At 59.7% G+C, this 115343-nt stretch carries 96 protein-coding genes and 1 tRNA gene (2 of these 97 cut by a window edge); 75 read left to right on the forward strand and 22 right to left on the reverse strand.

Annotation, left to right across the window (positions count from 1 at the left end; all coding sequences use genetic code 11):
* Positions 1 to 137 carry the 3' portion of a hypothetical protein gene (locus tag RM6536_RS08070; protein ID WP_060824735.1) on the forward strand. Its footprint begins 112 nt before the window's first position, so 137 of the gene's 249 nt are visible here — the last part of the coding sequence; its start codon lies off the left edge, out of view; the stop codon is at positions 135 to 137.
* A 249-nt stretch (positions 138 to 386) separates the two neighbouring features.
* Positions 387 to 1244 carry a CPBP family intramembrane glutamic endopeptidase gene (locus RM6536_RS08075; protein WP_060824736.1) on the forward strand — a complete coding sequence of 286 codons (858 nt, stop codon included), beginning with the start codon at positions 387 to 389 and terminating at the stop codon, positions 1242 to 1244.
* A gap of 277 nt (positions 1245 to 1521) precedes the next feature.
* Here RM6536_RS08075 and RM6536_RS08080 read toward each other — a convergent pair whose 3' ends face one another.
* A complete protein-coding gene (locus RM6536_RS08080) occupies positions 1522 to 2790 on the reverse strand; it encodes a DUF349 domain-containing protein (protein ID WP_060824737.1) in 1269 nt (422 codons plus the stop codon).
* A gap of 301 nt (positions 2791 to 3091) precedes the next feature.
* On the opposite strand from RM6536_RS08080, the gene hisS reads away from it, so the two are divergent.
* The 18 genes from hisS (at position 3092) to nusB (ending at position 24178) form a co-directional block, all read left to right on the forward strand.
* Positions 3092 to 4453 carry a histidine--tRNA ligase gene (gene hisS, locus RM6536_RS08085; RefSeq protein WP_060824738.1) on the forward strand — a complete coding sequence of 454 codons (1362 nt, stop codon included), beginning with the start codon at positions 3092 to 3094 and terminating at the stop codon, positions 4451 to 4453.
* A 1056-nt stretch (positions 4454 to 5509) separates the two neighbouring features.
* Positions 5510 to 5761, forward strand: a complete 252-nt coding sequence (locus RM6536_RS09165; RefSeq protein WP_231918020.1) for an endonuclease domain-containing protein — start codon at positions 5510 to 5512, stop codon at positions 5759 to 5761.
* Positions 5762 to 5999: 238 nt separating this feature from the next.
* Positions 6000 to 7772: an aspartate--tRNA ligase gene (gene aspS / locus RM6536_RS08095; protein ID WP_060824739.1), complete on the forward strand. Its 1773-nt coding sequence runs from the start codon at positions 6000 to 6002 to the stop codon at positions 7770 to 7772.
* A gap of 193 nt (positions 7773 to 7965) precedes the next feature.
* Positions 7966 to 8493 (forward strand): adenylate kinase, encoded by a 528-nt coding sequence (locus RM6536_RS08100; RefSeq protein WP_060824740.1) that lies wholly within the window; start codon positions 7966 to 7968, stop codon positions 8491 to 8493.
* 122 nt (positions 8494 to 8615) lie between these two features.
* Entirely contained in the window at positions 8616 to 9050 is a 435-nt protein-coding gene (gene dtd, locus RM6536_RS08105; protein WP_060824741.1) for a D-aminoacyl-tRNA deacylase, read from the forward strand.
* A 131-nt stretch (positions 9051 to 9181) separates the two neighbouring features.
* On the forward strand, positions 9182 to 10636 hold the full coding sequence (locus tag RM6536_RS08110; RefSeq protein WP_060824742.1) for a replication-associated recombination protein A: 1455 nt from the start codon (positions 9182 to 9184) through the stop codon (positions 10634 to 10636).
* 700 nt (positions 10637 to 11336) lie between these two features.
* A complete protein-coding gene (gene rpsD, locus RM6536_RS08115; protein WP_005505914.1) occupies positions 11337 to 11969 on the forward strand; it encodes a 30S ribosomal protein S4 in 633 nt (210 codons plus the stop codon).
* 306 nt (positions 11970 to 12275) lie between these two features.
* The gene (locus RM6536_RS08120) at positions 12276 to 12722 is read left to right on the forward strand and encodes a DUF948 domain-containing protein (protein ID WP_060824743.1); all 447 of its coding nucleotides are present in this window, start codon (positions 12276 to 12278) and stop codon (positions 12720 to 12722) included.
* Complete coding sequence (locus RM6536_RS08125) at positions 12722 to 13216, forward strand: hypothetical protein (protein WP_005508736.1); 495 nt, start codon at positions 12722 to 12724, stop codon at positions 13214 to 13216. Before RM6536_RS08120 ends, RM6536_RS08125 begins: the two co-directional genes overlap by 1 nt.
* A gap of 132 nt (positions 13217 to 13348) precedes the next feature.
* The gene (alaS, locus tag RM6536_RS08130; RefSeq protein ID WP_060824744.1) at positions 13349 to 16036 is read left to right on the forward strand and encodes an alanine--tRNA ligase; all 2688 of its coding nucleotides are present in this window, start codon (positions 13349 to 13351) and stop codon (positions 16034 to 16036) included.
* 2 nt (positions 16037 to 16038) lie between these two features.
* Positions 16039 to 16602 carry a Holliday junction resolvase RuvX gene (ruvX, locus tag RM6536_RS08135; RefSeq protein WP_060824745.1) on the forward strand — a complete coding sequence of 188 codons (564 nt, stop codon included), beginning with the start codon at positions 16039 to 16041 and terminating at the stop codon, positions 16600 to 16602.
* Positions 16599 to 17792 (forward strand): endolytic transglycosylase MltG, encoded by a 1194-nt coding sequence (gene mltG / locus RM6536_RS08140; RefSeq protein WP_060824746.1) that lies wholly within the window; start codon positions 16599 to 16601, stop codon positions 17790 to 17792. The genes ruvX and mltG overlap by 4 nt, the downstream gene beginning before the upstream one ends.
* 280 nt (positions 17793 to 18072) lie before the next feature.
* Positions 18073 to 19008 (forward strand): shikimate dehydrogenase, encoded by a 936-nt coding sequence (locus tag RM6536_RS08145; RefSeq protein WP_060824747.1) that lies wholly within the window; start codon positions 18073 to 18075, stop codon positions 19006 to 19008.
* 119 nt (positions 19009 to 19127) lie between these two features.
* Positions 19128 to 20345 (forward strand): chorismate synthase, encoded by a 1218-nt coding sequence (aroC, locus tag RM6536_RS08150; RefSeq protein ID WP_060824748.1) that lies wholly within the window; start codon positions 19128 to 19130, stop codon positions 20343 to 20345.
* The gene (locus RM6536_RS08155) at positions 20345 to 21835 is read left to right on the forward strand and encodes a shikimate kinase (protein ID WP_060824749.1); all 1491 of its coding nucleotides are present in this window, start codon (positions 20345 to 20347) and stop codon (positions 21833 to 21835) included. Before aroC ends, RM6536_RS08155 begins: the two co-directional genes overlap by 1 nt.
* A 25-nt stretch (positions 21836 to 21860) precedes the next feature.
* Positions 21861 to 22991, forward strand: a complete 1131-nt coding sequence (gene aroB / locus RM6536_RS08160; protein WP_060824917.1) for a 3-dehydroquinate synthase — start codon at positions 21861 to 21863, stop codon at positions 22989 to 22991.
* 213 nt (positions 22992 to 23204) lie between these two features.
* Positions 23205 to 23768: an elongation factor P gene (efp, locus tag RM6536_RS08165; protein WP_005505932.1), complete on the forward strand. Its 564-nt coding sequence runs from the start codon at positions 23205 to 23207 to the stop codon at positions 23766 to 23768.
* The gene (nusB, locus tag RM6536_RS08170) at positions 23768 to 24178 is read left to right on the forward strand and encodes a transcription antitermination factor NusB (protein ID WP_005505934.1); all 411 of its coding nucleotides are present in this window, start codon (positions 23768 to 23770) and stop codon (positions 24176 to 24178) included. Before efp ends, nusB begins: the two co-directional genes overlap by 1 nt.
* A 341-nt stretch (positions 24179 to 24519) precedes the next feature.
* Here nusB and RM6536_RS08175 read toward each other — a convergent pair whose 3' ends face one another.
* Complete coding sequence (locus RM6536_RS08175) at positions 24520 to 25245, reverse strand: hypothetical protein (RefSeq protein ID WP_060824750.1); 726 nt, start codon at positions 25243 to 25245, stop codon at positions 24520 to 24522.
* 322 nt (positions 25246 to 25567) lie between these two features.
* Here RM6536_RS08175 and pyrR point away from each other — a divergent pair, with 322 nt between their 5' ends.
* From pyrR to hemW, 27 genes are all read left to right on the forward strand, one after another.
* The gene (gene pyrR / locus RM6536_RS08180; RefSeq protein ID WP_060824751.1) at positions 25568 to 26242 is read left to right on the forward strand and encodes a bifunctional pyr operon transcriptional regulator/uracil phosphoribosyltransferase PyrR; all 675 of its coding nucleotides are present in this window, start codon (positions 25568 to 25570) and stop codon (positions 26240 to 26242) included.
* Positions 26239 to 27240: an aspartate carbamoyltransferase catalytic subunit gene (locus RM6536_RS08185; protein ID WP_060824752.1), complete on the forward strand. Its 1002-nt coding sequence runs from the start codon at positions 26239 to 26241 to the stop codon at positions 27238 to 27240. Before pyrR ends, RM6536_RS08185 begins: the two co-directional genes overlap by 4 nt.
* A 30-nt stretch (positions 27241 to 27270) precedes the next feature.
* The gene (locus RM6536_RS08190; protein WP_060824753.1) at positions 27271 to 28572 is read left to right on the forward strand and encodes a dihydroorotase; all 1302 of its coding nucleotides are present in this window, start codon (positions 27271 to 27273) and stop codon (positions 28570 to 28572) included.
* Positions 28573 to 28744: 172 nt separating this feature from the next.
* A complete protein-coding gene (locus RM6536_RS08195; protein WP_060824754.1) occupies positions 28745 to 29284 on the forward strand; it encodes a hypothetical protein in 540 nt (179 codons plus the stop codon).
* A 194-nt stretch (positions 29285 to 29478) separates the two neighbouring features.
* Complete coding sequence (gene carA / locus RM6536_RS08200; protein WP_049341910.1) at positions 29479 to 30666, forward strand: glutamine-hydrolyzing carbamoyl-phosphate synthase small subunit; 1188 nt, start codon at positions 29479 to 29481, stop codon at positions 30664 to 30666.
* On the forward strand, positions 30667 to 33987 hold the full coding sequence (gene carB / locus RM6536_RS08205) for a carbamoyl-phosphate synthase large subunit (RefSeq protein ID WP_060824755.1): 3321 nt from the start codon (positions 30667 to 30669) through the stop codon (positions 33985 to 33987).
* Positions 33987 to 34862: an orotidine-5'-phosphate decarboxylase gene (gene pyrF / locus RM6536_RS08210; RefSeq protein ID WP_060824756.1), complete on the forward strand. Its 876-nt coding sequence runs from the start codon at positions 33987 to 33989 to the stop codon at positions 34860 to 34862. Before carB ends, pyrF begins: the two co-directional genes overlap by 1 nt.
* Positions 34863 to 35318: 456 nt before the next feature.
* Positions 35319 to 35699: an integration host factor, actinobacterial type gene (mihF, locus tag RM6536_RS08215; protein WP_005505949.1), complete on the forward strand. Its 381-nt coding sequence runs from the start codon at positions 35319 to 35321 to the stop codon at positions 35697 to 35699.
* A 41-nt stretch (positions 35700 to 35740) separates the two neighbouring features.
* Positions 35741 to 36298 (forward strand): guanylate kinase, encoded by a 558-nt coding sequence (gmk, locus tag RM6536_RS08220; RefSeq protein WP_060824757.1) that lies wholly within the window; start codon positions 35741 to 35743, stop codon positions 36296 to 36298.
* Positions 36299 to 36585: 287 nt separating this feature from the next.
* A complete protein-coding gene (gene rpoZ / locus RM6536_RS08225) occupies positions 36586 to 37044 on the forward strand; it encodes a DNA-directed RNA polymerase subunit omega (RefSeq protein ID WP_005508713.1) in 459 nt (152 codons plus the stop codon).
* A 31-nt stretch (positions 37045 to 37075) separates the two neighbouring features.
* A complete protein-coding gene (locus RM6536_RS08230; protein WP_060824758.1) occupies positions 37076 to 38515 on the forward strand; it encodes a bifunctional phosphopantothenoylcysteine decarboxylase/phosphopantothenate synthase in 1440 nt (479 codons plus the stop codon).
* Positions 38516 to 38840: 325 nt separating this feature from the next.
* Complete coding sequence (rapZ, locus tag RM6536_RS08235) at positions 38841 to 39755, forward strand: RNase adapter RapZ (protein ID WP_049362661.1); 915 nt, start codon at positions 38841 to 38843, stop codon at positions 39753 to 39755.
* Positions 39756 to 39864: 109 nt separating this feature from the next.
* Positions 39865 to 40917, forward strand: coding sequence for a gluconeogenesis factor YvcK family protein (locus RM6536_RS08240; protein WP_012903503.1), 1053 nt, complete (start codon positions 39865 to 39867; stop codon positions 40915 to 40917).
* Positions 40918 to 41000: 83 nt separating this feature from the next.
* On the forward strand, positions 41001 to 41966 hold the full coding sequence (whiA, locus tag RM6536_RS08245; RefSeq protein WP_060824759.1) for a DNA-binding protein WhiA: 966 nt from the start codon (positions 41001 to 41003) through the stop codon (positions 41964 to 41966).
* Positions 41967 to 42187: 221 nt separating this feature from the next.
* Positions 42188 to 43456, forward strand: coding sequence for a ComEA family DNA-binding protein (locus tag RM6536_RS08250; protein WP_060824760.1), 1269 nt, complete (start codon positions 42188 to 42190; stop codon positions 43454 to 43456).
* An 80-nt stretch (positions 43457 to 43536) separates the two neighbouring features.
* Positions 43537 to 45534, forward strand: coding sequence for a ComEC/Rec2 family competence protein (locus RM6536_RS08255; protein ID WP_231917959.1), 1998 nt, complete (start codon positions 43537 to 43539; stop codon positions 45532 to 45534).
* Positions 45535 to 45689: 155 nt separating this feature from the next.
* Positions 45690 to 46724, forward strand: coding sequence for a DNA polymerase III subunit delta (gene holA, locus RM6536_RS08260; protein WP_060824762.1), 1035 nt, complete (start codon positions 45690 to 45692; stop codon positions 46722 to 46724).
* Positions 46725 to 46739: 15 nt separating this feature from the next.
* On the forward strand, positions 46740 to 47399 hold the full coding sequence (locus RM6536_RS08265) for a type II toxin-antitoxin system PemK/MazF family toxin (protein WP_060824763.1): 660 nt from the start codon (positions 46740 to 46742) through the stop codon (positions 47397 to 47399).
* Positions 47400 to 47660: 261 nt separating this feature from the next.
* Entirely contained in the window at positions 47661 to 47924 is a 264-nt protein-coding gene (gene rpsT / locus RM6536_RS08270) for a 30S ribosomal protein S20 (RefSeq protein WP_005505969.1), read from the forward strand.
* 360 nt (positions 47925 to 48284) lie between these two features.
* Complete coding sequence (locus RM6536_RS08280; RefSeq protein WP_060824765.1) at positions 48285 to 48935, forward strand: hypothetical protein; 651 nt, start codon at positions 48285 to 48287, stop codon at positions 48933 to 48935.
* A complete protein-coding gene (locus RM6536_RS08285) occupies positions 48925 to 49317 on the forward strand; it encodes a hypothetical protein (RefSeq protein WP_060824766.1) in 393 nt (130 codons plus the stop codon). The genes RM6536_RS08280 and RM6536_RS08285 overlap by 11 nt, the downstream gene beginning before the upstream one ends.
* Positions 49318 to 49675: 358 nt before the next feature.
* Positions 49676 to 50011 carry a hypothetical protein gene (locus tag RM6536_RS08290; RefSeq protein WP_060824767.1) on the forward strand — a complete coding sequence of 112 codons (336 nt, stop codon included), beginning with the start codon at positions 49676 to 49678 and terminating at the stop codon, positions 50009 to 50011.
* 1465 nt (positions 50012 to 51476) lie between these two features.
* Entirely contained in the window at positions 51477 to 52499 is a 1023-nt protein-coding gene (locus RM6536_RS08295; RefSeq protein WP_060824768.1) for a PAC2 family protein, read from the forward strand.
* A 96-nt stretch (positions 52500 to 52595) separates the two neighbouring features.
* The gene (gene lepA / locus RM6536_RS08300) at positions 52596 to 54437 is read left to right on the forward strand and encodes a translation elongation factor 4 (RefSeq protein ID WP_371440900.1); all 1842 of its coding nucleotides are present in this window, start codon (positions 52596 to 52598) and stop codon (positions 54435 to 54437) included.
* A gap of 229 nt (positions 54438 to 54666) precedes the next feature.
* Entirely contained in the window at positions 54667 to 55917 is a 1251-nt protein-coding gene (locus RM6536_RS08305; protein WP_060824770.1) for a GmrSD restriction endonuclease domain-containing protein, read from the forward strand.
* Complete coding sequence (locus RM6536_RS08310; protein ID WP_060824771.1) at positions 55917 to 56666, forward strand: hypothetical protein; 750 nt, start codon at positions 55917 to 55919, stop codon at positions 56664 to 56666. Before RM6536_RS08305 ends, RM6536_RS08310 begins: the two co-directional genes overlap by 1 nt.
* A 65-nt stretch (positions 56667 to 56731) precedes the next feature.
* Positions 56732 to 58018: a radical SAM family heme chaperone HemW gene (hemW, locus tag RM6536_RS08315; RefSeq protein ID WP_060824772.1), complete on the forward strand. Its 1287-nt coding sequence runs from the start codon at positions 56732 to 56734 to the stop codon at positions 58016 to 58018.
* A 759-nt stretch (positions 58019 to 58777) separates the two neighbouring features.
* On the opposite strand, the gene RM6536_RS08320 is transcribed toward hemW, so the two are convergent.
* Both RM6536_RS08320 and RM6536_RS08325 read right to left on the reverse strand, forming a co-directional pair.
* On the reverse strand, positions 58778 to 59197 hold the full coding sequence (locus RM6536_RS08320) for a DUF4870 domain-containing protein (RefSeq protein ID WP_005508694.1): 420 nt from the start codon (positions 59195 to 59197) through the stop codon (positions 58778 to 58780).
* A 263-nt stretch (positions 59198 to 59460) separates the two neighbouring features.
* On the reverse strand, positions 59461 to 60330 hold the full coding sequence (locus RM6536_RS08325; RefSeq protein ID WP_060824773.1) for a DUF3097 domain-containing protein: 870 nt from the start codon (positions 60328 to 60330) through the stop codon (positions 59461 to 59463).
* 253 nt (positions 60331 to 60583) lie between these two features.
* On the opposite strand from RM6536_RS08325, the gene dnaJ reads away from it, so the two are divergent.
* The 12 genes from dnaJ to RM6536_RS09180 all read left to right on the forward strand — a co-directional run bounded on the left by dnaJ (position 60584) and on the right by RM6536_RS09180 (position 74777).
* Complete coding sequence (dnaJ, locus tag RM6536_RS08330) at positions 60584 to 61720, forward strand: molecular chaperone DnaJ (protein WP_049337409.1); 1137 nt, start codon at positions 60584 to 60586, stop codon at positions 61718 to 61720.
* 175 nt (positions 61721 to 61895) lie between these two features.
* Positions 61896 to 62675 (forward strand): 16S rRNA (uracil(1498)-N(3))-methyltransferase, encoded by a 780-nt coding sequence (locus RM6536_RS08335; RefSeq protein ID WP_060824774.1) that lies wholly within the window; start codon positions 61896 to 61898, stop codon positions 62673 to 62675.
* Positions 62676 to 62757: 82 nt separating this feature from the next.
* Positions 62758 to 63885, forward strand: coding sequence for a PhoH family protein (locus tag RM6536_RS08340; protein ID WP_060824775.1), 1128 nt, complete (start codon positions 62758 to 62760; stop codon positions 63883 to 63885).
* A 3-nt stretch (positions 63886 to 63888) separates the two neighbouring features.
* A complete protein-coding gene (gene ybeY / locus RM6536_RS08345) occupies positions 63889 to 64410 on the forward strand; it encodes an rRNA maturation RNase YbeY (protein WP_049356917.1) in 522 nt (173 codons plus the stop codon).
* A gap of 9 nt (positions 64411 to 64419) precedes the next feature.
* On the forward strand, positions 64420 to 65886 hold the full coding sequence (locus RM6536_RS08350; protein ID WP_060824776.1) for a hemolysin family protein: 1467 nt from the start codon (positions 64420 to 64422) through the stop codon (positions 65884 to 65886).
* A 125-nt stretch (positions 65887 to 66011) separates the two neighbouring features.
* Positions 66012 to 67169 (forward strand): GTPase Era, encoded by a 1158-nt coding sequence (locus RM6536_RS08355; protein WP_171840184.1) that lies wholly within the window; start codon positions 66012 to 66014, stop codon positions 67167 to 67169.
* A gap of 239 nt (positions 67170 to 67408) precedes the next feature.
* A complete protein-coding gene (locus tag RM6536_RS08360; protein ID WP_060824777.1) occupies positions 67409 to 68848 on the forward strand; it encodes an LCP family protein in 1440 nt (479 codons plus the stop codon).
* 402 nt (positions 68849 to 69250) lie between these two features.
* Positions 69251 to 70999: a 2-isopropylmalate synthase gene (gene leuA, locus RM6536_RS08365; protein ID WP_060824778.1), complete on the forward strand. Its 1749-nt coding sequence runs from the start codon at positions 69251 to 69253 to the stop codon at positions 70997 to 70999.
* A gap of 184 nt (positions 71000 to 71183) precedes the next feature.
* Positions 71184 to 72086, forward strand: coding sequence for a hypothetical protein (locus tag RM6536_RS08370; RefSeq protein WP_060824779.1), 903 nt, complete (start codon positions 71184 to 71186; stop codon positions 72084 to 72086).
* 243 nt (positions 72087 to 72329) lie between these two features.
* Positions 72330 to 73178 (forward strand): undecaprenyl-diphosphate phosphatase, encoded by an 849-nt coding sequence (locus tag RM6536_RS08375; protein ID WP_044145830.1) that lies wholly within the window; start codon positions 72330 to 72332, stop codon positions 73176 to 73178.
* Between the two features lie 158 nt (positions 73179 to 73336).
* On the forward strand, positions 73337 to 74653 hold the full coding sequence (gene mshC / locus RM6536_RS08380; protein ID WP_060824780.1) for a cysteine--1-D-myo-inosityl 2-amino-2-deoxy-alpha-D-glucopyranoside ligase: 1317 nt from the start codon (positions 73337 to 73339) through the stop codon (positions 74651 to 74653).
* Position 74654: 1 nt separating this feature from the next.
* On the forward strand, positions 74655 to 74777 hold the full coding sequence (locus tag RM6536_RS09180; RefSeq protein WP_012903526.1) for a hypothetical protein: 123 nt from the start codon (positions 74655 to 74657) through the stop codon (positions 74775 to 74777).
* Between the two features lie 135 nt (positions 74778 to 74912).
* Here RM6536_RS09180 and RM6536_RS08385 read toward each other — a convergent pair whose 3' ends face one another.
* Positions 74913 to 78044: a type ISP restriction/modification enzyme gene (locus RM6536_RS08385; protein ID WP_171840185.1), complete on the reverse strand. Its 3132-nt coding sequence runs from the start codon at positions 78042 to 78044 to the stop codon at positions 74913 to 74915.
* A gap of 43 nt (positions 78045 to 78087) precedes the next feature.
* Entirely contained in the window at positions 78088 to 78288 is a 201-nt protein-coding gene (locus RM6536_RS08390; protein WP_060824782.1) for a hypothetical protein, read from the reverse strand.
* 276 nt (positions 78289 to 78564) lie between these two features.
* Between RM6536_RS08390 and RM6536_RS08395 the strand changes: the two genes are divergently transcribed.
* The 13 genes from RM6536_RS08395 to RM6536_RS08460 all read left to right on the forward strand — a co-directional run bounded on the left by RM6536_RS08395 (position 78565) and on the right by RM6536_RS08460 (position 97096).
* Positions 78565 to 79608: a tRNA (adenine-N1)-methyltransferase gene (locus RM6536_RS08395; RefSeq protein WP_060824783.1), complete on the forward strand. Its 1044-nt coding sequence runs from the start codon at positions 78565 to 78567 to the stop codon at positions 79606 to 79608.
* Between the two features lie 135 nt (positions 79609 to 79743).
* Positions 79744 to 81570, forward strand: coding sequence for a proteasome ATPase (gene arc, locus RM6536_RS08400; protein ID WP_060824784.1), 1827 nt, complete (start codon positions 79744 to 79746; stop codon positions 81568 to 81570).
* 150 nt (positions 81571 to 81720) lie between these two features.
* The gene (gene dop, locus RM6536_RS08405) at positions 81721 to 83532 is read left to right on the forward strand and encodes a depupylase/deamidase Dop (protein WP_060824785.1); all 1812 of its coding nucleotides are present in this window, start codon (positions 81721 to 81723) and stop codon (positions 83530 to 83532) included.
* A gap of 243 nt (positions 83533 to 83775) precedes the next feature.
* Complete coding sequence (locus tag RM6536_RS08410; RefSeq protein WP_005506016.1) at positions 83776 to 83970, forward strand: ubiquitin-like protein Pup; 195 nt, start codon at positions 83776 to 83778, stop codon at positions 83968 to 83970.
* 28 nt (positions 83971 to 83998) lie between these two features.
* Entirely contained in the window at positions 83999 to 85471 is a 1473-nt protein-coding gene (gene pafA, locus RM6536_RS08415) for a Pup--protein ligase (protein WP_060824786.1), read from the forward strand.
* 220 nt (positions 85472 to 85691) lie between these two features.
* On the forward strand, positions 85692 to 86735 hold the full coding sequence (locus tag RM6536_RS08420) for an FKBP-type peptidyl-prolyl cis-trans isomerase (RefSeq protein WP_060824787.1): 1044 nt from the start codon (positions 85692 to 85694) through the stop codon (positions 86733 to 86735).
* Positions 86736 to 86836: 101 nt separating this feature from the next.
* Entirely contained in the window at positions 86837 to 87232 is a 396-nt protein-coding gene (locus tag RM6536_RS08425; RefSeq protein WP_005508667.1) for an FKBP-type peptidyl-prolyl cis-trans isomerase, read from the forward strand.
* Between the two features lie 196 nt (positions 87233 to 87428).
* A complete protein-coding gene (locus RM6536_RS08430) occupies positions 87429 to 89741 on the forward strand; it encodes a WYL domain-containing protein (RefSeq protein ID WP_060824788.1) in 2313 nt (770 codons plus the stop codon).
* Between the two features lie 435 nt (positions 89742 to 90176).
* The gene (gene tatA, locus RM6536_RS08440; RefSeq protein WP_005506024.1) at positions 90177 to 90422 is read left to right on the forward strand and encodes a Sec-independent protein translocase subunit TatA; all 246 of its coding nucleotides are present in this window, start codon (positions 90177 to 90179) and stop codon (positions 90420 to 90422) included.
* A 133-nt stretch (positions 90423 to 90555) separates the two neighbouring features.
* Entirely contained in the window at positions 90556 to 91437 is an 882-nt protein-coding gene (gene tatC, locus RM6536_RS08445) for a twin-arginine translocase subunit TatC (RefSeq protein WP_060824789.1), read from the forward strand.
* A 245-nt stretch (positions 91438 to 91682) separates the two neighbouring features.
* Complete coding sequence (locus tag RM6536_RS08450; RefSeq protein ID WP_171840186.1) at positions 91683 to 94763, forward strand: DEAD/DEAH box helicase; 3081 nt, start codon at positions 91683 to 91685, stop codon at positions 94761 to 94763.
* Between the two features lie 285 nt (positions 94764 to 95048).
* The gene (locus RM6536_RS08455; RefSeq protein WP_060824790.1) at positions 95049 to 96227 is read left to right on the forward strand and encodes a hypothetical protein; all 1179 of its coding nucleotides are present in this window, start codon (positions 95049 to 95051) and stop codon (positions 96225 to 96227) included.
* Between the two features lie 134 nt (positions 96228 to 96361).
* Positions 96362 to 97096, forward strand: coding sequence for a polyprenol monophosphomannose synthase (locus RM6536_RS08460; protein ID WP_060824791.1), 735 nt, complete (start codon positions 96362 to 96364; stop codon positions 97094 to 97096).
* Positions 97097 to 97327: 231 nt separating this feature from the next.
* Here RM6536_RS08460 and RM6536_RS08465 read toward each other — a convergent pair whose 3' ends face one another.
* The 6 genes from RM6536_RS08465 to RM6536_RS08490 all read right to left on the reverse strand — a co-directional run bounded on the left by RM6536_RS08465 (position 97328) and on the right by RM6536_RS08490 (position 103130).
* Positions 97328 to 97666 carry an RNA polymerase-binding protein RbpA gene (locus tag RM6536_RS08465; protein ID WP_005506034.1) on the reverse strand — a complete coding sequence of 113 codons (339 nt, stop codon included), beginning with the start codon at positions 97664 to 97666 and terminating at the stop codon, positions 97328 to 97330.
* Positions 97667 to 97854: 188 nt separating this feature from the next.
* Positions 97855 to 98850, reverse strand: a complete 996-nt coding sequence (locus RM6536_RS08470) for an SPFH domain-containing protein (protein WP_060824792.1) — start codon at positions 98848 to 98850, stop codon at positions 97855 to 97857.
* Positions 98851 to 98945: 95 nt separating this feature from the next.
* Positions 98946 to 99395 (reverse strand): NfeD family protein, encoded by a 450-nt coding sequence (locus RM6536_RS08475; RefSeq protein WP_060824793.1) that lies wholly within the window; start codon positions 99393 to 99395, stop codon positions 98946 to 98948.
* A gap of 512 nt (positions 99396 to 99907) precedes the next feature.
* On the reverse strand, positions 99908 to 100978 hold the full coding sequence (gene trpD / locus RM6536_RS08480) for an anthranilate phosphoribosyltransferase (RefSeq protein WP_060824794.1): 1071 nt from the start codon (positions 100976 to 100978) through the stop codon (positions 99908 to 99910).
* 103 nt (positions 100979 to 101081) lie between these two features.
* On the reverse strand, positions 101082 to 101435 hold the full coding sequence (locus RM6536_RS08485) for a HesB/IscA family protein (RefSeq protein WP_060824795.1): 354 nt from the start codon (positions 101433 to 101435) through the stop codon (positions 101082 to 101084).
* A gap of 300 nt (positions 101436 to 101735) precedes the next feature.
* A complete protein-coding gene (locus RM6536_RS08490) occupies positions 101736 to 103130 on the reverse strand; it encodes a M20/M25/M40 family metallo-hydrolase (protein WP_060824796.1) in 1395 nt (464 codons plus the stop codon).
* A 126-nt stretch (positions 103131 to 103256) separates the two neighbouring features.
* Between RM6536_RS08490 and RM6536_RS08495 the strand changes: the two genes are divergently transcribed.
* Entirely contained in the window at positions 103257 to 103886 is a 630-nt protein-coding gene (locus RM6536_RS08495; RefSeq protein WP_060824797.1) for a DUF3043 domain-containing protein, read from the forward strand.
* Positions 103887 to 104059: 173 nt separating this feature from the next.
* On the opposite strand, the gene RM6536_RS08500 is transcribed toward RM6536_RS08495, so the two are convergent.
* The 9 genes from RM6536_RS08500 to RM6536_RS08535 form a co-directional block, all read right to left on the reverse strand.
* Positions 104060 to 104722: a DUF6318 family protein gene (locus tag RM6536_RS08500; protein ID WP_060824798.1), complete on the reverse strand. Its 663-nt coding sequence runs from the start codon at positions 104720 to 104722 to the stop codon at positions 104060 to 104062.
* Between the two features lie 152 nt (positions 104723 to 104874).
* Complete coding sequence (locus RM6536_RS09185) at positions 104875 to 105006, reverse strand: hypothetical protein (protein WP_269453485.1); 132 nt, start codon at positions 105004 to 105006, stop codon at positions 104875 to 104877.
* A 2-nt stretch (positions 105007 to 105008) separates the two neighbouring features.
* Entirely contained in the window at positions 105009 to 105752 is a 744-nt protein-coding gene (locus RM6536_RS08505) for a DUF6318 family protein (protein WP_060824799.1), read from the reverse strand.
* A 433-nt stretch (positions 105753 to 106185) separates the two neighbouring features.
* On the reverse strand, positions 106186 to 107274 hold the full coding sequence (locus RM6536_RS08510; RefSeq protein WP_049341239.1) for a quinone-dependent dihydroorotate dehydrogenase: 1089 nt from the start codon (positions 107272 to 107274) through the stop codon (positions 106186 to 106188).
* A gap of 77 nt (positions 107275 to 107351) precedes the next feature.
* A complete protein-coding gene (locus RM6536_RS08515) occupies positions 107352 to 108143 on the reverse strand; it encodes an isoprenyl transferase (RefSeq protein WP_049349629.1) in 792 nt (263 codons plus the stop codon).
* A 206-nt stretch (positions 108144 to 108349) separates the two neighbouring features.
* Positions 108350 to 109201 (reverse strand): DNA repair protein RecO, encoded by an 852-nt coding sequence (recO, locus tag RM6536_RS08520; protein WP_060824800.1) that lies wholly within the window; start codon positions 109199 to 109201, stop codon positions 108350 to 108352.
* 224 nt (positions 109202 to 109425) lie between these two features.
* A complete protein-coding gene (locus tag RM6536_RS09105) occupies positions 109426 to 109704 on the reverse strand; it encodes a hypothetical protein (RefSeq protein WP_060824801.1) in 279 nt (92 codons plus the stop codon).
* 274 nt (positions 109705 to 109978) lie between these two features.
* Positions 109979 to 110938, reverse strand: coding sequence for an L-lactate dehydrogenase (locus RM6536_RS08530; protein WP_060824802.1), 960 nt, complete (start codon positions 110936 to 110938; stop codon positions 109979 to 109981).
* 288 nt (positions 110939 to 111226) lie between these two features.
* Positions 111227 to 112801 carry an amidohydrolase gene (locus RM6536_RS08535; RefSeq protein ID WP_060824803.1) on the reverse strand — a complete coding sequence of 525 codons (1575 nt, stop codon included), beginning with the start codon at positions 112799 to 112801 and terminating at the stop codon, positions 111227 to 111229.
* Between the two features lie 339 nt (positions 112802 to 113140).
* On the opposite strand from RM6536_RS08535, the gene RM6536_RS08540 reads away from it, so the two are divergent.
* The gene (locus tag RM6536_RS08540) at positions 113141 to 114226 is read left to right on the forward strand and encodes a 2,3-butanediol dehydrogenase (RefSeq protein WP_060824804.1); all 1086 of its coding nucleotides are present in this window, start codon (positions 113141 to 113143) and stop codon (positions 114224 to 114226) included.
* A 187-nt stretch (positions 114227 to 114413) separates the two neighbouring features.
* Here the strand turns inward: RM6536_RS08540 and RM6536_RS08545 are convergent.
* Positions 114414 to 114499 (reverse strand) — tRNA-Leu (locus tag RM6536_RS08545).
* Between the two features lie 222 nt (positions 114500 to 114721).
* Here RM6536_RS08545 and pepN point away from each other — a divergent pair.
* Positions 114722 to 115343: the 5' portion of an aminopeptidase N gene (gene pepN, locus RM6536_RS08550; RefSeq protein ID WP_060824805.1), read on the forward strand. 2051 nt of this gene lie beyond the right edge of the window; only the first 622 of its 2673 coding nucleotides appear in the window; the start codon lies at positions 114722 to 114724; its stop codon lies beyond the right edge, outside the window.

Here is a 115343-nt window from a genome sequence, read left to right on the forward strand (position 1 = left end):
ATCTGCCGGAGGTGACCGACCGCGAGTTCCTCGCCAGCCTCCGCTACGGTAACAGCTGCGATGCTCTCTGCCAGAGCGGATACGCCCTCGACGAGGCGGAAGAGGCCCTCCGCGACATGTATGCGCTCGCCGTGTAGCCCGCCCACGCCAGGCACCCCAAACCGTAGAGGTCCTGGTGTCTTTTGTTCAGGGGTTGAGAAGTCTATAAATCTGTGGTGCAGTAAATAGTACCGTGATTATTATGGAAATGCTATTAGAAAATTAACGGACAATTAAAGGTATTTTAAAATTTGATGCAAAAGTGAAATGTGTCGAAGCTGATTTGATTCAGATGAATTTTAGGCAAGATGTTGCTATGTCGAGCTAGCGTAGGGAAGGGAGTTTTTATGTTGAGTAAGGAAATCAAGAAGAATACTGTTGTGTTATGTTGGGTAATCTTTTTGCTCCTGATATTTGTTCATGGTTTTGAGGCAATCTTTCTCAAGACGGATGAAACTTTTTTTGGGGAGAACTTTATTAATAAACTATTTGGTATCGCTGTAGTTTTTATATTGCTACGGTACCTTAATTGGCGCTGGTCTGATATAGGGTTTAAGAGGATAGGGTTCGTTAAGAATGTGGGTCTAGGAATCCTGCTAGCCCTCTGTTCATTTATTATTTCGTATGGTGTGGAAATTGCTCTCCTCAAGACTCAGGGATATGATGCTGGGTTCGGAATCTTCACAACAAGCTTTTCCTTGACAGGGGAGACAGTAGTCCATTCAGGACTCGGATTTATATTGATGTGTATTTTCTTCAATATAATAAATGTAGTTATGGAGGAAGGAGCATTTCGAGGGATTATTTATCAAATTGTTGCCATTGATCACTCCCTGAAATATGCCTTGTTTTTTCAGGCATTTTTATTTGGCGTATGGCATATTGTAACACCTATTCATAATTTAATTGATGGTGACATTAATTTAGAATCTTTCATAACACTTAGTATAAGTTACATCATTTTGGCAGGAATGATGGGTATTAAATGGGGGCTGCTCTATCGTATGACTGGCAGCCTATATGCCGGAATGGCTGACCACTTCTTCAATAACTGTATTGCAACAAATCTTCTTCATGTGATTACTGTGAATGGAGTGGATGAGATGATGATAGTCCGAGTAGTAATTGCACAACTAATTTCTTTTGTAGTTGTTTTTCTGGTGTGGAAGAAACGCGAAAAGTCAGGTGTGAGTTTTGAAAAATAACAAGGGAAAGAAGCACAACGGCCAGAAATGGGAAATTATGAATTATGAACCTGTCGATGACTAGCCCCTTCACGCGAGCCTAAAAGTCCGCATCCCGCAGACATCCCACAGACTGCAGACACGCAGAAGCCACATGTGTTTCGAGAAGCCACCAAAGAAGTGGCTTTTCGAAACACATGTGGCTTCTCGGCGTTAATCTAGGCAAGTAACCCGGGGCGCCAGCCTCTATCAGTCGGCACCCCGGACACTACCTATCGGCTAGAACTCCGGTTAGATCTTAGTTGCCGAAGCCCTGCAGGGTTGCTGCCCAGGCGCGGCGCGCCTCCAGAGCTTCCTTAGCCTTGGCGATCTTCTTGGAGTCGCCGCCCTTCTCAGCTGCGGCGAGCTCTGCTTCCAGTTCGGCGAGGGAGTCCTCGATCTGTGCGAGCAGGGAGTTCGCGCGGGCTGCCTTGGCGGGGTCGTTGCGCTTCCACTTTGCCTCTTCGGCGCCGTTGATTTCGTCCTGAATGCGGCGCAGCTCGCCGTCGATACGACGCAGGTCGTTGCGGGGCACGCGGCCTGCCGCATCCCAGCGGTCCAGGATCTTCTCGAAGGCTGCCTTCGCTGCCTCAATGTCCTCGACGGGCAGGAGTGCGCGTGCTTCTTCGAGCAGTGCTTCCTTGACCTTGAGGTTTTCGGCGTAGACTGCGTCCTGCGCTGCTTCGGCTTCGTTGCGGGCGTTGAAGAACACGTCCTGTGCCGCGCGGAAGCGTGCCCACAGCTTGTCATCTTCGCGGCGGTGGCCGCGGGGTACTTGCTTCCAGGCGCGCATCAGGTTGCTGTATGCGCGGGAAGTTTCAGACCAGTCAGTGGAGGTGGACAGCTCTTCCGCACGTGCAATCAACTCTTCCTTGGCGCGCTTGATGCGTGCGTTGCGGTCGTCCAGCTGCGAGAAGTGTGCGCGGCGGTTGCGGTCGAAGGTGGTGCGGGCTGCACGGAAACGCTTCCACAGCTCGTCCTCTACGCTCTTCGCCAGGTGAATTTCGCGCTGTGCCTTCTTCCACGCTTCGAACAGTTCGTTCATGCGGGAGTGGGAGTTCTTCCAGTGAATCTGGTCGGGGTCCTGGCCGGCAATCTGCTCGGCTTCCGCGACGATTTCTTCGCGGACGGCGAGGGCGCGTTCACGATTTTCGGTGCGTGCCTGCTGCTGCTTTTCGCCGAGTTCAGCGATCTGCTCTGCGAGGGTGATGAGGCGCTTCTGCAGGCCGGAGTAGTCGCCGACCATGTTGCGCACACCAATCTGTGCACCGATGGAGGTGATGCCCTTCTGCAGGTCTGCGGCGGGGGCGTTGTTGGCGAGGCGGGATTCGAGCAGGGCAACCTGCGCCTCGACGTTTTCAAACTTGCGGGCGAAGTAGCTGAGCGCTTCTTCTTCGGAGGCGCCGGGCAGCTGGCCTACTGCGTATTCTTCGCCGTCGACAATGACGAAGACGTGGCCGTCCTCGGAGACGCGGCCGTACTGGCGTGCCTTTTCGAGGTTTACAGTGTCGTCGGGTTTGGTAGTCACCGCTATAACTCTTTCACTCGGGGGTGCTGGGGGTGGGGCGCCTTTGCGCTGTTCCCCGTGGTGGGCACCCGTTTGGGTGTGCGTGTGCACCTCCTAAGCATAGCCTCTGTGGGGTGTGTGTGAGTAGTGTCTGGTCGTGTTGTGTTGTGGGCGAACCTGCCGGCCGCGGGTTTGTGCGGGTTTGGCGGGTGGAACTGGGGGAGTGGATGCTGTGCTGGGGTGGGTGTTGGTATGATGGGTAGATATGCCCGGAGGTGTTCCGGGGTTTTGTTGTCGAGTTCTTTGTCAAGGAGTATCGCGTATGGCTCGCAAGGCTTCGCTGTCTGGTTTTCCCGAGTATCTTCCGGCTGAGCGGTTGGTTGAGAATCATGTTCTGGACACTCTGCGTGAGACTTTTGAGTTGCACGGTTTCTCCCCGATTGAGACTCGTTCGGTAGAGACTATTGAGCAGCTGCTGCGCAAGGGTGAGATCGACAAGGAAGTTTACGCAATTTCTCGCCTGCAGGAGGACGAGGCTGCTAAGGCTAAGGAAAAGCTGGCTCTGCACTTTGACCTGACCGTGCCGTTTGCCCGTTACGTGGTGGAGAACGCCGGTTACCTGAATTTCCCGTTCTCGCGTTACCAGATTCAGAAGGTGTGGCGTGGTGAGCGTCCGCAGGAGGGTCGTGCCCGCGAGTTCACTCAGGCTGATATTGACGTGGTTGGTGACGGCGAGCTGCCGTTCCGTTACGACGTGACCCTGGCGCTGGTTGTTGTTGATGCGCTGTCGAAGCTGCCGATTCCCGAGTTCAAGCTGCGTGTGAATAACCGCAAGCTGGCTGAGGGTTTCTACCTGGGCCTGGGTTTGACTGATACTGCGGCTGTTCTGCGTTCTATTGACAAGCTGGAGAAGATCGGTGCTGAGCGTGTGGCTGAGGAGCTGCAGGCTGAGGCTGGTGCGAGCGCGGATGCTGCCGCTGCCGCCTTGGAGTTGGCGCAGATCCGCACTGAGGATGCTTCTTTTGTGGAGCAGGTGCGTGCGCTGGCCGCTAAGTATTCGGTGGAGCATGAGCTGCTGGATCAGGGTCTTGCTGAGCTGGCTGAGGTCATTGAGGAGGCGTCCCGCCGTGCGCCGGGTAAGGTACTGGCTGACCTGTCGATTGCTCGCGGCCTGGACTACTACACCGGCACCGTGTATGAGACTGTTCTGGTGGGTCACGAGTCGCTGGGTTCGATTTGTTCGGGTGGCCGTTATGAGTCGCTGGCGTCGAATGGTAAGAAGATGTACCCGGGTGTTGGCCTGTCGATTGGTGTGACCCGTGTGGTGGCTCGTATTCTGTCGCAGGGTTTTGCGCAGGCGAGCCGTAAGGTGCCTTCGGCTGTGTTTGTTGCTTTGACGAATGATGAGGGCTGGTCTGCTGCGAATGATGTTGCGGATGCGCTGCGTGCCCGCGGTATCGCGTGTGAGGTGTCTGCGAATGCGGCGAAGTTCGGTAAGCAGATTAAGTACGCTGAGAAGCGCGGTATTCCGTTCGTGTGGTTCATTTCTTCGGATGAGTCGGGTGCCCCGGTTCACGAGGTGAAGGACATCCGTTCGGGTGAGCAGGTTGCTGCTGATCCGACTTCGTGGATGCCGCCGGCTGAGGACCTGCACGTTCAGATTGTGCGTGCTGAGGGCCTGTAGTAGCAGGTAAATGGTAGGGGCCTGTAGCACCTGTGGTGTTTGGCTCCTGTAATACCTGGCTGCTCTAAGCCCGCATATGGATGTGTACCCGCCTGGTGGGGAGGATGTTGACCTTCCCACCGGGCGGGTTTTTCGTTGCACTGTGTGGCCGCGCGGATTTGTGCTGTGTTGATTTATGCCATGGGTTAGTGTCTTCTGCCATGGTTTTTAACTACGACAGAAGACACTAACCTATGGCACAAAAATTCTGAGATACAACCTAAACCTGTGGATAACGGATAATTCCCTAAAAACAGCAAAGTTATCCACAGATTTCACGAACAGGCCCCACAACTTCGCAGAGACTGTCAGGATAAAGCCATGAATACCGCAAATATCCTGAACCCCCGAACCCCAGCCGTGCAAGCCCCACTCACACATGCAGCCGAGCTGTACCCTCTCGTGCTCACCCCTCGCATCCTCAACTCACGAGGTATTGGAGCCCGGCATATCCGTGCGATGGTAGCGGCAGGAACGTTGCAACGTATCCAGCGAGGAGCCTATATTTACACCCGCGATGCCCAAGCGCTCACCCCCGAAGAGCGGCTCACGGTACGGTGCATCGCTGCTCAGATGATGGGTCTTCAGGGGGTTTTCTCCCACACATCAGCAGCTGCACTCTGGGGGCTAGATGTACTTAACGCACCCTCAATCGTGCATGTGTACAGTACCGCCACTAGCCCATCCGATAGGGGGCGTATCTGCAGGCACAGGCGAGGTTTTGACCCTAATGCAGTGACCGCAATACCCGGTACACACGTCATGGCGACAACTGTGGCTCGCACACTGCAGGATTGCGCTCGTAGCATGCCCTTTCGGGAGGCGGTAGTCCTCGCCGACTCCATCATGCGGCGAGGGCTCTTGGAACACCGCGAAGTAACCGAGATTCTACTGAACCTCACGGGGTACGGCAGTTCCGCAGGGCCCCTCCTGGCGCAGGCGGTGGACGCATCCAGCGAGTCGGCGGGCGAGAGCCTCACCCGGTGCCTACTCATGGAACATGAGTTACCTACCCCCATGACGCAGTATCCGATTTCGTGCGAGGGGCGTAACTATCGGGTGGACTTCGCCTGGCCCGAGGCGCGGCTCATTCTCGAGTTCGACGGCGAACAGAAATACGTGGATCACCCCGGCAGGGACCGCTACGAAGCCGCCCGCGACCGTGCCCTAACCCGTGCCGGCTGGACGGTCGTGCACCTTACGTGGGCTGATATTTTTCAGAGAGAGCGGGAAGTTATTGCCTATCTTCGGGGACTACTCATACGGTAAGGCTAAGACTATAAATTTCGACCATAGGTTAGTGTCTTCTGCCAGGGTTTTTAACTACGACAGAAGACACTAACCTATGGCACAAACCTGCACCCCCGCCTCCGCACCCTTTTTTCTGCCCCTGACTTGCCCGGAGGGGATACAATATATGAGGCGCACGCAGTGTGCGCATATCATCAACCGCGTGTACCCGGCTACTGTCTATAGTCGTGAGGTGCCCGCTATGAAAGGAATGTCTGTGCTTCGCACTCACACCAACGGCGAGCTGACCGCCGCAAATATTGGAGAGACTGTTACCCTGACCGGTTGGGTAGCTCGCCGCCGCGACCACGGTGGCGTCGCCTTCGTTGACCTGCGTGACCGTGAGGGTGTCACCCAGTGTGTTTTCCACAATGAGGCTGATTTTGAGCACCTGCGCAATGAGTACGTTCTGCGCGTGACCGGCCAGGTTTCTAAGCGCCCGGAGGGTAATGAGAACCCGAACCTGGCGACCGGCGAGATTGAGGTTGAGGTGTCCACCGTTGAGGTGCTGAACACTGCCGCTCCGCTGCCTTTCCAGATTGACGAGCACGTTGAGGTGGGTGAGGAGGCGCGCCTGCGCTACCGCTACCTGGATCTTCGCCGCCCGGAGCCGGCTCGCATTATGCGCCTGCGTTCGGACGCGAACCGTGCGGCACGTAACCTGCTGGCCGAGGACGGCTACATTGAGGTTGAGACCCCGACCCTGACCCGTTCCACCCCTGAGGGTGCGCGTGACTTCCTGGTGCCGGCTCGTCTGGCTCCGGGTTCTTGGTACGCTCTGCCGCAGTCCCCGCAGCTGTTCAAGCAGCTGTTGCAGGTGGGCGGTATTGAGAAGTACTACCAGATTGCTCGCTGCTACCGTGACGAGGATTTCCGTGCGGACCGTCAGCCCGAGTTCACTCAGCTGGACATTGAGGCTTCGTTCGTTGATCAGGAAGACATCATTGACCTGGGCGAGCGCATCGTTGAGGCTGTGTGGAACCTGATTGACGTGAAGGTTCCCCGCCCGATTCAGCGCATGACCTACAAGGATGCGATGGAGAAGTACGGTACGGACAAGCCTGACCTGCGTTTTGGTCTGGAGCTGACTGAGCTGACCGAGTACTTCAAGGACACCACTTTCCGCGTGTTCAAGGCTCCTTACGTGGGTGCTGTTGTGATGCCCGGCGGTGCTTCTCAGGCTCGCCGTACCCTGGACGCTTGGCAGGAGTGGGCGAAGCAGCGCGGCGCTAAGGGCCTGGCTTATGTCCTCATTCAGGAGGATGGCGAGCTGACCGGCCCCGTGGCTAAGAACATTACCGACGCTGAGCGTGCTGGCCTGGCTGAGGCTACCGGCGCGAAGCCCGGCGACTGCATCTTCTTCGCTGCTGGTGAGGCTAAGGCTTCCCGTGCGCTGCTGGGTGCTGCTCGTGTTGAGATTGGTCACCGTACCGGCCTGATTAAGGACGGCGAGTGGTCCTTCGTGTGGGTTGTTGACGCTCCCATGTTTGAGTCTTCTGCTGAGGCTACTGAGTCCGGTGACGTGGCTCTGGGTCACTCCGCGTGGACTGCTGTGCACCACGCGTTCACCTCCCCGAAGCCCGAGTTCATGGATACTTTCGACACTGACCCGGGTTCGGCTCTGGCGTACGCTTACGACATTGTTTGCAACGGTAACGAGATTGGTGGCGGTTCGATCCGTATTCACCGCCGTGACGTGCAGGAACGCGTGTTCGCTGTGATGGGCATTGGTGAGGAAGAGGCTCAGGAGAAGTTCGGCTTCCTGCTGGATGCGTTCAAGTACGGCGCACCGCCCATGGGTGGTATTGCGTTCGGTTGGGACCGTATTGTGTCTCTGCTGGCTGGCGTTGATTCGATCCGCGAGGTTATTGCGTTCCCGAAGACCGGTAACGGTTTCGACCCGCTGACTGCGGCTCCTGCACCGATTACTCCGGAGCAGCGTAAGGAAGCTGGCGTTGATTTCAAGCCGAAGAAGAAGGACGAGGAGTAATCTTCTTTAGTCTTTGGTCGTGCGCCCCGTGCGGGGTGTGAGGCTGTGCGGCGTGAACCCGGCGGGCGTTGAGTTGTGCCGGGGTCGCCGTTGAGGGTGGGCTGTGTATTCTGCTGGTGCAGGGTCGCAGCCCACCTTTTGTATCAACTGGCGTGCGTGCCGATCTGTGTACTAACCAAAGGGGGAGGGGAGCATGCGTATTCTGATTGCCGGCCCGAGCGGTAGCGGTAAGACGACGTTCGCGGCGCGGTTGGGGCGCCTCCTGGACATTCCGCATACGGAGATGGACTCGTTGCATTGGGGTCCGAACTGGACTCCGCGCCCTAGTTTTGAGGCGGATGTTCAGGCACTCATTGAGCGGCCTGCGTGGATTACGGAGTGGCAGTATCCGCAGGTGCGCGGCCGCCTGCTGGAGCGTGCGGATGTGGTGATTTACCTGCGTTATAGCCGTGCGGTGGTCATGTGGCGTGTGGTTCGCCGGACGGTGCGCCGTGCGGTGACGGGTCAGAGGCTGTGGGCTGATAATGTGGAGCCGCCGCTGAAGAATATTCTGCGCGACCCGGACAACATGATTCGGTACACGTGGAGGAGCTACCCGCACGTCGGGGAGTTGCTGGCGGAGGCTCGCGGGCAGCATCTGCAGAAGCGTTTTATTGAGTTTCGTACCCCGCGGGCGGCGAACCAGTTTTTGCGTGCCGTGCAGCTGCGCGGCGTGCTCTGATGGCGGCTGCCTCTAAAACGGCTGCGTCTATAACAGCCGCTGAGAGTGGTGTCGAAAGAGATGTATGAGCCCGGTGAAGGCCGGCTCCAAGTTGAAAGGTGAACCCAGTTGAAAGGTGAACGATGCGAGTAGTTATTCAGCGCGTGACCCGCGCGGCGGTGCGCGTGAACGGTGAAACGGTCGGCGCGATTGATCAGCCCGGCTACCTGGTGCTGGTCGGTATCACTCACGGTGATGGTGCGGCGCAGATTGCGAAGCTTGCCGATAAGACCGCGAACCTGCGCCTGCTGGAGGGGGAGAAGTCCCTCCTTGATGAGGGCGCACCCGTGCTGGCGGTCAGCCAGTTCACCCTGTACGGGGATGCGAAGAAGGGCCGTCGCCCCTCCTGGTCTGCCGCTGCGCCCGGGGCGGTGAGTGAGCCGCTGTTCAATGATTACGTTCAGGCGTTGCGTGAGCGTGGCCTGCACGTGGAGACCGGCGTGTTCGGTGCGGACATGCATGTGGAGCTCGTCAATGACGGCCCGGTGACCCTGATTCTCGATAGTGAGACTCTCTAAGAGCGGCTCACAATTTAGACGCTAGGTTCTGAATTCTGGTCATGAGTTAGTGACTTTGGCGGGAGTCTTTAACCCGTACCAGAGTCACGAAGTCATGACCGAAATTTCCTGTGAAACGATAGAGTAAGACTATGGCTGATTCCCTCTTTGATCTTGAGCTGCCCGATGACGGGGACCGCGTGAGCTTGATTGGTGCCTCCGCTGAGGAGCCCTCCTCGCGTGCCTCGTCGCGTGCGCACTCTTCCCGTTCGGCGTCTCGTGCGCCGTTGGCGGTGCGTATGCGTCCGCGCACTATTGATGAGGTTCTCGGCCAGGATCACCTGCTGACTCCGGGTGCGCCTTTGCGTGTGTTGGCGGGGGAGAACGCCGGACCGGCTGGCCCGTCTTCGGTGATTTTGTACGGTCCTCCGGGTACGGGTAAGACCACTCTGGCGCACGTGATTGCGCGCGCGCCGGGTCGTAAGTTCGTGGAACTTTCGGCGATTACCGCGGGCGTGAAGGATGTTCGCGCGGTCATGGATCAGGCGCTGCTCGACCGCGACATGTACGGCACGACCACCGTGCTCTTCCTCGATGAGATTCACCGTTTCACGAAGGCTCAGCAGGATGCGCTCCTGCCGGGCGTTGAGAACCGCTGGGTGATTCTGGTGGCGGCTACGACGGAGAACCCGTCGTTCAGCATTATTTCGCCACTGCTCTCGCGCTCGCTCCTGCTGCGGGTTCATTCGCTGGAGCAGTCCGATATTGAGCATCTGATTGACCGTGCGCTGGCTGACCCGCGTGGTTTTGGTGGTGCCGCGGTCATTGATGAGGATGCGCGCGCCCACCTCGCGGCGGTTTCTGGAGGCGATGCTCGCCGCTCCCTGACGTCCCTGGAGGCGGCGGCTGCAATTGCGTTTAGCGAGGCCGAACAGGCGGGGGAGAAGGACCCCGTACCTGCCGAGCCCGTACGCATCACCCTGGCGCACGCTACGGAGGCGGTGGACCGCGCCGCGATCCGCTACGACCGTTCGGGCGATCAGCATTATGACGTGGTCAGCGCCTTCATTAAGTCCATGCGTGGCTCTGATGCGGACGCCGCGGTGCACTACTTGGCGCGCATGTTGGAGGGCGGCGAGGATCCTCGTTTTGTGGCTCGTCGCATCATGATTTTGGCGAGTGAGGATATTGGTCTGGCTGATCCGCAGGCGTTGCAGGTGGCGACGGCCGCGGCGCAGTCGGTGGCGCTGGTGGGCATGCCGGAGGCGCGCATTATCCTCTCGCAGGCGGTGATTTATTGTGCGCTCGCGCCGAAGTCGAACGCCGCGTATAACGCGATTAACCGTGCGATTGCGGATGTGCGTGCGGGCGCTGCCGGTCAGGTTCCGGTGCATCTGCGTGATGGTCATTATGCGGGGGCTAAGCAGTTCGGTCACGGTGAGGGGTACATTTACGCCCATGACGCGCCGGGTCACGTGGCGGCGCAGCAGTACCTGCCGGATACCCTGCGCGGCACGGTCTACTACGAGCCCACGCAGCATGGTTTTGAGCGTACGTTGACGGAGCGGCGTGAGCGTATCCGCAGGATTCTTGACGGCGGCAACTAGCCGCGCACATCAATCACGCGAAACCACCCGCGCCGGTCGGTTATTCGCGCGAACAACCAGCGCGAGCCGGCTGCGAGAGCCAGCCACATGAACCGGCCGCGCCAGATAGTGAGCAAACAGAAAGCGGTGCGTAGTACCTCGGTAGTACTGCGCACCGCGTCAGAGTTTTGAGTTTGTGATAGACGTCTTGACTGTCTGCCTTCCCGGAAGGGCGGACGCCAAGCTTGTTATGGTTTCTAGTCTAGGCGATATGGGGGCGTGGTTCAAGCTATTTCCCATAAAGACACAGGTTAAAAATAACGAAATGATTACAATCCAACATCTTGGCACCGCAATTTTCCGGGGAAGTCGCGCCTAAAGAGTCCTGACGGGCATAAATAATTCCTGTGGGGGTCGTGTGGGTATGCATCAAAAACCCACATGCATAGTGATTTGAACCAAAGATTTCCCAAAAGGCTGGTAAAGCCCGGGTGCATCCGGTAAGCTTGACGGGTCTGGCAATTACTATGCCCGCATCCGTGCGGGTGTCAGTAATGTAGCTGCGGGGTACTCTGCCCCGAGCTCTCCGCCCCACCGCCGTACAGCAACGACCGAATCGGTCGCGTACGGATCCCGGCGGGGTCAACCGAGGAGGCCAGTATTCAACAGACCGAGGCCCCACCCGTGAGGGTGCAGGAGCCTCACATATGAAAGGTAGATTGTGGCTAAGCACAACCGCACCCGCCGTACCGTGCGTCAGTCCCGTGCCCTGGGCATTGCACTGACCCCGAAGGCAGAAAAGTACCTCGAGCGTCGTCCTTACGGCCCCGGCCAGCACGGCCGTGCCCGCAAGAAGGCTGACTCCAACTACGCTACCCAGCTGAAGGAAAAGCAGCGTCTGCGCGCTCAGTACAACATCCGCGAGGCACAGATGCGCCGCGCATACCTCGAGGCAAAGCGTACCGAGGGCCAGACCGGTAAGAACATGGTCGAGCTGCTCGAGACCCGCCTCGACGCTCTGGTTCTGCGTGCAGGCTTCGCCCGCACCATTGCACAGGCACGTCAGATGGTTGTTCACCGTCACATCATGGTTGACGGCGTTCGCGTGGACCGCCCCTCGTTCCACGTCAAGCCCGGCCAGCTGATCCACGTTCACCCCAAGGCTGAGAAGACCACCCCCTTCCAGGCTGCGGCTGCAGGCGAGCACCAGGCAGTTCTGCCCGAGGTTCCCGCATACCTGAACGTTGAGATCGAGAAGCTGCACGCAAAGCTTGAGCGCAAGCCCAAGCGCGAAGAGATCCCCGTGATCTGCGACGAGCAGCTGGTCGTTGAGTACTACTCGCGTCTGGCATAATCTCGATTTTTCGAGAAGCAACCCGTCCTGCACCGTTCGGTGGGGGCGGGTTGTTCCCGTTTAACGCGCGGGTTTTTTGGGGTATATACACTACAGGGCAGTGGTGCCGCTGAACCTGTGAATCTTCCGTCGCTGGGAGTTTCATGAGAGTTTAGGGGGCGCTTGAAGGATTTTTCGACTAAAATAGGGGATTGAGCTGTGTATACAGTCCTGAACTGTATGCACGATCCGGCTGTACGCCACGGTGGCGTCCAGCCTTGTACGACTATTGATAAGCATCATGCATTGAGCGGAATGGGGTTATAGATGACCGGCGGAGATATTGCGGGCCTGATTGCAGCAGGAGTTTTTGCGATTCTGGTGGCTCTTCTTGCGTTACCCATTATTCGCCTGACTAAGGTGTTTGATGAGCTTATCGTGACGATTCGTTCGCTGAACCAGAGCACCGGCCCCCTCATCGAAGAGGTGACTCGCACTGTGGTGACCACCAATGAGCAGCTGGAGAAGGTTGACGACATCACTTCGAACGTTTCGGATGCGTCCGCGAACGTTTCTGCGCTGTCCTCGCTGGTGACTTCGACTGTGGGTCAGCCGCTGATTAAGGTTGCGTCCTTCTCGTACGGTGTGCGTCAGGCGTTCCGCGGCGGCAAGACCGGCGATGCACACGGCACCGCTGGCAACACCGGCAACACCCACGCTGGCGGCCAGTACGGTTCGGCACAGTCCTCTTACTCTGCAGGCGGTGAAAACTAATGGGTCTGCTTCGTTCAGCTCTTCTGCTCGGCGCCGGCGCGGCGGTTGGTTACTTCGCTTCCAGGCGTGCCGCCTCCGAACCTGCTCAGCGTACCCCCGGCAGCGCCCTGCTCATGCGTGAGCACGGTGAGCTTGCCCTCAACCCGGAGTCTCAGATGGGAAAATTCTTCGATTCGCCGATTGGCAAGCCCCTGCAGCCGTATGCGTTGCGTGCTGTTGAGTTCGCCGCCCGTGTGCGTGAGGGCATGCAGGAGAAGGAGATGGAGCTCAACGCTAAGGTGGAGCGCCAGAAGCAGGATCTGCGTCCTGGCTCCCTGGATACGTGGGACCGCCAGATGAGCTCGGCTGAGATTGAATCCACGAACCGCCGCCTGGCTGAGCGTGAACTCATTGAGGTGGAGGCTGAGATTGCCTCCTTGGAAGAGGCTCAGAAGCGAGCGCGTGAGCAGCGTATTGCGCGTGACCGTCAGCTCGGTGACGGCTTCTTCAACTAGGTTTTAAAAGGTGGTGCTTTTGTCCGTTAACCACGGTACGAGACTGGCTCGATTAGCCATTTTGCTCTCGGGCAGGCACCATAGGTCAGTAGACTAATTTAGAATTTCGCACAGATTACTCTAAGGAACGAGATGCTCTCACAGGAGATTTCTAAGCGCTGGATCGATTTCTTCGCTTCCCGCGGCCATACTGTGGTGCCTTCGGCATCGCTGATTTCGAACGAGCCCGGCGCTATGTTCACCATCGCCGGTATGGTGCCGTTCATTCCCTACTTCCTGGGCCGTGAGACCCCTCCGTTCTCCCGCGCGACCAGCGTGCAGAAGTGCATCCGCACCCTGGATATTGAAGAGGTCGGTAAGACTGCGCGTCACGGTACCTTCTTCCAGATGGCTGGTAACTTCTCCTTCGGTGATTACTTCAAGGAGCAGGCGATTCCGTTTGCTTACGAGCTGCTGACCACCCCTCAGGATAAGGGCGGTTTCGGCCTGGATCCGGAGCGCCTGTGGGTCACCATTTATGAGGGTGACGATGAGGCTTTCGACATTTGGCACAACAAGGTGGGCTTCCCGGCTGAGCGTATTCAGCGTATGGGCATGAAGGAAAACTACTGGTCCACTGGTCAGCCCGGCCCCGCAGGCCCCGACTCGGAGATTTTCTACGACCGTGGCCCCGCGTACGGTAAGGAAGGCGGCCCGGCGGCTGACGACGACCGTTACATTGAGATTTGGAACCTTGTGTTCATGCAGTACCAGCGTGGCGAGGGCATCGGTAAGGATGACTTCGAGATTCTGGGTGATTTGCCGAAGAAGAACATCGATACCGGTCTGGGCGTTGAGCGTCTTGCCATGCTGCTGCAGGGTGTTGAGAACTTCTACGAGACCGACCAGGTTCGCCCCGTTCTGGACGCTGCTTCTAAGCTGTCCGGTAAGAAGTACCACGGCTCTGAGTCCGCTGAGGACGAGGGCTACGAGGACGACGTGCGTATGCGCGTGGTGGCTGACCACATCCGCTCTTCGCTGATGCTGATTGCTGACGGCGTGACCCCCTCGAACGAGGGTCGCGGCTACATTCTGCGCCGTCTGATGCGCCGTGCGATTCGCGCGATGCGTCTGCTGGGTGTGACTGAGCCCTGCCTGCCCGTGCTGTTCCCGGCTTCGCGTGATGCGATGAAGGGTGCGTTCCCGTACGTTGCTGACGACTTCGAGCGTATTTCCCGCATTGCGTACGCTGAGGAGAAGGCGTTCCTGCACACCATTGAGACCGGTACTGAGCGTCTGGAAGAGGCTGTTGCTGCCGCTAAGAAGGACGGCTCTAACGCTGTTTCTGGTGCTGAGGCGTTTGCTCTGCACGACACCTACGGCTTCCCGATTGACCTGACCCTGGAGATGGCTGCTGAGGCTGGCGTGAAGGTTGATGAGAAGTCCTTCCGCGAGCTGATGGCTGAGCAGCGTCACCGTGCGCAGGCTGACGCTAAGGCGAAGAAGGGCGCGTTTGCTGACCTGTCCGAGCTGCGTAAGCTCGTGGATGAACGTGGCTCCATCTTCACCGGTTACACCGAGCTGCGTACTGAGACTAAGCTGCGCGCAATCCTGGTGGACGGCGTGTCGGTTCCCGCCGCTAAGGCTGGCGACAAGATTGAGGTTGTCCTGGATGAGACTCCGTTCTACGCGGAGGCTGGTGGCCAGGCAGCTGATACCGGTGTCATTACCGGCAACGGCTTCGTCATTGACGTTCAGGACGTTCAGCAGCCCGTGAAGGGCCTGAGTGTCCACCGCGCCGTTGTGCGTGAGGGCGAGGTTCACACCGGTGCCGATGTTGTGGCACAGGTTGACGTTCAGCGCCGCCGCGACGGTGAGAAGGCACACTCCGGTACCCACATTATTCACGCTGCCCTGCACCAGGTGCTCGGCAACGAGGCTACTCAGCGTGGCTCTTTCAACAAGGAAGGCTACCTGCGCTTCGACTTCGCGTGGGGCGAGGGCCTGTCCGAGTCCGCTAAGCGTGAGGTTGAAGAGGTTGCTAACCTCGCGATCCGCGATAACCACGAGGTGATTACCCGTGAGATGCCGCTGGCTGAGGCTAAGGCTCTGGGCGCGATGAGCCTCTTCGGCGAGAAGTACGGCGACGTGGTGCGTGTTGTTGAGATCGGCGGCGAGTTCTCCCGCGAACTGTGCGGTGGTACCCACGTTGGTTCGTCCGCTGAGATTGGTTCGCTGACCCTGCTGACCGAGGGCTCTGTTGGCTCCGGTAACCGCCGTGTTGAGGCTCTGGTGGGTCTGGACTCCTTCAACCACCTGGCTGCTGAGCGTACCCTGGTGAACCAGCTGACTGGCCTGATGAAGGTTCAGTCTTCCGCTGATCTGCCGGAGAAGATTAACCAGACTCTGTCTAAGCTGAAGGCTGCTGAGAAGGAGCTGGCTCAGTTGCGCCGCGAGAAGCTGCAGGCTGAGGCTGGCAAGCTGCTGGAGAACGCACAGACCATCGGTTCTGTTCGCGTTCTGGCGCATGACGCTGGCGAACTGGACGCTAACGGCGTTCGTGACCTGGCTCTGGATCTGCGTTCGCGCTTCGGTTCCGAGGCTGCTGTTGTCGCCGTGGTGGGTGTGGCTAATGGCCGCCCCGTCGTCCTGGTGGCAACCAACGAGGGTGCTCGTGAGGCTGGCGTGAAGGCTGGCGCTCTGGTCCGCGTCGCTGCCGGTGTTCTCGGCGGCGGTGGCGGCGGTAAGGACGACGTCGCTCAGGGTGGTGGCCAGGACGCATCCAAGATTGGTGCTGCACTGGACGCTGTCCGCGACGCTATCGCACAGGCTCAGGCCTAAACATGGCAGAATTTCAGCGCGGAGTGCGGATGGGTGTCGATGTGGGTAATGCCCGCGTCGGCACCGCCCTCAGCGACCCCGACGGCATTCTCGCCACCCCGCTCAAGACGCTGCGCCGCGACGCGAAGAAGAACTCTGACCGCCGTGTTTTGCGTAAGCTGATTGAGGTGAACGAGGTGGTGGAGGTTTTCGTCGGGCTTCCGAGGACCATGCGTGGTGGGGATTCTCCCTCCACGGAAATGGCTCGGGAGTACGCTCAGGCTCTGCGCTCCGAGTTGGATGCCGAAGAGAAGACACACATTAACATTTGGCTGGTGGATGAGCGACTCACCACCGTGAGCGCTCACCGTGCACTGCACGAGGCTGGGGTTTCCAGCCGAGATTTCAAGACTATGGTTGACCAGGTGGCGGCTGTGAATATTTTGCAGTACAGCCTGGATGCCCTCAAGGCGGGGCAGTCCGTAGCCGGGTACAAGGTGAGCGATCCGGCCCACGAAGAAAACCGACCGTCCGAGTCAGAAGGGACTACGGTCGGTGCCGTCAACGAAACGGAGAACCTTCAGTGACCGAACAGAATAAACATCCCGAAGAGAGCGGGCTCGACCTCTTTAGGCCGACAGCCGAGGATGAACGTAAGGGCATCACCGGCATCACGATGGAACAGGAAATCGTGTCGGTGGCTACGTTGCGTGCGCGTAAGCGCCGCCGCCGCGCCATCATGCTGAGCGCTATTTCCTTGTTTGTCGTGGCTCTGGTCATCATTTCGGGTGCCCTGATTACTCGCTATGACCCGTTCAAGACTCGTGACTACTCGGGTGGCGGCAATGGTACGACCGTGACTTTCACGATTCGTTCTGGCCAGTCCACCGCGCAGGTGGCGCAGGAGCTTGAGGCGGCGGGCGTCATTGCTGATGCTGATAAGTTCCTTGAGGTGTACACCAAGGAGAGCAAGGGTAAGTACTTGCAGCCTGGCACCTATGAACTGCAGCAGCACATGAGCAGCTCGAGCGCGATTACGACCATTATTGATGCGAACAGCAACGTACTGTACCTGGCGATTCCGCAGGGTAAGCGCGTGAGCGAGACCATCGATCTGATTGTTTCTGGCTCCGATGGTGCGTTCACCCGTAAGCAGGTTGAGGACGCGGTCAGCAACTACACCCAGTACGGTGTGCCGAGCAACTTCCCCTCGATTGAGGGTTGGCTGCACCCGGGTGAGTACCGCTTCCCGAAGGGCACCGACATCAAGAAGGTCATCCAGACCATGGTTGATAAGACCAAGGCTGACCTGAAGGAAGCCGGCGTGAGCGGCGACCAGAAGATCTTTGAGGTTCTGACCATCGCCTCCATCGTGGAGCTTGAGGCTCAGCCGAAGGACTACGTGGCGGTTGCAGGCATCATTGAGAACCGCCTGAACAACCCCGACGGTGAGACCTCCGGCCTGATTCAGTCGGATGCGACCGTGACCTACGGTCTGGGTGTCCGCTCGTACCACCTGACTGAAGAGCAGAAGGCCGATAAGAGCAATAAGTACAACACTTATGCGAATAAGGGTCTTCCGAAGGGTCCGATTGGTTCCCCGCAGCTGGCTTCGATTAAGGCTGCCGCGGCTCCTGAGAAAAACCCGTACTACTACTGGGTGACTGTGGACCTGGACTCCGGTGAGACTAAGTACTCCCGTACTTACGCTGAGCACCAGCGTTATGTTGAAGAGTACAACCAGTGGTGTTCTAAGCACCCGAACCGTTGTAGCTAAGTTGTAGCTCATTGGTTTAGCTGGTAGCTACGATTTGGTAGCTTCGGCGTGAAGGTTCTTTGCTGAGGCGGGTACCGCCTCCACGAGAGTGGGGGAGGTGCCCGCCTTTGCTGTACCCGGATGTTGGGGGGGTGCTTGGTTGTTGGGCTATACCTGAATATTGGTTTGTCCCTTAAAATGGGTAGAGTGCGCCTATGACCGCGGGTTCGTGGCGTGCGTATCCGCAAGCACCAAGCGTTGAGAGCGTTCCCCAGCGTTGAGAGCGAAAGAGTATCTATCGATGAAGACTGAACCGTACCGTGAGGCCCCGTATCTTCGCCGCGCCTACGTGCTGGGGCACCCTATTGCCCATTCGCTGTCGCCTGCGCTGCATCGTGCCGCGTATGACTTTTTGGGTGAGCAGAATTTGGGTTATGAGCGCCGCGATACTCTGCCCGATGATTTGCCGGAGATGATGCACGGTGTGCGCCACCCGGACGGCACGGAGGACGCCCCGTATATTGCGGGTCTGTCGGTGACGATGCCGTTGAAGACCGCGGTCATTCAGTATTGCGATGAGATCAGTGAGATGGCGCAGGTGACCGGTGCGGTGAACACGGTGTATCCGCGCGGTGAGAAGGTGCTGGGGCATAATACGGACGTCATCGGCATTGTGAACGCGCTGCGCCACGCCGGTTTGGAGCCGCACCCACTCAAGGATTCCGCCGCGATTGTGGGTGGGGGAGCGACCGCTATTTCTGCTTTGGCGGCGTTGCACGCGTTGGGGTACCGCCGCGTGAGCGTGTACGCCCGTTCGCTACATAAGCTTGGTAGCGTGCAGGAGGCGGCGAACCGCCTGGGTGTTCAGCTGGAGCAGATTGCGCTGGCTGATTTGCCGCAGAATCTTGCTGAGCGCGGTCATCACCCGGTGGTGTCTACTCTTCCTGCCCGTGCGGCGGATGAGTGGGCGAGCCAGCTGACCGGGCTGAAGGGCGCCTCCGCGACGCACCGGCCGGTACTGCTCGATGTTGCGTATAACCCGTGGCCTTCGGTGCTGGCGAGCGCTTGGGAGGCTAACGGAGGCACGGTGGTTTCCGGTTTGGAGATGCTGCTCTATCAGGCGGTGGAGCAGGTTCTGCTTTTTACTGACCGCACCCTGCCCGAGGGTGAACTGCTGGGTTTGGTGAATGCGATGTGCGCGGCGGTTGGTCTTCCGCCTCGTGCTTCCGTTTCGTGAAAAAAGCGTGCTTTCACTCGCTCAGTAAACAGGCATTTTATACACTATTTATACACGTGAAGAATTATTATTCCTTCCTCCTGCGCTGCGGTGCGGGTGCGATGAAAAGAGGTTAACCTATGGCCCTGCGTTGGCTCACTGCCGGAGAATCCCACGGCGAGGCGCTCGTCGGCATTATTGAGGGCGTACCCGCCGGTGTGGAACTCACCAGCGACATGGTGCGTGACGCCCTGGCTCGCCGCCGCCTCGGCTACGGCCGCGGTGCTCGCATGAAGTTCGAGGAGGACCGCGTGCGCATCCTGGGCGGTGTGCGTCACGGCCTGACTCAGGGCGGCCCGGTCGCGATTGAGATTGCGAACACCGAGTGGCCCAAGTGGACTGACGTGATGAGCTCCGATCCGGTGGATCCGAAGCTGATTGAGGGTCGTGCGCGTAATGCTGCGCTGACTCGTCCGCGCCCCGGTCACGCCGATTTTACCGGCATGCAGAAGTACAACTTCTCTGAGGCTCGCCCGGTGCTGGAGCGCGCCTCCGCGCGTGAGACTGCGACCCGCGTGGCGCTCGGTGTGGTTGCCGCCCAGATTTTGAAGGCTTTGGGTGTTGAGCTGGTTTCTCACACCGTAGCTGTGGGTGGCGTGCACGCTCCCGAGGGTGCCCCGGTGCCTTCGCCGCGCAACGTTGACCAGCTGGACGCTGACCCGCTGCGCTGCTTCGATAAGGCAACCTCCGACGCGATGGTTCAGCGCGTGGACGAGGCACACAAGGACGGCGAGACTCTCGGCGGTGTGGTTGAGGTGCTCGCGTACGGTATGCCTCCCGGACTGGGTTCGTACGTGCACTGGGACCGCCGCCTGGACGCGCGCCTTGCCGCAGCGCTGATGGGTATTCAGGCTATTAAGGGCGTTGAGGTTGGTGACGGTTTCGCGACCGCTGACCGCCCGGGCACTGCCGCTCACGACGAGATTTCCATTGGCGAAAACGGCGTAACCCGCGATACCAACCGTGCAGGTGGTATTGAGGGCGGCATGAGCATTGGCGACCTGCTGCGTGTGCGCGCGGCAATGAAGCCCATTGCGACCGTGCCGAAGGCTCTGAAGACCATTGACACGTCCACCGGTGAAGAGGCTCGCGCCCACCACCAGCGTTCGGATGTGTGTGCTGTTCCCGCCGCCGGCGTGGTGGCGGAGGCGATGGTCGCCCTGGTGCTGGCTGAGGCTGCACTGGAGAAGTTTGGTGGCGACTCGATTGGTGAGACTCGCCGCAACATGGATTCCTACCTGGACGCTATTCCGGCGTCTCTGGCGTGGGAGTCTAATGTGGCTGGTTGGGACGCGTAGTGCCCCTTCCGGCGGAGTCTGAGGACCGCGGCGCGGAAGGTCGTGGTTCCGGGGAGGTTTCTGTGGAGCAGGGTGTTCGCCCGGTCGCTTCGAGCCCCCTTGCGCGTATTGCTGCGGCAACGCAGCGTGCGCGAGGGGGCGCTTCGCCGCGCCCGGAAACCGGTGCTTCTGCCGCGGCTGAGCAGAGTGTTGAGGCTGCGGACGCCGGGGTTCGTGAGACTGTTGCGCGTGAGGCTGCCGCCTCGGTTTCTTCTGTGCGCCCGGCTTCTCGCGTGCCCACCCCCGCTGACCTGATGCGTTCTGGCGCCCGCCCCCTGCCCGCCGCCGCTACGGCGAGCACGCAGGGTGTGCGCCTGTACGCCTCCTCGGTATCTGAGGACGCCGACCCGGCGCTCGGTCTGGACGAGGACCTGCGCCTGAAGCTGCTCAGCGCCCTGCAGGGCATGGGCACCGCTGAAGAGGAACCCCGCAAGGAACCCGCGAAGGCGGAAGCACCCAAGCCCGCAGCTCCAAAACCTGCCGCGCCGTCAGTAGTCGCTGCGCCCAAGCCGACTGTGCCTAAGCCTGCCGCGCCCAAGCCGGCACCTCCGAAGCAGGCTCAGCCTGCAGAGGCGGCGGGGGAGAGCGCTTCTGCTCCCGTAGCCGCACCTGCACATCCTGTAGCTGCGCCCGCGGCTGAACCCGCCAAGCCGGTCCGTCCGACCCCGGCGCTGTTCGGCAAGGTTCAGGTTGCTGCGCCCGTAGCACCCGTTGCACCCGCCGCAGAAGAAGAGAACCAGGCAGGGGAGAAGCCCCTCGACGCTTCCGAACTGCCCGCAACCCCGGCTGAATCTGTGGCACCCGCAGAGTTCACCGTCCCCGCAGAGGTGCTCGCAGAAGACGAGTCCGCCGGCGCTCGCATCCACCCGCAGCAGGTGCGTGAAATGCACGAGAACTTCGCGGAACGCTCCCGCCCCATCGTGCTCATCGGCCCCATGGCGGCAGGTAAGACCTACATTGGTACGCACCTGGCGCGTTTCTACGGCTACGAGTTCCTCGACGCTGACCAGCTCATCGTGGAACGCTACGGCGAAGTCTCCGAAATTTTCGAGATTTTTGGTGAGGCGTATTTCCGCGAGCTCGAACGCAAAACCATCGAAGAGGTCCTCACCTCGCCCGTGTACCGCAACACGGTGTTCTCCCTGGGCGGTGGCGCGCCCATGACCGACTCGGTCGCGGAGCTGCTCAAGGACGAATGCGTGGTGTACATCCTCGTTGATGCTGACACCGTCACCCCGCGCATTACCGGCAACAAGACCCGCCCGCTGCTGCAGCCGAACCCGGTCGAGCGGTGGACCGAAATTTTTGAGCGCCGCCGCAGCCGATACGAAGAGCTGGCGCACTTCACCCTGGACGCACGAGGCGGCCGCCCCATCACCGAGATGACCGCAGAAATCCAGGCGTACGTGACCGCAACCCGCGCCTCCCGCGCGCAGCGCCCCCAAGCATAACCCCTCACCTGTGAAAGGACACATGATGAGCACTCAGCCCACCCCCACTTTCGGTGCCTCCGGCGCGGAAGATATTACCCGCATCCCGGTGACCGGCAGCTCCCCGCGTGAGAACTATGAGGTTCTCATCGGCCACAACCTGCTCGGTAAAATCCCCGAAATTCTGGGCAACCGCACCAAGAAGGTGCTCGTGATTCACCCGCGTGCCCTGCGTTCCACCGGTGAGCTGGTCATGGAAGACCTGCGCACCATGGGCTACGAATCGTTCAGCGCCGAAATCCCGGACGCTGAGGAGGCAAAGCACTACCAGGTGGCGGCGTTCTGCTGGCAGGTGCTCGGTCAGAACGACTTCACCCGCACCGACGCAATCATCTCCGTGGGTGGCGGCGCTATTACCGACGTTGCCGGATTCGTCGCGGCAACCTGGCTGCGCGGCGTGCGCGTTATTCACATTCCGACCACCCTGCTCGGCATGGTGGACGCTGCCGTGGGTGGTAAGACCGGCATCAACACCGCCGAGGGTAAGAACCTGGTCGGCGCGTTCTGGCCGCCCGCCGCCGTGCTCTGCGAAATCGGCACCCTGCGCACCCTGCCCGAGCACGAGTTGCTGACCGGCATGGGTGAGGTCGTCAAGTGCGGATTCATCGCAGACCCCGAGATTCTTGACCTGATTGAGGCAAACCCGCAGGCCGTGCGCGATTCGCAGTCCGCCGTGATGCGCGAGCTCATTGAACGCAGCGTGCGCGTGAAGGCGGAGGTGGTCTCCGAGGATCTGCGCGAGTCCGGCCGTCGCGAGATTCTGAACTACGGCCACACCCTCGCCCACGCCATCGAGCGTAACGAACGCTACCAGTGGCGTCACGGCGCGGCCGTTGCGGTGGGCATGGTGTACGCCGCCGAACTGGCGCTGGCAACCGGCCACGCCGACGAAGAACTCGTGGCACGCACCCGCCGCATCCTCGAATCCCTGGGCCTGCCCACCTCCTACAAGGCAGACGCATGGCCCCAGCTGCTCGAAGCGATGCGCCGCGACAAGAAGGCACGCGGCAACCTGCTGCGCTTCATCATTCTTGACGGTCTGGCTCGCCCGCGCGTCTACGAGGTGCCGGACGATTCGATTCTGTACATGACCTACCAGGAGATTATCTCCGAGTAGGCGTGAGTCCCGTATATTCACCGGATACACCCGGCACGTGTTTGCTAATACGCGCCAGCCGGGCGGGGTGCCACAGAAAAACTGTGGCGCCCCTGCTAGGAAAATTCGTGCGCATCCTGTAGAATGTACGGGACATATTTTTGCTCATTGAAAACTTAGCGCCTCGCCGGGTACCACTACGGCGTGAGCGTCGATGACACGAAGGAGAGCCCCATGGCATCCACTACCGATATTAAGAACGGCGCCGTCCTGAAGATTGACGGCAACCTCTGGTCCGTCGTAGAGTTCCAGCACGTTAAGCCCGGTAAGGGTGGCGCGTTCGTCCGCACCAAGCTGCGCAACGTTACCTCCGGCAAGGTCGTCGACCGTACCTTCAACGCTGGCGCTAAGATCGAAACCGCAACCGTTGACCGCTCCGACTACCAGTACCTGTACCAGGACGGCGACGACTACGTCTTCATGGACATGAAGACCTACGACCAGATCAACGTTCCCGCAACTGTTGTCGGCGACGCAGCAAACTACATGCTCGAATCCCAGACCGCAACCATCGCAATGCACGAGGGTAGCCCCCTGTACATCGAGCTGCCCGCATCCGTGGTCCTCGAAATCACCTACACCGAGCCCGGCCTGCAGGGTGACCGCTCCACCGGCGGCACCAAGCCCGCAACCGTTGAGACCGGCTACGAGATCCAGGTTCCCCTGTTCCTGGAGACCGGCACCAAGGTCAAGGTTGACACCCGCACCGGTGAGTACCTCGGTCGCGTGAACGACTAATGAATTCGCGTACGAAAGCCCGATTGCGCGCCCTCGAAGTGCTCTTCGAGGCGGATCAGCGCAACGAAGATTATATTGAGGTACTCCGCCGCCGCCGACTGTACACGGTAGCGCAGATCTCTGCTTACTCTGAGGAAATCATTCGTGGCGTCCGCGACCACGACGAAGAGATCCGCGAGTTTGTGGAGACTTACGCCCGTGACTGGTCCTTCGAGCGTATGCCCGCCGTGGACCGTGCCGTGCTGCGTATTGGCACTTGGGAGCTTCTGTACAATGACGAAGTTCCGGATGCTGTCGCAATTTCTGAGGCTGTCGGTCTGGCGCGTGTGCTGTCCACGAATGAATCTCCGAAGTTCGTGAACGGTCTGCTGGATAAGCTCCGTCAGGTGAAGCCGACCCTGCTCGCGTAAGACATCCCGCCACGGCATGCCCGCCAGCCCATAGCTGGTTGGTTTGCCGCCGTTGAGGATGCACCCGCAGGGGAGCGTACGTGAAACCCCCGCCGTACTGTAGTTCGCTACAGGACGGCGGGGGTTTTCTGTGTCTACGCTTCTTCGGTTGGTGCGGATGCGCTCGCAGGGTTTGTTAGCAACAGTTGAGGCTTCACCGGACAACGCGGGCGGGGTTTGGCGGCAACAGTTGAGGCTTCACCGGACAACGCAGGCGGGGGAGTGCCCCCTCTGCGGCGCTGAGCGCCTTGAGGACGGAGCCCCCGCCCCGCGTGCCCGGTATGCGCCTCGTACAGTATCAGCTACTCACCTTGAGCGGATGCGGTCGCCTCGCTCGTAGCGTCTGCTTCGTCTCCGCAACCGTTATGAAGGGTCTCAGACTTGATAACAACAAACGCATTATCTTCAGAACGGCGAACAACAAAGACCCGTCGCGTTAGCTGCGGGTCCTTAAATTTCTTACCCTCAGCAGAGCGAACGTTGCTCCAGTCTTCACAGAACGTGATGGTTGCGCCGCCGGTGTTGTATGAGACAGAACCATCGTCGTTCATGGTTCCATAGGTGACTGGATCGATGTTATTGAAGGCAATTTCGCCCTTGATAGGACCGTGGTTTTCTTCTGTGAACTTTTGAATATTCTCCACTTCCTCCTTTGTGTCTTCCAGGAAGTTTTTATGCACGTATCGGAGCAGCTCTTCATCGCTCGTGTGCTCCAGGTTCCCATGCATCCATGCATTCCAAATGAGTCGGTACTGTTCCAACGCATCGTATGCAGCCTTGAGGGTCGCATCTGCTGCTTCCTTCGACGGGTTATCCAAGTCAACGTTCGCACGAATCAGCACGGGCTCATAACCCGTCGGAGTGGGTGAAGGAGTAGCAGTGGGAGTTGTGGAAGCTTCAGCGGTCGCGGAAGTGGAAGCACTCGATTCTGCGCTGACCTGCGCGCCGCCGGAACAAGCGGACAGGGTGAGTATCATTGCCACCGAGAGCGCGGCAATAGAAGTACGCGTGGTACGACTAAACATCATTGTTGGTTCTTTTCTGGTGTGTGGTTGTGTAAACCGCAGAATTATCCCTACAGCAACGTGTGGAATTCAGCGGAATGTTATCGGTTGATGCCATTACCCTAACATACATCTGCAGAGCACACACCCTGGCGTATTGTTTGTCCATTTTGTCGAGAGCCTGCTTGTTGTGGTGCAGGCTAGGGGCTCGGTACGCGCCTCATTTGGCAGCCGTCTCGCCGTGAGCGGTCTCTCGCCGAACCTGAACGTAGCCTGTGAACTGTGGTACCCTACTAGAAGCACAAAACCTTTAAATCCGTCCCGTGAGGCGGGGAAGGAGACGGCTATGCCTGGGTCAACTGTACCCACATCCGGCGCGAATCAGGGGCGAAATCTAACCGCAGCCCCCCATTCGGCAACCCCTCAAAGCACCTCCGAGGACGCGACCACCGTCGGCCGCACCATCCTCAGCGAGGACGAAATCCGCCGCGCCCTCACCCGCATCGCCTACGAAATTATTGAAACCAATAAAGGCGTAGAAAACCTCGTACTCATCGGCATCCGCTCCCGCGGCGTGCCCCTCGCCGTACGACTCGCAGCCCGTATCCAAGCCATCGAGCCGAACTTCAACGCAGAAACACGACTCGGCGCCCTGGATATCACCGCCTACCGCGACGACCAGCCCGTCTCGCCCAACGGCACCACCTCCCCAGATACCGCAGGGGAGAGCATCATGCCCAGCATCGGCATTGAAGGTAAAACCGTAGTCCTCGTTGACGACGTCCTCTACTCCGGCCGCACCGTACGCGCCGCCCTCGACGCACTCAACGCCCACGGACGACCCGCCCTCGTACGCCTGGCAGTCCTCGTAGACCGCGGACACCGGCAACTACCCATCCGCGCCGACCACGTGGGCAAAAACCTGCCCACCAGCGCCAGCGAAACCGTACGCGTCGTACTGACCGAAACCGACAACGCAACAGACCGAGTTGACATTATCCAGCTGGGAGGGCTCTCATGAAGCATCTGCTCGACACCCGCGAACTAACCCGCGAAGAAGCCATCGAAATCCTTGACGTCGCCGACTACATGGCGCAGGTCAAAGCCGAAAACCGCACCCTCAACGTGCTCAACGGCAAGACCGTCGTCAACCTCTTCTTCGAGGACTCCACCCGCACCCGCCTCTCCTTCGAAGCCGCGGAGAAGCGCCTGGGCGCCGCCGTTACCAACTTCTCCGCATCTGGCTCCTCCGTGTCTAAGGGTGAGTCGCTCAAGGACACCGCGCAGACCCTCAAGGCGATTGCCGCGGATGCGTTCGTGATTCGCCACTCGGCATCCGGCGCACCGCAGCGCCTCGCCGAAGCAGGCTGGACCGACATCCCCGTACTCAACGCGGGCGACGGCACCCACGCGCACCCCACCCAGGCACTGCTCGACGCCGTGTCCCTGCGCCAGTACAAGGCAGAACGCGACGGCCTCGACAGCCCCCGCGGCACCGACCTGTCCGGCATGCGCGTGCTCATCGTCGGCGACATCCTGCACTCGCGCGTGGCACGCTCCAATCTCTGGCTGCTGAGCACCCTCGGCGCGCAGGTTGTCTTCGTTGCACCGCCGACCCTGCTGCCGCTGAACACCACCTCCTGGGTTGAAGAAGCCGGCCTGGAAATCTTCCACGACTTCGACGAAGCCATCGCCACCAACCCGGACGCCGTCATGCTGCTGCGCATCCAGAAGGAACGCATGAACGCCGCGTACTTCCCCTCCGCCGAGGAGTACACCGACCTGTGGGGCCTGACCGCCGAACGCTTCGCAACCCTGCAGGCGCAGCCGCAGCCCGTCGCAATCCTGCACCCGGGCCCCATGAACCGCGGCCTGGAAATCTGCACCGAAGCCGCCGACGCCACCAACTCCTGGGTCCTGCGCCAGGTCAGCAACGGCGTGGCGCTGCGCATGGCGGTGCTCTACCTGCTTCTGACCGACGGCTCCAGCGCCAAGCTCTACGCCGGCGACGAATCCTAAACGACCTTCCTAACGAGAGGAACCAACACCATGAGCAAGTACCTGATCAAGGGCGCAAGCCTCTACGGCGAAAAGGTCGCCGACATCCTCATCGAGGACGGCGTGATTAGCCGCATCGCAGAGAACATCGACGCCGCAGACGCACAGGTCGTCGAGGCGGCAGGCCAGGTGGCGTTGCCCGGCCTGGTCGACATCCACACCCACCTGCGTCAGCCCGGTTACGAAGCATCCGAAACCGTCGAGACCGGCACCCGCGCAGCAGCCCTGGGCGGCTACACCGCAGTGTTCGCCATGGCAAACTCCATGCCCGTGGCAGACACCGCCGCAGTCGTTGAGCAGGTTGACCGCCTCGGCAAGGAATCCGCATGGTGCCGCGTGCAGCCCATCGGCGCAGTGACCGTGGGTCTGAAGGGCGAGCGCCTCTCCGACATTGGCGGCATGGCGAACTCCACCGCGAACGTGCGCGTGTTCTCTGACGACGGCATGTGCGTGTACGACCCCGCCGTGATGCGCCGCGCCCTCGAATACGTCAAGACTTTCGACGGTGTTATTGCGCAGCACGCGCAGGAGCCGAGCCTGACCGAAGGCGCCCAGATGAACGAGGGTAAGGTGTCCGCTGACCTGGGTCTGACCGGTTGGCCCGCCGTCGCTGAAGAGGCAATCATTGCCCGCGACGTGCTGCTGGCTGAGCATCTGGACTCCAAGCTGCACATCTGCCACCTGTCCACCAAGGGCTCCATTGAGGTTGTGCGCTGGGCTAAGTCCCGCGGCGTGAAGGTGACCGCGGAGGCAACCCCGCACCACCTGCTGCTCACCGACGAGACCGCACGCACCTACGACCCGGTCTTCAAGGTGAACCCGCCGCTGCGCACCGAAGAGGACGTCATGGCGCTGCGTCAGGCAGTTGCTGACGGCATCATCGACGTGATTGGTACCGACCACGCACCGCACCCGGCAGAGACCAAGGAATGCGAGTGGGCGTGCGCCGCGAACGGCATGACCGGCCTGGAGCAGGCACTGTCCATCATCCAGATGACCCTGGTTGACACCGGCATGATTACCTGGCGCGATGTGGCACGCATCCTCTCTGAGGAGCCCGCGAAGATTGGTCGCCTGGACCACGAGCAGGGCCGCCCGCTTGCCGAAGGCGAACCGGCAAACATTGTGCTGGTCGACCCGAAGGCAACCCGCGTCATCAAGCCGGAGGAGCAGGCAACCAAGGGTAAAAACAACCCCTACCGTGACATGGAGGTGCCCGGCTCGATCCGTGCAACCTTCTACGCTGGCCACCCGACCGTGCTGAACGGTGAGCTGGCAACCCCGCGTCGCTAACCTGCGAGGCGAACCGCGTAGCGACCGTGCTTGGCGGTGGTAGATTTCGCGCCTGCCACCGCCTTGCGGGGAGCACCGCCTCCAACCCCACCAACCTAGACCCATTAGCCCAGACCCGTCAGCCCAAATCCGAGGCCCCGACCTGAGGCCCCAACCGAAAGAGAGAACCTTCGTGGGAAAGTTCCTGACCGCTATCATCTGCATCGCCCTGGTTGCCCTGTGCATCTACGGCATGTGGCACGGATGGCGCTCGCGCCTGGCACGCCAGGCGAACATGTTCGGCTCCCTCAAGGAAGTTCCCGAACGCTACGAGGGCATGACCGCTGACGCCGCTTTCGAGGGCGAATACGTCAGCACCACGATCTTCGGTAACTGGCTGGACCGCGTGGGTTTCGACTCGCTCGGTTTCAAGAGCAAGTCCACCCTGCTGATTTACCCGGACAGCATCATCTTCACCCGTGACGGCGCGAAGGACCTGTGGATTCCGGCGAAGAAGCTTGCCGTCATCACCACCGACCGCGGTATGGCGGGCAAGGTTGTGGAGAAGAACGGCCTGGTTGTGATTGGTTGGACCCTGGACGGTCACCGCGTGCAGACCGGCTTCCGCACCCGCTACGCCGAGGACAAGCAGGCGGTACTGCAGGAGCTACGCCGCATCGCCCCGAGCGCGGTGGATGCGCCCGAGAAGTGGGCGGCAGAACCGGAAGCCTAACCGGCAGCGGGGACCTTACGGAGCACTCCCGTAAAGCACCCCCCGGACCGGCACCCCGGCGCACCCACACACCCATAGATTTTGCCCCACGGCAGGTGAACACCCCGCCGAAGGCACCATAGACTACCCCGGAACCTGCACGGTAGAGGCCGTACAGGAAGCGGGGGAGAACACCAGAGAAAAGGAAGAAGAGCATGACTGACATGACACGATCCGGCGCCCTGCGTACGGACCGCGCGCTGCTCGTCCTGGAGGACGGCACCGTCTACCGCGGCTATGGCTACGGCGCAACCGGCGCGTCCCTGGGCGAGGCGGTTTTCTCGACCGGTATGACCGGCTACCAGGAAACCCTGACCGACCCCTCCTACGCGGGTCAGATTGTGGTTCAGACCGCTCCGCATATTGGCAACACCGGTGTGAACACCACCGACGCTGAGTCCCGCAAGATTTGGGTTGCCGGCTACGTGGTTCGCGACGCCGCACGTGTGGCATCCAACTGGCGTTCTGAGCGCACCCTCGACGAAGAGCTCATCGAGCAGGGCATCGTCGGTATTCAGGGCATTGACACTCGCTCCCTGACCCGCCGCCTGCGTTCGAGCGGTTCGATGCGTGCGGGCGTGTTCTCCGGTGAGCACGCAGAACGCCCCGAAGCTGAACTGCTGGAGGAGGTGCGCGCCTCCGAGCCGATGGCTGGCCGTAAGCTCGCTGACTCCGTTTCGGTTGACACCGCGTACACCGTTGAGCCGCACCAGTTCAACTGGTTCGCACCCCCGGTCGCAACCGTTGTCGCCCTGGACCTGGGCATTAAGTCGATGACCCCGCAGCGTTTCGCTGAGCGCGGCGTGCGCGTGCACGTGCTGCCCGCAAGCGCAACCCTCGAGGACATCTACTCCCACAACCCTGACGGCGTGTTCTTCTCCAACGGCCCCGGTGACCCGGCAACCGCTGACGAGCAGGTTGAGCTGCTGCAGGGCGTGCTGCGTAAGGGCACCCCGTTCTTCGGTATCTGCTTCGGTAACCAGCTGCTCGGCCGCGCCCTGGGCTTCGGCACCTACAAGCTGCCCTTCGGCCACCGCGGCATCAACCAGCCGGTCATGGACAAGACCACCGGCAAGGTTGAAATCACCGCGCAGAACCACGGCTTCGCTGTGGACGCGCCGATTGGCGACTACGTGACCGCACCGAACGCCGAGTTCGGTCAGGTCATGGTCTCCCACGTGGGTCTGAACGACAACGTTGTTGAGGGCCTGACCTGTAAGGACATCCCCGCGTTCTCCGTGCAGTACCACCCCGAGGCTGCTGCGGGCCCGCACGATTCCGCCTACCTCTTTGACCGTTTCATCGACCTGATGGTCGCAACCAAGACTGCAAAGGAAGCATAAATGCCTCGTCGTACTGACCTTAATAGCGTCCTCGTCATCGGTTCCGGCCCCATCGTCATCGGTCAGGCAGCGGAATTTGACTACTCCGGCACTCAGGCGCTGCGCGTGCTGAAGGAGGAGGGCGTGCGCGTCATCCTCGTGAACTCGAACCCGGCAACCATCATGACCGACCCCGAGTTCGCGGACGCCACCTACATTGAACCCATCACCCCCGAGGTGATTGAGAAGATCATCGAGAAGGAAAAGCCGGACGCAATCCTGCCGACCCTGGGTGGTCAGACCGCGCTGAACGCGGCAATCTCCCTGGATGAGCGCGGCGTGCTCGCCAAGTACAATGTTGAGCTCATCGGCGCGAACATTGAGGCGATTAACCTCGGTGAGGACCGTGAAGCATTCAAGGGCGTGGTGGAGCGCGCCGGCGGCGAGTCTGCACGCTCGGTGATTGTTCACTCCATGCCGGAGGCGCTGGAAGCCGCTAAGGAGCTGGGCTACCCGATGGTGGTCCGCCCCTCCTTCACCATGGGTGGTCTCGGCTCTGGTATGGCGTACAACGAGGAAGACCTCTACCGTATTGCCGGTGCCGGTATTCAGTACTCGCCGACCAGCGAGGTCCTGCTGGAGGAGTCCATCCTCGGCTGGAAGGAATACGAGCTGGAGATGATGCGTGACACCAACGACAACGTCGTGGTCGTCTGCTCCATCGAAAACTTCGACCCCGTGGGCGTGCACACCGGTGACTCCATCACCGTGGCACCCGCACTGACCCTGACCGACCGTGAGTTCCAGAAGCTGCGCGACATCGCAATCAACGTGATTCGTGAGGTTGGCGTGGACACCGGTGGTTGTAACATCCAGTTCGCGATTGACCCGAAGACCGGCCGCATCATCGTCATTGAGATGAACCCGCGCGTGTCTCGTTCTTCGGCGCTCGCGTCGAAGGCTACCGGCTTCCCGATTGCGAAGATTGCGACCAAGCTGTCCCTGGGTTACACCCTGGATGAGATTCCGAACGATATTACTCAGAAGACCCCGGCGTCCTTCGAGCCGACCCTCGACTACGTGGTTGTGAAGGTTCCGCGCTTCGCGTTTGAGAAGTTCCCGGCTGCTGACCCGACCCTGACCACCACCATGAAGAGTGTTGGCGAGGCTATGGCTCTGGGCCGTAACTTCACTGAGGCTCTGCAGAAGGCGATGCGTTCGCTGGAGCAGAAGGGCGCGTCCTTCTCGTTCAAGCCGCTGTCCCTGTCTGAGGCTGAGCTGGCTGAGCTGATTGAGAAGACTAAGGTTCCGACTACCCAGCGTATTTACCAGGTTCAGCAGGCTCTGCTGGCTGGCGCTACCGTGGAGCAGCTGCACGAGGCGACCAAGATTGACCCGTGGTTCCTGGATCAGCTGGTGCTGCTGAATGAGGTTGCCGGCGTGGTTCACGCTAAGCGCGACCACCTGGACCCGGAGACCTTGAAGCTGGCTAAGCGTCACGGTTTCTCGGACGCTCAGATTGCTGAGATTATCGGCTCTTCTGAGGATGTTGTGCGCGGTGTTCGCCACGCTCTGGGTATCCGCCCGGTCTTCAAGACTGTTGACACCTGTGCAGCCGAGTTTGAGGCGTTCACTCCGTACCACTACTCCTCCTACGACCTGGAGGATGAGGTTGCGCACCACGAGAAGCCCTCGATTATGATTCTGGGTTCGGGCCCGAACCGTATCGGTCAGGGTATCGAGTTCGACTACTCCTGCGTGCACGCTTCGCTGGTGCTGCGTTCGCTCGGTTACGAGACTGTCATGGTCAACTGCAACCCTGAGACTGTTTCGACTGACTACGATATTTCGACTCGCCTGTACTTCGAGCCGCTCACCCTTGAGGATGTGCTTGAGATTGTTGAGTCGGAGCGTCGTACCGGCGGTCTGATGGGCGTGTTCGTTCAGCTGGGCGGTCAGACTCCGCTGAAGCTGGCTCGTGCCCTGAAGGATGCGGGCGTGCCGATTCTGGGCACCACCCCCGAGGCTATTGACCTGGCTGAGGACCGCGGCGAGTTCTCTCGCGTGCTGGAGGAGGGCGGCCTGATTTCGCCCAAGAACGGTACCGCGTTCACTTTCGAGGGTGCTAAGCGCATCGCTGATGAGATTGGTTACCCGGTTCTGGTTCGTCCTTCGTACGTGCTGGGCGGCCGTGGCATGGAGATCGTCTACGATGAGGCGAACCTGGCACGCTACCTGGAGAACGCTACCGAGGTTTCGCCTTCGCAGCCTGCTCTGATTGATAAGTTCCTTGAGGACGCTATCGAGATTGACGTTGACGCCCTGTTCGACGGCGAGGAGCTGTACTTGGGCGGCGTCATGGAGCACATTGAGGAAGCCGGTATTCACTCGGGTGACTCTTCTTGTACTCTGCCTCCGATTACTCTCGGCCCGGACATCATCGCGAAGGTGAAGGACGCTACCGAGAAGATTGCTCGCGGTACCGGTGTGCGCGGCCTGATTAACATTCAGTTCGCGTACGTGTCTGAGAACCTGTACGTGATTGAAGCGAACCCGCGTGCGTCTCGTACTGTTCCCTTCGTGTCGAAGGCTACCGGCGTGCAGATGGCTAAGGCTGCTGTGCTGATTGGTCTGGGTAAGAGCATTGCTGAGCTGAAGGCTGAGGGCTACCTGCCGTCGAACATGGATGGCGCATCCCTGCCTGAGGAAACCGCGATTGCTGTGAAGGCTGCGGTTCTGCCGTTCGCTCGTTTCCGCACCCCGGAGGGTGTTGTGGTGGATTCGCTGCTGAGCCCGGAGATGCGTTCGACCGGTGAGGTCATGGGTCTGGATAAGCACTATGACACCGCGTTCGCTAAGGCTCAAGCTGGTGCTGGTTCGCCGCTGCCGACCTCCGGTAAGGTGTTCATTTCGGTGGCTAACCACGATAAGCGTAACGTCATTATTTACGCGAAGATGCTGGAGTCGCTGGGCTTTGAGATCGTTTCGACCGGTGGTACCGCTGAGATTCTGCGCCGTAACGGCCTGAACTCGGTGATTGTGGCTTCGAAGTTCGCTGAGGCGAACGGCGACCACTCGATTGTGGACATGGTCCGCAACGGTGACATTGACCTGATTCTGAACACCCCTGCCGGTGGTGCTGCTCGTAGCGATGGTTACGAGATTCGTGCCGCTGCGGTTTCGGTGGGCTGCCCGGTCATGACCACTATTTCTGAGTTCGCTGCGGCTGTTCAGGCGATTAATGCTCTGCGTGAGCACAGCTGGGACATCATGAGCCTGCAGGAGCACGGCGTTCAGCTGGCTGCCGCTGTGGATGCTCGTTCTGAGGGTGGTGAGGCGTAATGTCCGCCGCTTTTGGTGATCGCCTGGCGAAGGCGATGGCGGAGCGCGGCCCGCTGTGTGTGGGTATTGACCCGCATCCGAACCTGCTGGAGCAGTGGGGTCTTGAGGATTCCGCTGCCGGCCTGGCTGCTTTTACTGAGGCGGTCTATGAGGGTTGCGCCCCGTTTGCGGCGGCATTGAAGCCTCAGGTGGCGCTGTTTGAGCGTCACGGTTCGGCTGGTCTTGCTGTGCTGGAGGCGCTGTTCGCCCGCGCTGCCGCTGATGGTGTGCTGATTGTTGCTGACGCTAAGCGCGGCGATATCGGTTCGACCATGAAGGCGTACGCGGATGCGTGGCTCGGCTCGTCTTCGCCGCTGGGTACCGATTCGGTGACTTTGAGCCCGTATCTGGGCTTTGAGTCGCTGCGTCCGGCGCTGGATTTGGCTGATGAGAATGACCGCGGCACGTTCGTGCTGGCGTTGACCTCGAACCCTGAGGGTAAGAGCGTTCAGCATGTGGGCGCGTCGGAGTCTGGTCATTCCGGCGAGTCTGGGGGCGCTGTGGCTAAGCGTATTATCGCTGCGGCTACCGCTGAGAATGCTTCCCGCCAGTGGGAGCAGATGGGCCCGTGCGGCCTGGTGGTTGGCGCGACTGTTGGTCAGGCGCTGGTTGATTTGGGTATTGACCTGAGCGTGTTCAACGGCCCGATTCTGTCGCCGGGTTATGGTGCGCAGGGCGCTTCGGCGGCTGATTTGTACCGCGTGTTTGCGGGCGTTGAGTCGCAGGTGCTGGTGAATTCCAGCCGTGGCGTGCTGGCTGCCGGTCCGTCTGTTGAGGGCCTGGCGAAGGCTGCGCAGGCGGCTCGTGATGACCTGTTGGCGGCTCGCGGCGCATAGTTCGCGTGCTGCGTGAGGGGCGTGTGCTCCGGTGGATTCTTTTGAGAGTCTGTTCGGGGTGCGCGCCCCTTTTGCGTGTCCAGTTTCCGGTACCCAGTTTTCGGCACCCAATTTCCGCCTCGGGGAGCGCCGCTGTTTTGGCCGTTTTTGCCCCCATTTTCGGGTACATTCTGATGCATATTTTGCCCCCCGCATACTCGCGCCGATGCGAGTTTGCTCACCTTGGCAGCGGGGGAGTGCGCCCGCTCTATGAGGCGCGTGTGTGGTTCCGCTTTTGATAGGGCGAATACTCCGCTATGCTATAGGGGTACTCCCTGATATTTACGTGCTGACGTGCGTAGACGCATTGTTGGTGCGAGGGTGAGTGCCGCGGGTGGAACGAGGTTTCTCGTGCTATCCGTGATACATTAGTTGATAAGTAAAATTCTATAACTCGCAGAAATGGGGGACCCAACCATGCCGCTGACTCCGCTAACTGAGGATGCGCGCGCCTCCGCCCGCGAGAAGGCAGTACTTGCCCGAGCACACCGCCAGGAAATTAAGCGTGCACTGAGTGACCGTGAACTTTCCGTGCGTCAGGTGCTCGATATGGTCGATTCCGACCCTGCACTGGCTAAAATGCCGGTGGGGCAGATGCTGCGCGCACTTCCGGGCATTGGTGCCGTTCGAGCTGAACGCATCATTGAAGAACTTCATATTGCACCGACTCGCCGCCTTGGCGGCCTGGGTGTACACCAGCGTCGCAAGATGGTGGAGTACTTCAACCGTAATTCGCGGTATTTGAACCGTGCACGTCGCAGGACTAATACTCTGCCTCCTGAATCTTCTCAGTCCTAACACATCGTGCCTTCAGCCGATGAAGGCGCAGTAAGGAAGCTATGTCTCAGCCGACTCTCACCGTACTGGCTGGCCCCACTGCTGTTGGCAAGGGTACGGTGTGCCAGTACATTCGTGAGAACTACCCGAACGTGTGGTTCTCTGTTTCCGCTACCACTCGTGATCCTCGCCCCGGTGAGGTTGACGGTACTCACTACTATTTCGTTTCGATGGAAGAGTTTGACCAGATGATCGCTGACGGTCAGATGCTTGAGTACGCTGTGGTGCACGGTAAGAACAAGTACGGTACTCCGCGCGCTAAGGTCCAGGAGGCTCTGGACGCTGGCCGCCCGGTGATTCTTGAGATTGACCTGCAGGGTGCTCGCCAGATTCGCGAGACCATGCCTGATGCTCGCCTGGTTTTCTTGGCTCCTCCGAGCTGGGATGAGCTGGTGTCGCGTCTGGTGGGTCGAGGTACCGAGAGTGAGCAGGAGCAAGCTCGTCGCCTTGAAACCGCGAAGGTTGAGTTGGCTGCTGAGAAGGAATTTGACGTCACGGTCGTCAACGACTCTGTTGAGCGTGCGGCGAAGGAGATTGCTGAGCTGATTGGCGCCGCCTAATCTGCATGCTTTGCGTTTGCGGTGGGGCTAGAGTTTCTTCCGACCTGTAGTTCTGCCGTGAGGCGTTGTGAAGGGTGGGGGTTTCGAAGAGTTTTCTTCGGGCCCCTACCTTTTTTGGCTGGGCTGACACCTTTTGTCTGGGCTGGTACGTGCGTTTTAGCCGTTGAGAGGGTAGAATAGTTCTTTAGTTTTGACCGTGCCCTCAGTGCGCCCGGTTTGCGCCATTGCGCGAACGGTGTACGGGGGTGTTCGGTACGTACATTCCATCAAGCTATTTGGAGTTTTTAGTGGCAAACGAAATCAAGGAACACGAGGACTACAACTTCGTTGACGGTGTCGCTCCCGAGGGCATCGTGAGCCCCAGCGCTGACGCGCTGATTGAGAAGGCGGAGTCCAAGTACGGCCTGGTGATTTTCGGTGCCCGCCGTGCACGCCAGATTAACGCGTACTACGCTAACCTGCAGGACAATACTGCTGCGCACGTTGGCCCGCTGGTTGACGCTGAGTCGAACGAGAAGTCCCTGTCGGTGGCAATGCGTGAAATCATTGCTGACCGTGTTGTGGCGGAGCACCGCCCGGACGCTAAGTTCGATGAGGACGGCTACCCGGTTCCCGAGGATCTGTCCGCTGTGATTGATTTCAGCGCGGCTGAGTTCTCTGGCGCTATCGAGGAGGAGTACATCCCCGCAGGTAGCGAAGAGGTTATTGCTATCGAAGAGGTTATCCTCGACGAGTCCGCTGAGTAATCTGCTTTTTACAAGGATTCTTTGACGTACCATGCGCATTATCGTTGGTATTGGAGGGGGCATTGCTGCGTATAAGGCGGCGATGCTCCTTCGTCTTTTTGCGAAGAATGGCGACGAGGTGATCGCCATGCCCACCCCGAACGCGACGAAGTTCGTGGGTGTTCCCACTCTGGAGGCGCTGAGCGGCAACCCCGTCTCAACGGACGTGTTTGACCGTGTGCCGGAGGTGAACCACGTGCGTCAGGCTGAACAGGCTGACGCCGTGGTGATTGCCCCGGCGACCGCTGATTTGCTAGCTCGTTTGGCGGCTGGTCGTGCGGATGATTTGCTGTCCTCGACCGTGTTGACCACGCACGCCCCGGTGATTTTGGCGCCTGCGATGCATACCCAGATGTGGGAGCATCCGGCGACTCAGGCGAATGTGCAAACTCTGCGTTCGTGGGGTTATCACGTGATTGAGCCCGCGATTGGGCGTTTGACGGGCCCGGATTCTGGTCCGGGTCGCATGCCCGAGCCGGAGGATATTTTCGCGGTCGCGCTGGATGTGATTGCTCGCTTCCCGAAGGGTCAGCTGCACCCGGTGTACACGCCCGGTTACGCACCGACTGAGCCCCTGTACACGGGTACGGAGCAGGAGCGTATGGCGGCGGCGCGTGCGGCAACGCTGACTTCGGCGCTGCTGGGTCAGGGGGATTCGGGCAAGGTTGAGCCTGGTCAGATTGAACACAGCCAGGCAACTGGCGCATCCGAATCGCTGCGTGGCCCCCTGGCAGGTCGCCTCGTGGTCATTACCGCCGGCGGCACCCGTGAGGCGCTGGACCCGGTCCGATTCCTCGGCAACCGTTCGACCGGCAAGCAGGGTGTGGCGCTCGCGGAGGCGGCACGCGACCTGGGCGCGACCGTGCACCTGATTGGCGCGAACCTTGAGGTTCCGGCACCGGAGGGTGTGCAGGTGACCCGCGTGGTGAGCGCCCTGGAGCTGCGTGAGGCAACCCTTGAGGCGAGCGCGGCGGCGGATGTGCTAATCATGTCTGCGGCGGTGGCTGATTTTAGGCCCGCCGAGTTTGCCGAGTTCAAGATTAAGAAGAGCGCCGATTCTGAGGATGCGCCGGTGATTCAGCTGGTGCGTAACCCGGATATTCTGCGTGAGGTCGTGGTGCGCCGCCAGCAGGCTCGTGAGGCGGGGGAGAGCATCCTCGGCCCGAAGCTCATTGTTGGTTTTGCGGCGGAGACCGGTTCGGCGGAGAAGACTCCGTTGGAGCTGGGTCGTGAGAAGCTGCAGCGTAAGGGCACGGACTTCTTGGCGGTCAATACGGTGGGCGTGAATCGTGGTTTCGGCACGGACGATAACACGATTACGCTGCTGTCGACTCTGAATGATGAGGCGCCGGTGTTCTCCGGTTCGAAGAAGGAGCTGTCGGTGCGTCTGTTGGAGCATGTGGCGGCTTTCCTGCCTGAGCTTTCTGGCTAAGAATCCTCATGCGTCCGCGTAGCTACTCAGCTGGTGCGCGCTTGCTTACATATCTTCAAAGCCCGTGCGGTACTTCCTGGGGGAGGTATCGTGCGGGCTTTGCTGTACCCGCTGGGAGGTTGCCAGCGCCTCCATCTACTAATCCTTGGGGGAGCATTATGCGCAAGCACTTGTGATGCGGGTTTCTTTCTTCTGGGGTTCCGCCGGGGGAGCGTCTCATATTTCTGTCATACTGGTGAAATTTCTGACCGTACCCCCGAACCGTCAGATAAAGGTCTAGTATCATGGCATAGAGAGTATTTCGCGTCGAAGGGGAAGAAGCACCATGCCCGAGAATCAGAGCAAGCCCGCCACGGTACAGCCCGCCCAGAGTGAGGAGCGTCCTCAGATTCTGGTCATTACCGGTATTTCTGGTGCAGGTCGCAGCACCGTCGCAAATGTGCTGGAGGATGAGGGCTGGTACGTTATCGACAACATCCCGCCGCAGATGCTCGGTTCCCTGGCTGAATTGGTGACCCGCGACGGTGCGCGAGTTCCGAAGGTGGCGCTCGGCATTGACGTTCGCGCCCGCGCACTGTTCTCCGATCTTCCCGCTGCGATTGAGACTCTGCGCAAGTCGGATATTGACTTCTCCATGCTCTTCCTTGACGCCAAGGACGAGACCATTATTGCTCGCTACGAGGCTCAGCGCCGCCCGCACCCGCTGCAGGGTGAGGGCCGCGTCCTCGACGGTATCCGCGCTGAGCGCACTCTCTTTGAGGGCCTGCGCCTCGCTTCTGACCGCACCATTGACACCACCGGCATGAACGTTCACGAGCTGGCTCGTACCGTGCGTGAAATGTTCGCTGAGGGTGCGGATAAGAAGCTGAACCTGACCGTGATGAGCTTCGGCTTCAAGTACGGCGCACCTTCGGACGCTAACTACATGGCTGATATGCGTTTCATCCCGAACCCGCACTGGGTTCCGGAGTTGCGTCCCCTGACCGGTCAGGACGCCCCGGTGCGCGACTACGTGCTGGAGCACGCAGGCACCGAGGAGTTCATCAGCAACTACCTTGCGGCTCTTCGCCCCGTGCTTGAGGGCTACCGCCGTGAGGGCAAGTACTACGCCACCATCGCAATTGGCTGCACCGGTGGTAAGCACCGTTCCGTGGCTGTGACGGAGGAACTGGCTCGTCGTCTCTCTGCTTTCGGTGAGCTGAACGTGAATGTTCAGCACCGTGACAAGGGCCGCGAGTAAGTTTTTCCCGGCGCGTCCCAACCACCGCGCCGTGTTTCATTAGCCGCCGTCCGGCCCCGCACACCGTGGGGCTGGCATACCATTCCTTCCGGGTATGTGAGGTATTACTATGTCCACCCATTCGACCAGTTATGACACTCAGGGTATTCCGCGCCTGCCGGCTCTGCCGACTCAGGCGTTGCGCCTGTTGAAGACCACGCACCGTTCGCCGAAGGTCACGGCGATGGGCGGCGGCCACGGGCTGTACGGTTCCCTGTCTGCGTTGCGCCATGTCACACCTGATTTGACGGCTGTTGTGACGGTTGCTGACGATGGCGGTTCGTCGGGTCGTTTGCGTGAGGAGATGGGTATTCTCCCTCCGGGAGATTTGCGTATGGCGCTCTCTGCGCTGTGTGATGACACCGATTGGGGTCGCACGTGGCGTGATGTGATGCAACATCGTTTTAGCGCGCCTGAGGGTTATGAGGGTGAGTTCCCGCTGGATTACCATGCTCTCGGTAACCTGCTGATTGCGACTCTCTGGCAGCTGCTGGATGACCCGGTTGCCGGTCTGGACTGGGCGGGTGCCCTGCTGAATGCGCGCGGCCGCGTGCTGCCGATGGCGCTGGATCCGATGGTCATTTACGGCACCGTGCTGCGTGAGCATAACGGCGGCGGTATTGAGCGTGTGAAGGTGGTCGGCCAGGTGAATCTCTCGAAGGAGGAGCGCGTTCACGATATTGGTCTGACCCCTGAGAATGCTCGGCCCTGCCCGGAGGCGCTCTCCGCTATTGAGGAATCCGATTGGATTGTTTTGGGTCCGGGTTCGTGGCGTACGTCGGTTCTGCCGCATCTGCTGTTGGACGCTCAGCGTGAGGCGATTATCCGCACGGAGGCGCGCCGCTGCGTGGTCATGAACCTCTCCGACGATAAGGAGACGGTCGGCTTCACCCCGGCAACGCACTTGGATTTGTTGCGCCAGTACGCCCCGAAGCTTCACCTTGACGCGGTGATTGCTGACGCTGACATGCAGGCTGATCACCGTTCCGAGCTGGAGCGTGAGGCTTCTGCGATGGGTGCGAAGGTTGTGTGGGCGCATCTGCGTTCGAGCTCCCAGCCGAATGTGCACGACCCGCTGAAGCTTGCGGCTGCGTACAACGAAGCGTTTGAGCTGAGCTCCTAGAATCACCGTTGCGGCTGCTATTTTGGTGTGCCCATTTCCCGAAGTTATAGACTCTTAGACACTACGCCCAGAAGGACCTGTTCATGGCATTAACCACGCTCGTCAAGGACGAACTCGCCAACTACGAGGCAACGAAAGTCTCTGCTCGTAAGGCAGAAATCTCTACGATTCTGCGTTTTACCGGAGGCCTGCACATTGTCTCGGGGCGAATCGTGGTGGAGTCTGAGGTCGACCACGAGGCAACCGCCCACCGCATGCGCCGCACCATCGCGGAGATTTACGGCCACGACTCTGAGCTGACCAGCGTCAGCGGTGGTGGCCTGCGTCGAGGCGGCCGCTACATTGTGCGTGTGGATCACGGCGGTGAGGCGCTGGCTCGCCAGACCGGTCTGCTGGATTTGCGTGGCCGCCCGGTGCGTGGTCTGCCGCCGGCTGTGGTGAACGGCTCCCTGCAGGACGCCGAGGCGGTCATGCGCGGTGCGTTCTTGGCGCACGGTTCGCTGACTGAGCCGGGTCGTTCCTCCTCCCTGGAGATTACCTGCCCCGGTCCGGAGGCGGCGCTTGCGCTGGTGGGTGCGGCTCGCCGCCTGGACATTATTGCGAAGGCACGCGAGGTGCGCGGCACCGACCGTGTGGTGGTGCGTGACGGCGAGACGATTTCGCAGTTGCTGGAGCGTATGGGCGCGACCGGTACCCTGACCACGTGGCGTGAGGCGCGCACCCGCAAGGAGGTTCGCGCGACCGCGAACCGTCTGGCGAATTTTGATGATGCGAACCTGCGCCGTAGCGCTCAGGCGGCTGTTGCGGCGAGTGCCCGCGTGGAGCGTGCCCTGCTGATTCTGGGTCATGAGGCGCCGGATCATCTGCGCTATGCCGGTGAGCTGCGTGTGTTGCATAAGCATGCGTCGTTGGATGAGCTGGGTCGTCTGGCTGATCCGCCGATGACGAAGGACGCGATTGCGGGCCGTATTCGTCGCCTGCTAGTGATGGCTGATAAGCGTGCTTCGGAGCTGGGTGTTCCGGGTACTGAGCTTCCGCGCGAGGACTAAGCGGAGGCTAGATTCTGCTCTTAAACGGTGCGGGAAGCTCGTGTGACTGAGATGTTTGTGACGGTTTTGTGACAAACCAAGCCCCTCCGTTTTTGAACAAAAACTGCATATTTTTCAAAAATGAGCCTGTGGATGGCCCCTTTCGCGTTGTGCGAGGGGAGTTATCCACAGGTTCTTTGCGTGCGCTCGTGCGTTCGCGCGCGTGAGCCTAGGGTAGGGGTATGACGAGCATGACCCCCAACCCCGACCAGAACGCTGTACAGAGCCCTGCGCAGGACAGCGCAGCCCAGCCTGGCAACACAACCCAGCAGGGCGGCGCGCAGCGTAGCGCCCGCTCCCTGATGAACAGCCTCTACCGCAGCCCCCGCGCCCGCAAGAACGGTGCGCCGGATGCCGAGGACACCGTGCCGCTGGCTATTGCCGCTGAGGTAACGCCCGCGGAGGTAGCTGCCGAAGAAGCTGAGGCACCGCAGCCTGAATTTTCGCTGCCTAATTCTTCTCAGCCCGGCACCGCACAGCCCAGGGCGAGCCAGCCCGTACCTACCGGCGACCCTGTACCTACCAGCAAGCCCACGGCATCCCAGCCGGAGTCGAATGGTTGGGCTGACTGGGATCAGCAGCCCGATTGGAACGAGGTGGACGACTGGGCGGAGTGGGAGCAGGCCGATCAGCCCGGCACCACCCGCAGTGCCCGTTGGGGCTTGTCGCCGCGCGTGCTGCTTCTGGTGGCGGTGTTGGCGTTGGTTGCCGTGGTGTGGGGTGTGACCCAGTTTTCGGCGGCGCCGCGTGCCGAGCAGGTCGCCTCCCCGGGCGCTTCTGCCGAGTCGGTGCAGGCGGTGGGTGCCCAGCAGAGCCCCGGAACTCAACCCGGCACCCAGTCCGCTACTCAATCTACTGCCCAGCCGGGCGCTAACCCGAGTGAATCTGCGCAGGGTGGCGCCTCCGGTGAGGCTACCGTGCGGGTGCACGTGGCGGGTGCCGTGAACAATCCCGGCGTGTACACGCTACCCGCGCAGGGTCGTGCCGTGGATGCGATTGCCGCCGCCTCCGGTGCCGCCGCGGATGCTGACCTGGACCGCGTGAACCTTGCCGGTGCGCTCAGTGACGGGGTGCAGATTTATGTGCCGCATCGTGGTGAGACGGCTGCTCCGGCGCAGATTCAGCCCAATGGTGGAACGGCAAATGCGGGTCAGGGTAACGCGGCGAATGGTGCAGCGCAGAACGGCGCTTCTCAGGGCGGTGCTCAGCCTCATCCTGCACGCACGCTAACTCCTGCAGGCAGCGCGCAGAAGGGCTCAACCCCGGTGAACATTAACACTGCCACCGCTGAGGAGCTGCAGAGCTTGCCGCGTATTGGTCCGGCGATGGCTCAGCGCATTATCGCCTGGCGTGAGGCGCACGGCGGTTTCCGTAGCGTGGATGAGCTGGATGCGGTGCCCGGCATTGGCCCGTCGATGCTGGAGAATCTGCGCCCGCTGGTGACGGTCTAATGCACCGCCAGCAGAACCACCGACAAAACCGCCGCCAGAACCGCCAACAGGCGGGGGCTCGGGCACTCTTTCCCGGGTCCTTGCGCCTCACCGGGGCCGCGGCTGCGGCGTATCGCCGCGCCCGCTACCGCTGGAGTATCGGCGCTGAACGGTGGCGTACCCGCCGCGATGAGCAGGAGCTGCGCGCCCAGGGAAGCCTCATTCACCTGGACTTTCGCCTGAGTTTCACGGTGCTGGCGCTGTGGGCTTTTACCGCGGCGGCGCTGACCGTGGGCACGTGGCGGGTGGTGCATCCGCTGGCGTGCGTACTCATTGCCCTGCTGGGGTGCCTGTCGATTCTGCTGTTCTTTCCGCCGCGTGCGGCAATGCCCTACAGTTTGCTGTTTCGTACGACGGGTCAGCTGGTTTTTCTGGCGTGTATTGTGACGGTTCAGGCGGTGCTTTTGTGCGCTACGGGGGTGGATGCATCCCGAGCCACGCTGCAGCAGGCGCAGGGTGCCTCGCTTCGTCTGAATGGCACGGTTGAGCAGGTCCGTCGCGTGGATCCGCGCACTACCCTGGTGGTTATTAAGCTGGAGGAAATTCAGGGGCGGAGCGTGCGTGCGCTGGTGAATGAGCGGGTGCGCGTGTACCGGCGTGATGGTTCGGCTAAGAGCGCCGCGCAGCGTCCGGAGGTAAGTTCGGAGGTAAGCAGCTCGGAGGGGAACTCAGCGGCTAAGCACCGGGGGAGCGGCACTGTGCGCTCGCAGGTGATTTATCCGGGCATGAAGGTGACCGCCCTCGGCACCGTGGAGTTTAACGGTTCCACGGCGAAGCTGAGCGGCGCAACTATTTTCCCCGCGCCTGCCTACGGTGCCGGGTCGAACGCTACCACCCGGCCTGCGGAGGAGCCGTATCTGTCCACGCTCAAGGAGCAGCTGCGCACCCGCGCCCTGGACACCCTCGACACGGAGTCGGCGGCGCTGGTTTTGGGCACCGCCTACGGGGACGATTCGCTGATGAGTTCCACCGCGCGGGAGGAGTATAAGCTCAGCGGGCTCAGCCATATTACGGCGGTGTCCGGGGCGAATATTGCCATTGTATTTTTGGGCGCGTACCGGCTGGTGTTGGCGATTCGCCCGTACCGCTTCGCCAGTATGTACCTGCTGATTCGTTCCTGGACGCGGCGGTTGCGGGGGAGAGGCGCCGCGGGTCATCCTCACCGCCCCGCGTACCCCCGGCACCCTGCTTACCTTCAACATCCCGCCCAGCCTCAACAACCTACCCCGCCAAACGCGCACGCCCTGCCGCCGCTCGTGCATCGGCTGAGTACCCTCGCCATTCCGCACCGCGTCATGGTGCTGTGCGGGGTTGCGGCGGTGCTCGCCTACGCCACGCTGCTGGAGACTGAGGGTTCCGTGATTCGTTCCCTCGCCATGGGTCTACTCGGTGCTTACGCGATGTTGCGCGGTTCGGGTCGCCAGTCCTTGGCGGCGCTTCAAACCACGGTGCTGATGTGTCTGCTTGCCGCCCCGCACCTTGCCGTGGATATGGGGTTCGCCCTGTCGGTGACGGCAACTTCCGCGCTGATTCTGCTGGGCCCGCCGCTGATTCGTCTGCTTATGCGTGTCATGCCGGTGTTCTGCGCGGAAATGCTCGCCGCGCCTATCGTGGCGTCCCTGTGGTGTACTCCGCTGATTTTGGCGATGAGCGGTAAGGTGCCGCTCTACTCTGTTCCGGCGAATCTGATTGCCGCTCCTTTGGCGCCGCTGAGTATGCTCGCCGGGCTGGTGGCGCTCGGATTCATGCTGCTGGGTCTGCCCACTGCGGCGGATCTGTGCCTTCGTGCCGGTGGCCTTGCTGCGCAGGGTATCGAGTGGGCGGCGCACACTGCCGCGCACGCGCCGGGTAACCCGTGGGAGCCCGGTTCGAGCGTGCCGGCGGTGGTGTGTAGCGTCCTTAGCGTGCTGGCGTTGAGCATTGCCCTCTGGTGGGTGGATGCGCGCCGCTACCGTGCGGTCACGCACCGGCAGTATGTGCGGGTGGTACCGCACACCGCGCCCGCCTATCAGCACCCCCATCAGCCCGCCCGTTCTTAACCATCTCGCCCTGCCCAATTCACCCTGACCAATGCTAGGAGGCACCCGAGAAGAAAACGCTATGATGGATACTCGAGACTCTACCCGCGCCGCACCCCCGTGCGCAGTGGGGCCGAGTTCAGCCCGTACCCTGCAGATAAAGGCGAGTGATAAGCGTGTCCGAGCGTAAGCGTTCAACCCAACGTGGTGGTTCCCGAGGCTACGCCCGCCGAGGCGGCCCCGCCCTCGACACCGCGTGGCGTACCGTCACCCCGGCGCCCGCCGTCATGCTCTACGGCCCGGAGGAGTACTTCGCCTCCCGTGCCGCGGCGCGCCTACGTGAGCTGTTCCGCAGCATCCACCCGGAGGTGGATCGCGTTCAGATTAATGCCGCCACCTACACGGCGGGGGAGCTGATTCTGCACGCTTCGCCCTCCCTGTTCGGTTCGGCGAAGATTATTGAGGTTGAGAACGTCGCCTCCATGAGCGATGAGTTTTTGACCGATACGCTCGCCTACCTGAACGCCCCCGAGCCGGACATCATGCTCATTCTGAATCACTCGGGTGGTAACCGCGGTAAGAAGCTCATCGACCTGGTGCGCTCCCAGTTCGTGCTCATTAACTGCAAGGCGCTCAAGACCGACCGCGAGAAGAGCGAGTTCTTGGCGGGGGAGTTCGCCGCCGCCCAGCGCCCGATTACCGGCGGCGCCCTGGCGTTGCTGACTGCCGCCGCCTCTGACACTGCTGAGCTTGCCGCCGCCTGCCAGCAACTGCTCTCAGATGTACCCGGCGAAATCACCGAGGAGGCGGTGAACCGCTACTACGGCGGCCGCACCGAAGTCACCGCGTTCCGCGTGAGTGACGCCGCGGTTTCCGGTAACGCCCCGGAGGCACTGCGTCTACTCCGCCACTCCCTTGCCACCGGCACGGAGCCGATTCCGATGCTGGGTGCGCTCGCCATGCGTATCCGCAATATTGCGCGCGTGCACCACGTGCGTTTGAGCGCTAACGAACTGGCGCGTGAGGTGGGCATGGCGCCGTGGCAGGTTGAGCAGGCTCAGCGCGATGGCCGCCGTTTTACCGGCGCGCAGTTGGCGCATATTGTGCAGCTTCTGGCTGATGCGGACGCCCAGCTGAAGGGCGAGTCGCAGGACGCGGTGTATGCGGTGGAGCAGGCGGTTTTGGCGATTGCTCTACCTCCGCGCCTGTAGTGCATAATAGAGCCCATGCTCGAAATTCTGAAGAAAATTTTCTTTGCCCTGCTGCCCTTCCTGCAGAAGGCGGCAGAGGATGCCCTCAACGACGCTACTGCGTCTAAGGGCGGCTCCGAGTCCTCCCAGAAGAGTGAGTCTCACAAGGGCGAATCTCGTCAGGGTGAGGCTCGTACCTCCGGCTCTTCGGCGCCTAAGCCGAGCGCTCCGAAGCCTTCCTCGGCAAAGTCCTCGGCACCTAAGCCTTCCGCACCGGCTTCGACCGGCGCATCCGACGGTTCGGATTACCCGGGCGATTACCGCGACATGATTAACTTTGAGTACTCGCCCTCCCTGGACGGCGACGCTGACCCGGGTGAAATCGTGTGGACGTGGGTTCCTTTCGAGGAGGACCACTCGCAGGGTAAGGACCGCCCGGTGCTTCTGGTGGGTCGTGACGGTGAGTACCTGCTGGCGCTGATGATGACCAGCAAGGATCATAATAACCGTGAGCACGCTGATCCGAATTACCTTGATATTGGTTCGGGTCCGTGGGATCCGCAGGGCCGCGCTTCTGAGGTGAAGCTGAACCGTGTGATTCGTGTTCGCCCGGATGCGATGCGCCGCGAGGGTGCGATTATGCCGGAGGATACGTTCCGCCTGATTGAGCGTGCGTGGACTCGCCATAACGGCTAACACCCTGTGCCGGTAGTTTCACCGGCGACCGGTGCGGATTATCTGTGCCGGATGTGAAGGCTGCGTGTAGCGGTTTTCACAGTATTTTTCTCTCCGCGGGGGTCTGTCGTGGAGGCTGTTCATCTGGTATTATGTGTGGTTGAGTGTCCGATGGTCATCGGGCACTGCTGGCCGGTTGCCATAGGCATCCCCACGCCGCTCAGTCGATGATCGGCCAGCGTCGCCCTCACCGACCAATAAGACAAAACAGAAAGTTTAATTGTGGCTAACATTAAGTCTCAGAAGAAGCGTATCCTCACCAACGAGAAGGCTCGCCTGCGCAACAACATTGTAAAGTCCGAGCTGAAGACCGCGACCCGCAAGGTCAAGGCTGCTGTTGAGGCACAGAACCAGGAAGCTGCTGTTGAGGCTCTGCGTTTTGTGAACCGTAAGCTGGACAAGGCTGTTTCCAAGGGTGTTCTGCACAAGAAGACCGCTGCAAACAAGAAGTCCGGTCTTGCTGCGCTGGTAAACAAGGCTTTCTAATGTGAGAGCGCACACGTAACAGGTGTGCAAACTATATGAACCCCCGTATTTCCTCTAGCTGACTAGGGGAGATGCGGGGGTTCTTCTTTTTTATGCCAGGTTAAATACTGGTTCATTTTCGGCATTTACTGGTTTCAAAGTGGCGAGTAAATGGCGACCAAATTACGCCCCCGCCAGCCCCTCCAACGCTTCTGCAAACGCCGCCTGCCGGTCACGCGCCACATACGCCGATAGTGTTTGCGTCTCCGAGGCGTGACCGAGCGTGCCGCCGCCGGCTCGCCCGTGCTGATCTAGAATAAGCGGGACGAAGCCGCCGCCTTCACCGTGACAGATGGTGCGGATGAACAGCATCTGGAAGCTGTGACTGATGAGCTGGAGTCATCCCAGCGGCGTGGCTTCGAGGCGCAGGCGTTCAAGGAACATAACGGGTTTATGGCAGAAAGGGGGTTCGCTTCTGTGGATGGTCAGTATCCGAAGAAGATGGGCTCTTCGCGGCGTTCCCGGCGTAAGGGGCTGCCCGAGGTGCAGGAGTGGCAATGGCCGCCACCCGGTGTTGAGACTGTTCCGCGTGCTTCTGTGAAGGTGCCCGAGTATCGGCTGACTGATGAGGATATGCGGCATATCTGGGAAGGCGAGCCGAACGCGCTAGATGGTGGGCATCGTCCTGAGAGTACTCATCGGAATAATGTGAAGTTCCCTCCGGGGTGGACGAAGCAGCGGGCACGAGAAGCTGTGCAAAAGCTGCTAGATTCTCCTGACATGGTCTCTGTTAAGTCCTACGGGAGTGGGACGGCTGGGGTTAAGCTGTTAGGGGTTATAGACGATCTTCTTTTACATGCCCGTCTTGAGATTATCGGTAGTCGCACTATACTTCATGCTGCTTTTCCGATGAAGGGGGTTGATTGTCGAGCTAATTTGGGTGATGCTGGGGTAGAAGTACTTGCGCCTTTAAATATCTCCTCGGATATTAGAAGGCTCCTACAGGAAAATGAGTGGAAGCATGTGGGTTAAAGATATCGACGTTAGTCCCCGGCAGGCGTATTATGCTGAAGACTCTGCTACTACTTTTAACTGGGCTTTGACCGATACGGAAGAAGGCGGGCATTACGGTGTCGGCTTCTCCGGTTATGAGCGGATGCAAGCGGAAGAGAACCTTATGGTGTCTTCGGATAATGGTTACCCTATGGATCCTGAGCTGTACGTAGATTTCTTGCTAAGCTACCCGTACATTAATTGGTTGAGTAATGACGGTCATGAGAAGCGGCTGGTAGCGGCGGTGCGGAAGCTGAATAAGCGTCCTGAAATCGCTGCCGAGTACGCCCGCCGCGGCATCAATCCCGTAGAAGGCCCTATTCCCTTCCCGCCCGAACTCACCCCCAGCAACGACAACTAGCCAACCCTCACAGGGGGGCACCCCCCTTTTGCTATGCCACAAAAAACATACGCTACTGAAGAGTTCGACTATGAGGCTCATCTAGACCTCCTAGAGCGTTAGATTTATATAATTAGAAGCCCTGTGCACGGGGCGCGTGCACGGGGCTTTTGTGTACCCATTTTTGAGTTTTCCACTGTACGCAGCGGCACCACCCGCCCGGTGACGAAACCGCTTGCGGGTCGCGTGGAAGCCCGTATAGTGGGAACTATCGGCGGTACCGCACACCGCCCGCGCCTATCATGAGCGCCCTAAGTGGCGTTGCACATAGCGCCGGTGTGGGCACATATTTTTTTTGCATATTATCAGGAGGTTTCCCATGAGTAGCGAGATCGCAGAAGAAGCTTACGATTATCGTGAAGACCCTGAGTATTGGCGAGCTCCGTTCGATTTTACGAAGCCCATATCTGATGCAAATACTCCGGAGGGGTGGATGCGTGCTGAGTTGAAAGGGCGTTATTTTAATGCTCCGGTGGCGCGCCCCGGTGCCGAATATGAGTGGGGTTTAGCAGAGATTAAGCGTAGGTATGAAGCTCAGGAATTCCCCTTTGACGATAGCGAAGTAACCCTTTTGTATCGTGAGAAGGTAGCTAATGGTGAGCTGCCGGATGTTTATTCTGGCACTCCATACGATTTGGCGCTTCTGCCTTTCTAAAACTTGCGGGGTACGTGAGTACCTCTCTGGTTGAGAGACCCCCTGTATTCCTCCTCTTCTAAGGGGAACGCGGGGGTTTCTTTATTCGTGTATACTTGGGCTCAAGGAGTTAGACAATTCCTCTGCAACCCTGAGCCTCACCTATATTGGTGTGGCAATAATGCTTGGGCGGCCGCGGCTTTATGCTTCGGTCTAAAGGACCGTTCGGGGGCGTCACTGGCTAACTCCTCATAACTTTTGTGAAAGGCATCCTGCTAAGTGGCGGGGTGCCTTTTGCTATGCCCAGAAGGAACCCTAAAGATGCGGTGCATGTGTACCATGCCAACAGAACTCAGTAAGAAGCTAGACTAGAATACTCACATGGAACCTGAAAAAATCCCTCCGACGCTGAGCGACCCTATCACCTTCTGCGTAACTAAGATTACGCCGCCGGCACCAGCTAATAAGGCTGAAGCCATGAAACGCCAATGGGTTCTTGAGGAGCGCTTTAAGCGGGGTCCACATGTTCCAATGCGCACTATCGCACGCGAGTATGACGAGCGTACCGCAGCCGGTGAGGTTCTTATCCCAGAGAGAATTCCACTGTTTCCCCCAATAAACGGAGCTTGATCAGGATAACCACATATTCTGATGTCTTATGAAACTGCCAGCATCATGTGTCCGTATCTGGAAGATGTGAAATTACTTGGGGCAAACCTCTTTGCAGGCTACGTTAGGCACCAGCGTAATCGGTTCAGAAGCTAATTGCCTCAGTAGCATTGTTACCCTTGCAGATTGTATGCACATCTTTCAAATCGCAAAAATTAAACTATCGAGGAATCAAGGCAGAGAGGACATCATCCCACCCACTAATTCGGACCTCTAGACTTGTAGCCGTCTGATGCGTAGCTTCGGCCTTATCCTTGGCTTTCTGCGACCCATTGGAGTAGTAGCAAGCTAGTAATACGAAGACAAATGATGAAATAGGAAGATAGATTTTCGTGTATAGTTGGGGTTAAGGAGTTAAACGACCCCTCTGAAACCCTGAGCTTCACCTATTGGTGTGGCAATAACGCTTGGGCGGCCGCGGCTTTAGGCTTCGGTCTAGAAGACACCGGAGGCACCACCGGTTAACTCCTCATAACTTTTGTGAAAGGCATCCTGCTAAGTGGCGGGGTGCCTTTTGCTATACCCGCTTGTCGTGGTTTTATGACGCACAGATTCCTCGCCCAATTCTTGGCACAGATTCGGGGGAGGCGCCTGCCCGGTGACGAAACCGCTTGCGGGCCGCGTGGGAGCCCGTATAGTGGGAACTATCGGCGGTACCGCACACCGCCCGCACCCTACCAATAGCGCCGTACACAGCACAGCGACTAGCACCGGGGGAGCGAGCACCGCCGATACACACCACACAACCACCGACAGTTCACCGGCAACTTTCCATACCCCATGTACCCGGTGAACCGATCACGAGCTAAGGACAACGATGAGCCAGCCGAACTTCCCGCCCGCCCGACTCTTTGACGCTTTCGCCAAGCCCGCCTCCACAGAACAGCCCGCGAAGAAGGGACTGCTCGGCAAGCTGGGCCTGGGCGAATCCTCCGAGGAGGACAACTACACGACCGTCATGCTGGTCGGTTTCAACTCCGCGAAGGAACCCCCGGGCAACGGCGAGGACGCCCTCGACGTGATTCACCGCGCCTTCGACCCGTGCGATGAGAGCCCCGGCTTCGACATGGACGACTTCTACGACTATGCTTCCGTTGCCCCGCAGCTGCAGAACAGCGACGACTCCGAATCCACGGTTCTGGTGTGGCCCAAGATGTTCTACAACATGGTCACCATCCCGGAGCGCCGCCTGCGCCTGCTCGTGGTGACCGGCCCCGCCCCCAGCCTGTGCCTGCAGCGGTTCATGACCCGCTTCTTCAAGTACGTGAAGAAGCTCCACGTGGACCACGCGATCTTCGTTGAGACCTTTGAGGATCAGGTGGCGCACACCCGCCCGTACCCGTACACGCTGACCACTTACGACGAGAAGCTGGCGGCAATCCCCGGTATTCTGCACGAGTATTTCACCGGTTCTACCTCGGTGACGATGGCAATGTCTGCGCTCGCCGCCGAGCACGGCCTGCGTTCCTCGGTCATGCTGCGTATGAGCATCCCGGGGTATCTGAGCTTTGACCAGCAGAACCCGCGCGCGGTCGTGAGCCTGATCGAGGCGCTGGAAGTCATCCTCGGCATTAAGGTTGAGTCTGAGGAGTACGACCGCCTGCGCGCCCACGCTGATGAGTGGGAGGCGGAGCTCGCCGAAGAAATGGCGAAGGACTACGAGAAGGTTGAGCTGGTGCGTGAGATTGAGCAGAAGATGGATTCGACTCTGCGCACTGTCTCCGGTGAGGTGATTGCCGAGGATATTGAGGGCTACCTGGATTCCCTCAGCGGCGCCTCCGAGGGCGTAAATCCTGCCGATGATGGTGCAGGATCCGCGGAGGATTCTTCGGAACGTTAGGTCCGTTCGCACATATGGCGCGGGTATGGGAAAATGATAGGTAACTATGCCCATACCCGCAGCCAGCATCTCGAAAGGATGATGTGATTGGCACCCATGTCGAAGAACCCGCCCGTTCCGGCGGCGACCGACCCCGCGATTATTCGCAACTTCTGCATTATCGCCCACATTGACCACGGTAAGTCCACCCTCGCAGACCGTATGCTGCAGGCCACCGGCGTGGTTGCCCCGCGCGATATGAAGGCGCAGTACCTGGACCGCATGGACATTGAACGTGAACGCGGTATCACCATTAAGTCCCAGGCTGTGCGCATGCCCTGGGACGTTGACGGCACCTCCTACGCGCTGAACATGATTGACACCCCCGGCCACGTGGACTTCACCTATGAGGTGTCCCGCTCCCTGGCTGCGTGTGAGGGTGCGCTTCTGCTCGTGGACGCCGCCCAGGGTATTGAGGCTCAGACCCTGGCGAACCTGTACCTGGCGATGGAGAACGACCTGACCATCATCCCGGTGCTGAACAAGATTGACCTTCCCGCGGCTCAGCCCGATAAGTATGCTGAGGAGCTGGCGAACCTGATTGGTTGCGAGCCGGACGAGGTTCTGCGCGTATCGGGTAAGACCGGTGAGGGTGTTGAGGCTCTGCTGGACCGTATTGTGGAGGCGATTCCCGCCCCGCAGGGTGACGCATCCGCCCCGGCGCGTGCCATGATTTTTGACTCGGTGTACGACTCGTACCGCGGCGTGGTCACCTATGTGCGTGTTGTGGACGGTAGCTTGCAGCCGCGTCAGAAGATTAAGATGATGTCCACCGGCGCTGAGCACGACCTGCTCGAAATCGGCGTGATTTCGCCGGAGCCCGTGCCCTCGAAGGGCCTGGGTGTGGGCGAGGTGGGTTACCTCATCACCGGCGTGAAGGACGTCCGTCAGTCCCGTGTGGGTGATACCGTCACCTCCGCCGCTAAGCCCGCCGAGGAGTCCCTGGGCGGTTACGAGGACCCCAAGCCGATGGTGTTCTCGGGCCTGTTCCCGATTGATGGCTCGGACTACCCGGCGTTGCGTGACGCGCTGGATAAGCTGAAGCTCAACGACGCCGCACTGATTTACGAGCCGGAAACCTCTGCCGCTCTGGGCTTCGGTTTCCGCTGTGGCTTCCTGGGTCTGCTGCACCTGGAGATTGTGCGTGAGCGCCTGGAACGCGAGTTCAACCTGGACCTGATTTCGACCGCGCCGAACGTTATTTACGACGTGGTGGACGAGGCTGGCAACGCTAAGCGCGTGACCAACCCGAGCGAATTCCCCGAGGGTAAGGTCGCGACCATCCGCGAGCCCATGGTGGCGTGTACGATTATTGCCCCGAGCGAGTACATTGGCGCGATTATGGAGCTGTGCCAGGCTCGCCGCGGCCAGATCGGCGGCATGGATTACCTGTCTGAGGATCGTGTGGAGATGCGTTACCGCCTGCCCCTGGCAGAGATCGTGTTCGACTTCTTCGATCAGTTGAAGTCCCGTACCCGCGGTTATGCGTCGCTGGACTGGAAGTTCGACGGTGAGGAAGAGGCTGACCTGGTGAAGGTCGACATCCTGCTGCAGGGTGAGAAGGTGGATGCGTTCAGCGCCATTACTCACCGCGATAAGGCGTACTCGTACGGCCTGATGATGACTTCTAAGCTGCGTGAACTGATTCCTCGCCAGCAGTTTGAGGTGCCGATTCAGGCGGCTATCGGTTCGCGTATTATTGCCCGCGAGAATATTCGCGCGATGCGTAAGGACGTTCTTTCGAAGTGTTACGGTGGCGATATTTCGCGTAAGCGTAAGCTGCTGGAGAAGCAGAAGGAAGGCAAGAAGCGCATGAAGATGGTCGGTCGTGTGGAGGTTCCGCAGGAAGCCTTCATCGCGGCACTGTCTTCGAGCGAGGAGAAGGAAAAGAAGAAGTAGCCTTCTCAAGCTCTTCCGATGTAGGCGGCGTGCTCTACCCCTAAGTGGGGGAGGGGCACGCCGCCTTTGCTGTGCCCAGACTGCTCGGCGATAGGTAATTAGCATCATTTTGATATTCATTAGGGTGTAATGCGTGTTACCCCTTGTCAGGGTATTGAGTGTAGGAGTAAGGTAAGACTGGGTGTAGCACGGATGATTACACCCACGGTTTCCATTCAAAGGAGAAATTATGAGTAATAATGAAATAATTTTGGACGATTCGCAAATGGATTATACAGATATAAAAGTTCTAACAAATGAAGAAGTGGCAGAATCAAATGAGGAGGATGTAAATGGCTCTGCAGATATAATATACTACACTACAGAATTTGACCTTATGTCACTTATACAACGTATCAATGATGAAGAAATTATTGTGCCTTCATTTATTAAAAATAAAAAAATATCAAATGAACAATCAGACAAGGAAGGGTTAAAAAATTTTCAGCGAGGCTTCGTCTGGACCCTGAAGCAGAAACAAAATCTAATCGATTCTATTCTCAAGGGATACCCAACGCCCGGAATTTTTTTGGTTTTCCAGAAAGATGAAACTTTCCTTGTGCTTGATGGTCAACAAAGACTTACAACTATTATGCAGTTTCGAGAAGGTGAATTCTCTGTCGATACTTCATCGATTCAAGACGTAGGATTCACAGTGGAAGATAAGTATGCGGCATATAAGTACAGTGATTTAGATAAGGTGCTTCGACGTAAATTTAATAACTACAGAGTCGGGGCAACAGTCATCAGCGATATCCTACCTAAATCTTCCGGCGAGAATTTAGACACCTCTCCTAATGTCGAAGATTTTATCTATTCAATTTTTGGACGTCTCAATAGTGGAGGAACACAGCTAACACCCCACGAGATTAGAATAGCTGTTTATAGTGGTAAGCTGGCAGATGAGATTAATAATTTGAATGTTAATGAGAAATGGAGGGCCCTCTATAAAGGGGAACTGCAGAAGCGTTCCAGGGACCACGAGCTTATCTCTAGGATTATTGCAATGTACCTAAGGCGCGATGACTATCGAGGTGGGCAGAAAGAATATCTGAACAAATTTTATAGGATTTATCGAAATCTTGATTCTGCTGAAGTTCAGAGGGCAATAAAAAAATTTGAGCAGGCTATAGATATTATCCACCCCCTTGGTCCCTCTCTGTTTAGGACCCCTGGAACTTCAAACGTTAATGCTGCATGGACTGAGGCCCTCGTGGCATCCATTATGGTCGTTCTTGATTCCCTCGAAACCTACAATTCCGAAAAAATACAAATTGCAGTAAGAGAGACTCAAGAAGATTTAATGAGCAAAAATAAATATGAAATTAATGGGGAACTCAAGACCATCTATGATTTTATTACTTCCAACACTGCATCAAAAACATCATATTTAGGGCGATTTGAACTCTGTTACTCCAGACTGCAAGAAAATCTTAAATAATGGAACTAAAAAATATAGACCACAAGAAATACATTGCAACAGTTCCCCCCTTGAAAGAACTGGAGAAAACATATGACTTAATACATAAGCATAAAATTTTTAAAGAAACCAGAAAAGAGTCCATGTACTTAGATCCAGGTGCAGATACTGTGAAAAAAATTGAAAAAATTGCAGATTCAGCGGTCGCGGAACTGTATAAAACAGCACTGGTTCAGTGTGGTATATGCATGGAATTTTTATTGGATAAAATTCTGAATGATATTCTTGACGGCCTGGAAAAACATTGGATAGAAAGCTTAAAGAGTAATTATAGGACGACGATTACCGGAGCGGGGAAGCCAGAAAACTTTAACAATTTGATGGATTTGATCCTTAAATGTTTTCTCAACGGTGATTCCTGTAATTTTACGAAGATGCCAGAAGTCCCCCGGAAGGGGGTATCAAAAAGCTATTATGCTCAATTTAGAGAGTCTGCAAGTCTTTCTATGTATAAAAATATTGACCTCAGGAATTTTGCAACCCTCACGAATTTGAGTGATAGTAGTAAATATGCCAAACTTAGTGCAGAAAAAAAATTGATGATTTTGAAGAATACTCATTCTAATATAATTAAAATGAGAGATGATATTAGTCACGGGAAATCGCATGGAGTAAATCGGGAATATGCAATTAAATCAATTGAATTTACGGTTAGATTTTCAGTGGGTTTTCTGGAAACGATGGAAAACCATAGCATATTAATTAAATAATAAGTTGAGGGTGCGGACATCTCCTATAATGGGGTGTCCGCACCATTGCTTTTCCAGGAGGCAGAATGCCCGCCCAGCCCACCGGCGACCCCGCACCCCGCGACGGGCGCATCCCCGCCACCAGCGCCGCAGGATGCGAAAACCGCGACTTCAGCCTCTACGTACACATCCCCTTCTGCTCCGTACGCTGCGGCTACTGCGACTTCAACACCTACGCCACCGAAGACTTCGGCGACGGCATCGGCCTGGGTACCTACGCCGACGACGCCATCGCAGAAATCCTCTTCGCCGCCCGCACCCTCGAAGCCTCCGGCGTCGCAAAACGCCCCATGCACACCGTCTTCTTCGGAGGCGGCACCCCCACCAAACTGCCCGCCCGCGACCTCGTGCGCATCCTGCAGGCAGCCATCGACGTATTCGGCCTTGTCGAGGGCGCGGAAGTCACCACCGAAGCGAACCCCGATTCCGTCACCTTTGAGGACCTGCAGACCCTCAAGGACGGCGGCTTTACCCGCGTCTCCTTCGGCATGCAGTCCGTCGTGCCCGAGGTGCTAAAGGTGCTCGACCGCACCCACACGCCTTCCAACGTGCCGAAGGTCGTCGCCTGGGCCAAGGAGGTCGGCCTGCAGGTATCCGTGGACCTCATCTACGGTTCGCCGGGGGAGACCCTGCAGCAGTGGGAGCGCAGCGTGCGTGCCGCCATTTCCTACGAGCCCGACCACATTTCGGCGTACTCGCTCATCGTCGAAGACGGCACCAAGCTTGCCGCGCAGATCCGCCGCGGCGAATACACCATGCCCGACGAGGACCTCATGGCGGACATGTACCTGCTCGCCGAAGAGCTCCTCACCGAGGCCGGCTACCAGTGGTACGAGGTCTCCAACTACTCGCGCAGCGAGGACACCCGCAGCGACCACAACCTCGCCTACTGGCGCAACCAGGACTGGTGGGGCATCGGTCCCGGCGCACACTCGCACGTGAACGGTACCCGCTGGTGGAACGTGAAGCACCCGGTGCCCTACGCGCAGAAGGTGCGTGCGGGGGAGTCCCCGGCGGCGGCACGTGAGGTGCTGGACACCGCCACCCGTGCTTTTGAGACGATTATGCTCATGATCCGTGTGCGTGAGGGTTTGGCGATGCGCGAGCTGCTCGCGGTGCACGATGAGGCGCAGCTGGGCGCCTCGTTGCGCTGGCTAGTTTCTCAAGCTCTGATTGAGCCTGATGCTTTGAATTCTCAAGCTGAACCTGACCCTAAAGCTCACGTGCGACTGACCCTCAAGGGGCGACTTCTGGGCGACGCTGTGACCCGTGAGCTGCTCCCGGAGGTCTCTGACGAGCACGAGGAACACTAAGAAGCATTGGTCTGACAAGGGGCTTTTCAATCGGGGCGGCGTTCCGGTTCTGGTCTGTCGCAGCTCCACTTGATGCTTTTCTCTGACGCTGCCTGCGAATGGCGTGCACCCCGGTATTGCCGTAATATTTCGGTGATTTCGGGGTGTTTTTGCGGGTCTTAAAAAACTTTTAAAAAATTTTTCGGGGCTGTTTGGGGGTACTTTAGGGGAGCGCCAAACCTTACATTGGCGTGCTAATTGTTTGCATTTGTGCTGGACTAGCCGAAAGAATTTTCCACTCCTTCATGCCGCTTTTAGGGTGCGTATTTTTCGATTACTTTCCCGAGAAAAAATTTTCCAAAACACCCAATTTCAAGTTGTGGTTGAAGGTTACGCTGTGCCATAATAGGTCATGGCAGGACGGTATATGTCTAACAGCGTGTTCTCGTCTTTGCTGAAGTTGAGTGAATACGGTTGTGGGCTCCTGGTAACAGGGGCCCACGATCGTTTAACAATGATTATCTATAGCACCATTCGGTAGAGTTTGCAGTAATTCACGCGCACTAGGCAAAGAAGCCCCGGAAGAAAATCCCCAGCAGGGCAGCTGCAGCCCCAACCGGCAACATAAACCTACGAATACAGCAGCAGGCACAACCCAACGTGCCAGCGCCTCCGCCAGTAGGCTTTAGAACAGCAGTACTTAAACGTAGAACGCCCCACACACAACGTGCGGGGCGTTCAAATGTAAAAGCTATCAGCGCGGTTTAGGACCGGCAGTTCTTAGGATTCTGCGGATTCTGCGTTCTCGGTGGAGTAGAAGCGGTCCAGCAGGCGCGGGTTCATACGGTAGCTGTACGGCTCACCGCGATTCACCTCAATACCGGCACGCAGCGACGCAATAGCCATGAACAGCCACACGAGCGCACCTAGAACCATGGCAATGTTGCCCATGCCGGGCAGGAACGACACGACCCACAGCGCCACCAGAGCAATGGAGGGCAGGAGGGTGAAGTTCATTGCCTCGCGAGCCTCCTGCTCAGCGAAGGGCGCGTTATTGCGGCTGACGTAGAAAACCGCAGCGGAAGGGATGATGCCGAGAATGCCGCCGAAATGCGCGAAAGTCGCACGGTTGCGGTCCTGAATCACGCTAATCTTACGGGTTTTCTGAGGCCCGGTTGCCGGGCGAACATCGTTAGTCACGAAAATCCTGGTTCGATAGAAGTTTCTTGTGGTGATCACCTAAGCCGGTGGATCTGCCCTCCGAAGAGGCAAATCGTTTGAGCGGTGGTGACCCAGAGTGTAGTGAGGGTGCAACATAAACCCACAGGGGCAATGCCACACGCTCAACTATTGTACCGCTTTAGGGAACAAAACCCACAGGATAATGCCCTCGAGGGAAAGGTTCTGAGCAAATTCACACCTGCGCCCGCAGACGGGGGTGGAATAGCGGGTTTCGCGTGCGGTTAGGCACCCGGCTCGGTGAGAAAATCGATGAGCGATTCGACCGGGGCGAGCAGCGTCGGGTCCAGGTCAGCGTAGGAGTCAACGCGGGAGAGGATGTGCTTCCACGCCTGCGCCACATCCGCCTGCGTTTCGTGCGGCTGACCCAGACGACGCAGCGTGCCCTTCTTGAAGTCCTCACCGCGCGGCACCTGCGGCCACGCCTTCAAACCCAGCACCGAGGGCTTGACCGCCTGCCAAATATCGATGAACGGATGACCCACGATTTTCACGTGCCCGGCGGCACCCGGCACAGCCAGCGCCTCGGCAACAATGCGCTGCTCCTTCGTGCCCTCAATCAGGTGGTCGACCAGAATACCCAGGCGGCGGCCCGGGCCCGGCGCGAACTCACGAATAGCACCGGCGAGATCATCCACGCCGTGCAACGGCTCCACGACAATGCCCTCAACGCGCAGATCGTGGCCCCAGACCTTCTCCACCAGCTCAGCGTCGTGCAAACCCTCAACCCAGATGCGGGAGGCGCGCGCCACCCGAGCCGGGGCGTTCTTCACCGCAATAGAACCGGAACGAGAAATCGTGCGCTTCGGCTCCTTTGCCGCCACCGGAGCGACAATCTCAACGGGCTCACCCTCAATCAGGTAGCCCGGACCCAACGGGAAATTCTTCACGCGACCCTTCGCATCCTCGAGTCCGAAGAACAGGGCACCGCCGATGCGTTCAGCCTTCACGACCTCACCCACCCAGCCGTTAATATCCTCAATCAGCAGGCCGCGGCGCAGCGGCACCTTACGCGGGGCCGGCGCCTGGCGGCTCATGCGGGCGGCGTTTAGATCCTGGGCACCCCAGCCGTAGGGGGAGTGGTGGGTACTCAACGTATTCTCCTTTGGGGCGGTAGGGGCAGCAGAGCCAGTCAGGGCGGTGACAGCGCCAGAACCATAAGACAGAACCGGCGGGGGAACTAAAACGGAGTTCGGCGCGCACCGCAGATTAAGCGGATAGCGGGAGCGACCCCCATTCAGCCTAGCCATTGTATCGGGTCGGGGGTAGTATCCCCTAGAATTGATACGACCATTATTGGCGGTGCACTCATCGAGCACCGCCATCGTCTCGAGAGGAAGGAAACGCATGAGCCACTACGATACTCTCGGCGTATCGAACGACGCCAGCCCCGAAGAGATCAAGAAGGCGTACCGAAAGAAGGCACGCCAGCTGCACCCCGACGTGAACCCCTCCGAGGACGCAGCCGAAGAGTTCAAGCGCGTCACCCTCGCCTACGAGGTGCTCTCCGACCCCGAAAAGCGCCGCAACTACGACACTACCGGTGACGAACAGGGCCGCGCAGGCTACCCCGGAGGCGGCGGCTACCCGGGCGGCGGGTTCAGCGGCTTCGGCGGTTTCGAGGACCTGCTGAACATGTTCACCGGCGGCGCGGCAGGTGCCCGCGGCCCCGCATCCCGCATGCGTCAGGGCCAGGACGACCTGATTACCGTCTCCATCAGCCTGCAGGACGCCGTGTTCGGTGTTGAGAAGACCATTGAGCGTCGCTCCGCCGTGACCTGCAAGTCCTGTAACGGCGAAGGCACCGCAGAGGGCACCCAGCCCGAAACCTGCACTACCTGCTCCGGTCACGGTTTCATGCAGCGCCGCGTGCAGTCCATCCTCGGTACCGTCATGCAGCAGGTTGAATGCCCCGACTGCCACGGCTACGGCACCGTCATCAAGACCCCCTGCCCTGAATGTCACGGTCAGGGCCGCGTACGTGAAGACGTTCCGCTGACCTTCAACGTTCCCGCCGGTGTGCACGACCAGGCGCGTATCCGCCTGCGCGGCAAGGGCGAGGCAGGCCTGTACGGTGGCCCCAACGGCGACCTGTACATTGATCTGAACGTCAAGCGCGACAAGTACTTCAGTCGCGAGGGCGACAATCTGGTTACCACCGTGAACATCCCCATGGTCGCGGCGGCGCTGGGCACCACCATCCCGCTGAAGACCTTCGACGGCGACCAGGAAGTTGCTATCCCCGCAGGCACTCAGAGCGGTGACGTGATCACCCTCAACGGCCTGGGCGCAACCGTGCTCGGCACCGAGCGTCGCGGCGACCTGCTGGTGCGTATCCAGGTGGTCACCCCCACCGACATGACCGAAGAACAGCGTGAACTGCTGCGCCAGTTCGCAGCCCTGCGCGGTGAATCCCTCACCGAAGGTTCGCAGGTCAAGCACCGCGGCGGTCTCTTCTCCCGCCTGAAGGACCAGTTCAAGTAGGATTCCTACACCAAGCTGAGGATGCGGCGGGTGCGGTACTCAACCCGCACCCGCCGCTTTCCTGTTAGCGCTACTGTCAGCACTGCACTGCATGCACCCGCGCTAAGCAGCACACCTATTTCACACGCCACCCGCACACTACCCACGCTTTCAAACCGCACCCTCAAGGAGAACCATGAGCGCCCCCATCTTCTACATCAGCACGGAAGAATACGACGCACTCACCCCCGGCGCCACCTGCGCACTCGGAGGCTCCGAAGGCAAGCACGCCCTCGTCAAGCGCCTTGAGCTCGGCGAACGCATCGACCTGGGTGACGGCACCGGCCGCCGCGCACTCGGTACGGTCGCCTCCATTAACGCGGACGGCGTGAGCGTGCAGGTGCAGGAGCTGAGCGAAGAACGCAGCGTGCCTTCCATCTACCTGGTGCAGGCGCTCGCGAAGGACGGTCGCGACCTGCTCGCCATTGAGACGGCGACCGAGCTGGGCGTGTACGGCGTGCTGCCGTGGAGCGCGGATCGCTCCATCGTGCGGTGGAAGGGGGAGCGCGCCTCCAAGGCACACACCAAGTGGCAGAACACCGTCACCGCCGCGGCGAAGCAGTCGCGCCGCGCGCTCATTCCCGAGGTGTACGACCTGTACAGCACCGCCGACCTGGTGGAGCTCATCGAAGAAGTTGCCGGTGAAGGCTCCGAGCAGTCCGCCGCCGTGTTCATCCTGCACGAGCAGGCGACTGAACGCCTCAGCGCTCTGGCTCGCAAGCTTGTAGAGGCGAAGAACCTGCCCGAAGAAATCTACCTGCTCGTCGGCCCGGAGGGCGGCATCAGTGACCGCGAGGTGCAGCTCTTCACCGACGCCGGCGCTCAGCTGGCGCTACTCGGTGATGAGGTGTTGCGCTCGTCCACTGCCGGGTCCGCCGCCATGTGCACCCTGAACGTGGTGCTCGGTCGCTGGTAGAGCACCTCCGGTAAACCCAGCCGGGGCGTGGCGCATCACACCCATCTATACTTGTAAATACATCACTAGCCAAGGAGCCCATATGACTACCTCCCGACCTCTGTCGACCGCGCGCACCGTATCTTTCAAGAGCGCCGCAGAGATGATTGCCGTGCTCGGCCCGCAGGATGCGCACCTGACCATCATCGAGGACTACTTCGAGCAGATTAGCCTGCGCCCCAAGGACCTGGACGTGCTCATCACCGGCCCCTCCGAGGCCGTCAACACCGCCGCTAAGCTGCTGAACGAGCTGCGCGTGCTCTCCAGCCACGACACGCAGATTACCGTGCAGGTCATTCACCGCCTCATGGGCATGCTCGGCGACGAACTGAGCAACCCGGCGCACTCGCTGTCCACGAGCATTCTGTCTACCCGCGGCACCACGATTCGCCCCAAGACCATTAACCAGAAGAAATACGTGGACGCCATTGACGCGAACACCGTGATCTTCGGCATCGGCCCGGCGGGTACCGGTAAGACCTACCTCGCCATGGCGAAGGCTGTGCAGGCGCTGCAGAGCCACGAAGTGAACCGCATTATCCTCACCCGCCCCGCCGTGGAGGCTGGCGAGCGTCTGGGCTTCCTGCCCGGCACCCTCAACGAGAAGATTGACCCGTACCTGCGCCCGCTCTACGACGCACTGCACGACATGCTCGAGCCCGAAACTATCCCCAAGCTCATGGAGGCGGGCACCATTGAGGTCGCACCGCTGGCGTACATGCGCGGCCGCACCCTCAACGACGCATTCATCATCCTCGACGAGGCGCAGAACACCACCGCCGAGCAGATGAAGATGTTCCTGACCCGCCTGGGCTTCGGCTCGAAGATGGTCATTACCGGTGACATCACCCAGATTGACCTGCCCGGTGGCGCCGCCTCCGGTCTGAAGCAGGTGCGCAACATTCTGCAGGGCGTGGAGGATATTCACTTCAGCATCCTGGAATCCTCTGACGTGGTGCGACACACCCTGGTGTCGAACATTGTGTCCGCCTACGATCAGTGGGGCGAAGATCAGAAGGCAATGGAACGCAAGCGCAACCGCAAGGTCAAGCGCGCCACCATCGAGGCCGCAGCCGAGAAGCTGCTGGACCGCGCCGGCATTAACGGCGGCTCCGAAAAGAACGCCGCGCAGAACCCCAACAACGCACAGACCACCCCGGAAGGACGCTAAACGGTGGCAGAGATCGAATTCGACTGTGAAGAACCCGCAACCGGTGCCGACCCGGCAACCGACGCCTTCGTCCGCGAATCTTTCGAAGCGGTAGACACCGAGGTGCTCACCCGCCTCGTCGAGCACGCTTTCAAGCGCATGCACCTTGCCGATGACACCTACCTGTCCATCGCCATCGTGAACGAAGACGAGATGGAGCGCGTGCACATCGAGTGGATGGACCTGCCCGGCCCCACCGACGTGATGAGCTTCCCCATGGACGAGCTGGAACCGGGAACCCCCGAAAACCCCTCCAGCGGCATGCTCGGCGACATCATCCTCTGCCCGCCCGTTGCCGCACGTCAGGGCGCGGATGCGGGCCACAGCACCCTGGATGAGCTGTGCCTGCTCACCACCCACGGTATTCTGCACTGCCTGGGCTACGACCACGGCACCGCCGAAGAGGAAGCTGAAATGTTCGGCATTCAGCGCTCCATCCTCGAAGAGTTCCTGGGCCGCCCGGCACCGGTCGAAACCCGACACTAGGGGAGCGGCGTGGACATTCTACTCACAGCCCTCCTCGCCGTTCTCGCGCTCTGCCTGACCGTGGTCGCGGCAATCGCCGAAACCGCATTCACCTACCTGCCGCACAACGAGGCTGAGGAAGCGGTGGAGGCACACCCGGACACCCTCGGTGCGCGCGTCCTGCAGCGCACCCTCGACGGTGACTCCGAGGCGTACACGCACCCGCTGCGCCTGACCCGCCTCATTGCGGCAGCCACCGCGGTGCTCGCCACCATGACCTGCCTGCTGAACCTGGTTGAGGTGCACGCGCTCGCCGTCGTGTTGACCCTCGTGATCGTTGCGCTGGTGGGCTACCCGATTCTGCATGTGCTAGCGCGTGCTCTGGGACGTAACCGCCCGGTCGCGTCGATTCGTGTGCTGGCTCGCCCGGTGCACTACCTGTCGGTTCTGCTGAGCCCGGCGACTGGTCTGCTCGATAAGCTCAGCGTGCGCCTGGCGCCGGAACGTTCGGCTGAGGCCCCGGTGGGTGTGTTCGATGAAGAGGAGCTGCGCGAGTTCCTGGACCGCGCCTCCGACGCTGAAACCATTGAAGATGACGAGGCGCAGATGGTGCAGTCCGTCTTTGAGATGGACGATACCCGCATCCGTTCGCTCATGGTTCCGCGTACCGACATGCTCACCGCTAGCCGCGACACTCCTCTGCGTGAGGCGCTGAGTCTGTTCCTGCGTTCGGGTTATTCGCGTATGCCGGTGATTGGTGATTCGAGCGATGAGATTCTGGGCGTGCTTTACCTGAAGGACGCGATGCGCGCCTTCATCCTGCACGGTGAGGCTCCCGAGGGTACCGCCCTGCCGACCGTGGTTGAGTTGATGCGTCCGGCACGTTTTGAGCCCGAGTCGAAGCGCGCCATGGATTTGCTGCGTGAGATGCAGCGTGAGTCCACGCACGTGGCGATCATTGTTGACGAGTACGGCGGCACCGCCGGCCTGATTACCCTTGAGGACCTGATTGAGGAACTGGTCGGTGACATTTCTGACGAGTACGACCGTGAGAGCCCCGATTACACACTGAATGATGACGGTACGTTCCGTCTCTCTGCCCGTCTGGGTATTGATGAGCTGGGCGAAATTTTCGGTCGTGAACTCGACGATGAAGATGTTGATACGGTGGGCGGTCTGCTCGCTAAGCATCTGGGTATGGTGCCGATTGTCGGTTCTGAGATTGAGATTGACGGCATTCATATTCGTGCGATTGGTTCGTCGGGCCGCCGCCACCAGGTCGATATGTTGCAGGCGTGGTATGAGCCGCCTCGTGATGAGCAGCAGAACGCTGAAGGTTCCACGGCGTCTTCCCCGAGGTCTCATTCCGCGGAGGTTGCTGACATCCTGACCGTAGATACGGAGCCGCCCGCTGTAGCTGAGCCGCATGCGCATCCGGATCTTCCGGGAGATGCTGCAGAGGCTGAACCTGCCACCGACAAGCACGGCAACCGCTAGATATCGAACATAGACGCCGCATTTTCCCTAACACACTTTGAGTCGGCCGCCCCACCCCGGAAGGCGCAGGCAGATGAGGCTGGCACCCCATACACCCCGCACGGGGTTTGATAAGGAGAAACACAATGGACCAGGAGTACACCCCGCTCGATTTGAGCACTCTGGACTTGAGCACCCCGCTACCGACCTACCCGGAGAATTTCCGTTCGGGCTTCGCGTCGCTGGTGGGCCGCCCGAATGCGGGTAAGTCTACTCTGACGAACGCTATGGTCGGTCAGAAGGTGGCTATCACCTCGAACCGTCCGCAGACGACCCGCCACACGATCCGCGGTATTGTGCACAAGGACGAGTACCAGCTGATTCTGGTGGACACCCCGGGTATTCACCGCCCCCGCACTCTGCTGGGTGAGCGTCTGAACGACCTGGTGGCGAGCACTCTTTCGCAGGTGGATGTGCTGGGCTTCTGCATTCCGGCGAATGAGAAGATCGGTCCGGGTGACCGTTACATTGCGTCGCAGCTGGTGGCGTCGAGCAATAAGCCGGTGGTTGCTATTGTGACCAAGGCCGATACCGTGAACTCCGACGAGCTGCGTGAGCAGCTGCTGGCTGTTGAGGCGCTCGGCGAGGAAGTCATGAGCGCTGAGCGTGCGGCTCGTGCTAAGCGCGCCGCGCATCGTGCGAAGCAGAAAGGTAAGGGCCCCAAGGGTAAGGGCGGCAAGAATGATGCTGTGCCTTTCGCGAAGGGTTCGGGCCCTGCGGCTAAGCGCCGTGCCGGTGAGGTCGCTGAGCCGATGCCGGTTGACGGTAAGGGCGGCTGGGCTGCGATTATCCCGGTGTCTGCTGTGAAGCATTTCCAGGTGGATGCGGTTGCTGACCTGCTGGCGCAGTACACTCCGCTGTCGCCGCCGCTGTACCCGGATGGTGAGCTGACCGATGAGCCGGAGGCAACCCTCATCGCGGAGCTGGTGCGTGAGGCGGCCCTGGAGGGTGCGCGTGAGGAGCTGCCCCACTCGATTGCTGTGACGGTTGAGGAGATGGAGTTCCGTGAGGGCCGCCCGGAGGATAACCCGCTGCTGGATGTGCACGTGAACCTGTATGTGGAGCGCGAGTCGCAGAAGTACATCATTATCGGTAAGGGCGGCTCGAACCTGCGCAAGATTGGTACGAAGGCTCGTGAGCAGATTGAGGCGCTGCTCGGTACCCGCGTTTATTTGAATATTCATGTGAAGGTTGCGAAGGAATGGCAGTCTGACGCGCGTGCGTTGAACCGTTTGGGATTCTAGTAGCTTTCCTGAGCGCATCGCCCAGAGAATTTGCGCTGAGAGGTCACCCCTGCGAGGTCACCCCGAAAGGTGGCCCTGAGAGGTTGTCTTCGGGGCGGTCGCGCATCCTTAGTTTTCACCCGGTGGCTTGCAGAAATATGTGCATGCCTCCGGGTGAAACTTTTCACTCTCATTCGGCGCTCATAGGGAAGAGTGTTACTCTGAGAAAGCACTTGCTCACCGGCAGAAAGAGAAAAGGTATGCCCCAGGCACCTCGTTTACGAAGCACCGGTCGTCATATGCGCACGACGGTGATGACTTCAAACCGCAATAAGTGGATTGCTCTGCTTACTGCTTGCATGCTCGTCATTGTTGTTGGCTTTGGTGGCGTGTTGGCTCTGCGTATGCGCAATAATCTGCATACTCAGGAGCTGAACATCAGCAATTACAAGAACGGCCTGGAGAACGGCGCCTTGGACATTCTCGTGATTGGCTCCGACACCCGTAAGGGCAATAACGGCGCGTACGGCGATGAGGATGACCGCAATTCTGAGGCTCGCGCGGACGTGATGATGCTGCTGCAGATCAGCAAGGACCGTAAGAACGTGAGCGTGCTGTCGTTCCCGCGTGACCTGATGGTTGATGTGCCGCAGTGTACTGATCCTGAGAGCGGCACCGTGTACCCGGCTGAGGAGAACGTTCAGATTAACGAGTCTCTGTCTCGCGGTGGCCCCGGTTGTACTGTGGCAACCATTAGCAAGCTGACCGGCGTGAATATTGACCACTTTATGCTGGTGGACTTTAACGCTGTGAAGGAGCTGTCGAAGGTTGTTGGTGGCGTTCAGGTCTGTGTGGACGCTCCGATTGATGACGAGTACAGCGGTCTGAAGCTTCCTGCGGGTACTTCCACTGTTGAGGGTGAGCAGGCTCTTGCGTTTTTGCGTAGCCGCCACGGCTTCTCGGATGGTTCCGATATTGGTCGTATTCAGGCTCAGCAGGGCTTCTTGTCTTCGCTGCTACGTAAGGTGAAGAGCGAGGGTACTCTGTCGAATCCAGGCCGTCTGATTAATATTGCTGAGGCGATTACTCAGAACGTGACGGTGGATAAGAACCTGGGCAATATCAGCACTCTGGTGGGTGTTGGTGCGGCTCTCGGCGGCGTGGACCTGTCGAATGTTGTGTTTGCGACGGTGCCGACTGAGCCGTGGAGCCAGGATGAGAACCGCCTGCAGGTTTCTGCGGATGCTGCGAACGTGTTCCAGCGTCTGCGTGATGATAAGTCGCTGAAGGAAGAGAAGGCTCCGGAGGCACCGGCTACTTCTGCCGCTCCGGTTCAGCTGGATCGTACGGTTCCGGTGAACGTGTACAATGCGACCGGTCTGGATGGCCGCTCGGCTACGATCGCTTCGGTGATTGAGGGCCTGGGCTACTCGAATGTTACTCCGGGTACCTCCGCTAGCCCGACGAACTTCACCACGGTCTTCTACTCGACCGGTTACGAGGCGGAGGCGAAGGAAATCGCCGCGAAGCTGAACGTGACCCGCGTGGTGGCGACTGAAGAGGTTCTGGGTGTGTCGGTGACTATTGGTACTGACTTCCCGTCCGGTGAGGCGATGGAGAAGCAGGAGGCTGCGATTGCGGGTAACGCGACCGGTCAGACTGCTGATCAGCACAAGTGCCAGACTGCTTTCGCCTACTAGGTTGTAGCTAGGGCATAGCGCAGATGCGTGAATAGCGAACAGAAGGGGCGTAGCGCCAGAAATGGTGGCTACGCCCCTTTGCCGTTAACGCTTTCCAGATGATGGACGGCTTCCCGGGTGCCCTGCCACCGCCTCCGACCCCTGTGATAGCGTGGAGGCATGACTATTGACGGTGAGAGCATGCGCGGGGTTACCCGCCAGGCAGTGAACCTGCTGCTTATTCGCCGGAACGGGGCACACTAGAATCTGCCGCGACCGTTCCGGCTTTTTGACGCGGCATCTCACCTTTGCATCCTTTCTGATGCACCGCCTTGACCACGGCTGCCGGGGACCGATACCCGGCACGGTACGAGCCCCACAATTGGGGTAGAGCGAGACGGACCAACCAACAGGAAATTCATCATGAAAAACCACCAGAAGCCCAGCCCCATGCCGGTACACAAGTACCGCCCTTTCCACGAGCAGATTGTTGTTGACCTGCCGGACCGCACCTGGCCGGATAAGGTCATTGAGAAGGCTCCGCGCTGGTGCGCAGTGGATCTGCGTGACGGTAACCAGGCGCTGATTGACCCCATGGACACCGACCGTAAGCTTGCGATGTTCAAGCTGCTGGTGAAGATGGGTTACAAGGAAATTGAGGTTGGTTTCCCTTCGGCGTCGCAGACTGACTTTGATTTTGTGCGCACTCTCGTTGAGGACGGCCACATTCCTTCGGATGTGACCATTCAGGTTCTGGTGCAGGCGCGTGAGCACCTGATTGCCCGCACTTTTGAGGCGATTGAGGGCGCACCGCAGGCGATTGTGCACTTCTACAACTCGACCTCCGTGCTACAGCGTCGCGTGGTGTTCAACCAGGATCAGGAGGGCGTGCTGGATATCGCCCTGCAGGGTGCGCGCCTGTGCCGCAAGTACGAAGAGCAGATGATCTCTGACACTAAGGTCATCTACGAGTACTCGCCCGAGTCTTTCACCGGCACCGAGCTTGAGTACGCGGCTCGCGTGGTGAACGCTGTGGCTGAGGAACTGGAGGTCGGTCAGAACGGCCGCGAGCTGATTGTGAACCTGCCCGCTACCGTTGAGATGGCTACCCCGAACGTGTACGCCGACTCGGTCGAGTGGATGCACCGCAACCTGAACCACCGCGAGCACATTGTGCTGTCGCTGCACCCGCATAATGACCGCGGTACCGGCGTGGCTGCTGCTGAGCTGGGTTACTTGGCGGGTGCTGACCGTATTGAGGGTTGCCTCTTCGGTAATGGCGAGCGCACCGGTAACGTTGACCTGGTGACGTTGGGCCTGAACATGTACACCCAGGGTGTGGATCCGCAGATTGATTTCTCTGATATTGACGGTATCCGTAAGACTGTTGAATACTGCAACCAGCTGAAGGTGCACGAGCGTTCGCCGTATGGTGGCGATCTGGTGTTCACCGCGTTCTCTGGTTCTCACCAGGACGCTATTAAGAAGGGCTTTGAGGCTCTGGAGCGTACCGCTGCTGAGGCGGGTAAGACCGTGGATGAGGTTTATTGGGAGGTTCCGTACCTGCCGATTGATCCTCGCGATCTGGGTCGTACCTACGAGGCGATTATTCGTGTGAACTCGCAGTCCGGTAAGGGCGGTATGGCGTACCTGCTGAAGCAGGATCACGGTCTGGATTTGCCGCGTCGTGCTCAGGTTGAGTTCTCGAAGATTGTTCAGGCTCGTACTGACGCTGAGGGCGGCGAGATGACCAGCCAGAAACTGTGGAACATCTTCGCGGATGAGTACTTGCCCGCAACCGACACGGAGAAGCGTTGGGGTAAGTACCGTATTGAGTCGATTAACATTGATTCGGCTGATACCGGTGCGACCACTCTGCGTGTTGGTCTGAACATTGATGGTCACACTTACACCCGTTCGGCTTCGGGTACCGGTCCGGTGGATGCTCTGCAGAACATCCTGTCGGGCGAGGGCGTGGATATTCGCGTGATGGATTACTCGGAGCACACCATGTCGTCTTCGTCGACTGCTAACGCTGCGTGCTACGTTGAGGCTGCTGTTGGTTCTCGCGTGCTGTGGGGTATCGGTGTGGATAACTCGACGACTCGTGCGGCTTTGAAGGCGATGATTTCAGCTGTGAACCGTGCGCTGCGTGATGAGCGTCAGGCGTAGGCGATAGCCGTACATGCTTTGTGCAAGGTTTTCGGGTGACCGCTGGTGGGTGACCGTTAGCCGTGCATGATGTGGGGGCGGGATGCATACTGGGAGTATGTATCCCGCCCTTACGCGTTAATGTGCGCAGGTGTTGTGTGCATCGGCGTGCTGTGGGGCGAATAATCTGCTGGGAGGAACTCTCATGAAAAGCTACGCGATGGTGTTTAGCCCCGTTGATGCGGCGGGCACCGATTCTTCTGTTCGTGCCTGGAATTATGAGCTGCACGGTGGTGATGATACTGCTCTGCCTGCAGGTTGCCCTGAGGTGTGGGAGGCTGGCTGGGTGGGTTCGACCGGTCCCGGTATTGAGCAGGATCAGTGGCCGCGCAGTACTTTTACTGGTTTGCCGATGCAGCATATTTTTACGGTGAGGTTGCCGGGGGAGTACCTGCCGGATGCGCAGAAGTATCCGGGCGTTGTGGCATTCTCTTTCTTTGCCGGTGATGGCCAGTTCGCTGAGGATGAGGCGACTGAGGGTGTTGCTAATGCTGCTAGTGATGACCCGTTTGAGGTGCAGTATGCGCAGGCGCGGGTGCATCCGTATCAGTTGTTGTTGCGCGATATTTTGGATGCCGAGTTTGCGGTGCTGTACCTGAGTGAGGAGGAGTTCTCGTCCCGCACGCCGCCGCCGCAGGATGTGCGCCGGCCCGGTGAGCATCGTGGTGAGGAGGAGAGCTTCAGCGCCTGGGCTTTGGCGGATCAGCAGCAGCCGCTGGCTCGTAAGCCTGCTCTGGTGGGGTGGGTTCCGACGGATGACCCGAATGCAGGTAAGGTCCCCAGTGATGTGTTTGAGAATGTGGACTCGCAGACTGGTTATTTGAGTCCTTTCGATTGGGATGCTGAGGATTCGGCGTGGTTTGAGTGGGCGAAGCCGCTAATTGCGGTGGGTACTCACCTGGGTGGCACTCATTTTTATGCGCAGGCTCTGCCGGAGGGTCTGACGGCTCGTTATATTGAGTTCGATGAGTTTGATGTGCTGAATTTTGGGTGCGGTAGCGCTGTTTTTGATTTTGAGACGGGTGTTTTCGACTGGTCGTGCGGCTAGTATGCTTGCACCGGTGACGCACCTTTGATGCGCCGGAGAGCGCGCATTTGAGGTGTTTGCGCGGCCTCCTTGAGCCATGGGTGAACCGTGGATGAGCTATGGATAAGCCCCGGTTGCACCGCGGTGTACCTCCTGAAACGGCACCCTGAGCGTTTCAGAGTGTGGACGGGGCGGTTTGCGGAAGTTTCACATCACCTTCGGCGAACCACCCCGGGCGGGTGCGCCTCCTGTATCCTTGAATGCGTGGAATGGATTCAAGCAATTATTTTGGGCTTTGTTCAGGGCCTGACCGAATTTCTGCCGATTTCGTCATCGGCGCATCTGAACATTGTTGGCCAGATCCTGCCGGAGAAGGCTGACCCGGGCGCCGCGTTTACCGCAATCACCCAGCTGGGTACTGAGACCGCGGTCTTGATTTTTTTCTGGCGCGATATTGTGCGCATTGTGAAGGCGTGGTTTGGCGCTCTTACCGGTCGTGTACCGCGCAATGACCCGGATGCCCGCATGGGTTGGCTGATTATTATTGGCTCCCTGCCCATCGGCGTTCTGGGCCTGCTGCTGGAAGACTACATTGACACCCAGTTCCGTAGCCTGTGGATTGTGGCGACTATGCTGATTGTCTTCGCTGTGTTCCTGGGTCTTGCGGACCGTTTTGGCCGCGAGCAGCGTGAGCTGAAGGACCTGACGTTCCGTCACGGCCTGCTGTACGGTTGCGCACAGGCGCTGGCACTGATCCCGGGTGTTTCCCGTTCGGGCGGTACGATTACTGCGGGTCTGTTCATGGGGTACACCCGTGAGGCTGCGGCACGTTACTCGTTCCTGCTGGCCATGCCTGCCGTGTTCATGTCTGGCCTGTACAAGACCTTCAAGGTGGTCACCGGCGAGGAAGCTACCGGCTACTACGGTATCCCCTCGACTATCGTGGCTACTCTGGTTGCGTTTGTGGTGGGTTACCTGATGATTGGCTGGTTCCTGAAGTACGTGTCGTCGAAGTCCTACGGCATTTTCATCTGGTACCGTATTGCGCTCGGTATCCTGATTTTCGTTGGTCTGGGCACTGGCGTTCTGAACGCTACTTCTTCGGCGTTCTAAGGCTTTAGCCCTCAGCGTGATATGACATACCCGTCCGTGAGTTTCTCACGGGCGGGTATTCTTATTGGAGTAGATTTTTTGGCACCCGCATGCCTTGAGGTTGGGCGGCGGGTGTGGCGCGTCCACCGGTTGTGGGCGTTTTTACGGAAAGGAAACCCATGCGAGCTTGGGATGCCCCCGCCTCTGTGACTCTGCCCGGTCAGGCTGCGTTGCCGCGTATTTTTGATACCGCGGCTGGTGAGATTGTTCAGGTTCAGGAGGATAAGGCGGCGAGCCTGTACGTTTGCGGTATCACCCCGTACGACGCGACGCATATGGGTCACGCCTCCACCTATGTTGCTTTTGACTTGCTGCACCGCGCCTGGCTGGATGCGGGCGTGCCGGTCACCTACGTGCAGAACGTGACCGATGTGGACGACCCGCTGCTGGAGCGTGCGACCGCGACGAATGTTGATTGGCGTGAGCTGGCTGAGGATCAGACGGAGCTGTTCCGCACCGATATGAAGGCGCTGAACGTGATTCCGCCGGCGCACTATGTGGGTGTGGTGGAGTCCATTGAGTGGCTGTTCCCGCTGATTGAGGACCTGTTCCGCCGCGGCCTGGCGTACCGCGTGCCCGGCTACACCGACGAGCAGGGTGTGGTGCATCCTGACGGTGACGTGTACCTGGATCTGAAGGCTGTGCGTGAGCTGCCCGCAAACGCTGAGGGCTACTCGTGGGCACCGGGCGAGGTCTGCCACTTGACCCGTGATGAGATGCTGGAGATTTTCGCTGAGCGCGGCGGCGACCCGAACCGTGCCGGTAAGCGTGATGCACTGGATCCGCTGCTGTGGCGTGTTGAGCGTGAGGGCGAGCCGAGCTGGGATGCCGGCGAGCTGGGCGCGGGCCGCCCCGGCTGGCACATCGAGTGCACGATGATTGCCCGCCGTTTTGTGGATGGTTCGCTGACCGTTCAGGCTGGCGGTAACGACTTAACGTTCCCGCACCATGATTTGGGTGCGGGCCATTCGTGGGCTGTGTCTGCACGCCCGCACGCTAAGCATTACGCGCACACCGGCATGGTCGGTTTGGACGGCCACAAGATGAGCAAGTCCCGCGGCAACCTGGTGCTGGTTTCGCGTCTGCGTGCGGCTGGTGAGGATGCGAACGCGGTGCGTCTGGCGATTATGGGTCAGCATTACCGTTCGGATTGGTTCTGGACTGATGAGCTGCTGGAGCACGCGAAGGCTCGCCTGGATACGTACCGTCATGCGGTGTCGGTGGCTGAGGGCCGTGAGGGTTCCGAAGGTGTCACCGATGAGGCGGCTGTTGAGCTGCTGGCCGCTGTGCGTGAGGCGCTCGGTGAGGACCTGAACGCTCCGGCGGCGTTGGCGGCTGTGGATGCGTGGGCTGTGAAGGCTCTGGCGGACACTACCGTCGGCGGTGGCGCGCTGGTGCGTGACATCCTGGCGGCACGCCTGGGCGTGGTCCTCTAAGATGGCTGCGTCTGTCATTGAGGAGCTGTATGCTCTTCGCCCGTACGACCGTGAGGCGGTCGATGCGCTCGCCGCAGAGATGTTAGCTGAGGTTCGCACGTACGAGGCGCAGAAGGAAGCGTAGGGCTTCTGAGAGCAATATAAGCCCAACAAGGGGGTGGGTGATCCTGGAATACTCCAGGGTCACCCACCCCCTTGCGTTTAACCGGTTGTAGAACCCAATAACTGGTGTTACTCTTCAGCAACTAGTCCTGAGCGGCTAGTCTTCGGTGTCTACAAATTCCTCACGGAAAATCTGTTCACCGGCAAGAACCTCATCAAGGAGCTTCTCCTGAGCAGGTTCCAGATGCACCAGGTGCGTAAGAGTGTAGAGCAGACGCTCATACTCTTCGCTCCAGGCAAGCGGCCATTCTCGCTGAACAATGTCGTTGAGCGAGGAACTCCACTTTGTTTCCGGATCCTTGAGGCGGTACTTAGCCCACATACCTAGTACCCGATTACCACCGACGGTGTAATCAAAGACGCGCTTTTCCACGTTCTCGCAGCGAGCCTCACCGAAGGAGACGGTGCCCATTACGGGGTTGTTCTCTTCCTCAGAGAGGCTATTGACCGGGTCGGGGGAGAAGCTGGGCTTCTTCTCCGGCATCGTCCTACCCATGTCTACCGTCGGGGTAGGCAGGGTGTAGTCTGCACCTTCGGGAAGCTGGTGCAGGTATTTCATACCCGGTAGCGGCTCACCGCGCTCACCGTAGGTGTGTAGCCACACAACCTGCTTACCGAGCTGAACGGCACGTTCCCAGAGCTCCGGGTCCGCAGTGAGGGGCACGCGAATACCCGCATGCTGGAGCGGCTTGTCAAAGGTGCGCACGTAGCCGGGGTGTCCGGTGAGTGCCGCTAGGTAGTAGACGAGGTCGCCGGGGGCATTAGCTCCGAAGCGTTCGCTCAGAATCTGAGCAGCAGCTTCAGTAAGGTTTGGCGCGCCAGCCTCGGTCAACGTGGGGTGGACACGGCCTCCTTGGCTGCCCTTGAACCCATGCATATCTGGGATTAAGTAGTGAAAGTACAGTCCCGGCCCCATACCCACGTATTCATTGTGAAGCTCAGCGATAAATATCTGCTTAGCAGTACGATAACCCCACAACGCTGGTCTAGGAGTATCAGCAAGCCGAGAATCAGCAAAGACATACTGCCGGTCAAAAGCTCGGTATCCCACCGGTACAATATTCGGTGCGTCCGGAATGACTTCGCGAGCAATCTGATCGTTCAGGCTTTCACGGCTCCCCTGGAACGTATCGGTACCCGGAAGTGGCTTCTTAGCCTTTGTAGTCTTTGCATCACGTGTTTCTTTGAACCGCTCAGCACGTACTTCCAGATCGTTACCTTCGATGAGTTCCGCCCAACGTTCCTGTAGCACACTTTCAGAGGGTGCGTAAACCCAAGTTCTATTGGGCTTTACACCAGGAGAACAACTAGCGTAGAAATCCGGTAGCTCAGGGTAACTATCCCAATCATCATCCGCCTCAGGAGCGAACTTATCGCCCCAGCCGGAGCGTACCGGTTCAAACTCTGAGCTCCCCAAATCGAGAGTGGCAAGAGCCTGCATTTTCTCCGCAAAGGTACCGTGCAGGGCAACGTAGCGAATATCCGCGGGGGTTTCCTCATCGGTATCTTCTTCACGCAGGAACATCGCGATAGATACAGGGGTCTCGATAGCGAAAATAGCATTCTTCGCTGGAGGTTGCATACCTTCAGGGGTCACATTAATAATCCATCCACGGCTGGACGAACGACGAATATACTCACGCATCCCCGCGAATCCCGGACCCTTCAGATATCCAGATGCGGTAATAAAACAGACAACACCTGCACGTTTGGAGCTATCTGACTGGCTCTCAAAAGCACGGAAAGAATCTTCGAAGACCTTCCAGAAAGCCCAACGCCAAAAGTAGACGTACAGGTTCTTCAGCACATACTCATATCCACCCATACCAGGAGCATGGAAGTCTTCCATAATGGAGGAGGAGTCGTCTTTGGAACGAGGTCCTGAATTGACCCAACCGCCCATTTTCTCCGCTTTAACTTTATACGGCGGATTACCAATGCATACCTGAATAGGCACCTCACGCTTTACCCTAGTTGCCTTATTCGACAACTGAGAAAGCAGACGCAGAGTATTACCGTTCACCGGCTTCTGCTTAGCGTAGGGGTCGCTCAGAGTATCCGCCACATAGAGATTCAGACCGTCCTCCGGAACGTCAGCACCCAGCTCCTTAAGGGTCTGGTTCAGGCGAAGCTCAGCCACGGAGAAAGGACCCGACTGCAGCTCAAAGCCGTACAGGTTCTTCGCCAGACGATTCAGAGCACGAGTGCGCGCAGCAGGAGAGAGGCTTTCCGCACTTGCCACTTTATGCATAACCGACAGCGGATAGGTGCCGGTACCCATCGCCGGGTCAATCACGGACACACCCTCACTCGCCAGACCGTGCTCCTTGCCCAGGTAGGTGCGCAGAGCGTCATCCACCAGGCGCACCATCTGATTCACCACTTCAACCGGGGTGTAGTAACTACCAGTCTTCTTACGCTGCGCCGGGTTATAGACCTTCAGGAAGTGCTCGTAGAGGTGCAGATACACATCCGACTTGCCGCCAGAAATATCAGCCCAGGAAGCGGCACCCATGACACGCACAATCACGGCGAGAGCGTTATACAGGGAGCTCTTCTCATCCAGGTGCTCGGTCAGCAGACCCAGCGCATTACCCAGCAGACCGTGTTGGGAACGCAAACGACTCGCCATAGTCGAGAACGTCTCAAGGCTCAGGTCAAGGTTCTCAGAGAGAGCAACCACCAGCGAAAACACCACGGTCTGCGCAAAGCTATCGGCAAACTCTTCATTACTGGTACTCGGGGCGAGAGTATCACGCCAATCCTTACGCAGACCCACCAGCGGGGGAGGAAACACGGAGTCTTCCTCGCCCTTCTTCTTAGCTTTCGCCTGCTCCGCTTTATAGGTCTTTTCCTGTACGGCAAGTCCCAAAAGCATCTCTTCACGCAACAAAGCCGCAAGGGGGGCGAGAGTTTCTACCAACTGGTCGGCACTCGTAATCGGGGCGGGAACCCACCGCAAAAAGTTCAGGAAAAACGTCGCGAGAGCATCCGGTGCGCTCAGCGTGCCATGGCCGCTGAAAGAACCATGCATATGCACCGCATCATACCCGGTGCTCGTCAGTACCGGTTCGCCATAACGGTACAGGCGCCACTCGGTGCCGTTGGTGTACAAAAGGTTCGGAAGGTTCCGCAGACGCTGCCACTGCTTATACTCGTGGCTCTTCTTAGTGAAAGAAGCGGGGTCAATGTTCTTACCCGGAGCCTTGAGCTCCACATAGCCAGTCAAAACACCATCGACCATGATGGCGTAATCAGGACGAACTAGACCCTCAGAAACTAGACCCCCCCCCCGCTGTTTTCAGCGAGGTTTCACGGACGGTCACAACCTTCATCGAATGCAAGGCGCCAAAGTCCTGCAACAGGGTAGCGACCGGGTTCGTCAGCTGAGCCTCCGGTTCACCGTCCCCAACGCGCAGATTCTCCCGCACCTGCCTGCCGAACTCGGCAATTAGTGAGTTGAAATCAGTCACAATACTCTTTCCTTTGCCCCATAATTCGTGGGCACTAAGGTGTTTCTGCCCGCCAAGGATTCTGGCGAACTCTCATCAAGTCTAACCAAAAATGAGTACCGCTCATTGCTCAGTGGTCATCGCTCCATCCATGCTGCCCGGTTATCACGCCCGCGGGGTAATGCGCCACAGCCGATTTGCAGACTCCGCTAAAATAGAAAAGGACTTTTTCCGTCCCGCGGTTCGCAGCACAGCGCGAACAGCACAGACTGACCCAAACCCGAGGAGAAACACCCCGTGAGCAGCGGCACCCCCACCCCCACCGGCGCAATCAACCGCCGCGGCCCCTTCCGCCCCGGCGAGCGCGTCCAAATCACTGACGAACGCGGCCGCATCACCACCATCACCCTCGCCGAAGGCGGCGAATACCACTCCCACAAGGGCTTCCTCAAGCACGACGACCTCATCGGCGCACCCGAAGGCACCGTCATCGCCAACACTCACGGCATCCTCTACCAGGCGCTGCGCCCCCTCTACAAGGACTTCGTACTCTCCATGCCGCGCGGCGCAGCCGTCGTCTACCCCAAGGACGCCGCGCAGATTATCGTCAAGGCAGACATCTTCCCCGGCGCACGCGTCGTCGAGGCTGGCGTCGGTTCCGGCGCACTGTCCATCGCGCTGCTGCGTGCAGTCGGCGACTACGGTTGCGTGCACTCCTTCGAACGTCGTGAAGAATTCGCAGACGTCGCGCGCGGCAACATCGAGACCATGTTCGGCGGCCCCCACCCGGCGTGGAAGCTGAGCATCGGCGACCTGCAGGACACCCTGCCGCAGGTTGAAGAGCCCGGCAGCGTCGACCGCGTCGTGCTCGACATGCTCGCACCCTGGGAGTGCCTGGACGCCGTAGCGGAGGCGCTCGCACCCGGCGGCGTGCTCATCTGCTACGTTGCGACCGTGACCCAGATGTCCCGCCTGGTTGAGGGCATGCGCCTGGACGGCCGCTTCACCGAACCCGAATGTGACGAAACCATTGTTCGCGGCTGGCACGTGGAGGGCCTGGCGGTCCGCCCCGACCACCGCATGGTGGCACACACCGCGTTCCTGGTCGTGGCTCGTCGCCTCGCTGACGGTGCGGTGCGCCTGGCACCGAAGCGTCGCGCATCCAAGACTGACTTCTCTGAAGAGGATATGAACGCGTGGATTCCCATGAACGTGGGTGAGCGTGAGGTGACCGATAAGAAGATTCGCCGCGCAGCACGCGATGCGAAGAACCTTGCCGCTCACGCCGCACGCGCGAACGAGATTGCGCTCGAACAGAACGGCATCGAGTCTGCTGAATAATTGATGAACCACCTTTGACCTGCGGGGGCACGGGCGTTGCCTGGAGCCCCCGCAGTGCACCCACCAGGCTACTCGCCCTGCGCAGTACTCGCATCGAGTAGCCGCCGACAAGGACGAACAGCTAAAGGAGCTACCGTGTCCACCCACGAATCTGCAGATCAGGCAGGAACCCCCCAGTACGGCACCGCCCACAGTGCAGCCAGCGCGGCACCGCACTACTCGGCTGCTTTCGGGTCGACCTCCCTGCCCGGCAGTCAGCCCGTCAGCGCGCAGGAGTATGACGCCGTGCTGCGTCGACTCTCTGCGGCGGAGGCAACCCGCGACAATATGAGCCGACAGATTCGTGGTGCGGGGGAGAAGAACCGCAAGCTCGTTGAGGCAATTACCAGCATGCGCTACCAGGTGGAGCGTCTGCGCGCCTCCCTGTCGCAGAACGTCATGCCGCCGCTGAATTCGGCGATTGTGCTGGCGGTGCATGAGGGTCAGACCATGACCTACGAGCAGGTCGCGGACGATAAAACCCCCGCCGAGATTGACACCTACCTGGACGTTCAGGTGGGCGGCCGTATGATGCGTATTCCCGTATCCCCGCTCATTGACCTGTCCACGCTGACCCCCGGCATGACCGTGCTGCTCAACGACAAGACGGAGGCGGTCGTTGCCCTGGACACCGAGCCCTTTGGCGACGTGGTGACCGTGCGCGAGGTGCTGGATGAGCAGCGCGTGCTGGTTGATACGTCCTCGGGTGCTCAGCAGGTGGCGCGTGTGGCTGGTTCCCTCGACATTGAGCAGCTGCGCACAGGGGATGCGGTCACCCTCGACACGCGCACCCGTATGCTGACCTCGCAGGTTCCCGCCTCCCGCTCGCAGGAGCTGGTTCTGGAAGAGATTCCGGACGTCACCTACGAGCAGATTGGTGGCCTGGGCGCTCAGATTGAGCAGATTCGCGACGCGGTGGAGCTGCCGTACCTGCACCCGGAGATTTTTGAGCGCTATCACCTGGCACCGCCCAAGGGTATTTTGCTGTACGGTCCTCCCGGTAACGGTAAGACCATGATTGCTAAGGCTGTGGCGAACTCCCTAGCGGCTCGTGCGGCCGCGCTGAACCCGGGTTCGGCTACTCGCGGCTACTTCCTGAACATTAAGGGCCCCGAGCTGCTCGATAAGTTCGTCGGTGAGACCGAGCGTCAGATCCGCGATATTTTCGTTGCCGCCCGCGAGAAGGCGGAGGCGGGTCACCCGGTCGTCGTGTTCTTTGACGAGATGGAGTCCCTATTCCGTATGCGCGGTTCGGGTCGTTCCTCCGATATTGAGACGACCATCGTGCCGCAGCTGCTTGCCGAAATTGACGGTGTGGAGTCGCTGCAGAACGTCATCGTTATTGGTGCAACCAACCGTGAAGACCTGATTGATGCCGCGGTGATGCGCCCGGGCCGACTCGACCTGAAGATCCGCATTAACCGCCCGGACGCCGCCGGTGCGGCAGAGATTTTCGGTCTGTACCTGACCGAGGACCTACCCCTGGACGCTGCGGAGGTGGCAGCCGCCGGTTCGACCCGCGCCGCCCTGACCGCGATGATTGCGGCGGCGGCAGGTCAGCTGTACGCGCGCACCCCCTCCACGGCGTACGCTGTGGCGACCGTGGATTCTTCCATGGTCGTTGGTTCTGGTGCGAGCGCGAACCTGTCCACGCACACGCTGTACCGCGGCGATTTCGCGTCGGGTGCGGTGATTCGCAATATTGTGGACCGCGCGAAGAAGGCGGCGATTAAGGAGCAGTTGCAGGCGCTGACCGCCGGTGCTAACGCATCGAGTGTGGGTATTGGTACCCGCCACCTGCTGGAGGCGGTACGCGCCGAGTTTGAGGATCAGGTGGACTTGCCGCCGCTGCCCGATATTGAGGATGCGCTCACCGTCGCCGGTGTGCGTGGCCGCCTGGTGTCGGTGGAGCCGCCGCGCTAAACCGCGCACGCCCACACCATAAACCGCGACCATAAACTGCGCTACAAGCATGAGCCGGGCGGCGCTCACCGAACGCTTATCCCGCATTAACCTCAGTATTACCGCAGGTCCAGAGCCTTTAGATGGTATAGAACTTTTCAGGAGAACCCCATGACCTCCACCCCCAGCTACGGCGTGCACCGCATTATGGGTGCCGAAACCGAGTACGGCGTCATCGCCCCCTCCGCGCCGGGCACCAACCCGACCGTGCTGTCCGCACTGGTGGTCAACACCTACGCCAAGTTGGCGTTCCGCCGCGGCGCCGCCTTCCGCGAACAGCTGCAGCGCCGCGCCCTGGCGGATGAGCTGACCGCCGAGCAGGCACGCCAGGCAGAGAACTACTCGACCGAAACCCCTGAGGGCCAGTGGCTGGGGGAGTCCGAGTCGCCCCTGCGTGACGCCTTCGGGCAGGTTCAGGACGCCTCCACCGCCCACTCGAGCCAGATGACGCACACCCGTACCGAGCTGACCAGCGAAGATATTGCTCTGGAGATTATGCGTGAGGCGGGCGTTCAGGCACCGGGTGAGCCCGCCGAGCCGCGTAGCGCCCTGGATGCGCTCGCCGGTGTGCACGGCCGCGGTGGTTTCCCGGAGCGTCTGGATTGGGACCGCGTGACCATGAACGCGATTCTGCCCAATGGTGCGCGCCTGTATGTGGATCACGCGCATCCGGAGTATTCCTCGCCGGAGGTTCTGACCCCCGCCGACGCGGTGCTCTATGACGCTGCCGGTGACGCGCTGGCCTATGAGTCGCTGGTGGAGCTGGGCAACCACGCGCAGGATTTGCCGCAGGTGAAGCTGTACAAGAACAACACCGACTCGAAGGGCCAGTCGTACGGCGCCCACGAAAACTACCTGATTAGCCGTGATGTTCCGTTTGAGCAGGTTGCGGATGCGCTCCTGCCGTTTTTTGCGACCCGCGCGATTTTTACGGGTGCGGGCCGTGTGGGTATTGGTACGCACGGTGAGGTTCCGGGTTTTCAGATTAGTTCGCGCGCTGATTTCTTTGAGCGCACGATTGGTCTGGAGACCACGATTCGCCGCCCGATTGTGAATACGCGCGATGAGCCGCACGCGGATGAGTCGAAGTACCGCCGCCTGCACGTGATTCCGGCGGATGCAAACATGTCGCACTATTCGAACCTGTTGAAGTTTGGTACGGCGGCTCTGGTGATGAACCTGATTGAGTCGCACAGTGAGCAGGCTCCGGTGCTGCCGGGCGTGCGCCTGTCTGATCCGGTGGCGGCGATGCACGCGGTCAGCCACGACCTGTCGCTGTCGGTTCAGCTGCCGCTGGCGCCGTCTTCGGCGACCCTGCCGAACCCGGTGTCCACGAGCGGTTCTGCGAGTGCGCTGCAGATTCAGCGCGCCTACTATGAGGCCTCCCGCGCGCACGAGGAGTCAAACCCGGCGGGTGTGGATGCTGCGACCGCGCAGATTCTTGATCTGTGGGGTGAGGTTCTGGACGCCCTGGAAACCAACCCGCTCTCGCTGGCGGATCGTCTGGATTGGGTGGCGAAGTATGCGCTGGTGCGCGGCTATGTCGCTCAGGGCGTAGATTATTCGAATCCGAAGTTGAAGGCGTTGGATTTGCAGTACGCTGATATTGACCCCTCGAAGAGCCTGTATCACCGTCTGGTGGCGCGTGGCCGTATGCGCACGCTGTTCTCTGCGGAGCAGGTCGAGCGTGCGACGACTGAGCCGCCGCGTGAGACGCGCGCGTTTTTGCGTGGCACGTTGATGGCACGTTGGCCGGAGGAGATTCTCGGTATTAACTGGGATACGGTGTCGTGCCGCGGCAGGTATTCGAAGGATCTGACTCGTTTTACGATGATGGAGCCGACCCGGTACGGTGCCGCCGAGGTGGAGCCGCTGCTGGATGAGGTGAACCATTCGGATGAGCTGCTGACCCGCCTGCGCTAGTAGCACCACCCCTAAACCCACATAAACTCATATTCTTCCCCGGGGCGAATACCCCCATTCGGAAGAGTAAAAACCACATAACCCACAGATAGGGTGCAGTGCACAGCTCACGGCAGTCGGTGCGTACCACCCCCGGTATTGCCTCAGCACCGCCTCCAGCAGTACCTCTAAGCACCCCATCTGACCCCATAACTTGACGTTAAGACCGGCACCGGTCTGAACAACCCCTTTGAGGAGAGAACCATGAGCCGCGAACGCATCAGCGCACAGCAGACCGAAACCACCGCAGCCGAGCAGGAGCAGGAACTGACTCTCGCCGCCTCGCACGTGGTGTCTGACGTGAGCGAGGTCGACGACCTGCTTGACGAAATTGACGGCCTGCTCGCTGAGAACGCTGAAGACTTCGTCACCGGCTTCGTCCAGAAGGGCGGCGAGTAACCGGCACGCCCCGCGCCGGGTCAGCATCATGGAACACCGTATTTTCGGCATTGAAAGCGAATTCGGGCTCAGCTACGTCCCACACGGGCTCGGTCGGCTGAGCATCGAAGAGTCCGCCGCCGCCCTTTTCAAGCCCGTCCTGGATCAGTGGCGCTCAACGAACGTCTTCCTACCTAACGGCGGTAGGCTCTACCTTGATGTGGGTTCGCACCCCGAGTACGCCTCCGCCGAATGCGGCAGCATTGACGAACTGCTCGCGCAGGAACGCGCCGGTGAGCTGCTTTTCGCTGATCTGGCGCGTACCGCCCGTAAGCGCCTGCTCGCAGGCTCGGAGGGCCGCCCTCTCGACGGTGAACTGTACCTGTTCAAGAACAATGTGGATTCGGCAGGCAACTCCTACGGCAGCCACGAGAACTACCTGATCAGCCGCAAACTGCAGTTCAACGACCTGATTGCCCAGCTCGTGCCGTTCCTGGTGACCCGCCAGATTCTGGTCGGTGCCGGTAAGACCCACCCGAACGGCGGCCCGGTGCCCGGCTCGACCGACCCGGCGTCCAGCACGGGTGTGCCCTCGTATTCGTTCTCGCAGCGTGCCGACCACATTTGGGAGGCGGCGTCCACCTCGACCTCGCGCGCTCGCCCGCTCATTAACACCCGCGATGAGCCGCACGCGGACGCGTCGAAGTTCCGCCGCATGCACGTCATTAATGGTGATTCGAACATGGCGGAACCGACGACCCTGCTGAAGATTGCCAGCACCGACCTGGTGTTGCGCATGCTGGAGGACCGCTTCCCGGTCACGAGCCTGGATATTGTGTCTGTTCCGGCGGCTCTGCGCGCTATCAGCCACGATCTGACCGGCACCGCGACCTTCGAAACCACGGACGGTAAGCATTACACGGCGTTGAGCGTTCAGCGTCACTACCTGGATGCGGCACGCCAGTACGTGCAGCAGTACGGCGCGCACCACCGTCACGTGGAATATGCCCTGGACCTGTGGCAGCGCACCCTGGATGCTATTGAGTCTGGTGATTACAGTAGCATTGATACTGAGATTGACTGGGCGATTAAGAAGAAGCTTCTGGACGCGTATATTGCCCGCGCCCGCGCGGCTGGTCAGCCTGCCGATTATGCGAGCGCCCGCATCCGTCAGCTGGATTTGGCGTACCACGACATCGACCCGGAGCGTAGTGTCTTCCATGCGCTGGTTCGTCGCGGTGCGGTCAAGCGCATCCTGCCTGAGGGTACTGCGGAGGCGGCGAAGACTCAGCCGCCGAATACTCGCGCCCTGCAGCGTTCGCGTTTCATTAACGCGGCGGTTGCGGCGGGGGAGCAGTTCACCGTGGATTGGGTGCATTTGAAGCTCAACGCCTACCCGCAGCACACGCTGGTGTGCAAGGACCCGTTTGCTACCGGCAGCGAGGAGCTGGAGGAGGTGCTGAGCCTGCTGGCGTCTAAGGCGCGTCAGCATCAGGAGGCGGCATTCCCGCCGCCCTGCTAATCAACAGCTCTGCTAGGCAGCTCCGCTAGAAATGCTCTGACGAGGGGAAACCCGCCGGCGGTCGGGGTTGTAGACCTTCGGGAACACCCCGGCCGCAACACAGCTTGAACACAGCTACGTGCCGTAGCATAAAACAGCTAAACCTATACCTGTAAACTGTTCTGTGGCACACGGGCACTCACACGCCCCACTCTCACAGAAAACCCCAGAGGATAACACTATGATGAAACGCTCTAAGCTCACTATTTTCGGTGCCAGCGCGGCAGTTCTCGCGCTCGCACTGTCTGCATGCGGCGAACAGGCAACCAACAACGGCGACCTGTCCAAGGTGCAGTACACCCTGAAGAACGCGACCGCTGAGCCCGAAGCAACTTTCGCAACCCCCTTCGCCGCGTCTAGCCCTTCTGCGTACGTGATTGAGGAAGGTAACGGCGACTCCATCAACGATGGTGACTACGTGCTCGTTGAGGCTGCCGTATTCAAAGGCACCGACGGCAAGATCAACGGTTCCACGTACTCCAGCGAGCCGATTCTGTTGCCGGTCAATGAGCAGCTAAAAAAGGCAGCACCGCAGGTGTATGACACGCTGAAGAACATTAAGGTTGGCGGTTCTTTCTCGTACACCACCAACGTTCTGCAGCAGCGCAGCACCGCGGGCGTGACCACTACGACCGCGTCGCCCGGTGCTGCAACCAACGTTGAGGTATACACCGTGAAGACGAAGCTACCCAAGTACGCAACAGGTAAGGCCGTTGAGGCTGACCCGTCGCTGCCGTCCTTCACCCTGGATGAGTCCACCGGCAAGGCAGAGCTGAAGATGCCCGATAACAAGCAGGAACACACCGAGCTGGTCTCCAAGACCCTCATTGAGGGCGAGGGCCCCGAGGTGAAGGAAACCGACACCGTGTACGTGCGCTACATTGGCGCACAGTACTCCGATGGTAAGGTCTTCGACGGCAACTATGACAAGACTCCCACCGGATTGTCCCTGCAGGGCGTTATCAAGGGCTGGACTCAGGGTCTGAAGGGTAAGAAGGTCGGCTCCCGCGTTGAGCTGGTCATCCCGGCGGACCTGGCGTACGGTAACGACACCGGCGGTTCTAAGCCTTCGGGCACCCTGGTGTTCGTGGTTGATATTCTGGGTGCGGAGGAGAACCCGCAGACCCTGCAGCGTGCTCAGGCAGCTTCTAGCGCGGCCGCTGCGGAGGCGAGCGCATCGGCAACCGCAACCCCGGCAGCTACCGCTTCGGCTACCGCGCAGTAGCCCACATTTTTATACCGCGCTCGCCGCTTATATGACTATGACGTAGGCGGCGGGCGCACCCACTATTTCGATTCATTTCGAACCAATCAAAGGAGACACCCATGTCTTTCGGTCAGCGTAACCTCGACCGCGAAAAGCCCGAAATCGATTTCCCCGAGGGCGACGCCCCCACCGAGCTGGTCATCACCGACCTGATCGAGGGTGCAGGCGCTGAGGTTGTTCCCGGCTCCCGCGTGCTCACCCACTACGTTGGTGTGGCATTCTCCACCGGTGAAGAGTTCGACGCATCCTGGAACCGTGGCGAGCCGCTGCCGTTCCAGGTGGGCGTTGGCCAGGTTATCCGCGGTTGGGATGAGGGTCTGCTCGGCATGAAGGTCGGCGGCCGTCGTCGCCTGGAGATCCCCGCCGACATGGCGTACGGTGACCGCGGCGCAGGCTCGGTCATTAAGCCCGGCGAGTCCCTGATTTTCGTGGTGGACCTGCTGGACGTCCGCTAAGGACTAGCAAGGTTCTCACGCTTCTTGCGTAAGAGACGCGTAGCCCGGTGCTTTCTCCCGATTGCGGGAGGGGGTGCCGGGCTTTTGTGTGCCGGACTATAGGTGCGCCCGCGTATTCCTCCCACAGCCGCCCCATGCACTGAGCCACCCCACACGCTAAGTAAGTGCCGCGGAACACACACGGTATGATGGAATCATGTCCACCGCAGCTCAGCTTTACATGACTCTTCACCGCCTCGCCACCGCCGCCGAGGCACCCGATACCGCAACCCGAACCCAGGGCATCAGCCGCAACGAGCTACTGACCCTGCTCGGTATTAGCACGCGCGCTAACGGCTCCCTCAGCGAGGCCCAGGAACGCGCCTTTGAACGAGCCAAGCAGACCCTGCGTGATGCCGGCGCGCGCATCACCCACGTGACCACGGATCTGGGGGAGCGCTACCGCCTCGAAACCAGCGACGCCGCTAAGCTACCCGCCTGGAACCCCACCGCCGAGGAGTTCCGCCTCATCAACACGATCCTGCGCGGCTGGGAAGGCACCGAACTGCAGGATGACGCCTACCGCATCCTGCGTAAGATTGCGCTCACGAGCGAGAACCTCACCGATGAGGCGCTCGCCGCCGCGAAGATTCAGGACCCGAAGACCGGCAAGCGTCAGCGCGCGAGGAACCTGCACACCTACCGTGAGCCCCTTCAGCGCATTTACTTTAGCGATAACCCGCACCTGAATGAGCTGTTTACCGCCTATGCGGAGCGTAAGACGGTCACGTTCACCTATCAGACGGCTGCCGGTGCGACCCGCCTGCAGGAGAAGGTCAGTGTTGCCGGTATTGGTTACCGTTACGGCACCTGGTACTTCGTCGGGTACTACACCGAGAGCGCGGCGCGTAAGGAGTACACGTTCCGCGCTAGCCGTATTCAGAAGCTCACGATGCTCTCACGTATTGATTCGACCCCCATCAATGCGACCTTCAACGCTAAGAACTGGCTTGAGGGCATTGAGGGCTACGAAGAGAGCCTGATTGTTGCCGAGGTCAGCGCCGATTCTACGCTTTCGGAGCCTTTCACTGTGCCCTCGTACGGCACGATTGATAGCGCTGTGGCGGCGACCAGCTACAGCTGCGTGATCGAGCCGCCCGCTGAATCCAACTCTGCCGATTCGGGTTCCGAGGCTGCTTCTTCTACCCGCCAGCGTGACAGCTATGCCGCCCAGCAGCAGCTCTTGCGCACCCTCACCGACCTGCACAGCGGAGCGGTTGAAGACCCCGGCACCTGGAGCAAAATCGGCCAGCGTAACCGTAATAACGTCCTTGATGCCCTCGTCGACCTGATCCTGGGTCTGCACCGTGCCGACCGCTGGGCGAGCGCCCACGATGAGGCGCCCATGCCGTTGAACCAGCTCAACGCCCTCTACAGCGTGGACACCGAGAAGAACCGCGAACTCGGCAAGACCATCATCCCCGAGATTTTCGCGCTGGTAGACAGCGTGCCTTTCGACTCTGACCCCAAGGACCCGGACGCGCTCAAGCCCACCTACATTAACCTGCTGCCGGACTTTGGCGGCGCCACCCCGCACACGCTGCTGGACTACGCGCGCCTCACCGACACCGAGCTCGCCATTCTCGTCTTTACTCTCTCTGCCGCAGATATTCTGCACCCGGCTGATGCGCGCCTGGGCAGTATCCGTGCGGCGCTCGCCGCCGCGTACCCGAATGCGCCCGTCTATGCGCAGCACCTGTGCTTCGCCCCGGAGGAGCCTCTGCTGCAGGAGGCGACCGCCGCTCTGAGCAGCGGTAACGCCGTGACCATTGGTTACGGTACCTCTGAGCGTGCCGCGGACCGTCTGGTGGACCCGTATGCGTTGGTGTTGCACCGCGACCACATGTATCTGCATGCGTGGTGCCGTACCGCTGAGGAACGCTACTATGCCGCGCGCGGTGAGCAGGTCCCCGAGTATGTACCCGCGCAGGTTCCCGAGGCTTTTGCGAACGAAACCACCGGCGAGGCGGCAGACAGCAAGACAGAGAGCAGCGAGGCGGGGGAGAAGACCCCCACGTTCTGGCGTAACTTCCGCCTCACCCGCATCAACCACATTCAGGAGGCGGGCGCGGGTCGTACCCACCCGGTTACCGGTGACACTGTCCCGCTGTGGCACGCACAGCAGCACAGCACTCAGACCAACCCCTTTGCTGAGTTGCGGATTCACCCGACTGAGCACATTCCCAGCGGTGAACCGCTCGATACTCTCACCGCAACGTACATGCGTCGAAGCACCCATCACGTGAAGAAGGCTTCACGCACCCAGTACGTGCGTATTCACTACTACAACAACGCCCACGGTGCTGGCGATAAGAACATCCTCGACACCGTCATCGCGCATCGAGGTGCCCTCGAACTCATCGGTCCGGCGCACCTGCGCGCGGCGCTGCTTGACCAGTTGCAAACCCTTAGGGCGAGCAGCCGCAGTGGTGCGCCCGCAGGTGTGCCCACTGTGCCCGCAGAAAAATAGAACTTCACCCACTAGCAAAAACACCCTAAAAACCCATCCAAGGGGCCAAAACATTAACCTAAAACTTGTATAATGGTGCTCATGTCTTGGTGGTTCTGGATTTTGCTATGGGGCGCGCTCATCATCTGCTCGCTCCTCTATTTGGCATGGTTCACCTACAAAGCACTCACTCGCGGTTTCACACTCCTTGACGAAACCGTAACCTGGGTCGAGTCAATCGAGGGACAATTCGACGCCGCGCAAGCGAACGCAAGCCGAAAACTCCCGCGAGACACCACCCTCGGGGTATTCACACCCATCACCGAGGCATACAATAACTACGAACAAGGTAAGCAGACACGCAGGTCTGAGCGGATCAAGCGACGGGTCTCCCGACGAGATCGACTCGGCCAACCTCAAAACATCGGAGACCTGCTCTAACCAGAAAGGCACACCATGGGCCAGATTTTCAGCCACCCCGCGACCATCATCGTCGTTATCCTCCTTATCGTCCTGCTCTTCGGCGCACCCAAGCTGCCCGGCATGGCACGCAGCCTCGGCCAGTCCATGCGCATCTTCAAGACCGAAGTTGAGGGTCTGAAGAACGACTCCAAGAAGGACCCCCGCGAGAAGGACGGCGAAGAGGTCGTCACCGCTGAGGTCGTAGACAACGGCAAGGACGGCAAGACCGAAACCAAGTAACGGTCCCGCCCCCAACGCACCAAACCCGTGCCAGCCCACCGGCCGGCACGGGTTTTGCGGCACCACCCCATAAACACCCCACCAGACCCCCTCAGCCGAATCACACACGGCACCGACACCCAGAGGACACCACGTGGCAACACCCGACCAGGACGTGCGCAACCGCAAAGTCAATCCTGAAGCACGCATGGAACTCAAGGAACACCTGCGCGAATTCCGCGACCGCTTCATCAAAGCGGCTATCGCAACCGTCATCGCAGCCATCATCGGTACGGTCTTCCTCTACCAGCCTTTCATCGAAATGATCTCTGTGCCCCTGCAGCAAATCAACGCAGAAACCGGCCGCAGAGCAAACCTGAACTTCGGTAGCGTCGCATCTCCTTTCGACCAGCTGCTTAAGGTCGGTATGTACATCGGCTTGGTGATCGCCTCTCCCGTCTGGCTTTACCAGGCGCTGCGATTCCTGCTGCCGGCACTGCACACCAAGGAGAAGAAGTATCTCTTCGGCTTCCTCACCGCATCTATTTTCGCGTTTGGTTGCGGTGTCGCCATTTCGTACTTCACCCTTCCCGGCGTGGTCTACGCGCTGCTGAAGTTCACCCCCGTCAACGACAGTAACTTCATTGACGCGGGCGTGTACATCTCCTTCATCCTGAAGTTCGTTGTTACGTTCTCCTGCGCGTTCATCATCCCGGTGATTCTGGTCGGCATTAACATGCTGGGCCTGATTCGCGGCACCACCATTTTGAAGTCTTGGCGTTGGGTTGTCGTGCTCGTTGCAGTGATTGCAGCGCTGACCGCACCCGGTAGCGACATCATGATGATGTTCGTGCTCATGGCGCCGTTGCTGATTTTCTTCTTCGCAGCAATCGGCATCTGCATGATTAACGACAAGCGCCGCGACCGCAAGCTTGCCAAGCTGGCGCAGGGTTCGGACGAGGAAAGCCTGAATACCGCAACCAGTAGCGAAGACCTGGCGAAGATGGGTTACTTCGACGAAGAGAAGACGTCCTAAATTGAATAGCTCGCTGTGAGCGAGGCAGCCGAAAAGGGGCGGGGTACAGAGAACCTGTATCCCGCCCCTTTCGCATGCCCGCACGTATGCCCGCACAGCGAACAGAAACCGGGCATCAGCAGAGCAGAAACCGCGCCGCTTTTGCACGCTACCGATGCGCTCGCTGTTCGCCCATACCGGATTAGTGCCCGTCCAGGATGCTTTCTGAAGGCTCGTAGCGGGCGAACCGTTACACTGGACATACTATGAGCAAGCACCACGCAGAGCACACATCCGACGCACACACCTCCAACGCTTCTAACGAGCAGATCCCGGCAGATAACGAGCAGACTCAGGCGGAGCGCACCGACTACGCTGCCGCATACGCCGCATCCCGAGAACGCGCCGCGTACGCGAAGACCGCCCTCGGGGCTTTTGAGGCGTCCCTTGATTTTCCGCTGGATGATTTTCAGCGTCAGGCGTGTGCCGCCGTGGAGGCGGACCGCTCCGTCCTCGTTGCCGCGCCCACCGGTGCCGGTAAGACCATCGTGGGTGAGTTTGGTATCTACCTGGCGCTACGCCGCGGCATGAAGGCGTTCTACACGACCCCCATTAAGGCGCTGAGCAACCAGAAGTACCATGACTTTGTGCGCGCGTACGGTGAGGATTACGTGGGTCTGCTGACCGGCGATACGAGCATTAACACGGAAGCACCCGTGGTCGTGATGACCACCGAGGTGCTGCGTAACATGCTCTACGCTAACTCGACCACGCTGACCGGTCTGGGTTATGTGGTGATGGATGAGGTGCACTACCTTGCGGATCGTTTCCGCGGCGCGGTGTGGGAAGAGGCGATTATTCACCTTCCCGAGCATGTGAACGTTATTTCTCTGTCGGCGACGGTGTCGAACGTTGAGGAGTTCGGCGCGTGGCTGGATACGGTGCGCGGCGGCACGGACATCATTGTTTCTGAGCACCGCCCGGTACCCCTGTGGCAGCACATGATGGTCGGTCACCGTGTGGTGGACCTGTTCGTACCCGAGGACAACTCCGCAAACGGTAAGAGCCAGGAGCCGGAGGAGAAGCTCTCCCGCAAGCAGGCGAAGAAGGCGCAGAAAGCTAAGCAGCGCGGCGCAACCGTGGAGGCGGGCGCTAACCCTCTACTTGCCGGTCTGCGTCTGAACCCGCAACTGAAGGCGCTACGCCCCGGCTTCCGTTCCGCACCGGGCCGTGGACGCTACGGCGGCAAGCGTGAGCGTTTCCGTCACCGCCGTGAGGGTTGGCTGAATGAGACGTTCAGCAGCGGCGAGCGCGGCCGCTCGGACCGTCGTGACCGTTTCAGCAATGATCGTTTCAGCAACGACCGGGACTTTGACGCGCGCGGTGAGCAGAAGCCCCTGCGCCCGCAACGTATCACCCGCCCGGAGATGGTGCGCGCCCTCGACAAGCAGGGCCTGCTACCGGCCATCTGCTTTATCTTCTCCCGTGCCGGTTGCGACGGCGCGGTCAGCCAGTGCGTATCCGCCGATATTACGCTGACCCCCCCCGAACAGCAGCAGACCATCCGCGCCTACATTGCTGAAGCGACAGCCCACCTGGACACCCGCGACCTGAACACCCTCGGCTACTACGAATGGCGCGACGGCCTGATCCGCGGTATCGCCGCGCACCACGCCGGCCTGCTACCCCTCTTCAAGGAGGTTGTAGAAACCCTCTTCGCGCAGGGCCTGATTAAGCTGGTCTTCGCCACCGAAACCCTCGCACTGGGCATCAACATGCCCGCACGCACCGTCATCCTAGAGAAACTCACCAAGTACAACGGTGAATCCCACGTAGACATCACCCCCGGCGAGTACACCCAGCTGACCGGACGCGCAGGCCGCCGCGGCATCGACATCGAAGGCCACGCCGTCGTCATGTGGCGCCCCGGCATGTCCCCAGAACACGTAGCAACCCTCGCCTCAACCCGCACCTACCCGCTCAACTCCTCATTCCGCCCCACCTACAACATGGCGGCAAACCTCATCGCCTCCTACGGCGCCGAACGCACCCGCAAAATCCTGGAATCCTCCTTCGCACAGTTCCAGGCAGACAAGTCGGTCGTGGGCGTCGCCTCCCGCGTACGCAAAAACGAAAACGCCCTCGAAGGCTACCGCGAAGCCATGGCCTGCCACCTCGGCGACTTCACCGAATACGTCCAGCTCAGCCGCCAAATCGCCGAACTGGAAAAGAAAGCCTCCAAGAGCAACGAACGCCACGCACGCGCGCAGGCACACCACACCATCCAGCAGCTACTACCCGGCGACATCATCTACATTCCGCACGGCCGCTCCCGCGGCTACGCAGTCGTCATCACCCGCTCCGACTCGCACGCCGACCCGCGCATCGGCATCGTCACCGAGGACGCGCACCAGCGCACCGCCTCAACCCGCGACTTCGAAGGCGCCGTCGAACCGGTCTCACGCATCAAAATCCCCAAGCACCTGAGCCTCAAAACCGCCAAGGAACGCCGCGACACCGCAAGCCGCATGCGCCAGGCACTCTACGACGGCCGCGCCCCGCGCGCGCTCGCACAGCAGAACATCCCTGCTCGTCAAAACAGCATTGACGCACAGCTGGAGGCTCTGCAGGCTCAGCTGCGTAACCACCCGTGCCACGGCTGCTCCGACCGTGCAAACCACATGCGTTGGGCTGAACGCTGGCAGAAGCTCAACTCAGAAACCGAAGGGTTGCGCCGTCAGATTGCCCGCCGCACCAACACGATCGCGCAGGTCTTCAACCGCATTGCGCGCCTGCTGGAGAGCTACGGCTACGTCGAACGCACCGAGGACGGCGAACTATCGCTGACCACCGGCGGTCAGGCGCTACGCCGCATCTACGGCGAGCGCGACCTACTGACCGCCCTGTGCCTGGACGCGCACTTCCTCGACGGACTGGAGCCCGCCGCCATCGCGGCAACCGTCGCCGCACTAACCTACCAGGGCAAGCGCGACGCGGTGGAATACCTGGCCCACTACCCGCACCCGTCCCTGCGCGCCCCCATTGCGACGATTACTCAGCGCCTCGCCGACCTGAACGCAGCCGAAGAACAATTCAAGGTCAACCCGACCCCCGCATGCGACTTCGGCCTGGTCGAACCCATGTACGCCTGGGCGAACGGCGCGCACCTCGCAAAGGCAATCGAGAACACCGGCCTTGCCGCCGGCGACTTCGTACGCTGGGCAAAGCAGGTACTGGACGCCCTAGACCAGATTGCGCACATCCGCTCGCTGGACCCGGTGATCCGCGCTCGCTGTGAAGAGGCGATTGAGGCGGTCCGCCGCGGCGTAGTCGCACTGGACGTCTAACCCGCGCCTTAGTGCGACACCGTGCATGGTGCTACACCGTGCTACATCGTATATAGTGTAACGCCATGCCCGGCCGGTTCGGACTACCACCCCCGCCACCGCGCACCGTTCCGCCTTATTCCGCCTTATTCCGCCTCATCTGAGGCATGTCATCTAAGGACGAACGAACTACCGCAGGCAGCGGGGGTGCTTCTATACTCAAATGAGACGCTCAGCTGCGCGGACACAAGCGAAGTGCCCGCCTACGTGTGCGCCCCAGCGCGCCTCAAAGGTGAAAGGATTCTAATGTCTACCCGTATTTTTGTAGATGGCAGCGTGTACAGCCCCGTCGACCCGTACGCAACCGCAATGCTGATCGAAGACGGTACCGTCCGCTGGGTTGGTTCCGATTCCGGCGCACGATCAATTGCCGACGAATCAGCCACCATCACCGAACTCGAAGGCGCCCTGCTCACCCCCGCCTTTGCGCGCGCACTAGCACCGGTAGCAGGCAAAGAAGCACCCGAAATCCTCGACTACCTGCAGGCATACCGCGCCGCCGGCTACCACACGCACACCCTACTCGCCGGCATGGAAGACGTACCCGACCTCGTCTCCGCACTCAGCTACTACAGCGCCGAACACGGCACACCCGACATCCGCCTCATCCTCAACGCCACCAGCGTAGAAACCGACGAACTCATCAGCGCCATCAAGGCACTACGCCCCCTCACCGAAGGCGAACGCGCCGTCAAGGGCCTGCAGCTGGTCGGCATCTTTGTCGCACCCGCCGAGGCGCCCGCAGCAGCACAGGTAGCCGAAGACGCCGCACTCCTGCTCTCCATCGATGCATCCACCGGCTTCACCACCGCAGCTGACGCCGCGCTCGCCGTACGCGAAAACCGCCCCTGGCTGCCCATCCGCCTCGACGCAGCCATCAGCACCCCCCAAGACCCCATCACCGACGAATACCTCACCAAACTGGCAGAAGCACGCATCAACCTCGGCCTGAGCGTCTGCGAACCCGAAGAAGACGAAGAAGCCAACGACACCGTCCAAGCACTCCTCGCACACGCCGGGGGAGAAGCACGCGAGTCAGTAGCCTCCGTAGCACGCCGCGCAAATGCAACCGGCACCTCCATCGCCCTGGGTTCCGACACCCAACTCTACGCACCCGGCGCCTGGTCCCTCATCCGCGAACTCATCAACGACGAACACGGCATCTCCGCACGCAGCGCCTTCGCCGCCCTCACCCGCGGCGTATACCGCCTAGCACACGAAGAAAACCCCTTCACCGGCCAGCTAACCCCCGACACCCCCGCATACGTGGCACAGTGGCGCGTCGAAGCCCTCATGGTCCAGGCACCCGACTCCCGCGTAGCATCCTGGAGCACTGACCCCCGCGCTCGCATTCCGTTGCTTCCGGTGTTGGATGAGGATTTGCCTCTGCCCGTTCTGGAATCTATTTACACTGCAAGTAACTAATTTTTTAGCTTGTCAACACCTTTTTAGGCTGTTTAGGGGCGGTAGAAGCCCCCGATGGTTCAGTTGCCTACACGTTTACCCGGTATACTGGATACCTACACTGCCTGTTTTATATACACCTGTGAGGGAGTAATATGCGCGTTCTAACTGTCATCCCGACGTATAACGAGAAGGAGAACCTGCCCATCGTGGTAGAGCGTCTTCGCAAGGCAGCTCCCGAGGTGGACATTCTCGTGGTGGATGATAACAGCCCCGATGGCACCGGCCAGATTGCTGACGAGCTGTCGGCTAAGGATTCCCAGATTCACGTTCTGCACCGCACCGTTAAGGACGGTCTGGGTGGCGCATACCTCGCTGGCTTCGATTGGGGCCTTGAGGCAGGCTACGACGTTCTGATTGAGATGGACGCTGACTGCTCGCACCAGCCTGAGCAGCTTCCTTCTCTGGTTCGTGCTGTGGAGGCGGGCGCTGACCTGGCTATTGGTTCGCGTTACGTTCCCGGCGGCAAGACCAAGAACTGGCCGGCTCACCGTCAGATTCTCTCTCGCGGCGCTAACCTGTACACCCGCCTGATTCTGGGCACCTCCATCAAGGACATTACCGCTGGTTTCCGTGCGTACCGCCGTGACGCCCTGCAGCGCCTGAACCTTGAGGGCATTGACTCGAAGGGTTACGTGTTCCAGGTTGATCTGGCGTGGCGTTCTGAGCAGGCTGGCCTGAACATTGTTGAGGTTCCGATTACCTTCGTTGAGCGTGAGATTGGCGCTTCGAAGATGGACGGCAACATTATCTTTGACTCCATGTCTAAGGTGACTCGCTGGGGTATGGCTAACCGCGTTCAGAAGCTGAAGAAGGCTCTGGGCAAGTAAGACTTCTTGCTAAGGTGCTTCTCGCACCTGATCTAAACGAAAGACCGGGGCGGATACATAGCGTATCCGCCCCGGTCTTTCGTGCTTTCTGTAGCGCCCTTTTCTGGCTCATGTACCGACCCTGGCTCACGTACCGAGAAAAGCCAGCACCAAACGAAGAAAGCCCGCTAAGAGCACAAGCGGCGCTTAGCGGGCCTTCTACAGCGTTTCTACGGCGCCTCTACGGTGCTTTTAGAGCGCGTAGTGCTTGCGGTAGTATTCCAGGCGGTCTTCCAGAGTCTTTTCCAGCTCTTCGATGCTGCGGCGTTCCATGAGCATATCCCAGTGGGTACGTGCGGGCTTCTCTTCTTCGGCGTCTGCGGTGGAGTCGCCGTTGACGAGGTATGCTTCCTTACCGGACTTTGCGGTCCATACCGAGGGGATTTCTGCTTCTGCCGCGAAGGTCACGAAAACGCGGTCACCGTCTGCGGTACGGTATTCGACGCGCTGGCGGGGCGCGGGCTGTACGTTCGATTCGGTTTCCATCGACTGGGAACCCAGGCGCATACCGCGCAGGCTACGATCGCTCATTTTTCCTCCAGTGTCGTCGGGTGCGCTCTTTGGCGCTTTAGGCATAACGTTGGGCGGGGGAGAGCTATTCCCTCGAACGTTTACAAAACATCCATTATATCGGTAATAGTCTCCGCCCGCCCAGCGTGGTGGTGTTTATTCGGCGTGATTTTTGGTGATTCACGCCTTTTATGCGTTAGATTTCGCGTTTAGCCGTTGATGCCGTAGCTTCCGGGTGCCTGCGGTGCGCTCTTGGGTGCCTGGGCAGCGGGCTTCTTCGGTGCGTCCGTAAGGTCGGATGCGGGCAGGGTGCCGAATGCGTTGCCCAGGCCGCGCAGTGCATCGCCGAGTTCGGTCGGGATGAACCAGAGCTTGTTGGCGTCGCCTTCGGCGAGCTTGGGCAGGGTCTGCAGGTACTGGTAGGTGAGCAGCTGCTGGCTGGGGTTGGATTCGTGGATTGCTGCGAAGACCTTCTGCACGGCTTCCGCTTCACCGTTTGCGCGCAGGATTGCGGACTGTGCGTCACCTTCTGCACGAAGGATCTGTGCCTGCTTTTCACCCTCTGCACGCAGGATGGCTGCGCGGGATTCGCCTTCTGCGGTCAGAATGTCGGACTGCTTCTGGCCTTCTGCGGTGAGGATTGCGGCGCGGCGGTCACGCTCTGCACGCATCTGCTTCTCCATGGAGTCCTGGATGGATGCCGGGGGCTGGATTTCCTTGATGTCCACGCGGGAGACGCGCAGGCCCCAGCGGCCGGTGGTGGAGTCGAGTACGCCTCGCAGTTCCGCGTTGATCTGGTCGCGGGAGGTGAGGGTCTGCTCCAGGTTCAGGCCACCGACGACGTTACGCAGGGTTGCGCTGGTCAGTTCGTCCACGGCGCGAATGTAGTTGGTGATTTCGTAGGTTGCGGCCTTAGGGTCGGTGACCTGGAAGTACACGACGGTGTCGATGCCGACCACGAGGTTATCTTCGGTAATCACGGACTGTGAGGGGAAGGAAACGACCTGTTCACGCAGGTCGATGAGGGGCAGCACGCGGTCAACTACGGGGATGACGATGTGCAGGCCGGGGTTGAGGACGGCGTGGAACTTACCCAGTCGTTCGACGATGCCGGCTCGTCCCTGCGGGATGACGCGCACGGTCTTTGCGAGCATCGTCAGCACGAAGAGGATGAGTAGGACCGTCAGAATAAGACTGATAGGCATTGTTTCTCCTTATCGGTGAGTTATATGGTGTGTGTTTTTGGGTATCTGAACCTGCTTCTAGGGCCGATATTCAGATGGGTCTTAGCGTGGTGGAATTAGCCGTGGGGGAGAGGCTCTACGATTGCGGTAGCGCCCTCAATGGCTCGCACCCTCGCGTGTGATCCTGCGGCGAGCGTTCCGGAGGCGGTGCGCGCCGTCCAGGTGTCGCCAGCCAGTACCACCAAACCGGTTTCACTAGTCACATCTTGAGTGACTCGCACCTCAGTACCAATGAGTGCTTCGGCATTAGTGACAGCTCCGGTGGCTGATTTATTGAGTTTCTTCAGCAGTGGCGGGCGCAGACCAAGAACCAGAATCACGCAGATTACCACGAAAATAACGGTTCGAATCAGCATGTTATCCACGAAGGGCGATATTGCTGCGGTGACGCCTGCGCTGATCGCCAGCATGAGAAAGAACAGGTCGAGGCTGAGCATTTCTATGACGGCGAAAACGAGAGCGAGTGCAACCCAGAGTGTCCAGGGTGTCTCAAAGAGCCAATCCACGAGTTTTCTCCTTTGGTGTACATCAACCGACGTGGTTGACGTTGGATCTGCACACGAGGCGACGACACCTTCGTGATGCGGGGTATATCCATTATTTCAGGTGGATTGAGTACAGGTGACGGTTCTGGTGACCGAGTGAGGTTAATACATGAACTGTTAAGACTTTATTTAGATATGGGGAATCTTGGGTTCATTCTAGACCTCCCTAAAAAGCCGATAATATACATTATGTAAAGTAGACCTATTTTTCACTACCCCACCGGTGCTTTCTACGCTCTAGCTGGCACGGGTCAAACTGCGCTCCTCGTGGTGCGACTGGTGCGACTGCACTGTTCCATCCGTGGCTCTGCGCTCCGCGCGCCTCGCACCGTTCTCTACGCTCAGCCACGCGCTCACATGCCCCGAGCCTTCGGGCTCCTCAACGCCTCCCATTAAACGACAAACACCCGAGACGAGCTCACACCGTTCGGTGCGCTCCATCTCGGGTGCCTATCATCAGCTACTGGGTTTCTTTATTCTGCGTGCTTGGAGCTGAACTCTACCCATGCGTTGAGCACGCGCTCTGCTGCACCGGATGCAATAGATTCGCGTGCATCAGCCAAAGCCTGAGTGAAGCGGGTCTCAAAGCTCTCGCCGTTGGTCGGGCGGTACGCCACCAGGCCAGCCGCAGCATTGATGAGCACGGCGTCGTGAATGGCGCGTAGCGGGCTCTTCGGGGACTCGCCCTCCCCCGCCAAAATTGCACGGAAAACGCCCGCATTGTACTCGGCGTCGCCGCCACGCAACTGCTCCAGCGGTGCGTTCTGCAGACCGTACTCGGTCGGGTCAAAACGGTACTCGGTCAGTTCGCCGTCTACAGCCTCCCACAGGCGGCTCGTGGTGGCAATAGTCAGCTCATCCAGGCCGTCATCACCGCGGAAAATCAGGGCGTGATCGCCGCGCTCAGCGAAGACGTGAGCCATCTTCTCAGCCATGACCGGATTAGCAACGCCGATAGCCGAGGACTTCACGCGAGCCGGGTTCGTCATGGGACCCAGGTAGTTGAACGCGGTCGGAATGCCCAGCAGGCGGCGGGTCGGGCCCACGTGGCGCATTGCCGGGTGGAAGGTCATCGCAAACAGGAACGTGATGCCGGTCTCGCGAGCGCATTCGGCGACTGCGGGAATGGGCATGTCGAGGCGGATTCCGAGGGCTTCGAGGACGTCTGCGGAGCCGGATTTGGAGGTGGAGGCGCGGTTGCCGTGCTTGACGACGGTGGCGCCGGTGCCTGCGATGACGAGGGCTGCCATGGTGGAGATGTTGACGGTGTTTTGTTGGTCACCGCCGGTGCCGACGATGTCTACGGCGTGGGGGTCGATGTCGACGGTTTCGGCTTTGGCAATCATTCCGGCTGCGAGTGCGCCGAGTTCTTCGGGGGTTTCGCCTTTGGAGTGGAGGGCGGTGAGGAAGGACGCGAGGATCGGCTGTTCGGTTTGGCCGGTCATGATTTGGTCCATTGCCCAGGCGACTTCGGTGTCGGTGAGGTTTTGGTGTTTGACGAGCTGGTTGAGGATGTATTTCCAGGTGATTTCGTGCGTAGTCATGTGTTAAGTGTAAAACCCCCGCCGCGTATCTGCATGGTTGGGTGCAGTATGCGAGACGGGGGTTTATTAGGCGTGTTGCGCTTTAGTGGCGCGTGGTGGCGGTTTAGTGGAAGGAGTCACCGCATGCGCAGGAGCCAGCTGCGTTGGGGTTGTCGATGGAGAAGCCCTGCTTTTCGATGGTGTCTTCGAAGTCGATGGTGGAGCCATCGAGGTAAGGCGCGCTCATCTTGTCGACGATGACTTCTACGCCGTCGAAGTTGCGGACTGCGTCGCCGTCGAGGACGCGCTCGTCGAAGTAGAGCTGGTAGATGAGGCCGGAGCAGCCGCCGGGCTGGACGGCGATGCGCAGGCGCAGGTCGGTGCGACCTTCCTGCTCGAGGAGGGTGCGGACCTTGGTCTGTGCTACTTCGGTGAGGTTGACGCCGTGGGTCGGCAGTTCGATGATGGTTTCACTCATTGGTGTTGTCCTTTTGTTTTGTTGGTTGCCCGTGTGCGCCGCGTGTGGGTGCATATGGGTGTTTTAGCCTTCACGATACGCCCCTGAGTGTTTGATGCACAACCTAGGGTGTGCATAGTTCGCCGGGGGCGTGAGTGTTGGTGTGGGGGCTTGACATGTAATTCTGCTTCTAGGATACCGAAAAAGTGGGGGTTGGGGTTTGTGACCCTTCTCCCCCACTTTTCGCCTCCTTTTTCTGCCCTGTGTTTTGTGGGCTGGTTTGGAGAGCGCGCTCTGCGCCGCTATTTCTAGTGAACGCGGTTAGCGAGCGCCGAGTGCGCTGAGCAGTAGCGCCTCCGCGAGGATTGCGTTCTTGAAGTCCGGGATGTAGAGGGACTCGTTGGCGCTGTGTGCGCGGGTGTCGGGGTCTTCTACGCCGGTGACGAGGATCTGTGCCTGGGGGAAGAGGTCCTTCAGGTCGGAGATGAACGGGATGGAGCCGCCCATGCCGGTCTGTACGGGTTCGAGGCCCCAGGCGGCGCGCATTGCGTCGAGGGCGGTTTGTGCGCCGTCTGCGTCGACTTCGGTGGCGAAGGGCATACCGGAGTCGACGGCGGTGTAGTTCGCCTGTGCGCCGTGGGGTGCGTGTGCCTTGATGTGTTCGGCGAGTGCGCGGTGTGCGTTTTCGGGGTTGTCGCCGGGTGCGAGGCGGGTGCTGATGCGTGCGCGGGATACGACGGCGAGGGTGTTGGAGGAGGTGGCGATGGAGGGGATGTCCATGCCGATGACGGAGATTGCCGGCTGGGTCCACAGGCGGGAGGCAACGCTACCGGTGCCTGCCAGGGGTACGGTGTCGAGGATGCCGGAGTCGTTGCGGAAGTCTGCTTCGGCGTATTCGAGTTCGGGTTCGGGTGCGCGGTGCAGGCCTTCGACGGCTACGGCGCCGGTGGCGTCGTGCAGGGTGGCGATGAGCTGTGCCATGAGGGTGTGAGCGTCGAGCATGGGGCCGCCGAACATGCCGGAGTGGATGGCGTGGCTGCCGACGCGTACTTCGATGTCGCCGGATGCGACGCCGCGCAGGCTGGTGGTCAGTGCGGGTACGCCGGCGCGCCAGTTGGCGGAGTCTGCGACGACAATGTAGTCGGCGGACAGTTCTTCACGGTAGGTGTTGAGGAAGGAGACGAAGGAGGGCGAGCCTGCCTCTTCTTCACCCTCGATGAAGAGCTTCACGCCGAGCTTGAAGTCTTTGCCGAGAGTCTCGTTGAGGGCTGCGAGCGCGGCGAGGTGCACGAGGATGCCTGCCTTGTCGTCTGCTGCGCCGCGGCCGTAGAGGCGGTCGCCCTTGCGGGTTGCGATGAAGGGGTCGGTGTCCCACAGGTCGAGGTTGCCGGCGGGCTGTACGTCGTGGTGGGCGTAGAGCAGGATGGTCGGGTAGCCTTCTGCGGCGGGGCGGGAGGCGATGACGGCGGGCATGCCCTGCTTTTCGGTGCCGTCTGCGGTGGTGTAGGTGGCGCGTTCGATGCGTACGTTGTTGAAGCCTGCCTTGGTTGCGAGCGCGGCGACTGCCTCGGCGCTGCGGTCTACCTGGGTGAGGTCGTGCGATTCCCAGGCGATGGAGGGGATGGCGACGAGCTCGGTGAGGGTCTGCAGGGTTGCTTCGAAGTTTTTGGTGACGGCGGCGCTGAGGGCGCTGTGGTGGGTGAATTCAGTAGTCATGTTTCTACCTTACCCCCACCTTGACCCTGCCTTGGCCTCAACCGCCGGGTGGTTGGGTTCGTTTCAGTTGCTGGTGTGGGCTTGTGGGGGCGGGTTTGGTGTGTGCCGTTCGGGTATGATGGGAGGGTGTTTGGTCGTAAGAAAGAGAAGGCTGAAGCGGAAGCTGTTCAGCCGCAGGTTGTAGAGGAGCCTCAGGCTCCGGTTAATCCGAAGTTCACCCCGAAGAAGGGCCGTCCTACTCCTTCGCGTAAGGAGCAGCAGGCGGCTCGTCGTCAGCCTCTGGTTGTTAATGACCGTAAGGAGGCGAAGGCGCGTGAACGTGAGGCGATGGCGAAGGCTCGTGAGCGTCAGAATGATGCGTTGATGGGTGGCGATCAGCGTTACCTGCCCGCCGTGGACCGTGGTGCGCAGCGCCGTTATATCCGTGACTACATTGATGCGCGCCGTAACCTTGGCGATTTCATGCTGGCTATTCTGCTGGTTCTGCTCATTGGTGGCTGGATTGCTCAGGGTGTTTCTGGTACATCTTCTGCGGCGGCGCCGATTTATTACGGTTCCGTGTACGCAATGTATGCGCTGATGATTCTGTGGGTTGTTGACTACTTCATTTTGTGGCGCAGCCTGAAGAAGAAGCTGATTGCGAAGTTCGGCGAGGTTCAGCGTGGTTCTGGCATGTATGCGTTTAACCGTGTGATGATGATTCGTCGTATGCGCCGCCCGGTTCCGATGGTGAAGTACGGCGAGTACCCGCACTAAGTCGTGAGTGCCTTGTAGGTGCTTGGGGAGAGGTCCTGAAGGTTCAGGCCTCTCCCCTATTTTTATGTTCTTACGCGAAAAGCCACATGTGTTTCGAAAAGCTACTTCTTTAGTGGCTTTTCGAAACACATGTGGCTTCTGGATATATGTATTGCGGTTAGAGACCGGTACGGTTAGGCGTCGATTTGGGAGTAGAGAATCTGCCATGTGCCGTCGCGGTGTTCGAGGGCGAATTTGTAGATTTCTTCTTCCTTGTCACTGCTCCAGGTTTCTTGGCGGCCGTCGGGTTCCACCTCGGTGTGTTTGTCCCATTCGTGGCTGGTTTTCAGGTAGTAGGTTCGGCCGTCGTCACTCCAGGGTATGCCTTCGGGTTCGAAGTGTTCGATGCCATCGATGACCCATCCGCCGCGCTGGTAGAGCGCTTCTATTTCGCGATAGATTTTGAGTTCTCCATCGTTTGAGGTGGAGAGGAATTCGCGTGCTTTGCTGTAGTCGCCGGTTTGAACGCCGTAGTTGACCCACTGGTTCCAGGCGTCCATGGTTTTGAGGATGCCCTCCGGAGTCTTTGCGCGGTATCCGTTTTCGGGGGCGGTGGGTTTGGGGACGTTCTGGGCGGGGCCTTTGGCGTCTGCTTTGCGGTATTCGCCGTTACTTGCGTTGTTGCCGGCGCTACTGCCTGAGCTGCTGCTGGTGGCAGCATTGGATGCGCCGGAGGCTGTGGAGCCGTCTCCTGCAGTTGTGATGTCGTGCGGCACGCAGGCGGCAAGTAGGGTGCTGAGGCTGATGAGGGTGCCTCCGGTCAGCATTGAGCGGCGGTTCAGCATGTTGGGTTTCATGGTTGGTCCTCCACATCGTTGTAGTGCATGGTCTCCCGCTTATCTCCATTATGCGCGAGCGCGCACTGGGAGCCTGTCATTGCTCCTGACCTTCGGGCGTGTGGCGGTCTATCTTGTGGAAAGATTACGAGGGCTTCACTTTGGTTGTTGCTTCAATCAGCCACCGCCTCATTATTTGCCTGCACGCCACATGCAGCAAGCAGGGCGGATGCACCAAAGAAAGTAACGCCACTCAACAATGCGCGGCGACTCAACACATCAGAATCCTGCAGGAACTTTTTCATGATTACTTATCCACACTTTCGTAGCCCATAATTTCCCATTTCTGACCGTTATGCTTCAGCTCAAATTTGAAAGTATCGTCAGTTTTGTCATCATTGGTCCAGCTAACCCAGCTCCCATCAGACTCAACAAAAATCTCACGATCCCATTCGCGATAGGCTTTCCAGAAGTAGGTTTCTCCGTCTTCTGACCAGGGATTTCCATCGGCTAGAAAATGGTCAATTCCACCAATGATCCATCCGCCGCTTTGATAAAGCTTTTCTGCATCTTCATACTCTTCTAGTTCACGTTTGAAATTTGGCGAAATAAACTTGCGAGCCATCGAGTAATCGCCAGTTTGAGTACCGTAATTACCCCACAAAATCCAGGCATCCATCGTCTTACGGAGACCTTCTAAAGACTTCTCGTTGTAGCCCTCTTCGGGCGCGGTGGGCTTGGGCACATTCTGTGCATTGCCATACTTATCCGCAGGGCGGTACTCCCCATCGGGTGCCTTTGATCCGCCCGAGTAGCCGCGGACAGTAGACGGGGTGGCGGAGGGAGAATTAGCGGTAGCTACCGCAGATGCCGAAGCAGTCTCGCTCGGCATAGCGGAGGCTGCATCGGTTGCGGTCGAAGAAGCGCTCGCCTCATTATTTGCCTGCTGACCACACGCCGCAAGCAGGGCACCCAGGCCCACAAGCGCGCCGCTGCCCAGTAGGGTACGGCGATGAATTTGGGTGCAGTAAAGGAAGGTACGAGGCTCCATAAGGGCGCGCTCCTATCGTCGGTGATGGGGTGTATGCACTTGTCAGGCTGGTAAAAAATGGTCGTTACTTGACCACCGGAAGAACCCAGCCTCGCAGCGTACCCAGCAGGTGCAACAATGCACCACGAGACGCTACATATAAAACACTACCGCATATTTACAGTCATTTGCTTTGCAATGAGTGTAATAGCAACAAATCATCACTATTCGAACAATTCAATGCTTTATACGTCAAATAACTATGTATGTCCAGAAGCCACATGTGTTTCGAGAAGCTACTTCTTTAGTGGCTTTTCGGCGGAATAGAGGGCACACAAAAGGGGGCACCGCCTCCACCCCCAACGGGTAGAGAACGGTGCCCCCTTTCAGCACGCCAAGTCAGCGCGCAGAGTCAGCACGCCGGGGAGCATAAAGCCCCCTGCCTGTACACCTTTTAGCGGCGAGCGCGGCGCAGCTTCACCAGGCCACGGTTAATGTGTGCCGCCCAGAGCGGACCCTCATACAGGAACGCGGTGTAGCCCTGCACCAGGTCAGCGCCAGCATCCAGGCGCTCCTGCACATCCTCAGCGGTGGTCACGCCACCAACGGAGATGATGGCGAGGTCGTCGCCGATTTCACGCTTGAGCAGGCGCAGCACCTCAAGGGAGCGGGGCTTCAGCGGCGCACCGGAGAGGCCGCCGGCACCGATTTCCTTGACCTTGGTCATGTCGCTGGTCAGGCCCAGGCCGTCGCGGGCGATGGTGGTGTTGGTGGCGATAATGCCGTCCAGCTTCAGTTCTTTCGCCAGGGCTGCCACCTCGATAACGTCCTCGTCGACCAGGTCCGGCGCGATCTTCACGGTCAGCGGTACGTGGCGGTTGGGGCATACGCGGTCTGCCTCTTCACGCACGGCGGCAAGCAGCGGGCGCAGCGACTCGATAGCCTGCAGGGTGCGCAGACCCGGAGTGTTCGGGGAGGAGACGTTGACGACCAGGTAGTCTGCCTGCGGTGCCAGGGTGCGGGTAGAGATCAGGTAGTCCTCGATAGCGTTTTCGAGCTCAACAACCTTGGTCTTGCCGATGTTCACGCCAATGACGGGGCGTACGGCGCCGCGGTATTCGGTTTCGAGGTCTGCGCGGGCGGCGGCAACGCGCGGGCCTGCCGCTGCGGCACCGTCGTTGTTGAAGCCCATGCGGTTGATGACTGCCTTATCTTCCACGAGGCGGAAGAGGCGCGGCTGCGGGTTGCCGGGCTGCGCCTGACCGGTGATGGTACCGATCTCGACGTGGCCGAAGCCGATACCAGCCAGCGCGGCAATGCCCTTACCGCCCTTGTCGAAGCCTGCAGCCAGGCCGAACGGCGAGGGGAAAGTAATGCCCATGACGGTGGTTGCCAGTTCGGGTGCGGGCTGGAAGTACTTGCGCAGCGCGCGGGTGATGCCGACGTTGCGCAGGGTCTGAACGCCCCAGAAGCCGACGTGGTGTGCCTTCTCGGGGTCCATGCCCTTGAAGAAGATGTTGAAGAAGGTCGGGTAGATGCGCATTTGTTCTCCCTAGTGTTGGAGGGTGTGGGTGGTTTATGGGGCTACGAGCCGGGCGTGCAGGGTCTGTATGCCAGGGGCTACTTGTCGTTGGCGACAGCGTCAACAGCGCCACCGTAGCGGCGGTCGCGGCGCGCGTACTCTTCGACAGCTTCCCAGAGGGTGCGGCGGTCAACGTCGGGCCAGAGCACGTTCATGAAAATCATCTCGGCGTAGGCGCTCTGCCAGAGCAAAAAGTTCGAGATGCGCTGCTCGCCGGAGGAACGCAGGAACAGGTCAACGTCGGGCAGATCGGGCTCGTCCAGGTACTTCTGGATGGTCTTTTCGGTAATGTTGCCGGGCTTGAGCTTGCCCGCCACAGCGTCCGCCGCGATAGCTGCCGCCGCGTCGGCAATTTCTGCGCGGCCGCCGTAGTTCACGCACATGGTGAGGGTGCAGACGGTGTTGTCAATGGTTTCGCGCTCGCAGTGTTCAAGCTCTTCGATGACATTCTTCCACAGCTTGGGTCGACGGCCAGCCCAGCGGATGCGCACACCCCAGGTCTTGAGGGTTTCCAGCTGGCGCTGCAGCACCTCGGTAGAGAAACGCATAATGAACGCAACTTCGCTGGGTGAGCGCTTCCAGTTTTCGGTGGAGAACGCGTAGGCGGTCACGTACGGGATGCCCATTTCGATAGCGCCCGCAACAACGTCCAGCAGTGCCGCTTCACCGGCGCGGTGGCCCTCAGTGCGGGGCAGGCCGCGTTCGTTTGCCCAGCGGCCGTTACCGTCCATGACGACGGCGACGTGCTGCGGAATGAACTTCTTCGGGATCGGCGGCGGGGTTGCCCCGGTAGGGTGTGCGGGCGGGGGTACGGGCTGGGTGCGTGCCATGTGTGCCTTTCTTCCCTGGCGGGTTCTCCCCCGGGGTCGTTTGCCTGGATGTGCGCCAGATATAAACCTGGCGTGCTGTTAGCTATTTTACCGTGATACAGCGCGCATGGGCGGGTGCTTCGGGGGTTATTTTGCGCCCTGGTTGACGCATGATTGAAGCACCGGCGTGCATCTAACTATGCGGGCGGTTCTTTACTGCGCCGGTTTTACGGTGCAGGGATCTCTGCTTCAAGGGCGCTCGCCGTTTTGAGGGGGTGTTCGAGCAGGTTCTGGGTGGTTTTCAGGTAGAGTCCCAGAATTTTGGAGGCAACCGGCACCGATGCTGCATCAATAGTCACCCAGGCGCGCGGATCCGCCGATGCGGTAGCGAGCGCATAGCCGAGCTCTTCGGCACGCAGACCGGTCAGGGGTGTGTCGGTGGCGGGTGCGCATTGGGGGCAGAGGATGGTGTGGTGCCCGTAGGTGTGGGCGGTGTGGAAGGCAATGTACCTGCCGCTTCCACCTGTAGTGCCGGGAGTGCTAGTGTCTGCGCCGTTATCGCCCCGGTGGTCTGCATTCACGAGCGGGTTACCGCATCGGGTGCAATTCTCGCCGATGAGCGGCCAGCCGGCGGCGTTCATGCTGCGCGCCAGGTAGCGGGTTAGAATCCTCTGCGGCACATGCTGCCCGCGCGCAAGCGCGGCAAGCGCCCCGTGGGTCAGGGTGTAAATATCGGAGGTGCTGTCGGTGTCTTTGGTGAGAGTTTCCGCCAGTTCGGCAATGGTGGAGGCGCACGTGTACGCATCGTAGTTCGCCATGATCGGTGCCGTGTAGGCGTGCAGGGTTGCCGCCTGGGTGATGGTGTGCAGGTTGGTTCTGCCACGGCTGAAGGACAGGTCGGTGTGCATGAACGGTTCGAGTCGCCCACCGAACTTGGAGGTGGGTTTGCGTACGGCCTTAGCGACGGCGTGGGTGATTCCGCCGTCGCGGGTGAGCATGATGATGATGCGGTCGGTTTCGCCGAGTTTTTGGGTGCGGAGGATGAGGGCGGCATCGCGCCAGGTGCGGGGTTCGCTCACGGGTGTCTCCGTTCTCGGTACATGCTCGGTGGGTATCGGGTGGGCAGGTTTTCGGCGGGCGCTCTATAGGCGTTGCCCTCAGTAGACGCTTGGTAAGCGTTGAGGGCAAGAGCTGCGCGGGGGTGCGGCTACGGTGTTGCGGGTACGGTTCGACCCCTGCCTCGTTACCCCGCGTAGGGGGTACCGGTCAGGGGTCGGTCCGTAACGTATGGGCGAGGCGCTATTTAGTCCTCGTACTCGATATCGTCGTCGTCTTCATCTTCTTCGTCATCGAGCAGTTCGTCGAGGTCATCCTCGTCTTCATCACCGTAAACACTCAGGGGGGTGACCTCGTTGTAGGCTTCGAAGAGGGAATCTTCGTAGGCCTCGAAGGCGTTGGCGATTTCTACGTACGCCTCATCGACGGCGGGGTCGTGCTCGCCGGTTCGGTTTACGACGGCGGTCAGGTGCGCCTCCAGCGCGTCAAGGAGGCGGGTGAGTTCGGTGCGAGGATCAATGCTCATGCCATTATTCTACTACCTACGCGCCTATGGTGTGCGCCGGGCGGTCATACGGCGGTTTAAACGCGCAACTATGAACGGGCGCGGCGCATCAAGCACCTCATAGAAAACATCTCACAGACACAGCGAACCCGCCGTCCCCCGAATTCCCCACTCCTCAAGGGAGCAGGTGCCGGGTGCGGCGGGTTCTTCTGTCGGTTAGCTCAGCTTGACGTTGCGCCTACTGAATGTTTGCTTCTTACGGGTCATAAACCCGAGAGAATGAGAAGCCGGGTTTTTAGAAGCCCAGGGAAGCTGCGGATGCGCGGATTGCCTCAGCGGATGCCTTCAGCTGTGCCAGCTCAGCCTCGTTCATGGGGACCTCGAGCACGCGCTGGATGCCCTCGCGGTTCACGATGGTGGGCAGGGACAGTGCAACGTCCTTGAAGCCGTACAGCTCGCCTGCAATGGTGGTGGAGACGGGCAGCACTGCGTTCTGGCCGCCGAGGAATGCCTCAGCGATACGTGCACCGGAGATACCGATTGCGTAGTTGGTGGAACCCTTGCCCTCGATGACCTTGTACGCTGCGCGCATAGCTTCGGTTGCCAGTTCTTCACGGACCTCTTCGGTGAAGACGAGCTTGCCGTCCTGCTCCCACTCGGTCAGGGGAACCATGCCGATGTTTGCTGCGGACCAGACGGGGAACTCGGAGTCGCCGTGCTCGCCGACAACGTTTGCGTGAACGCTCTTGATGGAGACGCCAGCCTTGTTAGCGATCAGCCAACGCAGGCGGGAGGAGTCCAGAACGGTACCGGAGGACAGCACGCGGTTTGCGGGCAGGCCGGTGATCTTCTGGGCAACGATGGTGAGAACGTCACAGGGGTTGGTGACGAGCATGATGATTGCGTTGGGTGCTACGGACAGGATGTTCGGCAGCAGCTTCTCGAGGATTGCGACGTTTGCGCCTGCCAGCTCGAGGCGGGGCTGGCCGGGCTTCTGGCGAGCACCAGCGGTGATGATGACCATGTCGCAGTCGCGCAACAGTTCGATGTCGTCGCCACCGGTTACGGTTGCTTCGTGTGCGAACATTGCGCCGTGTGCGATGTCCAGTGCTTCAGCGTGTGCGCGCTTGCCGTCGATGTCGTACAGGACGATTTCGTCTGCGGAGCCGCGGACCATAGCTGCGTATGCGGTTGCGCTACCGACGCCGCCTGCACCGATGACGCCGAGCTTGGTGGGGTTGTTGACACCGTTCATTGCTGTATGCCCTCTTTCGTGAGAGTTATCCGTGTGGTGCGAGAGGATTCTCGCGGGGTTTATGAGGAAGCGGGTGTGTGCCTCGGGGGTGAATTTCCTGAGCGTGGGCGTTCTTCCCGGTGGGCTCGCTCCGTTACTTTCTATTATGCCGCAGATTTTGCGTTTTGTGTTGGGTTATTTTGCTTTTTTCGATGGGTGCTGGTGACTTTATGGGCTATGAGGGGTGTTTTTCACTCATAAAACCAAATAATGACGTTCTGACCTTTTGAGCAAGCTCACATGTCGCTCTCACATGTCGCTAAAGTAGCCCTCAACATCCACGGCACCACCGGAGGCCTCAAAATCAGCACGAACCACCTGCGCCAACTCGTCATCAACCAGAAAATCCAAAGCCACAGAAGCCAAACCGAACGCCGCATCCAGGGCAGCATCAACCGCCGCCGGAGTGTCCGCACAGTGCGCGAACTCCACCGTGTGCATGCCGGTACCCTCGGGCGCAATCTGAATCAGCGGGTGAATACCGGGCACGCGCAGGCTCACATTACCGAAATCAGTAGAAGCCGCCAGGGTGTCACTGACCGTTCCGGGCGGGTACGGGTGGCGACCCACCGAACGCTGAGCCGAAACCCAACGCTTCAACAGCGGACGGTTCGTGCGCACCGGCATGGTCATCGGCGAAGAATCCCACGTCACCTCCGCGCTCACGCCAGCCATGAGCGCCGCCCCGCGCAACACCTCCTCAACTCGTCGCGACAGCGCACGCAGAGTCGGCGCGTGCTTAGAACGGATATTAATGTGCAGGCTCGCCGTAGCAGGAATCAGGTTCGGGGCGTCCCCGCCGTGGTCAATAATCGCGTGAATACGGTCAGAACCGGGAATCTGCTGACGCAACAAACCCAAACCCTGATACGCCAGATTCGCCGCATCCAGGGCGTTACGACCCATAAACGGATGCGAGGACGCGTGCGCACTCACGCCCGTGAAGTTCACGCGACATTCACGGCGACCCAACCACGCCTGATCAGCCACATCCATAAAGTAGGGGTGCACCATAATGGCGGCATCCACCCGCTCGAATGCGCCGGCGCGCGCCATCAGCTCCTTACCGGCTTCAGACTCTTCGGCGGGCGTACCGTAATAGAGGACCCTGCCGCTGAACGCCTCGGGGCCGGTGGCGAGCGCATCCGCCAGGGCAAGGAAAGCACCCAGCCCCGATACCGCAATGACGTTGTGGCCGCAGCCGTGACCGATGCCCGGCAGCGCGTCGTATTCGGAGAGAATCGCGATGGTGCGGTGCTTGGCGGGGTCGTAGTCGGCGCTGGTGAGCTCCACCTTGAACGCGGTATCCAGGCCGAAGGCGGGGTACTCGATACTGAGGTTCGGGTGGGCTTCGCGGACCGCGTCAACGAGCGTGCGGGAGGCGAAATACTCCTCGTAGGCGGTCTCAGGATGCGCGTGAATCGCCTTGAGAATTGCGCTCAGGGAGTCCGCGCGGGTGGATACGGATTCGGCGAGGTCGCGGCGAATATGTGCCAGCCCGCTGTCTTCGTCGAGGCGGTGGCCGTAACCCATTCCGTGACCGTGGTGCTTTCCGTGTCCCTTTCCATGACCGGGACGTTCGCCGTGGCTACGTTCCTGCTCGGGATGTGCGTGCTTGTGCTTGCGGCGGTGCTCAGCGGCACGCTTACGCTGCTCGGTTTCGAGGGCAAGGATCTCGGAGTACTCGCTACCGCGCACGCAATCAGCATCGGGTGCGTCGTAGTGGCGGGTTGTTGCGGCGGGTCGGTTCGGTGCCGTTCGACCGGAATTATCGGAAGTGGGCTGGGTGTGGGCGGCGGTGCCCTGTGCGTTCGCGTCAGTCATGCTTCTACGCTACCGTCTGCGCTCGCCGGGCGCTAGATGTTCGGGCGTGATGGAGTCGGAAACACCCAAAAAGAAATTTGTGTCACATAAAAGAAATTTTGTATATATCCTAGGAATCTTTGATTCATAGGAGTAGCGTTAAGCACATGGGAGCGGCAATCCAGCCGCACCCGTCACCATCCGGCGCTAGCGATGCGAATGCCGGCAGGACAGTTCACAACCGGTCCAAACCATGTCGTTTGGGCCTCTGCCATTACCGTGACAGACCCATGGATGCGAACCGTACCGGCAAGCACACACCGCTGTGAGCGCCACAACCACGCTAAGGAGCTCCATCCCATGAAGGCAGCACGCTTCTACGACCGTAACGACATCCGCATTGAAGACATCCCCGCACCCGAAGCCGCTGCGGGCGAGGTTCTGGTCAAGGTCGCATGGTGCGGTATTTGCGGTACCGACCTGCACGAATACCTTGACGGCCCCATCTTCTGCCCCCAGCACGGTCATCCCCACCCCATTTCTGGTGAGGACTCCCCCGTCACCCTCGGTCACGAATTCTCCGGTGTTGTTGAGGCACTGGGCGAAGGCGTAGACGACCTTGAGGTTGGCGACCACGTTGTCGTCGAGCCCTACATCATTCGTGATGACGTTTACACCGGCCCCGACTCCAAGGACTACCACCTGTCCAAGGACATGAACTTCATCGGTCTGGCAGGTCGCGGTGGCGGTCTGTCCGAGAAGGTTGCTGTCAAGCGCCGCTGGGTTCACAAGATTCCTAACAACATTCCCCTGGACGAGGCTGCACTGATTGAGCCCCTGAGCGTTGGCTACCACGCTGTTGAGCGTGCAGGCGAGTTCGAAGAGGGCGCATTCGCACTGGTTACCGGTGCTGGCCCCATCGGTCTGCTGACCTCCGCAGTTCTGAAGGCTAAGGGCGCTAAGGTTATTATCTCCGAGCTGTCCCCGCTGCGTCGCCAGAAGGCTCTGGACTCCGGTGTTGCTGACTACGCTTTCTCCCCCGCTGAGGTTGACGTTCTGGCTGAGATTCACAAGCTGACTGACGGCCGTGGCGCTGACATCGCGTTCGAGTGCACCTCCGTTCAGCCCGCACTGGACCTGATTCTGGACGCTCTCAAGCCCACCGGTAAGGTCGTCATCGTCTCCATTTGGGGTAAGCCCGCTTCTCTGGATGTTCAGAAGGTTGTGCTCAAGGAGCTCGATATCCGCGGCACCATCGCATACGTGAACTCCCACCCCGAGACCATCAAGCTGGTTGAGTCCGGCAAGATTGACCTCAAGCCCTTCATCACCGGCAAGATCGCTGTGGAAGACCTGATTGACAAGGGCTTCGACACCCTGATCCACCACAACGAGACCGCTGTGAAGATTCTGGTCACCACCGACCCGGAGCGTCTGGCTGAGTAATCTCTTCGAACGATACTGATTCGTTCAGTTTCAGCTGATGCAGCTGTTCTTCTAGCTTCCTTAGCGTAGCTAGTGTGGGGTGAGGTTCCTTCAAGGAGCCTCACCCCACTGTTTTTTGCGTGCTTTTTACCGGACATACAACCGAGCATACAAAAATCCCCGGTTCCGAAGAACCGGGGATTATCTGTGCGCGAGGGGGGACTTGAACCCCCACCCTCTAATACGAGGACTAGCACCTCAAGCTAGCGCGTCTGCCTATTCCGCCACCCGCGCAGGTGACTTTCGAACGTTTTCCTTTCGGTGCCGTTCGAAGCAACACGTAATACTATACGGGTTTTCTGAACACTCCGCAAATCGAAAGAGCATGTTCTGCGTCACACATTCGAGGTTGACTGGTTCCCCACACCCCCGGCGATCTTCTCGCACCTTGAGTAATATGACCGGCACGCCCACTCAACTGCCATATTTTCGGTCATAACGACTAGAATAAAGAGCATGAATAATGAGAACCTCTCCCGCGAAGAAGCCGCAGAACGTTCGGCTCTCATCAGTGTCGACACCTACGACGTGCATGTCGACCTGACTAACGCCAAGGACCCCGAATTCGAGTCCTACCCCACCGTCACCACCGTCCGATTCTCCTGCAACACCCCCGGTGCAGAAACCTTCATCGACTACATCCACCACAGCGTCGACTCCGTTAAGCTCAACGGCACCGAACTGACCCTGGCTGATGTCGTCAACGGCGCACGCATCACCCTGCCCAACCTGCAGGCAGAAAACGTGCTCACCATCCACGGTCGCTCCTACTACTCCCGCTCCGGCGAAGGTATGCACCGCTACTTCGACCCCTCCGACGGTCGCGTCTACCTGTACACCCAGTACGAGCCCTCCGACTGCCGCCGAGTCTTCCCGAACTTCGAGCAGCCCGACCTGAAGGCAGTCTTCAACTTCCGCATCACCGCACCCAAGGACTGGGTCGTCAGCTCCAACGGCGTACTCGAATCCCAGGTCGTAGACCCCACCGACGACTCCATCACCAAGCGAGTCTTCTCCCCCACCGCAAAGATCTCCACCTACATCACCGCAATCGTTGCCGGCGAATACTTCACTGCAA

Origin of the sequence: Rothia mucilaginosa (genome assembly GCF_001548235.1) — a bacterium.
Lineage (GTDB): Bacteria > Actinomycetota > Actinomycetes > Actinomycetales > Micrococcaceae > Rothia > Rothia mucilaginosa_B.

Bases quoted from the DNA above. Each gene is read 5' to 3' on its own strand.
- RM6536_RS08285 (WP_060824766.1), top strand. From the start codon at position 48,925: ATGTGGGTTAAAGATATCGACGTTAGTCCCCGGCAGGCGTATTATGCT.
- RM6536_RS08295 (WP_060824768.1), top strand. From the start codon at position 51,477: ATGAGCCAGCCGAACTTCCCGCCCGCCCGACTCTTTGACGCTTTCGCC.
- RM6536_RS08290 (WP_060824767.1), top strand. From the start codon at position 49,676: ATGAGTAGCGAGATCGCAGAAGAAGCTTACGATTATCGTGAAGACCCT.
- RM6536_RS08355 (WP_171840184.1), top strand. From the start codon at position 66,012: ATGGACCAGGAGTACACCCCGCTCGATTTGAGCACTCTGGACTTGAGC.
- RM6536_RS08535 (WP_060824803.1), bottom strand. From the start codon at position 112,801: ATGACTGACGCGAACGCACAGGGCACCGCCGCCCACACCCAGCCCACT.
- RM6536_RS08310 (WP_060824771.1), top strand. From the start codon at position 55,917: ATGGAACTAAAAAATATAGACCACAAGAAATACATTGCAACAGTTCCC.
- RM6536_RS08110 (WP_060824742.1), top strand. From the start codon at position 9,182: ATGGCTGATTCCCTCTTTGATCTTGAGCTGCCCGATGACGGGGACCGC.
- hemW (WP_060824772.1), top strand. From the start codon at position 56,732: ATGCCCGCCCAGCCCACCGGCGACCCCGCACCCCGCGACGGGCGCATC.
- lepA (WP_371440900.1), top strand. From the start codon at position 52,596: ATGTCGAAGAACCCGCCCGTTCCGGCGGCGACCGACCCCGCGATTATT.
- RM6536_RS08075 (WP_060824736.1), top strand. From the start codon at position 387: ATGTTGAGTAAGGAAATCAAGAAGAATACTGTTGTGTTATGTTGGGTA.
- RM6536_RS08240 (WP_012903503.1), top strand. From the start codon at position 39,865: ATGTCCACCCATTCGACCAGTTATGACACTCAGGGTATTCCGCGCCTG.
- RM6536_RS08500 (WP_060824798.1), bottom strand. From the start codon at position 104,722: ATGAAACCCAACATGCTGAACCGCCGCTCAATGCTGACCGGAGGCACC.
- carB (WP_060824755.1), top strand. From the start codon at position 30,667: ATGCCTCGTCGTACTGACCTTAATAGCGTCCTCGTCATCGGTTCCGGC.
- RM6536_RS08360 (WP_060824777.1), top strand. From the start codon at position 67,409: ATGCCCCAGGCACCTCGTTTACGAAGCACCGGTCGTCATATGCGCACG.
- pafA (WP_060824786.1), top strand. From the start codon at position 83,999: ATGGAACACCGTATTTTCGGCATTGAAAGCGAATTCGGGCTCAGCTAC.
- RM6536_RS08460 (WP_060824791.1), top strand. From the start codon at position 96,362: ATGCGCGTTCTAACTGTCATCCCGACGTATAACGAGAAGGAGAACCTG.
- RM6536_RS08185 (WP_060824752.1), top strand. From the start codon at position 26,239: ATGAAGCATCTGCTCGACACCCGCGAACTAACCCGCGAAGAAGCCATC.
- carA (WP_049341910.1), top strand. From the start codon at position 29,479: ATGACTGACATGACACGATCCGGCGCCCTGCGTACGGACCGCGCGCTG.
- RM6536_RS09105 (WP_060824801.1), bottom strand. From the start codon at position 109,704: ATGAGCATTGATCCTCGCACCGAACTCACCCGCCTCCTTGACGCGCTG.
- nusB (WP_005505934.1), top strand. From the start codon at position 23,768: ATGAATTCGCGTACGAAAGCCCGATTGCGCGCCCTCGAAGTGCTCTTC.
- RM6536_RS08530 (WP_060824802.1), bottom strand. From the start codon at position 110,938: ATGAACGGTGTCAACAACCCCACCAAGCTCGGCGTCATCGGTGCAGGC.
- RM6536_RS08540 (WP_060824804.1), top strand. From the start codon at position 113,141: ATGAAGGCAGCACGCTTCTACGACCGTAACGACATCCGCATTGAAGAC.
- RM6536_RS08335 (WP_060824774.1), top strand. From the start codon at position 61,896: ATGAGCGCCCCCATCTTCTACATCAGCACGGAAGAATACGACGCACTC.
- RM6536_RS08120 (WP_060824743.1), top strand. From the start codon at position 12,276: ATGACCGGCGGAGATATTGCGGGCCTGATTGCAGCAGGAGTTTTTGCG.
- RM6536_RS08305 (WP_060824770.1), top strand. From the start codon at position 54,667: ATGAGTAATAATGAAATAATTTTGGACGATTCGCAAATGGATTATACA.
- RM6536_RS08510 (WP_049341239.1), bottom strand. From the start codon at position 107,274: ATGCGCATCTACCCGACCTTCTTCAACATCTTCTTCAAGGGCATGGAC.
- pyrR (WP_060824751.1), top strand. From the start codon at position 25,568: ATGCCTGGGTCAACTGTACCCACATCCGGCGCGAATCAGGGGCGAAAT.
- RM6536_RS09185 (WP_269453485.1), bottom strand. From the start codon at position 105,006: ATGAAAAAGTTCCTGCAGGATTCTGATGTGTTGAGTCGCCGCGCATTG.
- RM6536_RS08485 (WP_060824795.1), bottom strand. From the start codon at position 101,435: ATGAGTGAAACCATCATCGAACTGCCGACCCACGGCGTCAACCTCACC.
- RM6536_RS08490 (WP_060824796.1), bottom strand. From the start codon at position 103,130: ATGACTACTGAATTCACCCACCACAGCGCCCTCAGCGCCGCCGTCACC.
- RM6536_RS08190 (WP_060824753.1), top strand. From the start codon at position 27,271: ATGAGCAAGTACCTGATCAAGGGCGCAAGCCTCTACGGCGAAAAGGTC.
- RM6536_RS08145 (WP_060824747.1), top strand. From the start codon at position 18,073: ATGAAGACTGAACCGTACCGTGAGGCCCCGTATCTTCGCCGCGCCTAC.
- mihF (WP_005505949.1), top strand. From the start codon at position 35,319: ATGCCGCTGACTCCGCTAACTGAGGATGCGCGCGCCTCCGCCCGCGAG.
- dtd (WP_060824741.1), top strand. From the start codon at position 8,616: ATGCGAGTAGTTATTCAGCGCGTGACCCGCGCGGCGGTGCGCGTGAAC.
- RM6536_RS08470 (WP_060824792.1), bottom strand. From the start codon at position 98,850: ATGCCTATCAGTCTTATTCTGACGGTCCTACTCATCCTCTTCGTGCTG.
- RM6536_RS08125 (WP_005508736.1), top strand. From the start codon at position 12,722: ATGGGTCTGCTTCGTTCAGCTCTTCTGCTCGGCGCCGGCGCGGCGGTT.
- hisS (WP_060824738.1), top strand. From the start codon at position 3,092: ATGGCTCGCAAGGCTTCGCTGTCTGGTTTTCCCGAGTATCTTCCGGCT.
- RM6536_RS08450 (WP_171840186.1), top strand. From the start codon at position 91,683: ATGAGCAAGCACCACGCAGAGCACACATCCGACGCACACACCTCCAAC.
- RM6536_RS08100 (WP_060824740.1), top strand. From the start codon at position 7,966: ATGCGTATTCTGATTGCCGGCCCGAGCGGTAGCGGTAAGACGACGTTC.
- aroC (WP_060824748.1), top strand. From the start codon at position 19,128: ATGGCCCTGCGTTGGCTCACTGCCGGAGAATCCCACGGCGAGGCGCTC.
- dnaJ (WP_049337409.1), top strand. From the start codon at position 60,584: ATGAGCCACTACGATACTCTCGGCGTATCGAACGACGCCAGCCCCGAA.
- whiA (WP_060824759.1), top strand. From the start codon at position 41,001: ATGGCATTAACCACGCTCGTCAAGGACGAACTCGCCAACTACGAGGCA.
- rapZ (WP_049362661.1), top strand. From the start codon at position 38,841: ATGCCCGAGAATCAGAGCAAGCCCGCCACGGTACAGCCCGCCCAGAGT.
- RM6536_RS08425 (WP_005508667.1), top strand. From the start codon at position 86,837: ATGTCTTTCGGTCAGCGTAACCTCGACCGCGAAAAGCCCGAAATCGAT.
- alaS (WP_060824744.1), top strand. From the start codon at position 13,349: ATGCTCTCACAGGAGATTTCTAAGCGCTGGATCGATTTCTTCGCTTCC.
- RM6536_RS08250 (WP_060824760.1), top strand. From the start codon at position 42,188: ATGACGAGCATGACCCCCAACCCCGACCAGAACGCTGTACAGAGCCCT.
- RM6536_RS08175 (WP_060824750.1), bottom strand. From the start codon at position 25,245: ATGATGTTTAGTCGTACCACGCGTACTTCTATTGCCGCGCTCTCGGTG.
- RM6536_RS08230 (WP_060824758.1), top strand. From the start codon at position 37,076: ATGCGCATTATCGTTGGTATTGGAGGGGGCATTGCTGCGTATAAGGCG.
- RM6536_RS08340 (WP_060824775.1), top strand. From the start codon at position 62,758: ATGACTACCTCCCGACCTCTGTCGACCGCGCGCACCGTATCTTTCAAG.
- RM6536_RS08265 (WP_060824763.1), top strand. From the start codon at position 46,740: ATGCTCGAAATTCTGAAGAAAATTTTCTTTGCCCTGCTGCCCTTCCTG.
- RM6536_RS08505 (WP_060824799.1), bottom strand. From the start codon at position 105,752: ATGGAGCCTCGTACCTTCCTTTACTGCACCCAAATTCATCGCCGTACC.
- ruvX (WP_060824745.1), top strand. From the start codon at position 16,039: ATGGCAGAATTTCAGCGCGGAGTGCGGATGGGTGTCGATGTGGGTAAT.
- tatA (WP_005506024.1), top strand. From the start codon at position 90,177: ATGGGCCAGATTTTCAGCCACCCCGCGACCATCATCGTCGTTATCCTC.
- gmk (WP_060824757.1), top strand. From the start codon at position 35,741: ATGTCTCAGCCGACTCTCACCGTACTGGCTGGCCCCACTGCTGTTGGC.
- RM6536_RS08430 (WP_060824788.1), top strand. From the start codon at position 87,429: ATGTCCACCGCAGCTCAGCTTTACATGACTCTTCACCGCCTCGCCACC.
- RM6536_RS08410 (WP_005506016.1), top strand. From the start codon at position 83,776: ATGAGCCGCGAACGCATCAGCGCACAGCAGACCGAAACCACCGCAGCC.
- dop (WP_060824785.1), top strand. From the start codon at position 81,721: ATGACCTCCACCCCCAGCTACGGCGTGCACCGCATTATGGGTGCCGAA.
- RM6536_RS08515 (WP_049349629.1), bottom strand. From the start codon at position 108,143: ATGGCACGCACCCAGCCCGTACCCCCGCCCGCACACCCTACCGGGGCA.
- efp (WP_005505932.1), top strand. From the start codon at position 23,205: ATGGCATCCACTACCGATATTAAGAACGGCGCCGTCCTGAAGATTGAC.
- RM6536_RS09165 (WP_231918020.1), top strand. From the start codon at position 5,510: ATGACGCAGTATCCGATTTCGTGCGAGGGGCGTAACTATCGGGTGGAC.
- aroB (WP_060824917.1), top strand. From the start codon at position 21,861: ATGAGCACTCAGCCCACCCCCACTTTCGGTGCCTCCGGCGCGGAAGAT.
- mshC (WP_060824780.1), top strand. From the start codon at position 73,337: ATGCGAGCTTGGGATGCCCCCGCCTCTGTGACTCTGCCCGGTCAGGCT.
- RM6536_RS08465 (WP_005506034.1), bottom strand. From the start codon at position 97,666: ATGAGCGATCGTAGCCTGCGCGGTATGCGCCTGGGTTCCCAGTCGATG.
- leuA (WP_060824778.1), top strand. From the start codon at position 69,251: ATGAAAAACCACCAGAAGCCCAGCCCCATGCCGGTACACAAGTACCGC.
- RM6536_RS08370 (WP_060824779.1), top strand. From the start codon at position 71,184: ATGAAAAGCTACGCGATGGTGTTTAGCCCCGTTGATGCGGCGGGCACC.
- RM6536_RS08420 (WP_060824787.1), top strand. From the start codon at position 85,692: ATGATGAAACGCTCTAAGCTCACTATTTTCGGTGCCAGCGCGGCAGTT.
- RM6536_RS08455 (WP_060824790.1), top strand. From the start codon at position 95,049: ATGTCTACCCGTATTTTTGTAGATGGCAGCGTGTACAGCCCCGTCGAC.
- RM6536_RS09180 (WP_012903526.1), top strand. From the start codon at position 74,655: ATGGCTGCGTCTGTCATTGAGGAGCTGTATGCTCTTCGCCCGTACGAC.
- trpD (WP_060824794.1), bottom strand. From the start codon at position 100,978: ATGACTACGCACGAAATCACCTGGAAATACATCCTCAACCAGCTCGTC.
- pyrF (WP_060824756.1), top strand. From the start codon at position 33,987: ATGTCCGCCGCTTTTGGTGATCGCCTGGCGAAGGCGATGGCGGAGCGC.